The 115,343-nt window shown below is 69.6% G+C and carries 96 protein-coding genes and 1 tRNA gene (1 of these 97 running past the window's edge); 57 read left to right on the top strand and 40 right to left on the bottom strand.

The window, feature by feature from the left end; translation table 11 throughout:
- Nucleotides 1-59: 59 nt before the first annotated feature.
- Nucleotides 60-1,415: a DEAD/DEAH box helicase gene (locus RAC81_RS00005; protein WP_375080386.1), complete on the bottom strand. Its 1,356-nt coding sequence runs from the start codon at nt 1,413-1,415 to the stop codon at nt 60-62.
- A 246-nt stretch (nt 1,416-1,661) separates the two neighbouring features.
- Entirely contained in the window at nt 1,662-2,615 is a 954-nt protein-coding gene (gene dapD, locus RAC81_RS00010) for a 2,3,4,5-tetrahydropyridine-2,6-dicarboxylate N-succinyltransferase (protein WP_375080387.1), read from the bottom strand.
- A 65-nt stretch (nt 2,616-2,680) separates the two neighbouring features.
- Here dapD and dapE point away from each other — a divergent pair, with 65 nt between their 5' ends.
- From dapE to RAC81_RS00025, 3 genes are all read left to right on the top strand, one after another.
- Nucleotides 2,681-3,754 (top strand): succinyl-diaminopimelate desuccinylase, encoded by a 1,074-nt coding sequence (dapE, locus tag RAC81_RS00015; RefSeq protein WP_375080388.1) that lies wholly within the window; start codon nt 2,681-2,683, stop codon nt 3,752-3,754.
- Nucleotides 3,736-4,953, top strand: a complete 1,218-nt coding sequence (locus RAC81_RS00020; RefSeq protein WP_375080389.1) for a hypothetical protein — start codon at nt 3,736-3,738, stop codon at nt 4,951-4,953. Before dapE ends, RAC81_RS00020 begins: the two co-directional genes overlap by 19 nt.
- A 97-nt stretch (nt 4,954-5,050) precedes the next feature.
- Nucleotides 5,051-5,224: a DUF3117 domain-containing protein gene (locus RAC81_RS00025; RefSeq protein WP_017203323.1), complete on the top strand. Its 174-nt coding sequence runs from the start codon at nt 5,051-5,053 to the stop codon at nt 5,222-5,224.
- A gap of 105 nt (nt 5,225-5,329) precedes the next feature.
- On the opposite strand, the gene RAC81_RS00030 is transcribed toward RAC81_RS00025, so the two are convergent.
- Nucleotides 5,330-5,965 (bottom strand): O-methyltransferase, encoded by a 636-nt coding sequence (locus tag RAC81_RS00030; protein WP_375080390.1) that lies wholly within the window; start codon nt 5,963-5,965, stop codon nt 5,330-5,332.
- A gap of 90 nt (nt 5,966-6,055) precedes the next feature.
- Between RAC81_RS00030 and RAC81_RS00035 the strand changes: the two genes are divergently transcribed.
- Complete coding sequence (locus RAC81_RS00035) at nt 6,056-6,442, top strand: twin-arginine translocase TatA/TatE family subunit (RefSeq protein ID WP_096714828.1); 387 nt, start codon at nt 6,056-6,058, stop codon at nt 6,440-6,442.
- Nucleotides 6,443-6,463: 21 nt separating this feature from the next.
- Here the strand turns inward: RAC81_RS00035 and RAC81_RS00040 are convergent, their stop codons facing one another.
- From RAC81_RS00040 to RAC81_RS00055, 4 genes are read right to left on the bottom strand one after another with little or no spacing between them, the layout of a single operon-like run.
- Nucleotides 6,464-6,943 (bottom strand): YcxB family protein, encoded by a 480-nt coding sequence (locus RAC81_RS00040; RefSeq protein ID WP_375080391.1) that lies wholly within the window; start codon nt 6,941-6,943, stop codon nt 6,464-6,466.
- Nucleotides 6,940-8,064 carry an Mrp/NBP35 family ATP-binding protein gene (locus RAC81_RS00045; RefSeq protein ID WP_375080392.1) on the bottom strand — a complete coding sequence of 375 codons (1,125 nt, stop codon included), beginning with the start codon at nt 8,062-8,064 and terminating at the stop codon, nt 6,940-6,942. Before RAC81_RS00045 ends, RAC81_RS00040 begins: the two co-directional genes overlap by 4 nt.
- Nucleotides 8,061-8,603: a DUF1003 domain-containing protein gene (locus tag RAC81_RS00050; RefSeq protein WP_375080976.1), complete on the bottom strand. Its 543-nt coding sequence runs from the start codon at nt 8,601-8,603 to the stop codon at nt 8,061-8,063. Before RAC81_RS00050 ends, RAC81_RS00045 begins: the two co-directional genes overlap by 4 nt.
- On the bottom strand, nt 8,603-9,883 hold the full coding sequence (locus tag RAC81_RS00055; protein WP_375080393.1) for a magnesium transporter MgtE N-terminal domain-containing protein: 1,281 nt from the start codon (nt 9,881-9,883) through the stop codon (nt 8,603-8,605). Before RAC81_RS00055 ends, RAC81_RS00050 begins: the two co-directional genes overlap by 1 nt.
- A gap of 99 nt (nt 9,884-9,982) precedes the next feature.
- Between RAC81_RS00055 and RAC81_RS00060 the strand changes: the two genes are divergently transcribed.
- Nucleotides 9,983-10,705: a general stress protein gene (locus tag RAC81_RS00060; RefSeq protein WP_375080394.1), complete on the top strand. Its 723-nt coding sequence runs from the start codon at nt 9,983-9,985 to the stop codon at nt 10,703-10,705.
- A 31-nt stretch (nt 10,706-10,736) separates the two neighbouring features.
- Nucleotides 10,737-11,381 carry an alpha/beta family hydrolase gene (locus RAC81_RS00065; RefSeq protein WP_375080395.1) on the top strand — a complete coding sequence of 215 codons (645 nt, stop codon included), beginning with the start codon at nt 10,737-10,739 and terminating at the stop codon, nt 11,379-11,381.
- A 110-nt stretch (nt 11,382-11,491) separates the two neighbouring features.
- On the opposite strand, the gene RAC81_RS00070 is transcribed toward RAC81_RS00065, so the two are convergent.
- Nucleotides 11,492-12,913 (bottom strand): aminopeptidase P family protein, encoded by a 1,422-nt coding sequence (locus RAC81_RS00070; protein ID WP_375080396.1) that lies wholly within the window; start codon nt 12,911-12,913, stop codon nt 11,492-11,494.
- 37 nt (nt 12,914-12,950) lie between these two features.
- Nucleotides 12,951-13,979: an endonuclease/exonuclease/phosphatase family protein gene (locus RAC81_RS00075; protein WP_375080397.1), complete on the bottom strand. Its 1,029-nt coding sequence runs from the start codon at nt 13,977-13,979 to the stop codon at nt 12,951-12,953.
- Nucleotides 13,980-14,065: 86 nt separating this feature from the next.
- Here RAC81_RS00075 and RAC81_RS00080 point away from each other — a divergent pair, with 86 nt between their 5' ends.
- Complete coding sequence (locus tag RAC81_RS00080) at nt 14,066-14,938, top strand: PHP domain-containing protein (RefSeq protein WP_375080398.1); 873 nt, start codon at nt 14,066-14,068, stop codon at nt 14,936-14,938.
- 66 nt (nt 14,939-15,004) lie between these two features.
- A complete protein-coding gene (locus RAC81_RS00085; RefSeq protein WP_375080400.1) occupies nt 15,005-16,012 on the top strand; it encodes a DUF817 domain-containing protein in 1,008 nt (335 codons plus the stop codon).
- On the opposite strand, the gene RAC81_RS00090 is transcribed toward RAC81_RS00085, so the two are convergent.
- Entirely contained in the window at nt 15,925-17,439 is a 1,515-nt protein-coding gene (locus RAC81_RS00090) for a DEAD/DEAH box helicase (protein ID WP_375080401.1), read from the bottom strand. The two genes, RAC81_RS00085 and RAC81_RS00090, sit on opposite strands and share 88 nt — an antisense overlap.
- Before the next feature lie 167 nt (nt 17,440-17,606).
- Between RAC81_RS00090 and RAC81_RS00095 the strand changes: the two genes are divergently transcribed.
- The gene (locus RAC81_RS00095) at nt 17,607-18,320 is read left to right on the top strand and encodes a ferritin-like fold-containing protein (protein ID WP_375080402.1); all 714 of its coding nucleotides are present in this window, start codon (nt 17,607-17,609) and stop codon (nt 18,318-18,320) included.
- A 28-nt stretch (nt 18,321-18,348) separates the two neighbouring features.
- Here RAC81_RS00095 and RAC81_RS00100 read toward each other — a convergent pair whose 3' ends face one another.
- Both RAC81_RS00100 and RAC81_RS00105 read right to left on the bottom strand, forming a co-directional pair.
- Nucleotides 18,349-18,636 carry a hypothetical protein gene (locus RAC81_RS00100; RefSeq protein WP_375080403.1) on the bottom strand — a complete coding sequence of 96 codons (288 nt, stop codon included), beginning with the start codon at nt 18,634-18,636 and terminating at the stop codon, nt 18,349-18,351.
- Between the two features lie 6 nt (nt 18,637-18,642).
- Nucleotides 18,643-18,867 (bottom strand): DUF3107 domain-containing protein, encoded by a 225-nt coding sequence (locus tag RAC81_RS00105; RefSeq protein WP_096714814.1) that lies wholly within the window; start codon nt 18,865-18,867, stop codon nt 18,643-18,645.
- Nucleotides 18,868-19,036: 169 nt separating this feature from the next.
- On the opposite strand from RAC81_RS00105, the gene RAC81_RS00110 reads away from it, so the two are divergent.
- Both RAC81_RS00110 and RAC81_RS00115 read left to right on the top strand, forming a co-directional pair.
- Nucleotides 19,037-22,273 carry an ATP-dependent helicase gene (locus RAC81_RS00110; RefSeq protein ID WP_375080405.1) on the top strand — a complete coding sequence of 1,079 codons (3,237 nt, stop codon included), beginning with the start codon at nt 19,037-19,039 and terminating at the stop codon, nt 22,271-22,273.
- Complete coding sequence (locus RAC81_RS00115) at nt 22,270-25,767, top strand: UvrD-helicase domain-containing protein (protein WP_375080406.1); 3,498 nt, start codon at nt 22,270-22,272, stop codon at nt 25,765-25,767. The genes RAC81_RS00110 and RAC81_RS00115 overlap by 4 nt, the downstream gene beginning before the upstream one ends.
- Here the strand turns inward: RAC81_RS00115 and RAC81_RS00120 are convergent.
- Nucleotides 25,713-27,098: a phosphotransferase gene (locus RAC81_RS00120; protein ID WP_375080407.1), complete on the bottom strand. Its 1,386-nt coding sequence runs from the start codon at nt 27,096-27,098 to the stop codon at nt 25,713-25,715. The genes RAC81_RS00115 and RAC81_RS00120 overlap by 55 nt on opposite strands.
- Nucleotides 27,099-27,162: 64 nt before the next feature.
- On the opposite strand from RAC81_RS00120, the gene nudC reads away from it, so the two are divergent.
- Nucleotides 27,163-28,059, top strand: coding sequence for an NAD(+) diphosphatase (gene nudC / locus RAC81_RS00125; protein ID WP_375080408.1), 897 nt, complete (start codon nt 27,163-27,165; stop codon nt 28,057-28,059).
- Nucleotides 28,056-29,777, top strand: coding sequence for an ATP-dependent helicase (locus RAC81_RS00130; RefSeq protein WP_375080409.1), 1,722 nt, complete (start codon nt 28,056-28,058; stop codon nt 29,775-29,777). Before nudC ends, RAC81_RS00130 begins: the two co-directional genes overlap by 4 nt.
- 815 nt (nt 29,778-30,592) lie before the next feature.
- Here the strand turns inward: RAC81_RS00130 and RAC81_RS00135 are convergent.
- Nucleotides 30,593-31,999: a zinc-dependent metalloprotease gene (locus tag RAC81_RS00135; RefSeq protein ID WP_375080410.1), complete on the bottom strand. Its 1,407-nt coding sequence runs from the start codon at nt 31,997-31,999 to the stop codon at nt 30,593-30,595.
- A 116-nt stretch (nt 32,000-32,115) separates the two neighbouring features.
- Here RAC81_RS00135 and RAC81_RS00140 point away from each other — a divergent pair, with 116 nt between their 5' ends.
- The 6 genes from RAC81_RS00140 to RAC81_RS00165 all read left to right on the top strand — a co-directional run bounded on the left by RAC81_RS00140 (nt 32,116) and on the right by RAC81_RS00165 (nt 40,867).
- Entirely contained in the window at nt 32,116-33,210 is a 1,095-nt protein-coding gene (locus RAC81_RS00140) for a PDZ domain-containing protein (RefSeq protein ID WP_375080411.1), read from the top strand.
- Nucleotides 33,211-33,275: 65 nt separating this feature from the next.
- Nucleotides 33,276-36,176, top strand: a complete 2,901-nt coding sequence (locus tag RAC81_RS00145) for a UPF0182 family protein (protein ID WP_375080413.1) — start codon at nt 33,276-33,278, stop codon at nt 36,174-36,176.
- Nucleotides 36,177-36,341: 165 nt separating this feature from the next.
- A complete protein-coding gene (locus RAC81_RS00150; protein WP_375080414.1) occupies nt 36,342-37,166 on the top strand; it encodes a nitrilase-related carbon-nitrogen hydrolase in 825 nt (274 codons plus the stop codon).
- 55 nt (nt 37,167-37,221) lie between these two features.
- Nucleotides 37,222-38,718, top strand: a complete 1,497-nt coding sequence (locus RAC81_RS00155) for a purine-cytosine permease family protein (protein ID WP_375080415.1) — start codon at nt 37,222-37,224, stop codon at nt 38,716-38,718.
- A 147-nt stretch (nt 38,719-38,865) separates the two neighbouring features.
- On the top strand, nt 38,866-40,083 hold the full coding sequence (locus RAC81_RS00160) for an MFS transporter (RefSeq protein ID WP_375080977.1): 1,218 nt from the start codon (nt 38,866-38,868) through the stop codon (nt 40,081-40,083).
- A gap of 232 nt (nt 40,084-40,315) precedes the next feature.
- Nucleotides 40,316-40,867, top strand: a complete 552-nt coding sequence (locus RAC81_RS00165) for a DUF6875 domain-containing protein (RefSeq protein ID WP_375080416.1) — start codon at nt 40,316-40,318, stop codon at nt 40,865-40,867.
- A gap of 46 nt (nt 40,868-40,913) precedes the next feature.
- Here the strand turns inward: RAC81_RS00165 and RAC81_RS00170 are convergent.
- Nucleotides 40,914-40,987: transfer RNA gene (locus RAC81_RS00170), tRNA-Met, on the bottom strand.
- 81 nt (nt 40,988-41,068) lie between these two features.
- Here RAC81_RS00170 and RAC81_RS00175 point away from each other — a divergent pair.
- On the top strand, nt 41,069-41,875 hold the full coding sequence (locus RAC81_RS00175; protein ID WP_375080417.1) for a carbon-nitrogen hydrolase family protein: 807 nt from the start codon (nt 41,069-41,071) through the stop codon (nt 41,873-41,875).
- A gap of 25 nt (nt 41,876-41,900) precedes the next feature.
- Here the strand turns inward: RAC81_RS00175 and RAC81_RS00180 are convergent, their stop codons facing one another.
- Nucleotides 41,901-43,100 (bottom strand): aminotransferase class I/II-fold pyridoxal phosphate-dependent enzyme, encoded by a 1,200-nt coding sequence (locus tag RAC81_RS00180; protein WP_375080418.1) that lies wholly within the window; start codon nt 43,098-43,100, stop codon nt 41,901-41,903.
- A gap of 100 nt (nt 43,101-43,200) precedes the next feature.
- Here RAC81_RS00180 and RAC81_RS00185 point away from each other — a divergent pair, with 100 nt between their 5' ends.
- The 3 genes from RAC81_RS00185 to RAC81_RS00195 are packed head-to-tail and all read left to right on the top strand — an operon-like array spanning nt 43,201 to nt 47,581.
- Complete coding sequence (locus RAC81_RS00185) at nt 43,201-44,841, top strand: trypsin-like peptidase domain-containing protein (protein ID WP_375080419.1); 1,641 nt, start codon at nt 43,201-43,203, stop codon at nt 44,839-44,841.
- 56 nt (nt 44,842-44,897) lie between these two features.
- On the top strand, nt 44,898-46,148 hold the full coding sequence (locus RAC81_RS00190; RefSeq protein WP_375080420.1) for a CDP-glycerol glycerophosphotransferase family protein: 1,251 nt from the start codon (nt 44,898-44,900) through the stop codon (nt 46,146-46,148).
- Nucleotides 46,145-47,581 carry a CDP-glycerol glycerophosphotransferase family protein gene (locus RAC81_RS00195; RefSeq protein ID WP_375080421.1) on the top strand — a complete coding sequence of 479 codons (1,437 nt, stop codon included), beginning with the start codon at nt 46,145-46,147 and terminating at the stop codon, nt 47,579-47,581. Before RAC81_RS00190 ends, RAC81_RS00195 begins: the two co-directional genes overlap by 4 nt.
- Before the next feature lie 21 nt (nt 47,582-47,602).
- Here RAC81_RS00195 and RAC81_RS00200 read toward each other — a convergent pair whose 3' ends face one another.
- Nucleotides 47,603-48,628 (bottom strand): glycosyltransferase, encoded by a 1,026-nt coding sequence (locus tag RAC81_RS00200; protein ID WP_375080978.1) that lies wholly within the window; start codon nt 48,626-48,628, stop codon nt 47,603-47,605.
- A 142-nt stretch (nt 48,629-48,770) separates the two neighbouring features.
- Here RAC81_RS00200 and RAC81_RS00205 point away from each other — a divergent pair, with 142 nt between their 5' ends.
- From RAC81_RS00205 to RAC81_RS00230, 6 genes are all read left to right on the top strand, one after another.
- Nucleotides 48,771-50,051 (top strand): CDP-glycerol glycerophosphotransferase family protein, encoded by a 1,281-nt coding sequence (locus tag RAC81_RS00205; RefSeq protein WP_375080422.1) that lies wholly within the window; start codon nt 48,771-48,773, stop codon nt 50,049-50,051.
- 2 nt (nt 50,052-50,053) lie between these two features.
- Nucleotides 50,054-50,824: a biotin--[acetyl-CoA-carboxylase] ligase gene (locus RAC81_RS00210; RefSeq protein WP_375080423.1), complete on the top strand. Its 771-nt coding sequence runs from the start codon at nt 50,054-50,056 to the stop codon at nt 50,822-50,824.
- Nucleotides 50,825-50,878: 54 nt separating this feature from the next.
- A complete protein-coding gene (locus RAC81_RS00215) occupies nt 50,879-51,433 on the top strand; it encodes a PH domain-containing protein (protein ID WP_375080424.1) in 555 nt (184 codons plus the stop codon).
- A 74-nt stretch (nt 51,434-51,507) separates the two neighbouring features.
- Nucleotides 51,508-52,632, top strand: a complete 1,125-nt coding sequence (locus tag RAC81_RS00220; RefSeq protein WP_375080425.1) for a 5-(carboxyamino)imidazole ribonucleotide synthase — start codon at nt 51,508-51,510, stop codon at nt 52,630-52,632.
- A gap of 120 nt (nt 52,633-52,752) precedes the next feature.
- A complete protein-coding gene (gene purE, locus RAC81_RS00225) occupies nt 52,753-53,220 on the top strand; it encodes a 5-(carboxyamino)imidazole ribonucleotide mutase (protein ID WP_375080979.1) in 468 nt (155 codons plus the stop codon).
- Nucleotides 53,221-53,270: 50 nt separating this feature from the next.
- Nucleotides 53,271-54,671 carry an LCP family protein gene (locus RAC81_RS00230; RefSeq protein WP_375080426.1) on the top strand — a complete coding sequence of 467 codons (1,401 nt, stop codon included), beginning with the start codon at nt 53,271-53,273 and terminating at the stop codon, nt 54,669-54,671.
- A gap of 214 nt (nt 54,672-54,885) precedes the next feature.
- Here RAC81_RS00230 and RAC81_RS00235 read toward each other — a convergent pair whose 3' ends face one another.
- Together RAC81_RS00235 and RAC81_RS00240 are read right to left on the bottom strand one after the other, a co-directional pair.
- Complete coding sequence (locus RAC81_RS00235) at nt 54,886-55,458, bottom strand: hypothetical protein (RefSeq protein ID WP_375080427.1); 573 nt, start codon at nt 55,456-55,458, stop codon at nt 54,886-54,888.
- Between the two features lie 143 nt (nt 55,459-55,601).
- Nucleotides 55,602-57,368: a DUF4012 domain-containing protein gene (locus RAC81_RS00240; RefSeq protein WP_375080428.1), complete on the bottom strand. Its 1,767-nt coding sequence runs from the start codon at nt 57,366-57,368 to the stop codon at nt 55,602-55,604.
- Between the two features lie 84 nt (nt 57,369-57,452).
- Here RAC81_RS00240 and RAC81_RS00245 point away from each other — a divergent pair, with 84 nt between their 5' ends.
- On the top strand, nt 57,453-58,526 hold the full coding sequence (locus RAC81_RS00245) for a glycosyltransferase (protein WP_375080429.1): 1,074 nt from the start codon (nt 57,453-57,455) through the stop codon (nt 58,524-58,526).
- Nucleotides 58,527-58,550: 24 nt separating this feature from the next.
- Here the strand turns inward: RAC81_RS00245 and RAC81_RS00250 are convergent, their stop codons facing one another.
- Both RAC81_RS00250 and RAC81_RS00255 read right to left on the bottom strand, forming a co-directional pair.
- A complete protein-coding gene (locus tag RAC81_RS00250; RefSeq protein WP_375080430.1) occupies nt 58,551-59,285 on the bottom strand; it encodes an ABC transporter ATP-binding protein in 735 nt (244 codons plus the stop codon).
- Nucleotides 59,269-60,138 (bottom strand): ABC transporter permease, encoded by an 870-nt coding sequence (locus RAC81_RS00255; RefSeq protein WP_375080431.1) that lies wholly within the window; start codon nt 60,136-60,138, stop codon nt 59,269-59,271. The genes RAC81_RS00250 and RAC81_RS00255 overlap by 17 nt, the downstream gene beginning before the upstream one ends.
- A 181-nt stretch (nt 60,139-60,319) precedes the next feature.
- On the opposite strand from RAC81_RS00255, the gene RAC81_RS00260 reads away from it, so the two are divergent.
- From RAC81_RS00260 to RAC81_RS00275, 4 genes are read left to right on the top strand one after another with little or no spacing between them, the layout of a single operon-like run.
- On the top strand, nt 60,320-62,251 hold the full coding sequence (locus RAC81_RS00260) for a DUF6541 family protein (protein WP_375080432.1): 1,932 nt from the start codon (nt 60,320-60,322) through the stop codon (nt 62,249-62,251).
- Nucleotides 62,252-62,296: 45 nt separating this feature from the next.
- Nucleotides 62,297-63,187 carry a glycosyltransferase family 2 protein gene (locus RAC81_RS00265; protein WP_375080433.1) on the top strand — a complete coding sequence of 297 codons (891 nt, stop codon included), beginning with the start codon at nt 62,297-62,299 and terminating at the stop codon, nt 63,185-63,187.
- 50 nt (nt 63,188-63,237) lie between these two features.
- Nucleotides 63,238-64,374: an NAD-dependent epimerase/dehydratase family protein gene (locus RAC81_RS00270; RefSeq protein ID WP_375080434.1), complete on the top strand. Its 1,137-nt coding sequence runs from the start codon at nt 63,238-63,240 to the stop codon at nt 64,372-64,374.
- Nucleotides 64,293-65,525: an acyltransferase family protein gene (locus RAC81_RS00275; RefSeq protein ID WP_375080435.1), complete on the top strand. Its 1,233-nt coding sequence runs from the start codon at nt 64,293-64,295 to the stop codon at nt 65,523-65,525. Before RAC81_RS00270 ends, RAC81_RS00275 begins: the two co-directional genes overlap by 82 nt.
- On the opposite strand, the gene RAC81_RS00280 is transcribed toward RAC81_RS00275, so the two are convergent.
- Genes RAC81_RS00280 through RAC81_RS00290 form a run of 3 tightly spaced genes read right to left on the bottom strand, consistent with a single transcriptional unit; the run spans nt 65,440 to nt 68,479 of the window.
- Nucleotides 65,440-66,198 (bottom strand): glycosyltransferase, encoded by a 759-nt coding sequence (locus RAC81_RS00280; RefSeq protein WP_375080436.1) that lies wholly within the window; start codon nt 66,196-66,198, stop codon nt 65,440-65,442. The two genes, RAC81_RS00275 and RAC81_RS00280, sit on opposite strands and share 86 nt — an antisense overlap.
- Nucleotides 66,191-67,495 (bottom strand): lipopolysaccharide biosynthesis protein, encoded by a 1,305-nt coding sequence (locus tag RAC81_RS00285; protein ID WP_375080437.1) that lies wholly within the window; start codon nt 67,493-67,495, stop codon nt 66,191-66,193. Before RAC81_RS00285 ends, RAC81_RS00280 begins: the two co-directional genes overlap by 8 nt.
- Before the next feature lie 3 nt (nt 67,496-67,498).
- The gene (locus RAC81_RS00290; RefSeq protein ID WP_375080438.1) at nt 67,499-68,479 is read right to left on the bottom strand and encodes a glycosyltransferase; all 981 of its coding nucleotides are present in this window, start codon (nt 68,477-68,479) and stop codon (nt 67,499-67,501) included.
- Nucleotides 68,480-68,579: 100 nt separating this feature from the next.
- Between RAC81_RS00290 and RAC81_RS00295 the strand changes: the two genes are divergently transcribed.
- Nucleotides 68,580-69,590 carry a glycosyltransferase gene (locus RAC81_RS00295; protein WP_375080439.1) on the top strand — a complete coding sequence of 337 codons (1,011 nt, stop codon included), beginning with the start codon at nt 68,580-68,582 and terminating at the stop codon, nt 69,588-69,590.
- Between the two features lie 4 nt (nt 69,591-69,594).
- Here the strand turns inward: RAC81_RS00295 and RAC81_RS00300 are convergent, their stop codons facing one another.
- The 3 genes from RAC81_RS00300 to RAC81_RS00310 are packed head-to-tail and all read right to left on the bottom strand — an operon-like array spanning nt 69,595 to nt 72,863.
- The gene (locus RAC81_RS00300; protein WP_375080440.1) at nt 69,595-70,005 is read right to left on the bottom strand and encodes a DUF2304 domain-containing protein; all 411 of its coding nucleotides are present in this window, start codon (nt 70,003-70,005) and stop codon (nt 69,595-69,597) included.
- A complete protein-coding gene (locus tag RAC81_RS00305; RefSeq protein WP_375080441.1) occupies nt 70,002-70,739 on the bottom strand; it encodes a glycosyltransferase family 2 protein in 738 nt (245 codons plus the stop codon). The genes RAC81_RS00300 and RAC81_RS00305 overlap by 4 nt, the downstream gene beginning before the upstream one ends.
- 39 nt (nt 70,740-70,778) lie before the next feature.
- Nucleotides 70,779-72,863, bottom strand: a complete 2,085-nt coding sequence (locus tag RAC81_RS00310; RefSeq protein WP_375080442.1) for a hypothetical protein — start codon at nt 72,861-72,863, stop codon at nt 70,779-70,781.
- 102 nt (nt 72,864-72,965) lie between these two features.
- Here RAC81_RS00310 and rfbA point away from each other — a divergent pair, with 102 nt between their 5' ends.
- The 10 genes from rfbA (at nt 72,966) to RAC81_RS00360 (ending at nt 86,502) form a co-directional block, all read left to right on the top strand.
- Nucleotides 72,966-73,838, top strand: coding sequence for a glucose-1-phosphate thymidylyltransferase RfbA (gene rfbA, locus RAC81_RS00315; RefSeq protein ID WP_375080443.1), 873 nt, complete (start codon nt 72,966-72,968; stop codon nt 73,836-73,838).
- Nucleotides 73,835-74,833 carry a dTDP-glucose 4,6-dehydratase gene (gene rfbB / locus RAC81_RS00320; protein WP_375080445.1) on the top strand — a complete coding sequence of 333 codons (999 nt, stop codon included), beginning with the start codon at nt 73,835-73,837 and terminating at the stop codon, nt 74,831-74,833. Before rfbA ends, rfbB begins: the two co-directional genes overlap by 4 nt.
- Nucleotides 74,834-74,839: 6 nt before the next feature.
- Nucleotides 74,840-76,255, top strand: coding sequence for a dTDP-4-dehydrorhamnose reductase (rfbD, locus tag RAC81_RS00325; protein WP_375080446.1), 1,416 nt, complete (start codon nt 74,840-74,842; stop codon nt 76,253-76,255).
- A 38-nt stretch (nt 76,256-76,293) separates the two neighbouring features.
- Complete coding sequence (locus tag RAC81_RS00330) at nt 76,294-78,378, top strand: acyltransferase family protein (RefSeq protein WP_375080980.1); 2,085 nt, start codon at nt 76,294-76,296, stop codon at nt 78,376-78,378.
- A gap of 103 nt (nt 78,379-78,481) precedes the next feature.
- Entirely contained in the window at nt 78,482-80,518 is a 2,037-nt protein-coding gene (locus tag RAC81_RS00335) for an acyltransferase family protein (RefSeq protein WP_375080447.1), read from the top strand.
- 88 nt (nt 80,519-80,606) lie between these two features.
- A complete protein-coding gene (gene glf / locus RAC81_RS00340; protein ID WP_375080448.1) occupies nt 80,607-81,743 on the top strand; it encodes a UDP-galactopyranose mutase in 1,137 nt (378 codons plus the stop codon).
- A gap of 11 nt (nt 81,744-81,754) precedes the next feature.
- On the top strand, nt 81,755-83,659 hold the full coding sequence (locus tag RAC81_RS00345) for a glycosyltransferase (RefSeq protein WP_375080449.1): 1,905 nt from the start codon (nt 81,755-81,757) through the stop codon (nt 83,657-83,659).
- Nucleotides 83,660-83,704: 45 nt separating this feature from the next.
- Entirely contained in the window at nt 83,705-84,496 is a 792-nt protein-coding gene (locus RAC81_RS00350) for an ABC transporter permease (RefSeq protein WP_375080450.1), read from the top strand.
- Complete coding sequence (locus tag RAC81_RS00355; RefSeq protein ID WP_375080451.1) at nt 84,496-85,230, top strand: ABC transporter ATP-binding protein; 735 nt, start codon at nt 84,496-84,498, stop codon at nt 85,228-85,230. The genes RAC81_RS00350 and RAC81_RS00355 overlap by 1 nt, the downstream gene beginning before the upstream one ends.
- A 96-nt stretch (nt 85,231-85,326) precedes the next feature.
- Nucleotides 85,327-86,502 (top strand): polysaccharide pyruvyl transferase family protein, encoded by a 1,176-nt coding sequence (locus tag RAC81_RS00360; protein ID WP_375080452.1) that lies wholly within the window; start codon nt 85,327-85,329, stop codon nt 86,500-86,502.
- A 19-nt stretch (nt 86,503-86,521) separates the two neighbouring features.
- Here the strand turns inward: RAC81_RS00360 and RAC81_RS00365 are convergent, their stop codons facing one another.
- From RAC81_RS00365 to RAC81_RS00380, 4 genes are all read right to left on the bottom strand, one after another.
- Nucleotides 86,522-87,118, bottom strand: a complete 597-nt coding sequence (locus RAC81_RS00365; protein WP_375080453.1) for a hypothetical protein — start codon at nt 87,116-87,118, stop codon at nt 86,522-86,524.
- A 4-nt stretch (nt 87,119-87,122) separates the two neighbouring features.
- The gene (locus RAC81_RS00370) at nt 87,123-88,079 is read right to left on the bottom strand and encodes a glycosyltransferase family 2 protein (protein ID WP_375080455.1); all 957 of its coding nucleotides are present in this window, start codon (nt 88,077-88,079) and stop codon (nt 87,123-87,125) included.
- Nucleotides 88,080-88,178: 99 nt separating this feature from the next.
- A complete protein-coding gene (locus RAC81_RS00375; protein WP_375080456.1) occupies nt 88,179-89,477 on the bottom strand; it encodes an O-antigen ligase family protein in 1,299 nt (432 codons plus the stop codon).
- A complete protein-coding gene (locus tag RAC81_RS00380) occupies nt 89,474-90,889 on the bottom strand; it encodes an O-antigen ligase family protein (protein WP_375080458.1) in 1,416 nt (471 codons plus the stop codon). The genes RAC81_RS00375 and RAC81_RS00380 overlap by 4 nt, the downstream gene beginning before the upstream one ends.
- 127 nt (nt 90,890-91,016) lie before the next feature.
- Between RAC81_RS00380 and manA the strand changes: the two genes are divergently transcribed.
- The 4 genes from manA to RAC81_RS00400 all read left to right on the top strand — a co-directional run bounded on the left by manA (nt 91,017) and on the right by RAC81_RS00400 (nt 97,244).
- Nucleotides 91,017-92,159 carry a mannose-6-phosphate isomerase, class I gene (gene manA / locus RAC81_RS00385; RefSeq protein ID WP_375080459.1) on the top strand — a complete coding sequence of 381 codons (1,143 nt, stop codon included), beginning with the start codon at nt 91,017-91,019 and terminating at the stop codon, nt 92,157-92,159.
- A gap of 158 nt (nt 92,160-92,317) precedes the next feature.
- A complete protein-coding gene (locus RAC81_RS00390; protein WP_096714762.1) occupies nt 92,318-92,635 on the top strand; it encodes a WhiB family transcriptional regulator in 318 nt (105 codons plus the stop codon).
- Between the two features lie 71 nt (nt 92,636-92,706).
- Nucleotides 92,707-95,868: a glycosyltransferase gene (locus RAC81_RS00395; RefSeq protein ID WP_375080460.1), complete on the top strand. Its 3,162-nt coding sequence runs from the start codon at nt 92,707-92,709 to the stop codon at nt 95,866-95,868.
- Nucleotides 95,865-97,244 carry a DUF5719 family protein gene (locus tag RAC81_RS00400; protein ID WP_375080461.1) on the top strand — a complete coding sequence of 460 codons (1,380 nt, stop codon included), beginning with the start codon at nt 95,865-95,867 and terminating at the stop codon, nt 97,242-97,244. The genes RAC81_RS00395 and RAC81_RS00400 overlap by 4 nt, the downstream gene beginning before the upstream one ends.
- A 22-nt stretch (nt 97,245-97,266) precedes the next feature.
- On the opposite strand, the gene RAC81_RS00405 is transcribed toward RAC81_RS00400, so the two are convergent.
- Nucleotides 97,267-97,692 (bottom strand): hypothetical protein, encoded by a 426-nt coding sequence (locus RAC81_RS00405; RefSeq protein ID WP_375080462.1) that lies wholly within the window; start codon nt 97,690-97,692, stop codon nt 97,267-97,269.
- Nucleotides 97,693-97,766: 74 nt separating this feature from the next.
- On the opposite strand from RAC81_RS00405, the gene RAC81_RS00410 reads away from it, so the two are divergent.
- Nucleotides 97,767-97,973, top strand: coding sequence for a DUF3499 family protein (locus RAC81_RS00410; protein ID WP_375080463.1), 207 nt, complete (start codon nt 97,767-97,769; stop codon nt 97,971-97,973).
- Between the two features lie 44 nt (nt 97,974-98,017).
- On the opposite strand, the gene RAC81_RS00415 is transcribed toward RAC81_RS00410, so the two are convergent.
- On the bottom strand, nt 98,018-98,827 hold the full coding sequence (locus tag RAC81_RS00415) for an RDD family protein (RefSeq protein WP_375080464.1): 810 nt from the start codon (nt 98,825-98,827) through the stop codon (nt 98,018-98,020).
- A 16-nt stretch (nt 98,828-98,843) separates the two neighbouring features.
- On the opposite strand from RAC81_RS00415, the gene RAC81_RS00420 reads away from it, so the two are divergent.
- Nucleotides 98,844-99,836: a stage II sporulation protein M gene (locus RAC81_RS00420; RefSeq protein ID WP_375080981.1), complete on the top strand. Its 993-nt coding sequence runs from the start codon at nt 98,844-98,846 to the stop codon at nt 99,834-99,836.
- Nucleotides 99,837-99,864: 28 nt separating this feature from the next.
- Here RAC81_RS00420 and RAC81_RS00425 read toward each other — a convergent pair whose 3' ends face one another.
- From RAC81_RS00425 to RAC81_RS00445, 5 genes are read right to left on the bottom strand one after another with little or no spacing between them, the layout of a single operon-like run.
- On the bottom strand, nt 99,865-101,172 hold the full coding sequence (locus RAC81_RS00425) for a DUF58 domain-containing protein (protein ID WP_375080465.1): 1,308 nt from the start codon (nt 101,170-101,172) through the stop codon (nt 99,865-99,867).
- Entirely contained in the window at nt 101,173-102,138 is a 966-nt protein-coding gene (locus tag RAC81_RS00430) for an AAA family ATPase (RefSeq protein ID WP_375080467.1), read from the bottom strand.
- 56 nt (nt 102,139-102,194) lie between these two features.
- The gene (locus RAC81_RS00435; protein ID WP_375080468.1) at nt 102,195-103,385 is read right to left on the bottom strand and encodes a DUF4350 domain-containing protein; all 1,191 of its coding nucleotides are present in this window, start codon (nt 103,383-103,385) and stop codon (nt 102,195-102,197) included.
- On the bottom strand, nt 103,382-104,020 hold the full coding sequence (locus tag RAC81_RS00440; protein ID WP_375080469.1) for a DUF4129 domain-containing protein: 639 nt from the start codon (nt 104,018-104,020) through the stop codon (nt 103,382-103,384). Before RAC81_RS00440 ends, RAC81_RS00435 begins: the two co-directional genes overlap by 4 nt.
- Nucleotides 104,017-105,423, bottom strand: coding sequence for a glycerophosphoryl diester phosphodiesterase membrane domain-containing protein (locus tag RAC81_RS00445; RefSeq protein ID WP_375080471.1), 1,407 nt, complete (start codon nt 105,421-105,423; stop codon nt 104,017-104,019). The genes RAC81_RS00440 and RAC81_RS00445 overlap by 4 nt, the downstream gene beginning before the upstream one ends.
- A 95-nt stretch (nt 105,424-105,518) precedes the next feature.
- On the opposite strand from RAC81_RS00445, the gene mtrA reads away from it, so the two are divergent.
- The 5 genes from mtrA to hpf all read left to right on the top strand — a co-directional run bounded on the left by mtrA (nt 105,519) and on the right by hpf (nt 111,157).
- On the top strand, nt 105,519-106,199 hold the full coding sequence (gene mtrA / locus RAC81_RS00450; protein WP_375080472.1) for an MtrAB system response regulator MtrA: 681 nt from the start codon (nt 105,519-105,521) through the stop codon (nt 106,197-106,199).
- A gap of 5 nt (nt 106,200-106,204) precedes the next feature.
- Complete coding sequence (mtrB, locus tag RAC81_RS00455) at nt 106,205-107,875, top strand: MtrAB system histidine kinase MtrB (protein ID WP_375080473.1); 1,671 nt, start codon at nt 106,205-106,207, stop codon at nt 107,873-107,875.
- Nucleotides 107,872-109,590 (top strand): LpqB family beta-propeller domain-containing protein, encoded by a 1,719-nt coding sequence (locus tag RAC81_RS00460; RefSeq protein ID WP_375080474.1) that lies wholly within the window; start codon nt 107,872-107,874, stop codon nt 109,588-109,590. Before mtrB ends, RAC81_RS00460 begins: the two co-directional genes overlap by 4 nt.
- A 120-nt stretch (nt 109,591-109,710) precedes the next feature.
- Nucleotides 109,711-110,406 carry a ComF family protein gene (locus tag RAC81_RS00465; RefSeq protein ID WP_375080475.1) on the top strand — a complete coding sequence of 232 codons (696 nt, stop codon included), beginning with the start codon at nt 109,711-109,713 and terminating at the stop codon, nt 110,404-110,406.
- 94 nt (nt 110,407-110,500) lie between these two features.
- Nucleotides 110,501-111,157 carry a ribosome hibernation-promoting factor, HPF/YfiA family gene (gene hpf / locus RAC81_RS00470; protein WP_096714749.1) on the top strand — a complete coding sequence of 219 codons (657 nt, stop codon included), beginning with the start codon at nt 110,501-110,503 and terminating at the stop codon, nt 111,155-111,157.
- A gap of 69 nt (nt 111,158-111,226) precedes the next feature.
- Here the strand turns inward: hpf and RAC81_RS00475 are convergent, their stop codons facing one another.
- Both RAC81_RS00475 and RAC81_RS00480 read right to left on the bottom strand, forming a co-directional pair.
- Nucleotides 111,227-112,561: a hypothetical protein gene (locus RAC81_RS00475; RefSeq protein ID WP_375080476.1), complete on the bottom strand. Its 1,335-nt coding sequence runs from the start codon at nt 112,559-112,561 to the stop codon at nt 111,227-111,229.
- Between the two features lie 63 nt (nt 112,562-112,624).
- Entirely contained in the window at nt 112,625-113,227 is a 603-nt protein-coding gene (locus RAC81_RS00480; protein WP_375080477.1) for a PadR family transcriptional regulator, read from the bottom strand.
- Nucleotides 113,228-113,388: 161 nt separating this feature from the next.
- Here RAC81_RS00480 and secA point away from each other — a divergent pair, with 161 nt between their 5' ends.
- Nucleotides 113,389-115,343 carry the 5' portion of a preprotein translocase subunit SecA gene (gene secA / locus RAC81_RS00485; protein ID WP_375080478.1) on the top strand. 856 nt of this gene lie beyond the right edge of the window, so only the first 1,955 of its 2,811 coding nucleotides appear in the window; it begins with the start codon at nt 113,389-113,391; the stop codon falls past the right edge of the window.

Consider the following 115,343-nt stretch of genomic DNA (forward strand, 5'->3'; position numbering starts at 1 on the left):
ATAAGAGACAGGCATCCGCTCTTCTCGTTCCGGGGGCTCTCTTCGAGCTCACCCCGGGGTCAGCGTCCCTGACCGCCGCGACCGCGACCGCCCTGGCCCTGGCCGCCCTGTCCCTGCCCACCGGAGCGCGGGCGCCGACGACGACGTGACGGCGGGGTGGTGGCCGAGCCGCGCTCGCCACCCGCCGGGCGCTGCTTCGGGGCCTGACGCTGTGGCTGCTTCTGCACGGGCGCCGGACGCACGTGCGGCGCGCGCTCGGGCACCAGCTGCGCGACGGCAGCGGGCGTGACCTCTTCGAGCGCTGCCGTGATTGCGGCCTTGCGCAGCAGGTCCTTGACGTCGCGGCGCTGCTCGGGCAGCACCACGGTCACCACGGTGCCCGCAGCTCCGGCGCGCGCGGTGCGGCCGGAGCGGTGCAGGTACGCCTTGTGCTCCATGGGCGGGTCGACGTGGACCACGAGGTCGACGTTGTCGACGTGCACGCCGCGGGCCGCGACGTCGGTCGCGACGAGCACCCGCACGCCGCCGTCCTCGGGGTCGCTCGAGAAGGCGCCGAGGTTGCGCTCGCGGGCGTTCTGCGAGAGGTTGCCGTGCAGGTCGACGGCGGGGATGCCCGCCGCGGTGAGCTGCTTCGCGAGCTTCTTGGCCTGGTGCTTGGTGCGCGTGAAGAGGATGCGGCGACCGGTGCCGGAGGCGAGATCGCGCACGAGCGTCGTCTTGTTCTCGGTCGAGTCCACGACGAGCACGCGGTGCGTCATCTCGCCGACCGGCACGCTGGCCTCGTCGACCTCGTGGCTCACCGGGTTCACGAGGAACCGGCGCGCGAGGGTGTCGATGCCGCGGTCGAGCGTCGCGCTGAACAGCAGTCGCTGTCCGCCGGCGGGCGTCGCGTTCAGGATGCGGGTGACACCGGGGAGGAATCCGAGGTCGGCCATGTGGTCGGCCTCGTCGAGCACGGTGACCTCGATCTCGCTCAGGCGCACGACCTGCTGCTTCATGAGGTCTTCGAGGCGGCCGGGGCAGGCGACGACGATGTCGACGCCGCCGTTCAGCGCCTGCTCCTGCGGGCGCTGGCTCACACCGCCGAACACGGTCGTGACCTTCAGGCCGGCGGCCTCGGCGAGGGGAGCGACGGTCGCGGCGATCTGCGTCGCGAGCTCGCGGGTCGGCGCCAGCACGAGTCCGCGGGGGAGGCCGGAGCGGCGCTTCCTGCCGGATGCGGCGAGGCGCGCGACGAGGGGGAGCGCGAACGCGATCGTCTTGCCGCTGCCGGTGCGGCCGCGGCCGAGTAGGTCGCGGCCGGCGAGCGAGTCGGGCAGCGTGTCGCGCTGGATGGCGAACGCCTCCGTCTTGCCCGAGGCGGCGAGGACGGCGGCGAGATCGGCGGGTACGCCGAGTTCGAGGAAGGAAGACATAGGGAAAGCTCCATCAGCGCGTGCGGACGACCGCACGCGAGGATTCTGGGTATGAGGTGGCGACGGCGCAGGACAGCGCATCGGTTCGCCGTGCGAAACGCCAGCGAAGGCTGGTTGTGGGGGCGGCTCTGGAGCGCCCGCTTCGGTCCTCGGAGACCCCGTGACGACGACGACATCGCCGGACTGGAGGCCCGTACGACCCTCTCAGTCTATCAGCGCCGCTGGGATCTCCGGCGCTGCGCGCTCTCAGGCGTGCAGCGCCTCGTTCAGGGTGACGCCGACGCCCGCCCTGGTGACGGCCTCGACGGCGCCGCTGAGCGAGTTGCGACGGAACAGCAGGCCGTCGCGCCCCGACAGCTCCGCGCCCTTGACGGAGGGACGCCCGCCGCCGGGCGTCGCCGGCGCGTCGACCAGCACGACCTTGGTCCCGGCGGTCACGTAGAGGCCGGCCTCGACGACGCAGTCGTCGCCGAGCGAGATGCCGATCCCGGCGTTCGCGCCGAGCAGGGTGCGTGCGCCGATCGACACGCGGTGCGAGCCGCCGCCGGACAGCGTGCCCATGATCGACGAGCCGCCGCCGATGTCGCTGCCGTCGCCGACGACGACGCCCTGCGAGATGCGCCCCTCGACCATCGAGGCGCCGAGCGTGCCGGCGTTGAAGTTGACGAATCCCTCGTGCATGACCGTGGTGCCCGGCGAGAGGTGCGCGCCGAGGCGCACTCGCGAGGCGTCGGCGATGCGCACGCCCGCGGGCTGCACGTAGTCGGTGAGGCGCGGGAACTTGTCGAGTCCCTGCACCTGGATGCCGGCGCGCTGCAGCAGGGGACGGAGCCGTGCCGCGTCGTCGGGGTGCATCGGTCCGGCGTTCGTCCACGCCACGTTCGGGAGGTGCCCGAAGATGCCGTCGAGGTTGAGCTCGTTCGGGCGCACGACGAGGCGCGAGAGCGCGTGCAGACGGAGGTAGGCGTCGACCGTCGAGGCAGGCGCCTCGTCGAGGTCGATGTGCAGCTGCACGGTGTCGACCGTCACGTTGCGGCGCTCGTCCGGTCCGGCGACGGCATCCAGGGTGAGCAGGGCGGCTGCGGCGTCTCCCGCCGCAGGCGCCGTGGTCGTGACCTCGGGGAACCAGGCGTCGAGCACGGTGCCGTCGCCGGCGATCGTCGAAAGTCCTGTACCCCACACGGTGCGCGCCTCAGTCATGCCTCCACGGTATCGCCCCTTCCGCCTCGCCGACGCCCGCGTGACGGGGTAAGTAGGCTGGGCTCATGCTGCTCGACCTCACCGCGTCATCCCTCGACCTGACCCGCGCGATCTGCGACATCCCCAGTGTGTCCGGCGATGAGAAGCCACTCGCCGACGCGATCGAGGAGGCCGTCTCCGGCTACGCGCATCTCGAGGTGATCCGCCACGGCAACACGGTCGTGGCGCGCACCTCGCTCGGCCGCGCGCAGCGCGTCGCGATCGCCGGCCACATCGACACCGTGCCGATCAACGGGAACGTCCCCACGCGCGACATCGACATCGAGGGCGTGCCCTATCTCTGGGGGCGCGGGACAGTCGACATGAAAGCGGGCGTCGCGGTCCAGTTGAAGCTGGCCGCCGAGCTCACCGACCCCGCCGTCGACATCACCTGGATGTGGTACGACAACGAGGAGGTCGAGGCGTCCAAGAACGGACTGACGCTGCTCGCCGCCGATCGTCCCGATCTGTTCCAGGCGGACTTCGCGATCCTCGGCGAACCGTCGAACGGCGAGGTGGAGGGCGGATGCAACGGCACGATGCGCGCGATCGTGCGCACGTCCGGAGTACGTGCCCATGCAGCCCGTGCGTGGATCGGCGAGAACGCGATCCACCGCGCAGCGCCCGTCCTCGCCCGGCTCGCCGAGTACCGGGCTCGGGAGGTCGCCGTCGAGGGGCTGCTCTACCGGGAGAGCATGAGCGCCGTCCGCATCACCGGCGGCGTCGCCGGCAACGTCATCCCCGACGCGTGCGAGATCGAGGTCAACTACCGCTTCGCCCCCAGCAAGTCGGCGGCGGATGCCGAGGCGCACATCCGCAACCTCCTCGCCGGCTTCGACGTCGAGATCACGGATGCCGCCGAGGGCGCCCGCCCCGGTCTCGATGCTCCGATCGCGAAGGACTTCGTCGCCGCCGTCGGCGCCGAACCGCGCCCGAAGTACGGATGGACCGACGTCGCGCGCTTCTCCGCCCTCGGCATCCCCGCGGTGAACTACGGGCCGGGCGATCCGCACCTCGCCCATCACGACGAGGAGCGCGTGCCCGTCGCGCAGATCGAGGCCGTGGAGCGAGGGCTGCGTACGTGGCTCAGCTCGCGCTGACGATCGCTCGGCGTTGGGCGCGCACCCCCGTGCCCCTCAAGGTCGCCGTGATCTACCTCGCGGCGAGGGCGGTCACGACCGCTCTCATGATCGCCGCCGCCCTGCAGTCGACCTCGCTCTCGCGCTTCGGCGCCGATCCCGGCCTCGGCGACTTCGTCGTGGGATGGGATGCGCAGTGGTACTGGCTCGTGGCGGAGGAGGGCTACCCGTCGACGCTCCCGCTCACGGACTCCGGTGACGTGGCGGAGAACGCCTGGGCGTTCATGCCCGTGTTCGCGTACGCGGCGAAGGGCATCGGGTTCCTGCTCGGATCCTGGGGCGCGGGCGCGCTCCTGCTCTCGTTCGCTGCCGGGTACCTCGCCTGCCTCGCTCTGCACCGGCTGCTGCGCGACAGGATCGGGCGCACCGCCGCGCTGTGGGCTGTGACGTTCTTCGCCTTCGGGCCGCTCGCCGCGATGTTCCAGGTGGGATACGCCGAGACGCTCTTCCTGCTGCTGCTCTTCCTCGCGCTCGACGCCACGATCCGCCGCAGATATGCGCGGCTGTATCTGCTCGTCCCCGTCATGGCGTTCACGCGCCCCGGCATCCTGGCTTTCGCGCTCTACCTCGGGCTCCACGGCATCCTGAGGTTCCTGCGCCGCCGCGATGACCCGCTCCGCCCGAGGGAGGCGGTGCACATCGTGGCGCTGGGAGCGCTCGCCGTCGCCTGCGGCTTCGGCTGGCAGGTCATCGCGGGCGCGGTCACCGGCGATCCCGGCGCCTACCTCGCGACCGAGCTCGCCTGGCGACGCCTCTGGATCGTCGGGGGAGTGGAGGGCTTCATCCCCTTCGAGGGGTGGGTGCAGGCGTCGTCGTTCTGGTTCGCGCAGTGGGGTCTGCCGACCGCATGGGGGCCCGTCGCCCTGGTGCTGCTCGTCGTCGCGCTCGCGGCCGCTCTCCTCTTCCTGCCACAGGTCCGCCGCGTCGGCGCCGACGTGAGGCTCTGGAGCGCGAGCTACCTGCTCTACCTGCTCGCGGTCTTCTTCCCGCAGTCGAGCACGTTCCGCCTGCTGCTGCCGCTCAGCCCGCTCTGGGGAGCGGTCGCCGTCCCGCGCTCCCGGCTGTGGCGACTCGGCGTCCTCGCGCTCTGCGTGCTCGGCCAGTGGGTCTGGATCTTCCACATCTACGCGCTCGGGAACACGTTCTGGCAGGTCCCGTGAATGTTAACGCGTGATTGCATTTCTTCTCAGCGGACGTCCAGGTCCTGACCTCACCCGATAAACTGATCGCATACCACCGGAGGAAAAGGAGCCCACGATGGCAGCGATGAAGCCGAGGACCGGAGACGGACCGATGGAGGCCGTGAAAGAAGGGCGCCTCATCATCGTGCGTGTCCCGCTCGAGGGCGGGGGCCGCCTGGTCGTGTCCGTGAACGACGCTGAGGCGAAGGAACTTCACGACGTGCTGGCAGCCGTCGTAGCGCCGGCCTGACCGAACTCCGGTCCGCTCGACGCGGACCACCGAAGAGGGCGACGGAGAGATCCGTCGCCCTCTTCGCGTCCGTGCGGCGATCGACGCCGGACGCGGTCGATGCGCTCAGTCGGCGGCGACGCTGACGAGCTGCAGCAGGCCCTCGCCGGCCGACGAGACCGTCGCGAGGACGGCGGGCGACTCCTGTGTCTCCTGGATGAGCGAGCGGAACGCGGTGGTGACCGCATCGCGCTGCACGGGGTCGGCGACCTTGCCGCCGACGAGCACGCGGGGTACGAGCACCATCCCGCCGGTGCGCACCAACCGTAGTCCGTGCTCGACGTACTCGATCACGTTCTCGGGGTCGGCGTCGACGAGGACGATGTCGTAGGACGCCTCGTTCATTCGCGGCAGCACGTCGGCCGCGCGGCCGGTGATGAACCGCGCCTTGGTCGCGGGGATGCGGGCGTCGGCGAACGCCTGCCGCGCCGCGGCGAGGTGCTCCGGCTCGTTGTCGATCGACGTGAGCACGGCCTGCGGCGCTCCACGTAGCAGCCAGAGACCCGAGACACCTGCGCCGGTGCCGATCTCGACGATCGAGCGGGCGCCGGTCGCGGCGGCCAGCACGGCGATCTGCGAGCCGACCGCGGCGCTCACCGGGGCGGCGCCGAGCTCGACGGCGTGGGCACGCGCGCGGGCGATCGCGGACGGCTCCACGATCGACTCGCGGATGAAACGTGCGTTCGCATCGTTCTCGCTCATTGCCCTGATTCTCCCGACTGAGGTCTGTGTGTTCCCAGCGTATGCGCTCGGCGTGCGGCAGGCGGGCAGGCGCGGCGGTAGCCTGGACAGATGCAGTTCGGGATCACGTTCGAGAAGCTGCTGCTGATCGGTCTGATCGCTGTTCTGCTCGTCGGACCTGAGCGGCTGCCTCGCTATGCCGAGAGCGTGGCGAAGCTCGCCCGCCGTGCCGGCGAGTTCCTCCGCGACACGCGCTCGCGGGTGCGCGACGAGATGGGCCCCGAGCTCGACGACGTCGACTGGCGAAAGCTCGACCCCCGCCAGTACGACCCCCGACGCATCATCAGGGACGCGCTCTTCGAAGACGACAGGACCCCGACTCCCACCCCCAGCGCCGGAGTGGTCGCGGAACCCGCGGTGGTCGCGCCGAAGAAGCCCACGGTGCGACCGGACTTCTCCGTGGACAGCCCCCCGCCGTACGACGCCGAGGCGACCTGAGCGGACGGGCGGACAACTCGCTCAGCCGATGCGAGCGCGGAGCCGTGCGACGTCGTCGTCGGTGAACACCGCGCGCGGCACGGCCGTGACCGCCGACGACCCCTGAACGCGCAGGATGACCGCGTCGCTCCCGACGCGCATGCCCTGGAACGTGTCGTACGGGATGACGGAGACCCGGCGGTCGGCGCCGATCTGCAGGTCGTCGTCGTTCAGCCGAGCCCAGACGACCGTGCCGGGCGGCATCGCGGCACGCACTGCTCGACGTGCGCCCGAGACCGTGGCGCCGATCGCCACGGCCATGAGAGCGACGCTCGCGAGCGGCAGCCAGCCGGCCGAACCGGTGTCGTCCGCTCCGGCGCCGGCGGTGAGATTCAGGATGCTGAGCACGAGGCTCGCCGCCAGCGCGACCCACATGACGATCGCCCAGGGCCGGGTGAGGCCGTAGACCGCAGCGTCGCGGGCCATGCGGCGCACGAGGGACTCCGAGACGGTGACGGTCACGACGGGCCGACCGTCATCGGGAGCGAGCGACCGGAGAGACCGCGGCCCTGACGCGCGAGGGTGCGGGCGAGATCGCGGATCGCGGCGGCCGCGGCATCCGTTCCGTCCGTCAGCACGATCGGGGCGCCGATGTCGCCGCCGGCCCGCAGTGCGGGGCTGAACGGGATCGAGGCGAGCAGGGGCACGGGGGCGTCGTCGGAGAGCGCGGCGGCGACGGCCGCTCCGCCGCCCGAGCCGAACAGGTCCATGACCGAACCGTCCGGCAGCGTCAGCGGGCCCATGTTCTCGACGACGCCGATCACGCGCTGCCCGGTCTGGCGGGCCACCAGCCCGCTGCGGATCGCGACGTCGGCCGCTGCCGTCTGCGGTGTGGTCACGACGAGGACCTCGGCGTGCGGCAACAGCTGCCCGATGGAGATCGCGATGTCGCCGGTGCCCGGCGGCATGTCGATGAGCAGCACGTCGAGGTCGCCGAAGAAGACGTCGGTGAGGAACTGCTGCACGGTGCGGTGGAGCATCGGACCGCGCCACGCGACCACGGCCTCGCCGTCACGGAGGAACATGCCGATCGAGATGGTCTTCACCCCGTAGGCGACCGGCGGCAGCATGAGGTCGTCGATGCGCGTGGGCTGGGTGCCGGCGGGGATGCCGAGGAGTCCGGGGATGGAGAAGCCGTGCACATCGGCGTCCACGAGCCCGACGGCCAGGCCCTGATCGGCCAGCGCCGCCGCCAGGTTCGCCGTCACCGACGACTTGCCGACGCCGCCCTTGCCGCTCGACACGAGGATCACGCGGGTCAGCGAGTCGGGCCCGAACGGCATCTGGCGCGGTGCACGGCCGTCGCGGAGCTTCTCGGTGAGGGCCTTGCGTTCGGCCGGCGTCATCACGCCGACCCGCACCTCGACCTCGTCGACGCCGGGGACGGATGCCGCGGCGGCGCGCACATCGGACTCGATGCGGGCCGCGGCGGGGCAGCCGACGATCGTGAGCACGATTCCGACCTGCGCCGTCGTGCCCTCGACCGTGATGTCGCGCACCATGTCGAGGTCGCCGATGGGGCGGCGCAGCTCAGGGTCGGTCACGGCCGAGACGGCCGCGCGGACCGCGTCGACCGCTGTCATGAGGTGGCGCGGCTGTTCGCCCGCCGCTCCTCGGAGGCGCCTTCGTGCTCGCCGAGCTCGGCCAGCAGAGCCTTCAGCTCCTGGCGAAGCACGTCACGTGTGACGATCTGGTTGTTGCGCTCCTCGAGGGACATGCGCAGCGCCACGATCTCGCGAGCGAGGTACTCGGTGTCGGCGAGGTTGCGCTCGGCACGCTGCCGGTCCTGCTCGATCTGCACGCGGTCGCGGTCGTCCTGACGGTTCTGTGCGAGAAGGATCAGGGGCGCGGCGTACGACGCCTGCAGGGAGAGCATCAGGGTCAGCGCGGTGAAGCCGAGCGCGGCGTCGTCGAAGCGCAGACCGTCGGGCATCAGCGTGTTCCAGCCGATCCACAGCACGCAGAACAGGCTCAGGATGACGAGGAACGCCGGAGTGCCCATCGCACGGGCGACCCACTCGGTGAACCGGCCGAAGCGGTCGCGCGAGGTGGACCGAGGCCGGGAGGTGCCGCGCCCGAGCGGGGCGTCGAGCTGGGGCGAACGGCTGCGGGAGCGGGCCATCATCCCACCTCCCTCTTCGCGCGCGCGGGCTGCTGCACGCTCTCGTCGTCATCGTGCGTGCGCCAGTCGTCGGGCAGCAGGTAGTCGAGCACATCGTCGACGCTGATCGCCCCGACGAGCCGGTGCGCGGCATCGATCACGGGGAGCGAGACCAGGTCGTAGCTCGCCAGCATCCGGGCGACCTCGGCGGCTGAGGCCGTGACGGGCACGGGCTCGAGGCTGTCGTCGACGATGGCGCCGAGGCGCTCGTGCGGCGGGTAGCGCAGCATGCGCTGGAAGTGCACCATGCCCAGCAGGCGCCCCGTCGGCGTCTCGAACGGCGGCAGCGTCACGAACACCGCGGCCGCCAGTGCCGGGTGCAGCTCGTGGCGGCGGATGAGCGCGAGGGCCTCGGCGACCGTCGCGTCGGCGGAGAGCACGATGGGCTCCGGCGTCATGAGACCGCCCGCCGTGTCGGGGCCGTAGCGCAGCAGCATCCTGACGTCCTCCGCCTCCTCCGGCTCCATGAGCTCGAGGAGCTGCTCGAGGCGGTTCGGCGGCAGCTGGGCGAGGAGGTCGGCGGCGTCGTCCGGCTCCATCTGGTCGAGGATGTCGGCGGCGCGCTCGTCGCCGAGACGGTCGAGGATGTGCACCTGCTCGTCCTCGGGCATCTCCTCGAGGGCGTCGGCGAGCCGGTCGTCGGAGAGCTCCTCGGCCACCTCGATCATGCGCTGCTGGGGGAGGTCGAGGAGCGTGTTGGCCAGGTCGGCGGCGTGCAGCTCCGAGTAGGAAGCGACGAGCTGCTCGGCCGACTGCGATTCTCCGGGGGAGCGCTGCTCGGCGACCTCGCTCCACGCCGCGAAGGTCGTCGGGCCCTTCGCGAACGGCGACGCGCTGGTCTTCGGGCGGCGCAGGAACAGCTGGCTGATCGCCCACTCGCCGAGTCGGTTGGGCTCGATCGCGACATCCTCGATCACGGCGTCGCCGGTGCCGTCGACGAGGGTGACGCGGCGTCCCAGCAGCTCGGCGAGGATGCGCACCTCACCGGCCCGCGGCGAGAACCGGCGCACGTTGATGAGCCCGGTGGTGATGACCTGGCCCGAGCGGATCGAGGTGACGCGCCCGATGGAGAGGAACACGTGCCTGCGTCCGGGGATCTCGACGACGAGTCCGATCACTCGTGGCGCGGCCGTACTTCGGTACACGATGACGACGTCACGGACCTTGCCGAGCCGGTCGCCCACGGGGTCGAAGACGGCGCAGCCTGCCAGACGCGCGGCGAATACCCGTTGTGTGCTCACCCGTCCAGCGTAGTCCGCGGCGCCCGACGGAGACCTGTGGAGTCCGCCGCGGTCTCACGGTCCAGGGCTTCGAGGTGGACGACATGGGAGAATGGCCGGATGAGCATGCTGAACCGCCCCGCAGACGGTCGCGACGAGGGAGAGATCGTCGCCTCGACCCGCGATTACGAGGGCGCGCAGAAGACCGTCTCCAAGCTGATCGCCCAGGAGGTCCCGGCGCGCGACATCACGATCGTCGGGCAGAGCGTCCGCACCGTGGAGCGCATCACCGGGCGGCTGGGCTACGCGGCCGCCGCGCGCTCCGGCGCGATCAACGGCGTGCTCATCGGACTCTTCCTCTCCGCCATCCTCGTGCTCGGGAACCCCGAGGTACCGATCCAGCTCTTCGTCGGCTTCGTCTTCATCGGCGTCGCGCTGGGCATGCTGCTGAGCCTCGTGACCTACGCCATCGTGCGGCGGCGCCGCGACTTCGCCAGCGTCACGCAGTTCGCCGCCGACCACTACGAGGTGCGCGTGCAGGCGACCTCGCTCGCCAAGGCGCGCCAGGTGCTCGGCGCCGTGCGACCCGCGACCGTGCGTCCTCCCGTCAACCTCGACGAGCCGCCCAAGTACGGGGAGCGCATTCCGAGCGGAGGGCAGCCCACCCCGCCGCCCGTCGCTCCGGAGGGCCCGGCTGCGACGCCGGGAGAGGGCGACGCTCCGACCGCGGACCAGGTGATCCCGCCTCGTCCGGCCGATCCGGTCGCGCCGCCTGCTGACGCGCCGTCTGCTGACGCGCCGTCTGCTGACGCGCCGGGCAGCCCGAAGCGGGAAGGCGTGTGATGAGCGCCGACTTCCCCTGCCTGCGCGGCTGATGGCCGACATCCGCGTCGTCCTGCCGACGGGGGAGACCGTCGTCTCGGCCGACTGGGCGGGCGATGGCGACACGGTCGTCGCGATCGCGCACGGGGCCGGCACGGGCAAGGACCACCCGTTCCTCACCGGCTTCGCCGATGCGCTCAACGACCTCGGGTTCACGACGCTGCGGTTCAACTTCCCCTACGTGGAGCAGGGCCGGCGGATGCCGGGGCCGGCCGCGCACGCGATCGCGACGTGGGACGCCGTCGCCGCGGCGGTCCGCGAACAGCGCCCCGACGCCGAGCTCTGGGCCACGGGCAAGTCCTATGGCGGCCGGATGGCGTCGATGGCCGTGGCGCAGGGGATGGCGGTCGACCGGCTCGTCTACCTCGGATATCCCCTGCACGCCCCGGGAAAGCCCGAGAAGCCCCGGGCCGAGCATCTTCCGGCCATCAGTGTGCCGCAGCTGTTCGTGGAGGGCACGAACGATCCGTTCATCCAACCTCGAACCCAGTTCGACGAGGTCGTGGCGACCTGCCAGGACGCCCGGGTCGTCTGGATCGACGGTGGCGGACACACGTTCGAGGTCAAGGGACGCAAGCGTCCGGCCGAGGAGATCGGAGCCTCACTGGCGCCGATCGTCGCCGACGGCTTCCGCTGACGGCATCCCTCGCAGCCCGAGATCAGGAGCCTTCCCCGAGATCAGGCGATTCGGCGCTGAATCGTCCTGATCTCGGTGCAGCGTCCTGATCTCGGGGAAGGAGAGAGGGCTCAGGCCTGCACGCGCGCGATCCAGGCCTCGACCTCGTCGGCGGTGCGGGGGATGCCCGCCGACAGGTTGACGGGTCCGTCCTCGGTCATGAGGATGTCGTCCTCGATCCGCACGCCGATGCCGCGGTACTCGGCCGGCACCGTCAGGTCGTCGATCTGGAAGTAGAGACCCGGCTCGATCGTAAACACCATGCCGGGAGCGAGGATGCCGTCGTAGTACATCTCGCGACGCGCCTGTGCGCAGTCGTGCACGTCGATGCCGAGGTGGTGCGAGGTGCCGTGCACCATGTAGCGACGGTGCTGCCCGCCGGCATCCGCGTCGAGCGCCTCCTGAGCCGTCACCGGCAGCAGACCCCACTCGGCGACGCGGGCGGCGATGACCTTCATCGCGGCCTCGTGCACCTCGCGGAACCGCACCCCGATGCGGGCGGCGGCGAAAGCGGCGTCGGCGGCCTCGCGCACGGTCTCGTACACGCGCCGCTGCACCTCCGTGAAGGTGCCGGAGACCGGGAGGGTCCGCGTGATGTCGGCCGTGTACAGGCTGTCGGCCTCGACGCCGGCGTCCACGAGGATCAGGTCTCCCGGCACCACAGTGCCGTCGTTGCGGGTCCAGTGCAGGTAGCAGGCGTGCGGGCCGGACGCCGCGATCGTGTCGTAGCCCTCGCCGTTGCCGTCCTCACGGGCGCGGCGGTGGAACACTCCCTCGACGACGCGCTCGCCGCGGGCGTGCGAGACCGCGTCGGGGAGGGCGCGGATGATGTCGTCGAACCCCTGCGCGGTGATGTCGACGGCGCGGCGCATCTCGGCGATCTCGTACTCGTCCTTCACGAGGCGCAGCTCCGAGACGACGCGGGTGAGGTCCGCGGACTCGTCGAGCACGAGCGCTCCCTCGGCCTGGGTGTACTCGTCGAGGTGGGCGGTGGCGATGTCGAGATCGGCGGCGACCCCGGCGAGGGAGGGGCGAGGCCCGATCCAGAACTCGCCGACGGTCGCATCCGCGTAGAACTCGGTGGTCGTGCGGTCGGCGCGCTCGCGGAAGTAGAGGGTGACGTCGTGGCCGTCGTCGGTCGGCTCGAAGACGAGGATCGAGTCCGGCTCCGAATCGGCGGCCCAGCCGGTCAGGTGCGCGAAGGCGGAGTGCGCACGGAACGGGTAGTCGGTGTCGTTGCTGCGCTGCTTCAGCGATCCGGCGGGGATCACGAGGCGCTTCCCGGGGAAGGCGGCCGAGACCGCGGCGCGGCGGGTCGCGGCGAAGGCGGCCTGCGGGCGTGCCGTCGGGAGGGACTCGGGGCGGTCCGCCCATCCGGTCGAGATCGTGTCGAGGAAGCCGCGGGGGAAGGGCTGCTTGCGGTTCGTGGTGCTGTTCTCGACCGGGGTATCGACGGCGGGCTCTGCGATCGTGTCGCGCTCTGCGGTGCTCATCCCTCCAGTCTGTCACCTGACCGGGAGCGAGGGGATGTCAGCCCGCGGGCTCCAGCTGCACGACCAGACCGCGGTGGTCGCTTCCCCCGGCGTCGTCGATCACGACCGAGCCGGTCGGCGTCCAGTTCGGCGAGGCCATCACGTGGTCGATGGGCGCGCTGAGCAGCGCGGGGAGCGAACTCGGCCACGTGCCGCTGAGACCGTTGCCGGTGCGCGAGGCGACGTCGCGGCAGTACCCCATGTCGCCGCCGTCGACGCCGAGGCCCGCCATGTGATCGACCGTCGCGTTGAAATCGCCCGCCAGCACGAAGTTCCCCGCGGGGCACTGGTCGGCGATCCAGCGCAGATCCCTGCTCCACTGCCCCATCTCCTCCATGCGCGGAGCGACAGCGTGCACGGCGACGATCGTCGGACCGCCCGCGTTCCCGCCGACGGGCATGAGTACGGCGCTCGGCACGGAACCGGTGTTGCTCGATCCGTCCTCCGACGACTCGATCACCGAGTACTCGCCGAGCTCGGGGGAGACGAGCACGGTCGTGTGCCACGACTTCGGGCCGTCGACGACGTCGGGCTTGAACTGCACGTGGTGCACCCACATCGGGTGGCCCTGCTCCCGCAACATGACGGCGATCTGCTCGCCCACGGCCTCGGTCGTCTCGGGGAGCGCGACGATGTCGGCACCCTGATCGAGGATCTGCTGTGCGATCTGCTCCGCCGAGACCGCGTCGCCGGCCGTGTTCCACGTGAGCACGCGGATGCTGGTGTCGGTCGCCGCCGGGAGGGTGCCCGCTCCGAATCCGCGCGTCATCCCGACCACACCCGTCGCGGCGGCGCCCAGGAGCGCCACGATGAGGACGGATGCCGCGAAGCCGCGCAGTGGCCGTGCGAGGAGCAGCAGCAGTGCCAGCACCGCGACGACGAGGAACGCACCGATCACCAGGCCGCGGGCGGCCACGATCTGCGCGAAGGGCCAGGTCTGCTCGAGGTGGAAGAACTGCGGCCACACGACGATCGCCGTCGCGATCGCGAGCAGCACCGTGAACAGGATCCCCAGGAGTCGTAGCATCCCGTCCAGCCTAGGAGCGGTCGCTGTGAAGTCCCTGCCGCGGACGCGCGCGTCTCAGGGGCGCCGACGCTCGGTACGCTCGGAGGATGGCCGTTCGCTCTCACCGCTTCGCGGGTCCCGCAGACCTGCACCTGCATTCGAATCACTCGGACGGCACCGAGGCACCCGGCGAGGTGGTGCGTCAGGCGCACGCGCACGGCATCCGCACCCTCGCGCTCACCGATCACGATCGGACGACGGGATGGGATGAGGCGGGCGCCGCGGCGACCGCGCTCGGCATGACCTTCCTCCCCGGAATGGAGCTCTCGGCCAAGCATGAATGGCGCAGCGTGCACGTGCTCGGCTATCTCTTCGACCCCGTGCACGCCGGGTTGGCGGCTGAGACAGAGCGCATCCGCGGAGACCGGATTGGACGAGCGGAGAGGATCGTCCGCAGCATCGGGCGCGACTACGACCTGCACTGGGAGGACGTGGTCGCGCAGACGACCCCGGATGCCACGGTCGGCCGCCCGCACATCGCCGACGCGCTGGTCGCCCGGGGCATCGTCCGTGACCGCACCGAGGCCTTCGACGGCATCCTGCATCCGCGAGAGGGGTACTACGAGCCGCACTACGCGCCGGACCCCCTCACTGCGGTGCGGCTCATCACCGAGGCGGGCGGTGTGGCGATCATCGCTCACCCCGTCACCGCGGGGCGTGATCGCATGATGCCCGTGCCCTTCATCGAGCGGCTGATCGACGCGGGACTCGGGGGCTTCGAGATCGATCACCGTGAGAACACCGCGGCCGGAAAGCAGACGCTGCGGAGGATCGCGGCCGATCACGACCTCATCGTCACCGGATCGAGCGACTACCACGGGTCGGGCAAGCCGAACGTGCCGGGGGAGAACACGACGTCGGATGAGATGGTCGCCCGGCTGATCGAGCGCGCGACCGGCTCCTCGCCGCGCTACCCCTGACCCACGCCGCGGGGGTCGGGCGGTTCTCACGGCGAACTGTCGAGGAGCGCCGATACGCTTCCCGGCATGCAGAGAGCGACTCCACTCGAGCAGCGCATCGACGCGATCGCTCACCGCATCCTCCGGGACGCATCCGACCGCGGCGTCCGCGCCGGGCTCGGCGAGTTCACGGTGTTCGTGCTCAAGCAGGCCTGGGCCTGCGTGTTCGGAGCCCTGCTGCTGGTCGCGATCGTCGCGGCGCGACTCTGGTACCCCGACGACGCAGCGCTCGCCCGCAACGACGTGCTCACCATCGCGGCGGTGCTCATCCAGATCGGGATGCTCGTGTTCCGTCTCGAGTCGGGGCGGGAGCTGTGGGTCATCGTGCTCTTCCACCTCACCGGGACGGTCATGGAGCTCTTCAAGACCGACGTCGGCTCCTGGGCGTATGCCGCCGACGGCATCCTCCGCATCGGCGGCGTGCCCCTGTTCAGCGGCTTCATGTACGCGGCCGTCGGGTCGTACATGGTGCGCGTGTACCGGCTCTTCGACCTCGGCTTCACCCGGTACCCGTGGCGGTGGCTCACGACCGTGCTCGCCGCCGCGATCTACCTCAACTTCTTCACCCACCACTGGTGGTGGGACGCGAGGTGGGTGCTCCTCGCCGGCGTGGTCATCCTCTGGCTGCCGACCGTCATGCACGCGCGTGTCTGGCGACGAACGATCCGTCTGCCGCTTCTCGCCGTCTTCGCCGGTGTCGCCGTCTTCATCTACCTCGCCGAGAACATCGGCACCTGGGCCGGTGCGTGGACCTACCCCGACCAGGTCGTCGAGTGGCAGCCGGTGTCGCTGAGCAAGCTCAGCTCCTGGTTCCTGCTCATGATCATCTCGGTCGTCATGGTCACGTGGGTGTACCCGCCGCGCGCGCCAGGGGCCCGTTCGGACACGACGGAGGGGGCGGATGCCGCAGCATCCGCCCCCTCGGAGGTCGTGTCGGGTGGAGTCGATCAGGCGCCGGCGACCGGTGCCGCCCCGGCACCCGAACCGCCGCGACGGCGACGGCGACGGCGAGCGGGCGCCGGCTTGCCGTCGTGATGCTCCTTGCCCGCGCCGTCGTGCGTACCCGCACCCTCCGCACTGCGGTCGGCGGATGCGGGCGAGCCGCCATCAGCGCCCGTGCTCTCGGTCGCGCCCTCGGCGAACGTCGAGCCGACCTGCGCTGATCCGCCCCGACGGCGACGACGACGGCGCGTGCCGCCCTCCGCGGTGCCCTCGGCTGCGGCATCCGCTGCGCGCTCGGGGCGCGGGGCGCGAGCCGGCTTCTCGGCCTTCGGCGCCGAGACGAGGCGGCCCTTCGTGCCGGCGGGGATGTCGAGGTCCTCGTAGAGGTGCGGGCTCGACGAGTACGTCTCCAGCGGCTCCGGCTGGCCGAACTCGAGCGCGCGGTTGATGAGGGCCCACTTGTGCAGATCCTCCCAGTCGACGAAGGTCACGGCGATGCCGGTCTTGCCGGCCCGACCCGTTCGGCCCGCGCGGTGGAGGTAGGTCTTCTCCTCGTCGGGGATCGTGTGATTGATGACGTGCGTGACGTCGTCGACGTCGATGCCTCGGGCGGCGACGTCGGTCGCGACCAGCACGTCCTTCTTGCCGGCCTTGAAGGCCGCCATCGAGCGCTCGCGCTGGTCCTGGCCCATGTCGCCGTGCACGCCGCCGACGTTGAAGCCGCGGTCGCTCAGCTCGTCGACGAGGCGCTGCGCCGCGCGCTTGGTGCGCGTGAAGATCACGGTCTTGCCGCGGCCCTCGGCCTGCAGGATGCGGGCGATGACCTCGTCCTTGTCGAGCGAGTGCGCACGGTAGACGAGGTGCTTGATGTTGGCCTGCGTCAGACCCTCGTCGGGGTCGTTGGCGCGGATGTGGATCGGGTTCGTCATGAAGCGCCGAGCCAGAGCCACGATCGGGCCGGGCATGGTCGCCGAGAAGAGCTGCGTGTGGCGGACGGCCGGGACCCTCTGGAAGATCTTCTCGATGTCGGCGAGGAAGCCGAGGTCGAGCATCTTGTCGGCCTCGTCGAGCACGACCTCGGTCGCGTTCGAGAGGTCGAGCAGGCGCTGACCGGCGAGGTCGATCAGACGACCGGGCGTGCCGACGACGATCTGCGCGCCGGCCTTCAGCTGGTCGATCTGGCCCTCGTACGCCTTGCCGCCGTAGATCGCCACGACGCTGGTCGAGCGGTTGCTGGTGAGCAGGTCGATGTCCTCGTACACCTGCACCGCGAGTTCACGGGTCGGCACGACGATGAGCGCCTTGACGCCCGGTTCCGGGTTCTGGCCCAGGCGCTGCACCACGGGGATGCCGAAGCCGAAGGTCTTGCCGGTACCGGTCTTGGCCTGGCCGATGATGTCCTGGCCGGGAAGGCCGAGGGGGATGGTCTGCTCCTGGATGGGGAAGGCGTCGACGATGCCCTTGGCGGCGAGTGCGTCGACGATGTCCTGATCGATTCCGAGATCAGCGAAGGTAGTCAATGTTCAGATGCCTGTCCGGCGACCTGCGAGGATCGCCACGTTTCACGGATCCACGCCGTCTCATGTGCCACAGGCGCGGGCCCCGCTCCGACGGCGGGGACGGCTCCAGCCTACCCGAGGGGGTGCCGGAGCCTCGGAGTGACCTTTCGTCCGAGTATTGTGAACCCGTGGTCAACTGGTTCTGGAAGCGCAGGGCGCCCCGCCGCACGATGACGTTGCGCAGCCGCGGCGATCAGGGCACGTCGACGAAGGTCGACTTCTCCGAGGTCGCTCCCGAGCTCGATCGGTTCCTCGGCCAGGCCGCCTACCTGCAGCTCGGATACTTCGAGACCCTCACCCGACTCATCCGCGCCACGCCGGAGCTCTCCGAGAAGGAGTCGCTGTCGCGCGCGGCCGGTGCGGCCCTCACCAAGCACCGCGCGATCGTCGATCTCATCGCCGAGCGCGGTGACGATCCGACCCAGCTGATGCTGCCCTTCCGCGAGAACCTCGACGCGTTCCGCCGCAAGACGATCGGGGCGCGCCCGCGCGAGACCCTGCTGTCGGTGTACATCACCGCCGGCATGCTGGACGACTTCTACCTCGCGCTCGCATCGAGCTACGGCGATGTCGGCGCCAGGGTCGTCGACATCCTCAGCGAGGACGACGCCAGGCACGAGATCGTCGCGATCATCCAGGAGACCATCGACGGCGACGGAGAGTGGCGGTCGCTGCTGTCGATGTGGGCGCGTCGTCTCGTCGGCGACACGATCCTCGTCTGCCGCTCCGCTCTGCGCCAGCCCGAACTCGCGGCCATGACCGAGGAGCGCGTCGAGCCGGTCTACACCGAACTCATGGGCGCGCACGCCCGGCGCATGGATGCGATGGGGCTCGCGTCCTAGCGACCGCTGCCGACGGGGGCGCGCGCGGTCAGATGCCGAGAGCGGCCTTGGCCGAGGCGTCGGACCGGCGCCGCAGCGCCACCAGCCCGGCCGTCGCGGCCGCGGCGAGCAGCACCGAGCCGAGGACGCTCGCGAGCCAGAGCCAGACGCTGTCCTCGCCGATACCGAGCCACTGCAGCGCCGCGTAGAGGACCGCTGCGATCGCGGTCGCGACCGCGGGGGTGAACGCCACCCCGCGCAGCTCGCGACCGCCGATCAGGAAGTGCGCGGCGATCCCGAGCACGCACGCGCCGATGAGCGCGAGGAGGATGTACATCGCGGGTCAGGCGACGAAGCCGACGCGGCGCGATTCCTCGGTGCCGAGCTCGATGTAGGCGAGGTGCGCGGTGGGGACCAGGTAGGAGTTCCCCTTCACATCGGCGAAGTTCAGGTGCGAGGTGCTCTGCTCGAGGGCGGAGGACACCTGCGTGCGGACCTCGTCCGCGGTCGCCGAGGTCTCGAAGCTGAGCTCGCGGCCGGTGTTGATGATGCCGATGCGGATTTCCACGCGTACTCCCGTTGTCGAATCGACCATGCTGTGCGCCCAACTCTACCCCGCGGCGTCGGGGCGGGATCGGCCGGACGAGGCGGTTTCGCCCTGAGCGCACAGGGCGCCCACGGCGTGCTCCCGTGGCTGCCGGACGACGATGTCGGCGCGTCGCAGTAGCGTGGAGGACATGACAGAGGATGCCGCGCAGACCGCCGTGATCGGCGCAGATGCGACGGCATCCGGCATCGTCATCGGTGCGCCGGGGACCGGGAAGACGCGGGTGCTTATCGAGCGCGTCGTGCATCTCCTCGGCACCGAGGGCCTGCGACCGGAACACGTGCTGGTGCTGACGCCGAGCCGTCAGGCGGCGACGTCGCTGCGCGATCGCATCGGCGTGCGGATCGGGCAGGCTACCCCCGGTCCGCTGGCGCGATCGCTCGGGTCGTTCGCCTTCCAGATCGTGCGTGGCGCCATGGTGCATCAGGGCGAAGAGCCGCCCGCGCTGCTGACGGGAGCAGACCAGGACCGACTGATCGCCGACCTCCTCGCCGGCGATGCGGAGGACGAGCACATCGACTGGCCGGAGGCGCTGAGCGCGTCCGTGCGCGGATCGCGCGGCTTCCGCTCGGAACTCAGGGCCTTCCTCGCGGAGTGCGCCGAGCTGGGTGCGCAGCCCGACGACCTGCGTCGCGCCGGGGATCCGGTCTGGACGGCCGTGGCCGACTTCCTCGTGGAGTACCGCGCCGTGCTCGACCTCGCCCGTGCCGCGCACCGCGACGCGGCCGACCTGCTCACCGAGGCGCGCACGATCCTGCAGAGCGCAGGCGCCGCAGAGCTCGGACCGCTCGCCGATCTCCGCGTCGTGCTCATCGACGACGCCCAGGAGCTCACCCGAGGCGGCGTGGCGCTCGTGCAGGCGCTCCGTGAGCGGGGCGTGGCCGTGCTCGCGTTCGGCGACCCCGACATCTCCTCCGGCGCGTTCCGCGGTGCGACGCCCGAGCTGTTCGCGCAGCTCGCCGCCACGCTCGGCGGGGTGCACGTGCTCGACGCCCCGCACCGTCAGACGCCGCCGCTGACCGCACTCACGCGGACCGTCACACAGGCGATCGGCGCATCGGGTCGCGTCGATCATCGGCGTGCGCCCACACCGCCGCTCGACGGCGCGGAGGAGGAGGCGTCGGTCTCTACCTTCATCGCCCCCTCGCCCTACGAGGAGCTCGATCGCATCGCGGGCGTCATGCGCGAATGGCATCTGGTCGACGGCGTGGCGTGGGATCGCATGGCGGTGATCGCGCACGACACGCGTCAGGTCGCGCAGCTCGAGACCGAGCTCGCCGCACGCGAGATCCCCACCCGCGCCGCAGGCGTGCAGCGCCCGCTCGGCAGCGAGTCGGCGGTGCGCGACATCGTCGGCGTCGTCCGCCTCGCACTGACGCCGGCCGAGGAGCGCACCCCGCAGGAGTGGGAGGAAGCGCTACGCACACCGTTCGGCGGGATGGACGCGATCGGTCTCCGGCGGCTGCGCGCGCGACTCCGGCACGTGGAGCTCGAGCAGGGCGGATCCACGCCGGCCAGAGAGCTGCTTCGCCAGGCGTTGACGGCGCCCGACCACTTCACGCTGATCGATGCGGCGGAATCGCGTACGGCCGCGAGGTTCGCGCAGACCGTCGCCGAGGTCGCGGAGGGAGCCGCCGAGGGTGAGACGATCCACGACCTGCTCTGGCGGGTCTGGGATCGCGCGAGGGCGGTGGACGGCAGGTCGCTGCAGATCGCGTGGCGCGAGATGTCGATGCAGGCGAGCGGTGCCGAGACCGCCAGGGCCCTGGACGCACTCGTCTCGCTGTTCGGCGCGGCGAAGCGGTTCGTCGAGCGCACGCCGAACGAGCGGCCCGAGGTGTTCGTGCGCGACATCCTCGACAGCGAGGTGCCGGAGGACTCGCTCTCGAGCCCCGATCGACCGGGCCGGGTGACCCTGCTCACGCCGGCCACCGCGCTCGGAACCGAGTTCGACGCCGTCGTCGTCGCCGGGGTGCAGGACGGCGTGTGGCCGAACGTGCGTCTCCGCGGCGGGATGCTGCAGACCTGGCGGCTCGCCGAGGCGCTGCTCGCCAGGCGTACGGGCCGCGCCGAGGAACCCCCGGGCGTGCTCGATCGCCGCCGCGCGGCGCTGCACGACGAGTTGCGTCTCTTCGTCAGGGCGATCTCGCGGTCGCGACGTCGGCTGCTCATCACCGCTGTCGACGACGACGACATGACCCCGAGCCCGTTCTTCGCGTTCCTTCCGCCGCCGCTGCCCCCGGCCCAGCACGCCTCGGCAGAGCATCCGCTCACACTGCGAGGTCTCGTCGCGCGGCATCGGCGGGTGCTCACGACCTCCCACTCCGCGACAGCACGGATCGAGGCCGCATCCCAGCTGGCGGTGCTCGCCCGGGAAGGCGTACCCGGCGCCGACCCGTCCGAGTGGTACGGGGTCACGCCGCCGTCGACGGACGCCGGACTCCGCGACCTGGCGGCGGAGGGTGCCCGGGTATCGCCGTCGCGCCTCGAATCGTACGAGGAGTGCGGTCTGAACTGGGCCGTCTCGGCTCTGGGCGGAGATACCGTCATGCCGCCGACCGCCGGCATCGGCACGATCGTGCACGAGGCGATGGAGAAGTCGCCTGAGGGTGATCTCGAGAAGATGCGCGCCGTGCTCGCCGAGCACTGGCCCGAGCTCGACTTCGAGACGGAGTGGATCGGGCGCAAGGAGCGGCGCCGCGCAGACACCCTCATCGACCGGCTGCACACGTACCTCCATGATGTCCGCCGCGACGGCGGCCGCGAGATCGCGAGCGAGGTGGAGTTCCGCTTCGCCGTCGACATCTTCGCGAGCGACGACGAGATCCCCGCGGTGCATCCCGTCGGCGATGCGCAGGGCGATCAGGCGATCATCCACGGCTACATCGACCGCGTGGAGCTGTATCCGCCCGGTGCGGGCGATCATCCGCACGCGCGAGGGCAGAAATGGCAGCCCATCGCCGCAGTCGCCGAGGCCGACGATGCGCGGCGGGAGCGGGTCGTCGTGGTCGACCTCAAGACCGGCAAGTCCGATCCCGAGTCCGACCCGGGTGTGGTCGAGCACGCCCAGCTCGCGGCCTACCAGGTCGCGGTGCAGCAAGGGCTCATCCCGGATGCGCCCGCCGATGCGCTCGCCGGGGCTCGGCTGGTCGTGGTCTCGAAGACCCTGGCCAAGAGCGACTACCGCATCGCGCATCAGCACACGCTCGACGACGAGGCCAGGACCGCGTTCCTGCGCCGGGTGGGGGAGGCCGCGCGCGGCATGTCGGCGTCCAGCTTCACCGCCCAGGTCGAGGCGCACTGCGCCGACACCCAGCGCCGCATCAATCCCTGCCGCATCCACACGGTGCCGGCGGTGAGCGCATGAGCCTGATCGATGCGCCGCGCGCGACCGCCGAGTCGTGGCCGGGTACCCTCGGCATCTCGGCGACCGACGTGGCCGCGGCGCTCGGACAGCCGTCGCCGACGCCCGCGCAGCAGCGCGTGATCGAGGCGCCGCCCGCACCGGCGCTCGTGGTCGCGGGTGCGGGGAGCGGCAAGACCGAGACGATGTCCGGCCGCGTCGTGTGGCTGGTGGCGAACGGTCACGTCCGCCGCGACGAGGTGCTCGGTCTGACCTTCACCCGCAAGGCGGCGGGCGAGCTCGCCGAGCGCATCGGCACGCGGCTCGCTCTGATCGACGAGTACGGACGCCGCGGACTGCTGCCCTTCCTCCCCGAGATCGTGGCGACCGGCGCGCTGCAGCGCGTCGATGCCGCCGCCTCCGGTCGGCAGCGCGACGTCGTCCGCTCGCGGGTGCTCGACGAGCTCGCCGACGCGTACGGCACAGGGTGGGATCCGGCGACACCGCGCGCCGCGGAGGAGCTGATGATCCGCCCCCGCGTGTCGACATACAACGCCTTCGCCGACGGCATCGTGAGAGAGCACGCCGCCCGCATCGGTCGTGACGCCGACGTCGCGATGCTGAGTCAGGCCGCGTCCTGGATGCTGGCGCGCGAGGTCGTGCTGCGGTCCGACATCCCCGAACTCGAAGAGATCGACTTCGCGCTCGGCACCGTGATCGACGCGGTGCAGCGGCTCGCCGGAGACGTGCTCGACCATCGGGTGGACCTCGATCACGCGGTGCGGATCGCGAGGGAGCAGGCCGAGGCCTTCGCTCCGTACCGGGGCACGGCCGCCGTCGAGACCGCCGCGACGAACCTCCTGAGTCTCGGGACCCTCGCGCAGCTCGTGCGCGACTACATCGCGGAGAAGAGCCGACGGGGGGTGCTCGACTTCGCCGATCAGGTCGGCGGGGCGTACGACATCGTCGAATCGGCGCCCGACGTCCGCGCCGAGCTGCGCGAGCAGCATCGCGTCGTGCTGCTCGACGAGTACCAGGACACCTCGGTCATCCAGACCCGGTTCCTCGCCGAGCTCTTCCGTGATTCCGCGGTGATGGCGGTCGGCGACCCGCACCAGTCGATCTACGGGTGGCGCGGGGCGAGCGCCGACAACCTGTACGCGTTCTCGGGCGCGTTCACCGGCCGGGACGAGTCTCCGGCAGCGACCTACAGCCTCATGACCAGCTGGCGCAACGACAGCCGCATCCTCGACGTCGCGAACCGCGTTCTGGAGCCGCTGCAGCGGCCGGGGCTCGACGTGCCTCCGCTGGAACCGCGGCCGGGGGCGGGGGAGGGTGCGGTGCAGGTGCGCTTCCCCTTCACCGTCGACGACGAGGCCGCCGAGGTCGCCGGATGGTTCGTCGAGCGGCGGGCAGCACATGATCAGGCAGCGGCGGGTCGTCCCCACACCGGTGCGATCCTGTTCCGCTCGAAGCGCCACATGCAGACGTTCGCGGCCGCTCTCGCCGCGCGCGGCGTGCCGCATCGCATCCTGGGTCTCGGAGGACTGCTCGCGACGCCCGAGGTGGTCGACGTCGTGTCGACGTTGCGCGTCGTGCACGATCCGACGGCCGGGTCCGCCCTCATCCGGCTCCTCACCGGACCGAGGTTCGCGGTCGGCGTCGCAGACATGGCCGCGCTCTACGATCTCGGCCGCACACTCTCCGAGCGCGACACCGGGATGATGCCGCTGCCGGAGGAGGTGCGCGTGCGCCTCCGCTCCTCGCGCGGCGCCGACGAGGCCGTGTCGATCATCGACGCGGTCGACGTCGTGCGCGCGGTGCGCGACGACTACCGGCTCATCGCGGGAATCAGTCCCGAGGGGCGCTCCCGCATCCGCGCCGCTGGCGAGATGCTCGAACGGCTGCGGCGCGCGTCGTCACAGCCGATCCCCGAGCTCGTCCGCCTGATCGAGCTGGAACTCCGGCTCGACATCGAGCTCGCGGCCAACGAGACGCGGGGGCCGGCGCGGGTCGCGGCGACGCAGCTCCGAGCGTTCGCCGACGAGGTACGGGCCTTCCTCGCCGCCGACGAGCGCGGCACGATCGGCGCACTGCTCGCCTGGCTCGACAAGGCCGAGAGCACCGATGAGCTCATGCCGCGACCCGAACCCCCTGAGCCGGGAGTCGTCCAGCTGCTGACGATCCATGGGTCGAAGGGTCTGGAGTGGGATGCCGTCGCCGTCGTGCGACTCGTCACCGACGAACTACCCGGCCGCGTGTCCGACACCTCGGGATGGTTCGGATTCGGCGTCGTGCCCTTCGCCCTGCGCGGCGACCGCGACGCCCTGCCGCGGTTCGACTGGGACCCGGCGGCGGCGATGGGTGACGAGACCGACCCGAAGAAGCGGCAGGCTCTCGCGCAGTCGTCGCTGTCGGGCGGCGTGTCCAAGGCGAACCCGCAGGGCGGTGCTCTCAAGCGCTTCAAGGACTCCTATCGCGACTACCAGCAGCAGGAAGAGCGCCGCCTGGCCTACGTCGCGGTCACGAGGGCGCGCACCGATCTGCTGCTGACCGGGGCCCACTGGGCCGGGCAGAAGTCGCCGCGCGTGCCGAGTCCTTTCCTCGTCGAGGCCATGGACGTGCTCGGCCTCGACGCGATCGAGCCGGTGGACCCGGATGACAACCCGTACGAGGGGCCCGGCGCCACGCTGAGCTGGCCGCTCGATCCGCTCGGCGCGCGCCGCCCGCTCGTCGAGTCCGCTGCGACCGCCGTCCGGTCCGCTGCGGCCGACGATCCGGTCGCGAGTCCTGAGCTGGCCCGTCTCCTCGCCGAGCGCGAGGCACGCCTGCGCGGCACGGCCGCTCAGCCCCCCACGCGTGTGCCTGCATCGCGGTTCAAGGACTACGTCACCGATTTCGACGCCACGATCTCGTCGATCGTGCGCCCGATGCCCGAGCGGCCGTACCGGCAGACGAGGCTCGGCACACTCTTCCACGCCTGGGTCGAGCGGCGCAGCGAGCTGGTCGGCGTCGGCACGCGCGTCGAAGAGGCGCTGTGGGAGCTCGATGAAGACGACCCCGCCGCCGACTCGCCGGGCGACGTGTCGCCCGCGGACGCGGCGGATCTGCAGACCCTTCAGCAGATCTTCGAGCGCAGCGAATGGGGCGGGCTGGCGCCGATCGCCGTCGAGATCGAGATCGACTTCGCGCTCGGCGGAGCACCGGACGACGACGGCTCAGGACACATCGTCATCTGCAAGCTCGACGCCGTGTACCGCCGCGCGGACCGCGGGGGCCGGATCGAGATCGTGGACTGGAAGACGGGCAAAGCACCCCGCACGGCGCAGGAGCGCGAGGAGCGGATGCTGCAGCTCGCCCTGTACCGGCTCGCCTACCACCGTCGGTTCGGGGTCCCGCTGGACGAGATCGACGTCGCGCTGTACTACGTCGCCGACGACCTGGTCATCCGCGGCGACCGCGTCTACTCGGAGTCGGAGCTCCTCCAGCGCTGGAGCGCGGCGCGCGCGGCGCGCTGAGCCTCGTCCTCGGGGGAGTCGTGCGAATCCACGGCAGAAGACCCGTGTGACGAGTCCCGCGACCCGTCGCCGCCGCGGGAGCCGGGGAACCTGTCCCGTACGCCCGACAGATCCTCCGTCTCGAGCCCGCCGACGTCGGCACGCCGCGCGGCTTCAGCGGCGGCGTCCGCCACGGCATCCGAGAGGTCATGGGTGCTGTCGGCATCCGCCCCGCCGCCGTTCGAGCCGGTGTCGCGCCGCCCGTCGTCGCTCGACTCGTCCTGCCACAGCTCGTCGGGGTTGTAGGCGTCGGTCTCCATCGCCGTGGCGCCAGCGGCTCCCGCGCCGGCAGCTGCCGTGGCGGCAACGCGGTCGAGGGCGTCCATGGCCGAGTCGACGCCGTCCGCACGTGCTGAGATCACCGTGAGGTCGTCATGCCGCAGCCCGTCAGCGAGTGCCTCGAGCAGGGCGGCCGCGTCGTCGACGATGTCCTGCCGGTGCAGCGAGTCGCCGTGTACGAGCCAGCGCGCGAACTCGAGCTCCGCGAGCAGCCGGCCGCGCACCTCGAGCGCCGGATCCGGCACGCGGTCGATCGCGCGCGCGTACGCCGCGGTCACGTCGTCCGCGGCATCCGGTGCCGTCGAGAGCCAGGAGAGGTCGACGGCCGGGTCTCCCACCGACAGCGAGTGCCAGCCGAGCAGACCGGTGACCTGAGGCCCGGCCTCGGGGTCGTCGCGGAAGACGAAGGAGGTGGCCTGCACCCCGCCGAGCACGACCGTCGACTCGAAACGCCAGAGGTCGTCGTCGGCGACCGCCTCGCGCCAGCGCACCGTGAGGCGTGCGGGTACCCGTCCGGTCGCCGCGGCCGTGTCGACCAGTCTGGCGATCTCGTCGCGGCTCTCCTGCGCGGTTCGGGCGAGAAGGCCGGCGCTCCGCACGACGGAGGTCGGCAGCGCGTGCACGGCCGCGATCGCGGCGCCCATCGATTCGGCAGCGCCGCGACCCGCCGGCACGTGGGCGGCCTCGATCTGGAAGCCGGGAAGCAGCTCCGTGACGAGCGCGCGGGCATCGCCCAGGCGCGTCTCGCCGATGTACACGGGGGCCTCGAACGGCAGCATCGCGCGGGCTCCGGCGGTCAGGGCTCGGAGAGCGAGCGCTTCGGCGGCGAGCTCGCGACCGGCCTCGTCGTCCTCCGCCACACGGATCGCAAGCTCCCGACCGTCGGCGAGGGAGGCGACCGCGGAGTCGAAACGTCCGTCGCCGTCCGCGGTCAGCGGTCGCGCTCCGGTCACCTCCGCTCCGGGCAGTGCGGCCGTCACCGCCGCGGCTAGAGTGAAAGGAGAGCGTCCCATACCCCCAGGGTAGGCGGGCGCCGGGGCGGTCCCGCCTCCGCCACGCCCGTGAGAGAGGGAGTCGATGACCACGATGCGCGCGTCCTTCGACCGTGCGGCCGAGCTGCGGGCCGAGACAGGTGTGATCGAGCGGCTCCGGGCCGACGACACCACCAAGGTCATCGCCGTCCGCGACGGCCGCGCGCGCATCGCCGGTGCGGATCTCGACGAACCACAGCTTCTGCGCGTCGCCCCCTCCGAGGTCGGCGAAGCGACCTGGGCGCTGCTGGGCCGCGACTCCGAAGACGCGGTCGTGCTCCTCGCGGTCCTGACCCCCGAGGCCGACACGATCGACACCGCCCCGGACGAGACGTGGTTGGGTCTCCGCGATCTCGGAGCCCGCCTCGGCGACGAGGACTCCGAGCTGCTCATCGAGGCCCTCGCCCTCGGTGGATGGCTGCGCGACGCACCGTTCTGCCCGACCTGCGGCGGAGGAACCGAACTCCGTCAGGCCGGCTGGTCGAGGCGCTGCCTCGTGTGCGGCCGCGAGCACTTCCCGCGCACCGACCCCGCGGTGATCGTCGCCGTCGAGAGCGCCGACGGCGAGCGTCTGCTCCTGGGCGCGAACGCCAACTGGGGCGGACGCATGTACTCCTGCTTCGCCGGCTTCACCGAGGCGGGGGAGTCGCTGGAGACGACGGTGCACCGCGAACTGGGCGAGGAGGCGGGGGTGCGCCTCGCGTCGCTGCACTACGTGTCGTCGCAGCCCTGGCCGTTCCCTCGATCGCTCATGCTCGGCTTCCGCGCCGTCGCGCTCGACGAGGCCGAGGTGCGCCCCGACGGCGAGGAGATCATCGACGTCCGCTGGTTCACGCGCGACGAGATCGGCACCGCGCTCTCCGGGCAGGGACCCGTCGGACTGCCGGGCCCGGCATCGATCGCGCGTGCGCTGATCACGGCCTGGTACGAGGGGCGCGCGTGAGCGCGCTCGACGCGCTCGACGACAGGCAGCGGGAGGCGGCGTCCGTGCTGCGCGGTCCTGTCGCCGTGCTCGCCGGCGCCGGTACCGGCAAGACCCGGGTGATCACCCACCGCATCGCGCACGGCGTCGACACCGGCGCCTATTCGCCGTCGCGTGTGATGGCGGTCACCTTCACGGCGAAGGCGGCGGGCGAGCTACGCGGACGCCTGCGAGCGCTCGGGGTCGAGGGCGTCGCCGCGCGGACGTTCCACGCCGCGGCGCTCGCCCAGCTGAACTTCTTCTGGCCGACCCTCGCCGGATCGCCGGCTCCGTCGATCATCGACAACAAGGTGCGGATGCTGGGGCAGGCCGCCGACGCGATGCGCCTTCGTCCGAGCACGGCGACGCTGCGCGACATCGCGTCCGAGATCGAGTGGCGCAAGGTGTCGATGCTCTCGATCGAGAAGCACGCCTCGCTCGGCCGCACGCCCAGCGGCATCGACGCCCAGCAGCTCGTCGAGCTGCAGCAGCGCTACGAGGCGCTCAAGGACGAGCGGCATCAGCTCGACTTCGAAGACGTGCTGCTCGCCTGCGCGGGGATGCTGGAGGCCGAACCCCGCGTCGCCGCCTCCGTGCACGAGCAGTACCGCCACTTCACGGTCGACGAGTTCCAGGACGTGTCGCCGCTGCAGAACCGTCTCCTCGAGCTCTGGCTCGGCGACCGACGTGATATCTGCGTCGTCGGCGACGCGAGTCAGACGATCTACTCGTTTGCAGGAGCCGAGCAGCGCTTCCTTCTCGAGTTCGAGCGACGGCATCCCGACGCCACCGTCGTGCGACTCGAGACGAACTACCGGTCGCAGGCCCCGATCCTCGAGGCGGCCAACGCCCTCATGCGCGGCCGGCCGGGAGCACTGGAACTGATGCCCGCACGCGAGACGTTCTCGGCGGATGCGCCGACCGTGACCGCGTACGACAGCGAGCGCGACGAAGCGGAGGGCATCGCCGCCGCGGTCTCCGCACGTATCGAGGAGGGCGCCTCACCCTCCGACATCGCGGTGCTGTACCGCGCGCACGCGCAGTCGGCCGCTCTGCAGCAGGCGCTCGCCGCAGAGGGGATCGCCACCTCGGTGCTCGGCGGCACGCGCTTCTTCGCCATGCCCGAGGTCCGCCAGGCCATCCTCGCCCTGCGGGCGGCGGCGGTCGCACCGACCGAGCACGGGTTCCTCCCCGGTGTGCAGCGGGTTCTCCGCGAGCTGGGTCTCACCGACGAGCCCCCTGCGGCCGGTGGCGCGCAGCGAGACGGGTGGGAGGCACGACGCGCGATCCTGCGACTCGCCGAGGAGGCCGGACCCGACGAGACGCTGCGCAGTTTCAGCGACGCGCTGATGGCACGCGCGAAGGATCAGCACGAGCCGACCATGCGCACGGTGACCCTGTCGACGCTGCACGCCGCGAAGGGACTGGAGTGGCCGCACGTGCACCTGGCGGGCTGGGCGGAGGGCGCTCTGCCGATCTCGTATGCGACCGGCTTTGACGCGATCGACGAGGAGCGACGTCTCGCCTACGTCGGCGTCACGCGGGCCGCGCGTACGCTCTCGGTGTCGTGGTCGCGCTCAGCCGGCCGAGGGGAACGGGCGCCGTCGCGCTTCCTGGCAGAGATAGGAACGACTGCTCGCGGCACCGGCATTCTTCGTGAAATCTCGCCGGCCGCAGCTCGCGTCGACCGCCGCCGCTGAGTTCCATCACGGCACCGTCGGCTCCGGCGGTGAGGATCGCGGCGACCGCCGTGGCCGCATCCGCGATACGGAGGGCGCTGATCGGCCCCGAGGCACGGCCGATCAACTGCGTGTGCAGCCGCGGCCAGGCGGGATCGCGATCACGCTCGTGGGCGTCTCGGCACGCGAGGCACGGCGAGCTCCCCGGCACCACGAGCGGCCCCACTGTGGTTCTCCCACGCTCCAGCGCCACCGGCAGATGCGGCACGTCGCCGCGCAGGTAGCGTCGGAACTGCAGGGCGGCTGCTGCGCCCTCGACGAGCACGACCGCGATGTCCGCCGTCGAGCGCGGATCGCCCGGCGGCACCCCTTCGTCGAGCAGGGCCTCGCGCAGGCGGTACTCGCACCGCCCGTCGCGGACGTCGATGCTTTCGACCCAGGCGGCTCGATGCACGGCGACCTCGTCGACCAGCAGCGGTTCGAGGCGCGCGTACAGCGCCCTGGCCTCGGCGCGCGGCGCCCCGAGGGAGTGCGCGATCACGTCGAAGGCGGAGCGGCGGAAGCCGGCCGCCATGCGAGCGAGCACGTGCTCGACCCACGGCGCGGATGCCGGGATGCGCAGGGTCCCCTCGAGCCCGACCTGCAGCGTGTCGCCGTCGCGCCAGAGGAGGGGGACGGCGGGGTCGATGCGGGTGATCGTCGGAGTGCTGAGCGGCATCCCTCGATTGTGCGGAGGAATCGGATGCCGGGGCGCCACGATCGCCGTATCGGTGGAGAACTCCGCGAGGCGCCGTTCCGTGCAGGAGAGGCGCCTCGCGGGCGTCACGTCGGGCGGGTCATACGGGGCGGTCGCCGCCGGGGGACTCGTCGTCGTCCGATTCATCGCGCGCGTCGGACGCATCCGGCGACGACTCGCCGAAGTCGTCGCCGTCGAGCAGCCGCGCCAGTGCCTCGTCGAACTCGTCGGCCACGGGCTGCTCGCCCCGGGCCGTCGCCTGCAGCCGGGCGACCAGCGCCGTGGGATCGTCGATGTCCTCCGAGGTCGGCATGAGGTCGGGGTAGTCCCACAGCGCGTCGCGTCCGGCCGCGCCGACGGCATCCGTCACCGCCTGCCACATCGCTGACGCCTCGCGCAGGCGACGCGGGCGCAGCTTGAGGCCCACGAGCGCGCCGAGGGCGTCCTCTGCGGGCCCGCCGACCGCGCGGCGCCGACGCGCGGCCTCCGCGATGCGCGCGCCGTCGGGGAGGCGAGCGGTCGCCTGCGCTGTGACGACGTCGACCCATCCGTCGATCGTCGCGACGAGGTTCTCGAGCCGGGCGAGGGCCTCGCGCTGGGCATCGGTCTGCGTGGGCAGGAGCGCACCGCCCTCGATCGCCGCGCGCAGCTCCTCGGGGTCGGAGGGGTCGAGACGGCTCGCGACGTCCTCGAGCGCGTCCACGTCGACCGTCACGCCGCGGGCGAAGTCGGTGATCTGCGCCATGACGTGCAGGTGCAGCCACTTCGCGTGCCGGTAGAGACGCGCGTAGGCGAGCTCACGGGTCGCGATGTACAGCGCGATCTGGTCGTCCGGGATCTCCAAACCGTCGCCGAAGCCCGCCAGGTTCTGCGGGATCACGGCCGCGGTGCCGGCCGGCAGCACCGGGATGCCGACGTCGCCGCCCGACACGACCTCGAGCGACAGGTTGCCGAGCACCTGGCCGAACTGGGCGGCGAACACCGATCCGCCGAGTCCGCGCATGAGCTTGCCCGCGCCCTGCACCACCTCCCGCATGTCGTCGGGGACCTGGCTGTCGAGCGCCGCGGTGAGAGCGTCGGCGATGCTCGTCGATACCGGGTCGGCGATCTCCTTCCACACCGGGAGGGTCGCCTCGACCCATTCGCCGCGGGTCATGGCCTTGGGCGCCTCGGCGAGCTCGGAGATGGTGGTCGCCTCGCCGAGCCAGAGGTCGGCGAGGGCGAACGAGTCGGCGAGCGAGGTGCGCGACCCCTCGGAGATCCCGAGGCCGTCGCGGTTGGCGATGTGGAGCGCCTGCCGTAGCGCGTTCTCCCAGGCGTCACCGCCGAAGGCGCCCTGCAGTTGCGCCATGATCGTCTGCATCATGGCCGGGTCCAGCTGCAGCCCGTCCATGCCCGAGAACGCGTTGCGAAGCGCCTCGGGGTCGATGTCTCCGCCTCCCTGGCCGGACATCATTCGTCGGAGGAACTCCTGGAAGTCCTCGGGGGTCGGGTCGTTGTCTGCCATCGGGTTCGCCTCTCAGCACGTCTGAAGCCGTGGCATCTACGCTAGTCACAGGATCGGCCGCAAGACCCGGGCATGGGCAGATCGCTGTACGCCGCCCGCGAACGACGGAGGAACCTGTGGATCGAACCCGGTCTGTGAAGCTCGGGCTGGGAGTGTGGGCGCTGATCGTCGCGTTGATCGCGCTCGTCGTACTCACCTTCCTTCCCACGCCCTACGTCATCCAGCGACCGGGACCCGTCTACGACACTCTCGGCACGGCGGTCGGTGCCGACGACGAGCAGGTTCCGCTCATCAAGGTCGAGGGCGCCGAGACGTTCGAGACCGCGGGGACCCTCGACCTGACGACCGTGCAGGTCGTCGGCAACCGCGAGCGCACGCCGAGCTGGTTCGAGCTCGCGCTGGCATGGACCGACCCGTCGCGAGCCGTCGTCCCGATCGAATCGGTGTTCCCCGAGGGGCAGACGAGCGAGCAGCGCGACGAGCGCAACGCGACCCTGATGGTCGACTCGCAGCACGAGGCGACGGCGGCTGCTCTGGGCGAGCTCGGCTACGACACGGGTGCTGCCGTCGCCGTGGTCGAGGTGCTCGACGACGCCCCCGCGGCCGGACGGCTCGAACCTGAAGACGTGATCACCGCCGTCGACGGCACTCCCGTCACGTCCGCGAAGCTGCTGCGCGAGGCGATCCAGGACGCAGCGGGCGACCCCGTGCAGTTGACTGTGCTGCGCGGCGGCGAGGAGCAGACCGTCGAGGTCACCCCCGAGAAGCAGGTCGAGGGAGACGTCACGACCTGGCTCATCGGTGTCACGCTGCGCACCGACTACGACTTCGAGGTCGACGTGACGATCCAGCTCGACAACGTCGGCGGTCCGAGCGCCGGCATGATGTTCGCGCTCGGGATCATCGACACGCTGACCCCCGGCGAGCTCAACGGCGGGAAGAACGTCGCCGGCACCGGGACGATCGAGGCCGACGGCACGGTGGGGCCGATCGGCGGCATCCGTCAGAAGCTCTACGGAGCGCGGGATGCGGGTGCCGACTACTTCCTGGCGCCCGAGTCGAACTGCGACGAGGTGACGGGGCACATCCCCGACGGTCTCACGGTGCTGAGCACCTCCACGCTCGACGAATCGCTCGCGGCGCTCGAGGTGATCGCGGACGGCGGGGACGTCGGGTCGCTGCCGACCTGCGACACCGTCGCGGCGCAGTGACGCCGTGACCTCCCCGTGACAGGAACGACAGCCGCACCACAGTAAGGCGTGCCTAGGATGGAAGGGTGACCTCGACTTCCGCACCGAACCCGGCCACTCCTCGAACCTCGCGAAGAATCTTCGGCATCTCGTTGGCGATCATCGCCGCGCTGATCGCCGTCTTCTTCGTCTTCTCGTCGCTCTTCACCGAGTACCTCTGGTTCGACCAGCTGGGCTTCACGAACGTGCTCACGACGCAGTGGATCGCGACGGTGACCATGTTCGTCGTCGGGTTCCTCGGCATGGCGGTACCGCTGTTCGTCGCGATCCAGCTCGCCTACCGGCTGCGTCCGGTGTACGTGCGGCTGAGCTCGCAGCTCGACCGCTACCAGGAGGTCATCGAGCCCCTCCGCCGCCTCGCGATGTGGGGCATGCCGATCTTCTTCGGCCTCTTCGCCGGCTTCTCGGCCGCCAGCCAGTGGAAGACCGTCTGGCTCTGGGCGAACGGCGTGGCGACCGACACCACGGATCCGCAGTTCGGGGTCGACACCGGCTTCTACATGTTCGCGATGCCGTTCTACTCGATCCTGCTCGCGTTCGTCTCCGCGGTGCTGCTGCTGACGCTCATCGTCACGGCGCTGGTGTCGTACCTGTACGGCTCGGTGCGCATCGGCCAGGGCGAGCTGCGCATCTCGAAGGCGGCGCGCATCCAGCTCGCGGTGACCGCGGGTCTCTACCTCCTCGTGCAGGCCGTCAGCCTCTGGCTCGACCGCTACAAGACGCTGGTGAGCCCCGACGACCGCATCGTCGGCCCGGCCTACACGGGCGTCAACGCGACGATCCCCGGTCTCGCGATCCTCGCGATCATCGCCGCGATCGTGGCCGTGCTGTTCTTCGTCACCGCCGTGATCGGCCGCTGGCGGTTCCCGCTCGCGGCGACGGCGCTCCTGATCATCGCCTCGCTCGTCGTCGGCGTCGGCTACCCGTGGGCGGTCACGACCTTCCAGGTGCGCCCGAACCAGAACGCCTACCAGGCCGAGTTCTATCAGCGGAACATCGACGGCACCAAGGAGGCGTACGGCGTCGCCGACCTCGAGACCACGCCGTTCGAAGCCGAGACCGACGCCGAGGCCGGCCAGCTCCGTGCCGACGCCGAGACGACGGCATCCATCCGCATCGTCGATCCGGCCGTCATCAGTCCGACCGTCCGACAGCTCGAGCAGTACCGCGGCTACTACCAGTTCCAGGAGAACATGGACGTCGACCGGTACGAGATCGACGGGCAGATGCAGGACACGGTGGTGTCGGTGCGCGACCTCGACATGGCCGGCGTCGACGTGTCGAACTGGAACAACCGCGCCGCGGTCTACACCCACGGCTACGGTCTCGTCGCGGCGGCGGGCAACCAGCGCACGAGCGACGGCGAGCCCGTCTTCCTCGAGCGCGGCATCCCCTCGTCGGGATTCCTGACCGACCAGGAGAACTTCGAGCCTCGCGTGTACTTCGGCGAGAACTCGCCGGAGTACTCGATCGTCGGAGCGCCCGACGGGTCGGATCCCGTCGAGATCGATTACCCGCGCGGCAAGGACGGGTCGAGCGAGACGAAGACGACGTTCGAGGGCGACGGCGGCCCGAAGATCGGCAACACGTTCACGAAGCTCCTCTACGCGCTGAAGTTCCAGTCCGAGCAGATCCTGTTCTCGAACCTGGTGAACGAGGACTCGCAGATCCTGTACGACCGCGATCCGAAGACGCGGGTGCAGAAGGTCGCGCCGTACCTCGAGCTCGACAGCGACCCGTACCCGAGCGTCGTGGACGGTCGCATCGTCTGGATCATCGACGGCTACACCACGAGCTCGTCGTACCCCTACTCGACGAACGTGAGCCTGTCCGAGGCGATCGCCGACTCGAACCTCCCGTCGCCGTCCCTCGCGATCGACGAGATCAACTACATCCGCAACTCGGTCAAGGCGACCGTGGACGCCTACGACGGATCCGTCACGCTGTACGCGTGGGACGACCAGGACCCGGTGCTGCAGACGTGGCAGAAGATCTACCCGTCGACGCTCAAGCCGGTCAGCGAGATGTCGGGCGACCTCATGAGCCACGTGCGGTACCCGACCGACCTGTTCAAGGTGCAGCGCGACATCCTCGGGATCTATCACATCAACACGGCAGGCTCCTTCGCACAGCAGGACAACCGGTGGCAGACGCCGAACGACCCGCGCAGCGACTCGGTGCTCCAGCCGCCGTACTACCTGACGATGCAGATGCCCGGGCAGGACTCCCCGCGGTTCTCGATGTTCTCGACGTTCATCCCGAGCGCCTCGGGCAGCGGCGGAAACCGTGACGTGCTGATGGGATACCTCGCCGTCGACTCCGACGCCGGATCGGAAGCAGGAAAGAAGTCGGAGGGCTACGGCCAGCTGCGGATGCTGGAGATCGACACCGACACCACGGTGCCGGGTCCCGGTCAGGTGCAGAACACGTACAACTCGGACACGTCCGTGGTGCCGCAGCTGAACCTGCTGCAGCAGGGCGAGTCGCAGGTGATCTACGGCAACCTGCTCACTCTCCCCGTGGGTGGCGGTCTGCTCTACGTGCAGCCGGTGTACGTGCAGTCGTCCGAGGGCACGAAGCTGCCGCGTCTGCAGAAGGTGCTGGTCGCCTTCGGTGACAAGGTCGCGTTCGAGGACACCCTGACGGCGGCGCTCGACGCACTGTTCGGCGGTGACTCGGGTGCGACCGGCGGCGACGACCAGGTGGAACCGACGCAGCCGGATCCGGACACCGGCGAGGTGCCGACGACCGAGCCGACGACGCCGACGGATGCCGAGGCCGATGCGCTGGCGGAGGCGCAGCAGGCGCTGCTCGACCGCGACGCGGCGCTGAAGTCGGGCGACCTCACGAAGTTCGCCGAGGCCGACAAGAGATTGACGGACGCCGTCAACACGCTCCTCGAGCTGGAAGGCGCATCGGGGGAGTAACTCCTCGCGCCGAGCCGCGCGTCCCGCAGCCGACGGATTCGATCCGACGGCAGCGGGGCGCGCGGCTTCGTGCATCGCGGCCGACCGCGTCCATCGGCGAACCCGATGGGGACCACAGGATCGGTGGGATGGGACGATGCCACTTCGCGTCCTACTGTTGCTGACATGACGGTCTCCTCTGCGCGCACGATCGAGGCGATCGCCCTGAGCCCGATGATCGAGGTCGGCGACGTGGAGGGGAATCTGCGGCGCCTCGCCGACGCCCTGTCCGCGTTCGACGACGACACTCCACGCCTGGTCGTCGCGCCTGAGCTCGCCACCAGCGGCTACGTCTTCGCGGACCGTGACGAGGCCGTGCGCCTCGCGATGCCCCGCGACGACGACCGGCTGCGCCGATTGGCTTCTCGGCTCGGCTCGCACACGGTCGCCGTGGTCGGGTTCGCGGAGGTCGACGGCGACGACCTCTACAACTCCGCCGCGGTGCTGACGCGCGAGGGAGTGCTCGCGGTCTATCGCAAGTCGCACCTCTGGGGTGAGGAGAAGCTCGTCTTCACCCCGGGGACGGATGCCGGAATGATCGTCGACACGGCCGTCGGACTCCTGGGTGTCGCGATCTGCTACGACAACGAGTTCCCCGAGGTGCCGCGCGCCCTCGCCCTTTCCGGCGCCGACCTGCTGGCTCTGCCTGTGAACTGGCCTCTGGTTCCGCGCCCCGCGGGGGAGCGGCCGCCCGAGACGATCCAGGCCATGGGCGCAGCGCGATCGTCGCGGCTGCCCACGGTGATCGCGGACCGTCACGGCGCCGAGCGCGGGGTCGAGTGGACCGGTGGCACCGCGGTGATCGACGGGGAGGGTTGGGTCGTCGCGGAGGAGGGCGACGGCGCCGCGACCGCGATCCTGCAGATCACGACCGGCGACAAGGGGCTGGGCCCGCACAACGACCTCTTCGCCGATCGCCGGCCAGACATCTACCGCGCGCACTCGTCCTGACACGCAGGCCTCGCGCCGGCATCCACCGATTCCTCACCCGAGAAGGAACCCACCCATGTCACATCAGAGCAGCGGTCTCCCCGAGCCCGGCGTCGCGCAGACCGAGGTCGCACTGCCCGCGACCAGCGGCATCGAGGTCAAGTCCATCGACTGGGTGCCGTTGACCGAGCGCACCGGCACACCGTCGAGTCTGTTCTCGCTGTGGTTCATGTCGAACGCGAACCTCACCACCCTGGCGACCGGGATGGTCGGCGTCGCGATGGGCGCGAACTTCCTCGTCTCGGTCGTCGCCATCGTGCTGGGCGTGTGCGTCGGCACGGTCTTCACGGCCTTCCACTCCGCGCAGGGGCCGCAGCTGGGGCTGCCGCAGATGATCCAGTCCCGCGCCCAGTTCGGCTACCGCGGGGTCGCGATCGTGTGCCTCGTGGTGGTCGCGAGCATCGTCGGCTTCAACATCTTCAACCAGCTGCTCGCAGGGCAGGTGCTCACGACCACGACCGGCGTCGACGCGGGCGCCTGGTGGTACGTGCTCATCACGGCTCTCGCGTTGACTCTCGCGATCGTCGGCTATCACTGGATCCACCGGGTGCAGAAGTGGCTGACCTGGCTGTTCCTCGCCACGTTCGGCGTGTTCACCGTGGTCGCGATCTTCGTGCTGCCCCTCCCGGCCGCGGACTTCTCGTTCGCGGAGATGAACTGGCCGGCGTTCCTCGTGCAGTTCGCTGCCGCTGCGGCCTACGCGCTCGGCTGGGCGCCGTACGTCTCCGACTACTCGCGCTACCTGCCTCCGCAGACGAGCCCGAGCAAGGCTCTCTTCCACACCGCTTCGGGCGTGATCGTCGGGGCCGGCTGGCTCATGATCCTCGGAGCGTTCGTGGCGTCGCTGTTCACGGAGGCCGACCCGGTCGAGGCGATCGCCGCGGCCGCAGACGCGATCCTGCCGGGGCTCGGCCCCGTGCTGTTGTGGTCGGCGCTGCCCGCGCTCATCACGGTCATCACGATCAACATCTACGCCGCGAGCATCGAGCTGATCACGGTCGCCGATTCGTTCCGTCCCGTGCGTCCGACACGGATGACCCGCATCGTCGCGTGCTCGCTCGTGGGGCTCGGCGGTCTGCTGGGTGCCGCGTTCTCGACGGGGGAGTTCCTCGATTCCTTCGGCAGCTTCCTCGTCGTGCTGCTGTACGTGCTGGTGCCGTGGACCTCGGTCAACCTCGTCGACTACTACCTGGTGCGTCGCGGGTGCTACGCGGTCGCGGAGATGTTCCGCCCGCACGGCCTCTACGGCGCATGGGGCTGGCGCGGCATCACGGCCTACGTCGTCGGCATCGTCGCGATGATCCCCTTCGTCGTCACGACCTGGTTCAGCGGTCCGGTGGCGACCGCCATCGGCGGCATCGACATCGCTCTGTTCGTCGGCCTCATCGCCTCGGCGATCGCCTACGTCGTCCTCGCGCGCGGTCTCGACCTGGACGCCGAGAAGAGGCTCGCCCGCGAGGAGGCGGATGCCGCCGGCGTGCGCTCCGTGAGCTTCGGCGCCGACCGCGGCTGACAGGCGCTTCGCAATACATTCCGGCATTCCGGAACGCTGTCCGCGTCGTCGTCGCGCGAGCTGCTCCAGCCACCTAACGTGCTGAACGACCACCATCGTGGTCGAGGAGATGCGACACGGGCGAAAGCCCACTAGCGGTTGGAAGTGGTGACGGCACCATCTCGAGCGGAGCGGGCCCTCTTGGGAGGGTCCGCTCTTTCGGCGTTCGGAACCGGGCTGACATTCCCCTACCTCCTGATCTACCTCGTGGAGTTGATCGAGATTCCCCTGCATGTGGCCGCCGTGAGTCTCGCTGTACCAGCCGTTGCAGGGCTCATCGGGATCGCATCCATCGGCCCCGCCATCGACCGTGTCGGACCACTGCGGTTCGCTGCGCTGGTTTCCTCGCTGAGCGCGCTCGAGTGCGGAGTTCTGGCTCTGAGCGGTCCCTCCAGTGTCTGGATGGCGCTCATCGGCGTCGTCGCACTCGAATGCGGCATGTCCATGACTGGAACAGCGCTTCAGGCTGTGGTCGGTTTGCTGGTCGTGCCGGATCGCCGGTCGCGATTCTTCAGCGCGCAGGCAGGGTGGTCGAACGCGCTCTTCGCACTGGGCACGGCCGTTTCCTCGCTGGCGGTCGCGGAGCACGGCGTGAGCATCTCGGCAGCGATGTTCGGCGTCAACGCCATCAGCTACGTCGCGTTGGGAGTCATGTTCGCCGTTCTCGCGCGATCGGGATCGCGGGCGGCGAGACCTGACGATTGTCGCGGCAGTGTCCGTCACTACGTCGCCTCTATCGGTATCCCGCTTCGTGATCCTTTGTTCCTCCGGCTTGTGGTGCTCACGTTCTTCATCTCACTCGTGATCATGAATCAGAGCGAATACGCGTACCCGGCCTTCGCCGCCGGCTCGAGCCTTCAACCGTGGGTCGGATTCGGCTTCACGATCGGCTCGATCGCCGCTGCGCTCACTCAAATCCTTGCCGCTCCGCACCTGAAGGCACGGCTCAATCGCGTGTACGTGACTGTCGCAGCGATGACCGTCGCAGTGTCGTGGGGGCTGCTGTGGGCAGGGGCGTGGGGCGGGGCGGGATTCCTCCTGAGCTTCGCGGCGCTGCAGAGCGTGGGCGAAGCTCTCATCATCGCCGTGGTGCCCGCCATCGTCCTCGCGGCGGCCTCGGAGTCTCAGGTGGGAAAGTACATGGCGTTGAACTCCTTCGCTTTTCAGTCCGGACGCGCCGCAGCGCCACTACTGGTCGGCGTCATTGCAATCGGGGCCAAGGAGATGATCCCGCTATGGGTCGCACTGGGGTCGATTTTGGTCGGCATCGCGGCGATGCGCGTTCTGCGAGCCGCTCCCCGCTCGGCCAGGGGAGACCAGCCGTGAATATGCAGCCCTGGGATACGTTCGATGATGCCTCAGCCCCATGTGACGACTATCCGTGGCTCCGGGAATCCATCGCGTTGGTGCGACCCTACCTGGAAGAGTTCCTCGTCTCGCGTCATCCGCTGCGGGCCGGTCCCGTTTGTCCGTTCATGCCGTCGGCGTTGCGAGCGCGTCAAGTCTTCTTCGCTGTGGGCGACGTCGCTCGAGCTCACGTCTCGAGTCACGTCGAACCATGGAGATCGCTCGGAAGGTCTGGGCAGGCGAGAAGGGCAGATTTAGATACTCTGCCCTCGTCATCCTCTACCCGATGTCATCCTCGTCCGAGTTCGTCAGCGAAGTGCAGCGCAGAGCCAAAGTCGCCGCCATCCGGGAGAGCTTGATGGTCGGGGCGCTCTTCGCGCACAACAATGCTGAAAGCGTGCATGGAGACGACTATTTTCCGCTGCGAACGCCGGTCCCCACGATCGTCTATCGGGACATGGTGCCGTTCGACCTTCTGTTCTTGAACGAGCCGCGATTCAGCGCACGACGTCGTGCCGAATTTCTTCGCCGATACATTGAGCAGTACGAGAACGCGAAATACGGCTGGGAGCGTGAGGGTGTCGAATCCGCCCGCAGGCAGCTTCAGGAGTGCGAGCGGATGATCGAGCGAGGCGACAAGGTCGCGGCTGCCGTCCTGGCGCTCAGTGTTGCGGTCGGGACCGCGATCGCAGCCGTCGCCGTCGGAGCGGTTCCGAGCCAAACGGCGGTCAAGTGGCGTCGATCAGTCCGACGTACGTCGTGAAATGCGAAAGAGGCCCGATCCTCGCGGATCGGGCCTCTTTCTCTTGTTGCGGGGACAGGATTTGAACCTGCGACCTCCGGGTTATGAGCCCGGCGAGCTACCGAACTGCTCCACCCCGCGGCACAAGGAATAACCTATCACGGATATCGGAGGTGCGCGAATCGAGCCCGACTCGCCGGGCGTGTGGGGGAGGATGAGCACATGACTTCCGCCGCCGTGCCCGTCGCCGTCTGCCAGTTCGCTCCCACCGACTCCCGCGAGCGGAATCGCGAGCGCGTCGCCGAGCTGACCGCACAGGCGGCGGCCAGGGGCGCCCGGCTCGTCGTCTTCCCCGAGTACTCGAGTTACTTCGTCGACCCGATGGACGAGTCGCTGGCCGCGAACGCCGAGACGCTGGACGGAGAGTTCGTGTCGACGCTGTGCGCCGCGGCATCCGACCACGGCGTGGTGATCGTCGCCGGGCTCGTGGAGCAGGCCTCGGACGGCCGGCACGTGCGCAACACGCTCGTCGCGGTGCGTGGCGACGGGATCCTCGCCACCTACCGCAAGCAACACCTGTACGACGCCTTCGGGCAGACGGAGTCGGACTGGGTCGAGGCCGGCGACCTCGACGCTGCCGCGACCTTCGAGGTCGCCGGTATCCGCTTCGGACTGATGACCTGCTACGACCTGAGGTTCCCCGAGGTCGCGCGCACCCTGGTCGACGACGGGGCCGACGCGCTGGTCGTGCCGGCCGAATGGGTCCGCGGCCCCCTCAAGGAGCACCACTGGACGACGCTGCTCGCCGCCCGCGCCATCGAGAACACCGCGTACGTGATCTCCGCCGACCACCCGACGCCGATCGGCGTGGGGCACTCGCAGATCGTCGATCCGCAGGGCGTGGTGCTCGCAGGAGCCGGCACGACCGAGGGCATCGCGGTCGCCACGGTCGAGGCGGCCTCGATCGAACGCGTCCGCGCCCTGAACCCGTCACTGCGGGTGCGGCGCTATCGCGTGGTGCCCGCCTGAGTCGGGCACCGCTGGACGAGGGCCGTCAGAAACCCGCGGCCAGTCTCGCCGCGGCATCCTCCAGCACCTCGACGCGCTTGCACGCCGCGAAGCGCACCAGTCCTGCGTAGTCGTCGCGATGCTCCGGTGAGACGAAGGCCGTGAGGGGGATCGCGACGACGCCGGCCCGCTCCGGCAGCGAGCGGCAGAAGGCCGCGGCATCCGCTCCGCCGAGCTCCGACGCGTCGGCCACCGTGAAGTAGCCGCCCTGCGGCGGGTGCACGGTGAAGCCGGCTGCGCGCAGCCCGGCGCCCAGGATCTCGTGCTTGCGGGCGAGTGTGCGCGCGGCATCCGCGAAGAAGTCGTCGCCCAGACGAAGCCCCACGGCCACGGCAGGCTGGAACGGCGAGCCGTTGACGTAGGTCAGGTACTGCTTCACGGTCAAGACGGCGGTGATGAGCTCGGCCGGTCCGTGCACCCACCCGATCTTCCAGCCGGTCGCCGAGAACGTCTTGCCCGCCGAGGAGATCGTGAGAGTGCGCTCCGCCGCTCCGGGGAGCGTGGCGATCGGCGTGTGCGGGGCGTGGAAGGACAGGTGCTCGTACACCTCGTCCGTCACGATGACCGCGTCGTGCTGCTCAGCGAGACGGACGACCTCCGCCAGCACCGACCGATCGAAGATCGTGCCGGTGGGGTTGTGCGGGTCGTTGACGAGGATGACGCGGGTCCGGTCGGTCACCGCGTGAGCCAGCTGCTCCAGGTCCGGCTGGAAATCCGGTGCGCGGAGGGGGACGGTCCGCAGCCGCGCGCCCGCCAGAGCGACGGCGGCCGCGTACGAGTCGTAGTAGGGCTCGAACACCACGACCTCGTCGTCGGGGCCGTCGATCAGCGCGAGCAGGGTCGCCGTGAGGGCCTCGGTCGCCCCGGCGGTCACGATGACTTCGCGCTGAGGATCCACCTCGAGCCCGTAGAACCGCCTCTGATGCTCGCTGATCGCGGCGAGCAGGTCCGGGATGCCGCGACCAGGCGGGTACTGGTTCTCGCCGCGGGAGATCGCGGCTCTGGCCGCCTCGAGAACCTCGGTCGGACCGTCCTCATCGGGAAAGCCCTGACCCAGATTGATCGCACCGGTTCGGGCCGCTGCCGCCGACATCTCTGCGAAGATCGTAGGTGCGACGGAACCGTCTGGTGCGAGCAGTCCGGCTCCTGCTGCCGTGCGCCGCCATGCGCCGGGGATGACACTCATGAACAACAGGCTAAGGCCATAGCGGAAACTCATCCTCGACATACGAAACGCACAGATACGAGGCGCACTCTGAAGGGGCGTTGTTGAAGGAGCACACACCATGAACGAAGACACCACCCCCGACCAGCCGGCACCCGCGTCGCACGACGCCGTGCCGTCCGCCCCGGCATCGTCCGACGTCGACCGTTCGACGACGGATGCCGCCACCACTCAGACCCCCTCGGGAGCGAGCGCCGCCGCAGGCCCCGCCTCCGGCATCCCCGCCTCCGGCATCCCGGCTGCCCCCGGCCGCGGCCACGAGGTGCCCTCGACGTTCACGTCGTCGCAGCCCGCTGCTCCGACGTTCGAGGCCCCGGCCGCGCATCTCGGCCAGGCGCCCGCCGCGCCGCAGGCACCATACGGCGCGCCGACCCCGCAGGGGCCGTCTCACCAGGGCCCGACCCACCAGGCGACCGCGACCGCCCCGGGCGCGGCATTCGGCATCCACACCGCTGAGTCCGTTCCGGGCGCCGCGGGAGGAGCCGTCAAGACGAAGGAGAAGCCGCGCGCTGGGGTCAAGTTCGCCGCGCTCGTCGTCGCTGCGGCCCTCGTCGGCGGTGTCGCCGGCTTCGGCGGCGGCGCGATCCTCACGGGGATCTCCAACGAGAACACCACGGGCGTCGCCCAGGGACCCGAGACCGTCACGGTCAACAACCCCGGGTCCGTCAACGAGACGACCGCTGTCGCCACCGCCGCGTTGCCGTCGGTCGTGACGATCGAGGTCGCCGGTGCGAACGAGGCGGGAAGCGGCTCGGGCGTGATCATCAGCAAGGACGGCTACGTCCTCACCAACACGCACGTCGTGACCCTCGGGGGAGCGGTTGCCGACCCGACGATCCGCGTCACCACCTCGGACGGACGCATCTTCTCGGCGACCGTGGTCGGCACCGACCCCATCTACGACCTCGCTGTCATCAAGCTGACCGACGCGGAGGACCTCACACCGATCGACTTCGCCGACTCGTCGAAGCTCAACGTCGGCGACACCGCCGTGGCGCTGGGCGCTCCGCTGGGCCTGTCGAACTCGGTCACGACCGGAATCGTCAGCGCGCTCAATCGCAGCATCCAGATCCAGTCGTCGGCCCTTCCCGACTCGTCGTCGGAGGATGCCCCGCAGGAGCAGCAGTCGCCCGAGGAGGGTGACGGTCAGGGGCCGTTCCAGTTCGACCTCCCCGGCAACGGCTCGCAGCAGAGCTCGGAGAGCATCTCCATCGCCGTGATTCAGACGGATGCCGCGATCAACCACGGCAACTCGGGCGGAGCCCTCGTCAACAGCAAGGGCGAGCTGATCGGCATCAATGTCGCGATCGCGGGTTCGGGCAGCTCGGAGGAGTCCGGGTCGATCGGCATCGGCTTCGCGATCCCCTCGAACATCGCCCAGCGCGTCTCGGAGGAGATCATCGCCGACGGCGCCGCGACGCACGGACTCCTCGGCGCGTCGGTCCGTGACGCCGCGAGCGCCGAGGACGCCTCGGTCTCCGGTGCCTACATCGCCGATGTGACGGGCGGGGGTGCTGCTGCCGCCGCCGGCCTCAAGGCCGACGACATCGTCACCGCGTTCAACGGGGTGCCGATCACGAGCGCGAACGACCTCACCGCGCAGGTCCGGGCAGCGGCCGCGGGCAGCGATGCCAAGGTCACGTACATCCGCGGCGGCAAGGAGTACGAGATCGACGTGACGCTCGGCGAACTCGCCGGCTGACCCGACGACGCTCCTTCGCTCGCAGACAGGACGCCACCCCGCGATAGGCTCGCGGGGTGGCGTCCTTCTCGTTCGGATCCGGCAACGCGGCCAAGCTGCTGCGGATCCCGCTCTACCTCGTAGGGCGCATCGGCACCTTCCTCGTGCCGCGGGGCGGGCGCTGGGTCTTCGGCTGCGGAGCGGGCATCGGCGACGGCGCCCTCGCCCTGCAGCGGCTCGCAGCCGCGCAGGGGCACGACACCCTGTGGTTGACCTTGTCCGAGCGGGAGGAGCGCGACGCTGCGGCGCTCGGCATCCGCACCGTTCCGAAGTCGGGCCTCCGCGGGTGGTGGGCCACCGCGCGAGCGGGAGTCGTCGTGGTCACGCACGGGCTCGGCGATGTGAACCGCTACGCGAACTCCGGCGCTTTCGTCGTGCAGCTCTGGCACGGCATCCCGCTCAAGCGCATCGGCCTGGATTCCCCGGCGACCACGCAGGTTCCCGCGGTCCCCGGGGCTCCGCTGCTGCGCACACTGGTGGCGTTGCTCTACCGGCGTGCCGCGCAGCGCATCCGCGTCCTCCCGGCGGCGTCCCATCGGTCGCGCGGACGGCTCGAGTCGGCCTTCGGCCTCCCCGGCGATCGGGTCGTCGTCACGGGCGAGCCGCGCGTCGACGTGCTGTCGGCCGGGGAACCCGCCGAGCGGCGCGCAGCGGCATCCGCTCTCCTGCAGCGCACGGTCGGCGACCTGTCCGGCGCCCGCACCGTGCTGTACGCGCCGACCTGGCGCGACGGCGCCCCCGACCCCGCGGTGCCGAGCCCCGATCAGTGGACGCGGATCGTCCGAGCTCTCGATGAGCACGACGTGGTTCTCCTCGTGCGGTCGCACCCGCTGGGAGAGGGGCAGTACAGCCCGCCGACCCCGACCGATCGGGTGCGGATGCTCGGCGCGAGCGTTCTCGCCGACGTGACCCCCGCCCTGCCCGCCGTCGATGTGCTCATCACCGATTACTCGTCCCTCGCGTACGACGTCGGATTGCTCGGGATGCCGGTGGTCTACCTGGCGCCGGACGCCGAGGAGTATGCCGAAACGCGAGGATTCTACGGCCGTTTCGAAGACGTCGCGGGCGAGGACGCGGCGCGGGACTGGGACGATGTGGTCGTGCAGCTGACGACGCTCCTCGACGACGAGAGCGCCTTCCGGGCGAGGTCGGATCGTTCCGCTGCGCTCAGCGCGGAGATGCACGCCTTCCGCGACGGCGGCAACACCCGTCGCGTGTATGACAGGATCCGTGCGCGGGGAGTCCCCGCGCCGAAGGGAGCAGTATGACCACCGCCCAGATCGACGAGGCGGCGGAGGCCCTCGTTGTCACGGGGACCGGGGAGCGTCCGGCCGAGGCGACTCTCGTGGGACCCCGCGCGCGCGTCGACGGCCGCATCACCGGCGGCGGCAAGACCTGGAAGGCGACCTTCCCGCTCCGTGCCTCCCGTTGGGGCGGGGCAGAGCTTCCGCTGCCGTCCGGCGACTACCGCATCGGGATCGCCGGCGTCGACCTCGACGACCTCGCCCTCGCCCCGCGCCTCCTCCCGGGCCTGCGTATCGCCGTGGACAAGTCGGTCGCCCGGGTGGCCGCGCCGATCGACCCCGTCTACGAGACCGCCGAGGGGCAGTCCACGCTCGAGGGACGCTACGTCACCCACTCCGGAGCGACCGAGAACGCGGTGTTCTTCGAGAGCTTCTACGGCAGGAGTGTCGGCTGCAACCCGCGGGCGATCGATCGCGCTCTCGCCGCGCAGGCCCCGTCCGTGACCCGCTACTGGAGCGTCGTCGATCTGTCAGTGGCGGTGCCCGACGGCGCGATCGCGGTCGTCGAGGGCAGCCCGGAATGGTGGCGCGCCCGAGCCGGGTCGAAGCTGCTCGTCGTGAACGACTGGTTGCGGCGCCGGTTCGCGCGCAAGCCGGGGCAGCGGGTGCTGCAGACCTGGCACGGCACGCCCCTCAAACGGCTCGCGCTGCACCGGCCGGGGTTCGATCCGCGGCGCATGGCTGCGGTCGTCAAGGAGTCCCGCCGCTGGGACGTGCTGCTCGCGCAGAACACCTACGCCGAGCGCGTCCTCCGCAAGGCCTATGCGTTCTTCGGGCGTCCGATCTGGGTCGAGGGGTATCCGCGCAACGATGCGCTCGTCACGGGTGACCCCGCCGCCATCCGTTCCGCGCTCGGCATCGGCGAGCAGGAGCACGTGCTGCTCTACGCCCCCACGTGGCGCGACGACCGCGCAGAGATGGTGGACTTCGTCGACCCGGAGCTGCTCGCGCGGCAGACCGACTCCGTCGTGCTCGTGCGCGGTCATTCGCGCACGATCGACACGGATCGCGACCGCGACGGAGCCCGCGTGATCGACGTCACCGGCTACCCCGAGACCTCGCAGCTGCTCCTCGCCGCGGACGCGCTCATCACCGACTACTCCTCGGTGATGTTCGACTACAGCGTCACGGGCAAGCCGATGTTCTTCCTCGTGCCCGATCTCGACCACTACCGCGGTCAGCTTCGCGGCTTCTACTTCGATCTCGAGACGCGTGCCCCCGGCCCGCTGGTCCGCACGCAGGAGGAGCTCGTGGCCGCGCTCGCCGACGACGGGATCGAGGCCGCCTACGCGTCGCGCTACGCGGCCTGGCGCGCGCAGTTCAACGGCCGAGACGACGGTCACGCCGCAGAGCGCGTCGTCGCTCGCATCCTCGATCAGGGCTTCGTCACCCGCTGACGTGCGTCGCGCCGGCGGGCATCAGGGGAGTGGCGTGTTCCTGGTGCCCAGTCTCGATGCGTCGACCGTGTCACGCGCACCGCGCAGCACGCCGCTGAGGAAACCGATGCCCCAGGAGAGATGCATGGTCGGCATCACGATCGCCGTCCACATCCGCTGACGCGGCCCTCCGCCGCCCGGGAGCGCGGCCACGGCCAGCACCAGCAGTACGTAGGCCAGAAGCGGCAGGTACAGCAGTGCGGAGAGCACCCACGAGAGCATCTGGCCGACGACGCCGGTCACCTGCAGCACGGCCAGGACGAGGGCCGCGGCGACGATCGCGACGAGCGCCGGCGGAGCGAAGAAGCGGATGCCGTTGCGGCGCCCGAACCGGCGGACGAGTTCGCCTCGCCATGCTCCTGTCGCCCGGAACTGCCGCGCGAGGCGGATCCAGCTCTCCCGGGGCCAGTACGTCACCGACAGTCGGGGGTCGAACCACACGAGGTGTCCGGCCTGGCGGATGCGGAGGTTGAGCTCCCAGTCCTCGCCGCGACGGATCGATTCGTCGAAGAGGCCTACCTCTTCGACGACCGCGCGACGCATCACGCCGAGGTACGCGGACTCCGCCTCACCCTCCTGCGTCCCGCCGTGGTAGGCGCCGCCGCCGAGGCCCACGGGGGAGTTGTACAGCCGGGCGACGGCTTTCTGGAAGGGCGTGCGGCCGTCGGCGCGCATGACGCCGCCGACGTTGGCGGCGCCGGTGCGCTCGAGGGTGGCGAGAGCGCGGGCGGCGTACCCGGGCGACAGTTCCGAATGCGCGTCGACCCGGATGATGGTGTCGTAGCGGCAGGCGCGGATCGCGGCGTTGAGGCCGACGGGGATGTGCGCCTCGGGGTTGTCGACGAGGCGGATGCGGGCATCGGCGGCGGCGAGGCGCTGAGCGAGCTCCGTCGTCCCGTCGCTCGACGGACCAAGGGCGAGCACGAGCTCGGCCGGTACCGACAGCTCCTGCGAGAGCACCGAGCCGACGGCGTGCTCGAGATAGTCGCGTTCGTTCAGCACGGGCATGACGAACGACACCCCTGCCCCTGCGGCGTCGTCTCTGTGTGGCACACCATGATCATGGCACGAGCGCTCGACCGTTCCCTGATGCGTCGCCGTCGGCGCCGCGGCGGGTCGGGCCGACCGAGCCACTCGGTATCCTGGAGGGATGGGTGCACTCTCCGACGCGAAGAAGGCCTACCGACTGCTCACGCGCGCGCTCGCCTCGCGGAAGGCCGTGCAGAGGGTGCGTCGCCGGCTCGCCGAGCGCGACCCGCACCCGGCCGGCCACTACCGGGTGGCCGTGTACTTCGCCGACGGCGACGTGAACATGTACCAGATGCGCCAGTGGTACCGTCCGCTCCTCGAGCTGTCGAAGCGCTGGCCCGTCGTCGTCCTCTCGCGTGCGGCGACCGGCGCCGACAAGCTCCTGGACGAGGACGGTCCTCCCGTGGCCTTCGTGCCCACCGTGCGGGACCTCGAGCGCTTCGTCGCAACGCAGGACATCCGGATCGTCCTGTATGTGAATCAGAACACGCGCAACTTCCAGATGTTCCGGTACGGGCGGCGCTGGCACGTGTTCATCAACCACGGCGAGTCCGACAAGATGTACATGACGACGAACCAGTACAAGGCGTACGACTACGCCCTGGTCGCCGGCCAGGCTGCTCGCGGCAGGCTGGCCCGCACCCTCTGGGACTACGACATCGACCGTCGGACCATCGAGATCGGGCGTCCGCAGGCCGACCACTACTCGGGGGCCCTGCCGTACACCGCCGACGACCGCACGGTGGTCCTCTACGCCCCGACCTGGGAGGGCGACCGCCCGAGCGCCCACTACGGCTCCATCGCCTCGCACGGCGAGTCCCTCGCCGCCGCTGTGCTGGCGTCGCGGACCCACCGCCTCATCTACCGCCCGCACCCCCGGAGCGGTGTCGTCGACCCGGAGTACGGTGCCGCGCATCGTCGGATCCTCGCGGCGATCTCCGCCGCGAACAGCGCCGATCCCGGGGCCCAGCACGTCTACGACGACGGTCCGGAGCTCGGATGGCAGCTCGCGGCGGCCGACGTCGCCGTGGTCGACATCTCGGCGATGGTCTACGACCGCCTGGCCGTCGGGAAGCCGTTGATGATCACGCGGCCCGCCGACGAGCGCGCGGAGGTCGACACGAGCGGCTACCTCTCCGACTGCGAGTGGCTCGACGCGGACGCCGCGGCCGACATCCTCGCCCACGTCGAGAGGGTGCGTGCCGACGAGGCGGCGATCGCGCGTCTGCGCATGTGGGTGCAGCACTACTTCGGCGACACGACACCGGGTGCCGCGACCGCGAAGTTCCACGCCGCGATCGAACGGCTCATGTCCGAGTGGGACGAGTGGCAGGCGCGGGAGATCGGCGACGTCCGCGGTGACGAGGACGACGATGACGACGAGGCCGACGAGGAGGTCTGACCATGGATCTGCAGCGCACCCGCGAGATCGCATCCCGCGTCGAAGAGCTCGATGAGGTCGGATCGACCAATGCGGCGCTGCGGGTGCTCGCGACGGATGCCGACGGCTGGCCGCACCTGTCCGTGCTCCTCACCGAGAACCAGACCGCCGGACGCGGCCGACTCGACCGCACCTGGTCCGCTCCCGCCGGATCGGCGCTCGCCGCGTCGGTCGTGCTGCGTCGCCTCCCCGACGACGCGAGCGCGCGCGGCTGGATCCCGCTCGCGGCGGGTCTGGCGATGGTGGAGGCGGTCGCCGCGCAGCTCCCCGACCACGCGGTCTCGGTGAAGTGGCCGAACGACGTTCTCGTCGACGGGCGCAAGATCTGCGGCATCCTCGCCGAAGGCACGGGCGAGGCCGTGATCGTCGGCAGTGGCGTGAACACCGCGATGACGGAGGCGGAACTGCCGGTGCCCACGGCGATCTCCTTCGCGGCCCTGGGGTCGACCGCCCATGTCGACCGTCTGCTCGCGACCTATCTCGAGCAGCTGTCGGCATCGATCGAGGCGCTCGCCGAAGCCGGCGACGCGGTGTCGAGCGGACTCCACGCCGCCGTCGTCGACAGGTGCGCGACGATCGGTCTCGACGTGCGGGTCTCGCTGCCCGGCGACAGGTTCCTCGAGGGCAGGGCCGAGACGATCGACGAGGACGGACGGCTGGTCGTGCGCGCCGGCGACGAGACGCACGCCGTGTCGGCGGGAGACGTCGTGCACGTCCGCCCGGCCCAGCTCTGACACGCGGAGTCACGGGAGAGCGGGTTTGTCCGTGATCGCGGGCACAATGGAGGAGTGACCCAGCCCGTGACCCTCGGCGGCCGGCCGACGATGCCGCCGCCCGGTGTGCCGTCGGAAGAGCTGCTCATCGCGCGCTTCCGCGGTCACGCGCGTCGGCTGACGTGGTCTGCGCTCGTGCTCATCGGGGTGTTCGGCGGCACCGGGTACTTCTTCGACAACCTCCCCGAGCCGTTCGAGAACTGGATGCTGCTGAGCGCCGCGGGTGCGCTGATCCTCCTGTTGGTCGTGGTGCCGTGGATCGTCTGGTGGTCGCGCACCGTCACCGTGACGACGCGGCGCGTGATCGTGCACCACGGCATCGGCGCACGAAATCGGCAGGAGATGTCTCACGCGCGCGGTTACACGATCGGCGTACGACGCGGCGCGCTGCAGCGGATGTGGGGAGCGGGGACGATCACTCTCTCGAACGGCGTCGATGCACCGCTCCGCCTCGCGAACGTGCCGAACGTGAGGCTGGTGCACGAGACCCTCGCCGACCAGATCGAGGTCAGCCAGATCCTGGCGCACCGCGACGCGCAGTCCGTGCAGGACGGGACGCCGACCTTCTGAGCGGCTGCCTCGCACTCGTGTGAACGAGCCCCGCGCGGATGCGGAAGAATGGTCCCGACGAATGGAGGCGGCACATGGCGCTGCGCGTGGGCGTGATCGGTGGAGGCCAGCTGGCCAGGATGATGATCGCTCCGGCGGTCGAACTCGGGCTCGATCTGCGAGTGCTCGCTGAGAGCGAGGGCATGTCGGCGCAGCTCGCGGCCACAGCCGTCGGCGACTACCGCGACCTCGACACTGTCAGGGCGTTCGTGAAGGACGTCGACGTCGTCACGTTCGACCATGAGCACGTGCCGCAGGAGGTCCTCCGGGCGCTCGTCGCAGAAGGGGTCGAGGTGCATCCAGGACCGGATGCCCTGCAGTTCGCGCAGGACAAGCTCGTGATGCGCGCGCGGCTCGCCGAGCTGGGCGTTCCCCAGCCCGACTGGGCGCCCGTGCGCGACGCCGCCGAGCTCCAGGCCTTCCTCGACGCGCACGACGGTCGGGGAGTGGTCAAGACTCCGCGCGGCGGCTATGACGGCAAGGGCGTTCGCGTCGTACGCGCGGCGGACGAGGCGCAGGACTGGCTGGAGGCACTGGCGGCGGGTGAGGCGCTGCTGGTGGAGGAGCTCGTCGGGTTCGTCCGCGAGCTCGCGCAGCAGGTGGCCAGACGTCCGAATGGCGACATGGTCGCGTACCCGGTCGTAGAGACCGTGCAGCGTGACGGGGTGTGCGCCGAGGTCATCGCCCCCGCGCCGGCGGCCCCCGACCGCCTCGTGCAGGTGGCGGAGGGCATCGGACGGCAGATCGCCGAAGGGCTCGGTGTCACCGGCATGCTCGCGGTCGAGCTGTTCGAGACCGATGATGAGCGGATCCTCGTGAACGAGCTCGCCATGCGCCCGCACAACAGCGGCCACTGGAGCCAGGACGGCGCTGTGACCGGTCAGTTCGAGCAGCACCTCCGTGCCGTCGCCGACCTGCCGCTCGGCGACCCGGAACCCCGGTCGCCGTGGTCGGTCATGGTCAACATCCTCGGCGGCCCTCAGGAGGGCACGATCGGGGAGCGGTTCGCCGGAGCGATGGTCGAGCACCCCTCGGCGAAGATCCACACCTACGGCAAGGACCCGCGTCCCGGCCGAAAGGTCGGGCACGTCAACGTGTCCGGCGACGACCTCGACGACGTCGTGTACGTGGCCAGAGCGGCCGCAGCGCACTTCGAGTGAGGCGCGCAGCGGCTCGGTGCTCCTCGCGTGCCGTTCGGGGGATCTCCCAGCCGTAGACCGTAGCCTGAGTGGGTGACTGAGCCACTGCACTCCTCCGCCGCTCCACTGGTCGGCGTCGTCATGGGTTCCGACTCGGACTGGCGCGTGATGAGCGACGCATCCCAGGCGCTCAGCGACTTCGGGATCCCGCATGAGGTCGAGGTCGTCTCGGCTCACCGCACCCCCGACAAGCTCATGCAGTACGCCCGCGAGGCGCGGGGCCGCGGCATCCGGGTCATCATCGCCGGCGCGGGCGGAGCTGCTCATCTGCCTGGCATGCTCGCGTCGATGACGGCGCTGCCCGTCATCGGCGTCCCCGTCCCGCTCGCGTACCTGGACGGTATGGATTCGCTGCTGTCGATCGTGCAGATGCCGGCGGGCATTCCGGTGGCGACGGTCTCGATCGGCGGGGCGAAGAACGCCGGCCTCCTCGCGGTACGCATGCTCGCGACGTCCGACGACGACCTCGCCGACCGAGTCGAGGCATACGCGCTCGACCTCGAAGCGCAGGTCGAGGAGAAGAACGAGCGGCTGAAGGGCTCGCTGTGACCCTCGCGCCGCCGCGTGGTGCGGCGCGACCTCTCATCGAGACGCGCCCCATGCGGAATCCCGACACTGCGGATGCCGGCATCATGATCAAGCGCGGGTGGTGGATCGTTCTCCTGAACGTTCTGATCCCCGGCTCAGCGCAAGTGGTCGCCGGCAACCGGAAGCTCGGTCGTCTGGGCCTCGGCGCGACGCTGCTGTCGTGGTTCCTCGTCGTGGTGACGGTGGGGCTTGCGCTCTTCGCGCGCCCCGTGTTCCTGTGGCTCACGGTCGGCGGCGGGTGGATCTCGGCCGTGATCCTCACGATCGTCCAGGTGCTGCTCATCGCCTACATCGCCCTGTGGATCGTTCTGACGTTCGATGCCCTGCGCATCGTGCGGCTGGTGCGGATACCCGGTCCGTCGAAGTTCGCCATCCCGCTCGTGGCACTTCTGATCCTCGGACTCGTCGGCGGATCGACCGCCTACGCGTCGACCATCGTGGGCTCGGCACGGAACACGATTTCGACGATCTTCGGTCAGAGCGGGCCGAGCCTGCCGCCGAGTGACGGGTATTACAACATCCTGCTGCTCGGAGCCGACAGCGGCGACGGCCGCGACTCGATGCGGTTCGACAGCATCTCGGTGGTGTCGGTGAACGCCGACACCGGGGCGGTGACCATCACGGGCATTCCGCGCGAGCTGCCGAACGCGCCGTTCAGCGAGGGCAGCCCGATGCAGGCGCTGTATCCGAACGGCTTCGAGGGGCACAGTTCCAATTCCTGCGGGTGGAACGGATGGATGAACCACGTCCGCAACGCCGCAGAGATCTGCCGCGAGGACGGCGGCAAGAGCCTGTATCCGGATGCGGCGGCTCACGGCTCGGACCCCGGCATCGAGGCGACGAAGGATGCCGCGGAGGGCGTGCTCGGCATCGAGATCCCGTACTACGTGTTCGTCGACATGCACGGCTTCGCCGCCCTCGTCGACGCTCTCGGGGGTGTCGACATCAATGTCACCGAGAGACTGCCGAAGGGCGGACCGCCGGACGGCGTGGACCCGCACGATGTCGACGCGTGGGCGATCGGCTGGATCGAGCCGGGGCAGCAGCACATGGACGGCGACACCGCCCAGTGGTACGCGCGTTCGCGCTACACGACCAGCGACTGGGATCGCATGAAGAGGCAGCGGGAACTGCAGGAGGCGATCCTCGCGCAGTTCACGCCGCAGACCGTGCTGACCCGGTTCAACGAGGTCGCGGCGGCGGGAACGGCACTCATCAGCACCGATCTTCCGCAGGACAAGCTGCCCGAATTCTTCGACCTGATGACGAAGGCGAAGGAGCAGACGGTCACGACGATCGAGCTCACGCCGGACAGCGGCATCGATGAGCACTCGCCGGATTACGCGTACATCCGCGAGCTCGTCCAGCAGACGCTGCACCCGCCGACCCCGACTCCGACGCCCGCTCCCTGAGCGGGCTCGGGTGCGGGACGACCCGTGACAACGAACAAGCCCACGGCCGGCTCCCGGGAGTGAGAGGACGGCCGTGGGCCTTCCGGTTCAAGACCGGATTCGCCAGGCGACGGTGATCGGAGGGGGAGGGATCACCGTCGCCCAGTCGATTCCCGCGGAGCGGGAATCTGATCTCGGCACGCGTGCGTCAAGGTGCCAGCGTGCGTTGAGCGGGTCAGGCGCGCTTGCGGCGAACGATCCCGGTGGCGACGAGTGCGCCGCCGCCGATGAATGCAGCAGCACCTGCGCCGAGCAGCCACGGTGACACGCTGCCACCGGTGAGCGCCAGCTCGAGCCCGTCACCCGTGAGCGGCATCTCAGTTCCTGCCGCGACGACGCCGGGATCGTGGTCACAGCTCGCCGCGGCATCGTGTCCGTGCGACACCGTGATGAGCGCCGTGTACGACCTGGAGCCCGAGAAGGCGAGCGAGTACGAGCCCTCTCCGTCGGACGGCGGTCGGAAGGTCAGCAGCAGGCTGCCGTCGGCAGCGGCCGTGTTGCCCGAGACGGCGGCAGCGCCGGCGTTCGCACCGGAGACCGACACGCCCACGTTCTCGGACGGCTGGAAGTAGCCCGGACCGAAGACGACGGTGGACACCTCGCAGAGGTCGATGACCGGGTCACCCACGGACACGCGCGGCGTGTCTGCGTACGAGTCGGACCCGTTCGGTGCGGCGGAGGCGACGGCGGGTGCCATGAGCACGAGTGCGCCAGCGGTCAGGCTGATGGCAGCCAGTTTCTTCAGCATGATTCTCCCCAGAGATACACGCGGAATCGCACCCGGACACACCCCTGCATCCGATTGCGTGGGCTCATCCTGTCCCCACGACAGGATTGGTGAACCCAGTTATTCCCCAGTGGACTAGAGACTACATCATGCTTCGACGAAAGTCACGGAGTGCAACGAAGTTCTTCGCGCAAGATCTCGGGATTCCGGATCATCGGCGTGTGCTCGACCTCTGTCAGTCGTTCGCCGGCGCCCGTCCCCTGGAAGTCGACCGTGACCGTGGCCGACTCGCCCGGAGCGAGCAGCACCTCCTGCTGCACGGCCGAGCGCGCTCCGAGCAGCGCCGTCTGCACGTCGTCGTCCCCGCCGCCGCCCTCTCGGTCCACGCGAGACGGAGTCGCCCCTTCCGGGCCGAACACCGTGATGAGCGTGCGCACTGTGCCGGGTTCGACGCCGTACGTCCCTCCTCCCGTGACGTACTCGGGGAGGGTCGTTCCGGCATCCGCGGGTGCGTCGTTCGTCCAGGTGACGCTCACCCGCGTCGTCGGCTCTCCGTCGCACCGCCCGACCGCGGTCCTGATGGCCGCGTCGGTGTAGTAGTCCATCTTGGCGCCCGTCGTGTCGTTGAAGAGCACGCCCACGTGACTGCTCACGTCGTCTCGGGGGAGCGCACCGCCGAGAGCTGTTCCGGCGAGGAAGGCCTCCTCCTCCTCGTGCGCGCTCCAGATCCGGATGCGATCCTGCTCGGCCGACGCGGCGAGAGCTGCGACCAGGGCCTTCGGATCGGTGCCTGACAGCGCTGCTCCGAACAGCGCACCGGCCGCCTCGGCGAAGATCTGGTCCTGCGCAGCCGGGTCGGGCACTGCCGAGTAGATGCCCGAGACGAGGAGGCTCACGACATCGTCCTCGGTGACGGCGAACGGTCCGAAGGTGAGCGGTCCGGTCGCGGCGAGGAGGTTCTCGGTCACGACGGCATCCACGGCGATGACTCCGTCGATGGGCGTCCCGAAACGCTGCTGCCACCTGGTGGCGACGAGCGCCCCGGCCTCGGTGAAGTCGGGGATGCTCGTGATGTTCTGCAGGTAGCGACCCGGACGGTCCTCGAAGAGCGCGACGGTGGATTCACTCAGCGGAAGCGACTCGGCGAGCGGCGGAAAGTCGAGCGTCGAGGCCTGCTGGACGAGGCTGATCTGACCGTTCTCCGCGTGCAGCAGTGCGATGGCCCCGATGATCCCTCCGGATGAGCGCAGCTCCGCGTTGTTCTGCATCGCGACGACATAGTTCCTCGGGCCCTCCGCGCCGAGCATGCTCGGCAGCAGCGCGGCTGCGCCGTGCAGGGAGCCGACGACCGTGGCCGCCTGCGTGACGGCCGACCGCATCTCGCCGACCGCGTCGGCCAGCGGAGGGAGCGTCGCACCGGCGTCGATGGTCAGCGCGCGCTCCTCAGCGGCGCTCAGCGTGGCGGACGCGTCGGCCAGCGGGGGCTCGATCGCGGCGAAGGGTGTGAGGTCGATCCGCCCCCCGGAGAACCCGAGGCTCGCCAGGTCGAGCCTGCCTGCGACATCGAGGACGGGGATGAGGGCATCCGACGCGACGTCGTCCGCGATCGCGGCGATGTCGCTGACCGCCGAGAAGTTCGGGCCGATCCACGGCAGCACGCCGAACGCCTGCCAGACGGGGTCGGAGGTGAGTCCGTGCGCGGACTCGGCGTGATGGGCGACGCGGTCGGACAATCTGGACGCCCGCTCCAGGTCGCCCTCGCCGATCGCGGACTTCAGCTGCGTGGCGGACTTCGAGATCTGCTGCAGGTCGCTCACGGCGCCGATGCCGCGCACCGTCACCCACCCGATCGCGAGCACGAGAAGGGTCAGGATCACGCCGACGGTCCACCGCAACCATCGGCGACGTACCGGCAGGCGTCCGTCACTCACCTCTGCATTCAAGCACGTGCCGCATATCGGCGTCGCTCCGCGCCGCCTCCGGGATTCGACGAGGCCGGAGATTACGCTTGTCGCATGGGTGCTCGGTTGCGTGTCGTTCTGGATCAACTGGCGCATGTCGTCGATCAGGATCAGGCCTGGGCGGCTCTCGACCTGACACGCGCTCTCGTTGACACGGCGCCGTCCGGATGCGACGTCGAAGCGATCGTCCCCGCTCAGGGCGATGTGGCGGTGCCCGGCCTCGCCGCTGTGCACCGGCTGGCGCTGGCGCGCCGCGAGCTCGCGGCTTCCTGGCAGATGGGGATCGTGCCGGGAGTCGGCGGTGGGCTCATCCACTCCGCGTCGCTGATGGCGCCGCTCGTGCGGCACGATCGGGTGCACGACAACGATCAGACGACGGTCACGCTGTGGGACCTGAAGGCCTGGGATGCCCCGGAGACAATGGCGAAATCCGCGGTCTCATCGCATCGGGCCATGCTCAAGCGCGCGGTGAAGCACGCGGACGCGGTCGTCGTGCCCACGCACTCCATCGGTGGGCGACTCGCAGAGATCGCCAAGCTGGGGGAGCGGATCCGGGTGATCCCCGGAGCAGCGCCGTCCGGATTCGTCGTGCCGCTCGACGCGGCAGGGCGCCGTGCCGCCCTGATGGTCCCCGACCGCTACATCGTCGTCACCGGACGGCCGGCGAGTATCGAGGCGGGCTTCCGGGCGGCTGCCGCCGCGGACGCGGATGCCGTGGTGCTGGACGCGCCGGAGGGTGCGGAGCCCCGGTTCGCGGAGATCGCGGCCGCCGCCGGTCTCCCCGAGGCTCGAGCCCGCATCCGCTCCGCCCTCCCTGCGGAGGACCGTGCAGCCCTGCTCGCCGGCGCCGCGGCCTTCGTCGCGACGGACGACGTCGCGGCGTGGCCCTGGCGCGCCGTCGAAGCCATGACGCTCGGGGTGCCGATCGTCGCGCGCGACATCGGCGTGCACCGCGACGTCATCGCGGACGGAGGCACGATCGTCGCCGAGGGCGATATCGAGGGTGCCGTGGTCGACGCGACGGGAGCCGCGGCTCGACGCCTCAGCGTGCTGGCTGCAGATCGGTCCCGCGCGTTCTCCTGGCATGGCGCCGGCGAACGTGTCTGGGGGCTGCACGCCGACCTGTGACCTGCTGTGTGCGAGGGGCGGGAGTCAGGACCGCATGAGCTCCACTGCGCTCTTGCTCGCGCCGTCGAAGCGCACCTTGCCGCCTTCGAGGAGGATCCCCCGCTCGCAGAGGTCCGAGACCATGTTCAGGTCGTGGCTCACGACGACCAGTGTCTTCCCCTGTGCGTGCAACTCCCGCACGCGGGCTAGGCACTTCCTCTGGAACGGCTCGTCACCGACCGACAGGATCTCGTCGATGAGCAGGACGTCCACGTGGGTGTGGATGGCGACCGAGAACGCGAGTCGGAGGAACATCCCGGAGGAGTAGTGCTTCACCTCGGTGTCGATGAACTTCTCAATCTCGCTGAATTCGACGATGGAGTCGAACTGATCCTTGGTCTCCTGCTTGGACATGCCGAGGATGGCCGCGTTGAGGTAGACGTTCTCTCTGCCCGAGAGGTCGGGGTGGAATCCCGCGCCGACCTCGATCAGTCCGGCGACTCGCCCTCGCGTGAGGACCCGACCCTCATCGGGGCGCAGGACGCCTGAGATCAGCTTGAGCATCGTGGACTTGCCCGAGCCGTTGAACCCGAGCAGCGCGACCGCCTCGCCCTCGCCGATGTCGAAGGAGACCCCGTCCAGGGCCTGGAAATCGGAAGTGAGCGGCTTGCGCCTCATCGCGGCGACGAAGGTCTCCTTGATGGAGTGCGTGTGGCGAAGCTTGAAGTGCTTGTGGACGTCCTCCACGCGGATGCGCGAGGTGTCAGAGATCCTGTGCAAAGCGACCCTCCAGGCGGCGGAAGACGAGCTCGCCGATGATCAAGAAGACGATGGACACCGCCAGGGCGACGAGCGCATGCACCCACAGCGACGGGAGGGGCTGCGCGTTCGCGGGATCCAGGGCGTGCCAGATCCCGAAGTGGAACAGCTCGACGGCGCCCGTGATCGGGTTGAGGGCGTAGAGCTGGAACAGCCAGTCGGGGACCTTCGTGGCGACCATCTGCCACTGGTACATCACCGGCGACGCCCACACCGACACCATCACGATGATCTCGACGAAGCTCTGCGCGTCGCGGAACGTCACGTTCACGGCTCCGAACAGCATGCCGAGGCCCGTCGCGAGCAGCGCGATGATGACGAGGCCGAACAGGAGGGCGCCGACGCCGATGAACGTCGGCGACCATCCGAAGAACAGCGCGATCACGATCACGACGATGATCTGCGGCACGGTGTTGATGGCGGCGACCATCGTGCTCGCGATCGGGAACATCTGGCGCGGGAAGTAGATCTTCTTGATCAGAGCCGCGTTCTCCACGAGCGACTTGGTCGCGTTCGAGAACGACTCGTTGAAGAACGTCACCGCGGTGATCCCGGACAGAAGGTACAGCGGGTAGTACTCGATGCTGTCGTTGAGCCTCAGGAACACGCCCAGCGCGAAGAAGAAGACCAGGAACTGGATGAGCGGCTTGACGTAGGACCACAGCCAGCCCAGCACGGACCCGCGATAGCGGATGCCGACCTCTTTGCGCACGATCAGGCTGAGCAGGTAGCGACGACGGAAGACGTCGAACAGACCGGTGCTCGCGCCGGGCTGGATCATGCGCTGATCCAGGGGCGCGGGTGCGTGTGACACCGTGCTCTCCACCTCCGTCGGGCGTCCTGTTCGGGCGGAACGCCTCACCAATCATAGATTCTCGCCGAAGACGATGAGCACAGGCCGGATCCGGTGTGTCGGCTGGCATCCAGGCGAACATCGATAGGATCGACGCCGGTGCCCGACCGCCGGACGCCGGAACCAGGGAGGCCACGCGCGCATGGGATGGATCGACCTCGGCCTGGCCGTCGCGGCGGTCGCCGCCGTCGTTCTCGTCCCCGGCCTCGTGGTCTCTCTGCTGCTCGGCGCGCGGGGACACGTCGCCTCGGCCCTCTCGGTCCCGGCGGGGGTCACGGCCATCGTGCTCGGTGCCATCGCGGCGCCCGTGCTCGGACTCTCCTGGGGGATCATCCCGGTCCTCGCCGCCACCGGCGCGATCGCCGTGATCGCGCTCGTCCTGCGCGTCATGCCGTGGTTCCCCACGAGCGCGCTGCGGTCGGAGACGAGGATGCCGCGTGCGGCCCTCGCCGCACTCGCCGCGGCGGTGCTCGTCCTCGTTGTCCAGCTGCTCCTCGTGATCGGCCGCCCCGAGAACATCTCGCAGACGTTCGACAACATCTTCCATCTCAACGCCGTGCGGTACGCGCTCGACACGGGCTCGGTGTCCCCGTTCACGATCGGGTCGATGACCAGTGCCGAATCGGGCGGCCTGCCCTTCTATCCCTCGGGGTGGCATGCGGTCGTCTCGCTCGTCGTACAGCTCACGGGCGTGAGCATCCCGATCGCCTCGAACGCGACGATGATCCTGTTCGGCGCGTTCGCGTGGCCGGTCTCGACGCTGCTTCTCACGCGGACCCTGATCGGGTCGTCGGCCTCAGCGCTGATCGCGGCCGCGGCGGTCGCGGTGGCGATCCCCGCGTTCCCCCTGCTTCTCATCGAGTACGGAGTGCTGTTCCCGTACATGATGTCGCTGAGCATGATCGCCGTCCCCCTCGCACTCGTCATCACCGCGAGCGCGAGGCGGACCTGGAGCGAACGCTGGCCGCTGCTCGTCGGCGCGCTCGGGACGTTTCCCGCGATCGCCGTCGCACACCCCGGCGGTTTCGTCGCCCTCTTGGTGTTCCTGAGCGTCGCGCTGACGGTGCGCTGGCTCCTGCTGCTCTTCTCGGACGCGACGCGACGAGCGAAGCTCCTCTCTTCGGCGGGCGCGGCCGTGTACGCGGTCGCGGTGCTCGCCTTCTGGTACGTCCTACGTCCCCCGGCCGACGCGCGTTCCTGGCTGCCCACCGAGACCGTCGGCCAGGCGATCGGCGAGGTGCTGACCGGCTCCGTGTGGTTCGGGCCGGTGAACATCGTCGTCAGCGTCCTCGTCATCGCGGGTCTTGTCGTCGCCCTCCGGCGTCGCGATGCCACGGACTGGATGGCCGTCGGATTCCTCCTCGCCGCCGGGGGACTCTACATCGTCGTCTCAGGTCTCCCGTACTGGACGCCGCGGGACATCCTCACCGGAGCCTGGTACAACAACGCTCCTCGCCTCGCCGCGATCCTCGCGATCGCCTGGGTGCCGCTCGCTGCGATCGGCGGATCCAGACTGTGGGAACTCGCGCGACTCGCCGCGCAGCGGATCCCGCGGCGCGGCGTACGGCGTGCGGTGCTGGCGGCCGGAGTCGTGCTGGTGCTCGTGGTGCTCCCGCAGGCGACCAACATGCGTCAAGCCGTGAGCAGCGCGCACGGCGCCTTCGCGACCACCCCGCAGTCCCAGCTGCTGACATCCGACGAACTCGCCCTGATCGAACGTCTCGACGACGAGGTCCCGGAGGACGCGGTCATCCTCGGAAGCCCGTGGACGGGCACCGCGCTCGCCTACGCCATCGCGGATCGTCGTGTGGTGATGCCGCACACGCTGATGGACATCACCGAGGAGATGTCCGTGCTGCTCGATCGACTCGACAGCGCCCGCGCCGGCGCTTCGGACGTCTGCGAGGCTCTCGACGACCTCGGTGTGGAGTACGTGCTCGACTTCGGCACGCAGGAGGTCAACGGCGGCGAACACCCCTACGAGGGACTCGACCGCCTTTCGACCTCCGACGCGGTCGAGAAGGTGGACGAGGTGGGCGACGCCGTCCTCTACAGGGTGGTGCTCTGCGGATGAGCGCATCGCGGGACAGCGGAAGCGAAGAGCGGGGAGAATGAGGACATGACGCTGGAGATCTTCGTGCCGTTCTGGGGGGATCCCGGGCTGCTGAGAGAGACCGTCGACTCCGTCCGGGCACAGACCGACGAGGACTGGCGGCTCATCGTCATCGACGACTGCTATCCGGACGCCTCCGTCCCGGAGTACTTCGCAGGAATCGACGACCCGCGCATCCATTACACCCGCAACGAGAAGAACCTCGGGATCACGGAGAACTACCGCGAGGCGATCCGCCGCGCGACGACGTCGCACATCACGATCCTGGGATGCGATGACCTCCTGCATCCGAACTACGTCGCTCTCGTGAAGAGGGTGATCGCGCGCCTCCCGGACGTGGATGTGATCCAGCCCGGCGTGCAGGTGATCGATGAGACGGGAGCCGTCGTGCGTCCACTCGTCGACCGGGTCAAGCAGGGCCTTCTGGCTCCGCGCGGCGGCGAAGGCATCGCCGTGCTCAGAGGGGAGCGGATGGCCACGAGCCTCATGCGCGGGGACTGGCTGTACTGGCCGTCCCTCACGTTCCGCACTGAAACCCTTGCGCGGATCGACTTCCGTGACGGGCTCCCGATCATCCAGGATCTCGCGCTGCTCATGGACATCGCCTTCGCGGGTGGATCGCTCGCGTACGTGCCCGAACTCGCGTTCTCGTACCGCCGTCACGGTTCCAGCGCATCCCAGAAGACGCTCCTCGACGGACGTCGGTTCCGCGATGAACGTGCGTACCTGGCGGTCGCACGGCGACTCGCCGATGAGAGGAACTGGCGACGCACCAGCGCGACGGCTCGCGCCCGCGTGATGTCGCGGTTGCATGCGGTCACCGAGCTGCCTCACGTCTTCAGGCACGGAGATCGCGCTGGGCTACAATCGACGCTGGCGCACATCTTCGCGGTCTGAGCGGAGTGGACGTCCACTCGCGAGTAGACACACCTGCAGGAGGCCCCCGTATGCCCGAACACGTGCTCATCACCGGAGGCGCCGGATTCATCGGCACCAGGCTCGCAGCGCGGTTCGCACAGGACGGTCACCGGATCACGGTCCTCGACTCGTTGATTCCGCAGGTGCACGGGGACGACCCCGAGACGACGTCGCCGCTGCTGCGTTCACTCGACGGCGTCGCCGACGTCGTCGTCGGCTCCGTCGAGTCGGTGGACGACCTCAGGCGGGCGCTCGCCGGTGCGACGATCGTCGTGCACCTCGCCGCAGAGACCGGCACGGGACAATCGATGTACGAGATCGACCGCTATGTCGGAGCCAACGTCGGAGGCACGGCCAAGCTCCTCGATATCCTGGCCAACGAGGACCACGGTGTCGGACGGGTTGTCATCGCCTCGTCGCGGTCGATCTACGGGGAGGGCGCCTACCTCACTCAGGACGGGCGGAGGGTCTTCCCCGGCCATCGCGCGGATGCCGACATGGCAGCCGGTGACTTCGACGTGCATCTGCCGGGCGAAGGACCGCTCCGGGTCATCCCGACCGACGAGAGTGCACTGCTGCACCCCTCGTCGGTCTACGGCATCACGAAGCAGATGCAGGAATCGCTGGTGATGACCGTCGCGCCGACGATCGGTGTCGAGGCCGCCGCGGTGCGCTATCAGAACGTCTACGGGCCGGGTCAGTCTCTGAAGAACCCCTACACCGGCATCCTCTCGATCTTCTCCACGCTCATCCGACAGGGCAAGGAGATCAACATCTTCGAGGACGGCGAGGAGAGCCGGGACTTCGTGTACATCGACGACGTGGTCGAAGCCACCTATCTCGCGGCGACGGACCCGCGGGCAGCCGGAGAGATCTTCAACGTGGGATCCGGCGTGGCGACGACCGTCAACGAGGTCGTCGAGGCACTGTTCTCGGCCTTCGGTCGCGAGGTTCCGACGCGCATCTCCGGCAACTATCGACTCGGCGACATCCGGCACAACGTCGCCGACACGTCGCACCTGGCGGACCGGCTCGGCTTCACTCCGCGCGTCGGCTTCCGGGAAGGCGTGGCGGCGTTCGTCGAATGGGTGCTGTCGGAGCCGGTCGAAGAGGATCAGTATCAGCGATCGCTCGACGAGATGGCGCAGCGGAACCTTCTCAAGTGAGAATCGCTCTGAGGAGGTCGAGAGCGTTCCCGTACCGGGACAACAGTCTGAACCTCTTCCGCTTGATCCTCGCGTTCCTCGTGCTGTTCGCCCACGGGTACTACGTCGTCGGACGCTCGGACAGTCCCGGCTTCAACGGCGAGAATCTCGGCGGCTGGGCCGTCATCGGGTTCTTCGTCATCAGCGGATTCCTGATCACGCGCTCGAGGTTCCGGAGCAACCCCGGGACGTTCCTGCTGCACCGCATCGCCCGGATCATGCCTGCCTTCGTCGTATGCCTCGTGATGACGGCATTCGTCTTCGGGCCGATCGCTCAGGTGCTGACGCACGGGACGATCGCCGGGTACTTCTCGAACGGCCCGACACCGTTGGAGTACATCTGGGGGAATCTCTTCCTCCACGTCGACCATTATCAGATCGGCGCGTCGCTGTCGGATGTGCCCTATCCGGACGCGTGGAACGGCTCCCTCTGGACGCTGTATTTCGAGTTCCTCTGCTACCTGACGGTGTGGTTGCTGGGCGGTCTCGCGATCTACCGGAAGTCGATCTCCGTGGTCGCCGTGCTGTGGATGCTGTCGGTGCTCGTGAGGATCGCCTTCGCCAGCGGCATCACCGGGGGACTCGACGGCGACTTCGGCCTTTTCACACGCCTTCTGCCGTACTTCCTTGGCGGCTCGTTGATCTACCTCGTCGTGCAGAGATGGGGACTCTCGCCGATCCTGGGCATCGCCAGCATCCCTCTGGCCGGTGTGCTCATGGTGTTCGTCCCCATCGCGGGAGGGCCGCTCGCCGCGCCGCTCATCGGCTATGCGCTGCTCTATCTCTCGACGGTCGTCCCGCAGCCCGCGTGGATCGCTCGCAACGACGTCTCTTACGGGTTCTACATCTATGCCTGGCCGGTGCAGCAACTCACGGTGATCGTCGGTGGTGCCGCCTTCGGAATGGGCGTCTACCTCGCCATCACGACGATCGCGACGTTCCTCCTCGGCTGGGCGAGCTGGATGCTCGTCGAGCGGCACTTCATCCGGCTCGCGCGAGGATCGGCGCCGCCGTCCGGCACGACCCTCAACGAGAACGCAGCGACGACCGACGCCGGCGCGCCTCGCGCCACAGACGGAGCAGCAGGAGCCGGGACCTCAGCGCCGCTCTGACGCCTCTCGGCCGCGGGGTCGATGCGTTGTCCGAGTGCACACGCCGCAGAAGGGTCGGCTGCTCGAGGTGCCCGAGCACGGCCGACGCGTTCGCGACGGTGGCGATCCAGAGGTCGTGCGACTCATCGAGGTGGTCGGGGAAGGGCAGCACGAGATCGAGCGCGTCGCGCCGGAGAGCCATCGTGCACCCGAAGTAGGGAGCGTCGCCGAGCAGGATGCGCGCCTCGTTGCGCATCCTGCGCGCCGCGTCTCGCGATCGCAGGAGCCATGGGCGGCCCGTGATCGGCGATCGTAGCGGAGCGTGCGACTCGAGCAGGAGAAGGTTCGATGCGACCACGGCGTGCGAGGCTGTCGCATCGACCAGCGCGTCGAGGCGTCCGTCGATCCAGACGTCGTCCTGGTCCGACAGGACGAGCACCTCGTTACGCGCCAGGGTCAGCGCGCGCTCGAACGTGCGGACGTAGCCGAGGTTGCGCGCGTTCCGATGCACCACGATCCTGCGATCGCCGATGTCTTCCACGAGGTCGGCGGTCCCGTCCGTGCTCTCGTCGTCGATGACGAGCAGCTCGTCATGCTCATGCAGCTGCGCGAGAATCGAGTCGATCTGCTCCCGCACGAAGCGGGATCCGTTGTACGTCGCCATGCAGACGCTGACGGACGGACGCTCAGGCATCGGGTTCCTCCTGTCTCGACGCGGAGTGGTCGCGGTCCTCGTCCGGATCGGACACCGGGGCGGGCAGTCCATTCCCGGCCCGAAGCGCGGTGCGCAGGGCGAAGAGCTGGTAGATCGCGACGCAGATCTCGGACACGGCGACGGCCGACGCGACGAGCAGCAGCGAGCCCGTCCCGGCGCCGAACAAGATCAGCGGTGCGCCGACCGCGGCCCCGACGACGGTGCTGCCGGCCAGCGCCTTCGTGCGCCCGACCGCCACCAGGCACGCGTATCCCACCACCGCCGTGGTCCCGATGCCGATGAACGCGACGCCGAGCGGGATGCTCACGGCGAGGGGCACGCCGACCTCGTTCGCGCCGAGTATCGGACCGAACACGGGGGAGAGGAACGCGATGCACGCTCCGCCCAGCGTCCCGATCGCGACCGCGGCGATCGTCGCGATCCGCGTGCGGCGGGAGAACTCGGCGGGGATCTCCGGAACCCACCCCTGGAAGAACTGCTGGACGGGGAGGAAGGCGATGGATGCGAAGCGGAACATGCGGTCCGCGATGAGGTAGGAGGCGAGAGCGGGACCGTCGCCGAGGAAGGCATTGATCGCCAGCACCGGGAGCGTGACGTAGAGCGAACTCGTCGCAGAGGTCACGACGGCGTGTCGCTGGGAGGAGAGCACGGTGCGCGTCGGTCGCGGTTCGGTGCCGTCGGCGGTCTCGCGGGTATGCCGCCAGATGTACGCGCTGTCGCACGCGGCGGCGACGCCGGATCCGACAGCCTGCAGGGCGAGGAAGGACCAGGCTTGGTGTGTGATGTGCGCAGCCACGATGCCGGAGATCGTGCCGAGAGCCGTAGGAAGCGTGTTCATCAGAAGAAGCCGTGCGGGCTTCGCGGCTCCCGCGTAGTACCAGGTCCCGCCGAGTGCCGGCAGGAGGTAGGCGACGGTCCCGAGTCCTGCGATGAGCGCGTCTCCCCGGAGCATCACGGCGAGGATCGCGAAGCTGAGCGGTGCGGCCACCGCCGCGAGAATGAGACGCGAGCGCAGCGATTCGAGGAAGAGGGAGTGGCGCCGGGCGAGCGCGGTGCTCGCGACGAGGGCCGGGCCCGTGGCACCCCAACCGAAACCGACGAAGATCGCGGCGAACTGGACGAATGTCTGCGCGACACCGATCTGCGCCCATGCACCCGCGCCGAGTGCGGTGATGAGCGTCGGGATCGCGGCCACGCTGATCACCGCCGTGATCGCCACGGAGACGGTGAATCCGCTCAGCCGGCGAAGTGCGACGAGACCGCGGGGGCGTCTCACCGTTCAGCCCTCATCCGCGGCTCCTTGTGCCCGGTCGAGAACGCCGCCGCCCTCGACCAGGGGTGCATTCCATGACACAGTGGCGGCTCGGACCGCGAGCGAGTCAGGCATACGCCCCATGCGTCGGCGCAGTCCGGCGTTCACGCCCGCGCGGAGAACGGCTGCGAAGGTCGCGCGCGGGCGGGCGACGACGGCCGCGTTCGCGAAATGGAGGACGTCGATGAGCGTGTCGCGGAGGATCTGCCCCGGGGCGGAGCGAGCGTGCAGACGATTGAGGACGATGCGGTTCCGGACCCGGTAGAAGTATCGGAACGGCGTGCTGAAAGTCGTCACAGCGGGGAGACCGGGCAGGCTCAGCGGCCGCCCGAAGAGCATCCGCGCGTACTGCCGGCCGAGTTGGTGCGCGAGAGCGGCGCCGGGCGCGGCGATGGTGCGGTAACCGCTGGCGCGGACCCGGAGCTCGAACTCGGTGTCGACGAGATCGATGAAGAAGTCCGAGCGCATCATGCCGACGTCCTCGAGGACCGCGGCTTCGACGAGCATCCCGGATTGGATGATGTTCCTGGCCAGCAAGGTCCCGTCGTCGAGACGTGCGTGTGCTTGACGGACGTCGGCGAAGTACTCGGGCACGACGAGGCCGACCCTGTGCCCTCGAGCGACGGCATGGTCCAGTGCGGCGTCGACCGATCGAACGTATCCCGGATCGATGTGCGAGTCCTGGTCGAAGGAGAGGATGCGTGACGCACCCCCCGCGACCGCTATCTCGTACCCGCGATTGAGTGCCGCTGCGATTCCCGAGTTCTGCGGCAAGCGTTCCACGATCGCACCGCGATCAGCGATGGCAGACAGGACGGCCACGTAGTCCGCGCCGCTGGCGTCGTCGACCACGACGACGCGCTCGACCTGCGCGGCGATCGAATCGTACGAGTTCAGGAAGTCCTCGTCGGGTCGGAACGTCGAGATGATCGCCCAGATCGCGTGCACTGGTCGCCCTTCCCTCGTTCCGACTGAACCACCCTATCCGCTCGGCGTGCTCCCCACCGCACAGTAGACTGAGGAGCTCATCTGCGGAGGGAACGTCGCTGTGCGCGAACAATTCGGATCGATCGTGCTCGCGGCATACCAGCCGGATCCGGAGCTGTTCCGCAGTCAGCTGCTGTCGATCAGGTCGCAGTCCATCGAGGACTGGGAGTGCGTGATCACCGTGGACGGGGACCCGCGACCGATCGCCGAGCTCGTCGTGTCCTCGACGCAGGGCGACCCTCGCTTCCGCGTCATCGGCGACGGCAGTCGGCGCGGATTCATCCTCAACTTCGAGCACGGCATCCGCGCCGTCGATCCCGAGGCTCGGTGGGTCGCGCTCAGCGACCAGGACGACGAGTGGTACCCGCACAAACTCGAGGTGCTGTTGCCTCATCTCACGGAGGTCGACCTGGTGAGTGCCCAGTCGCGCCTCGTCGAGAAGCCCTCGGGGCGCGTTCTCGGTGTGACCTCGCGCCACGACCCGGATCTGGTCGGAACGCTCCTCGACAACCAGTTCAGCGGTTCGGCCTTCGTGTTCCGGCCTGAGATCCTCTCGGTCGCGCTGCCGTTTCCGACGGTGTCGACGCGGACAGCGGCGCACGACCATTGGCTCGCCGTGGTGGCGGCGTCAGGGCGCGGAACGCGCATGCTCCCGGACGTACTGCAGGACTATGTGCAGCATCAGGGGAATGTCTTCGGTGATCCGAGCGGGATGACGGGGCCGGGCGGACCGCTGGGATCCGTGCGCACGGCGTTCGACCTGGCTCAGAAGTGGGAGGGATCACGCAGCCCCTTCGCGCTGGCGCGCATGGTGTTCTGGCTCAACGTCGGGTGGCGGCAGCTCCTCGCCGACACTCTGATCCAGCGGACGGACCTCGGCACGAGCGCGCGCCTCGCCGAGATCGACTCGTACTTCTCTGCGGCGCGCCGCTTCTCCGCGCTTCACCGCCTGCTGCGGCAGGCTGTGACGGACGGCCGTGTCTCGCGCCGCTTCCGTCTCGAGTATCTCGCCAGCTGGTTCGCGGGCATCCTCGTCCGCGGGCGTGCGCTCGTGCGGCGAGTGCGAGGGTGAGCGCTTAAGCGTCCTGCTCGGGGGCGGCGTGGGACTGACGCCGAAGGTCTTCCACCGATCGTTCGAGTTCGGAGATCCGTGACTCCTGGTCCTCTCGATCGAGGCGGCCGATAGCCGCCTCCTCGGCCAGCCGCCTGATCTCCTCCTCCGCCTGAGACAGTTCCCAAGAGAGGTGAAGCGTCGCTGCGAGCAGGAGGAAGATAGCGAGCGTGAACAGGAGGTTGGCTGGGACCTGGAAACCCAGACTCGCGGTGAGGAAGGTCAGCGCCTGCGGGAAGATCCCCAAGAGCAGCACCGCCAGTCCGATCACCAACCAGATGATGGCGTACTTCTCACGCAGCTGACGCTTGAGCAGGAGCGTCAGGACGACCCCGAGGATGACGATCGCGAGTCCGATGGCTCCGGCGACGATCATCGGTTCTCTCCCTGCGTTCGGTGTACGGCGGGACGACGCATGATCGAAAGTCCGAGCGCCATCACCGAGCGCATCAGATACAGGGTCGACCCGAAGAATCCCTGGCTCGGCGTGCCGTGCATGCGCGGGCGCATCGCCACCGGGACCTGGGTGACGGTCAGCCCCGCGTGCACGGCCGCCACCAAGGAGTCGATGGTGTCTCCCAGGTACTCAGCGGGATAGTAGTCGACGTATTGGTCGATGGCCCGCCGGTTGCCGGCGCGGAAGCCGCTGGTCACATCGGTGAGCGGCGTTCGCGCGACTCGGGAGAGGACCTTCGCGAGCACCACCATCGCCCAGCGCCGTGGCCCGCGACTCTTGTAGTCGCCGACGTCGGCGAAACGTGCGCCGATGGCGATGTCGGCGTGCTCGAGCGCCCCGACGATGCTGCGGATGTCCACTGGGTTATGCTGACCGTCCGCGTCCACCTGGATCGCCGCTTCGTACCCGCCTCGCTGCGCTCGGACGTAGCCGGCGCGCATCGCGCCGCCGACGCCGAGGTTGAACGGCAGTTGCAGCACAGATGCTCCGGCATCCCGCGCGACGGCGGCGGTGGAGTCGGTGGACCCGTCGTCGACGACGAGGACGTCCGTGTGGGGGAGAGCGGCGCGGATCTCCGCGACTGTCCTGCCGACGTTGCGCTCCTCGTTCCATGCGGGAACGATGACCAGGACCCGGTCGAGGGACGAACTCATGCTGTCATTCTATGGGACGGGCTCTGAGCGCTCCGCGCATCACGGCAGGGGCGCTCCCACCTGATACGCCCCGAAGAAGGATGCGTCGAGCTTTGCGACCGGAATCGGCCAGACGGGGCCGGCGAGAGCGATCAACTGCTGCTGGGTGGTGACGTGACGCAGCTGCCCGCCCCGCATCACATAGATCTTCTCGTCGCCGAAGGACACGAAGGCGTTCTCGGCGAGGTGAGGCGCTCCCTTGGGATATGCGGCGATCGTCTGAGAGGACCAGGTCACGGTGTAAGGGAAGCGACCGCCGTTGAGCTCGAGCAGCCGAGCTCCTGATTGCACGTGCCGGAGCTTTCCGTCACGCAGCTCGTAGATGGGATCGGCGGTCTTGGACTTGATGAACAGCGGTGCCGCGATGGTGGCGTTGCTCCGCGGCAGAACCGCGCAGATCGAGTCCGGGAGGCGCGGCATCTGCACCCCGGGCGGTGCCGTCGCCAGTCGTCCCATGCGACCCCCGTCCGTGACGAGATTCTCGTTGCCGCAGACGACGAACGGGGCGAGTCCGGTCACCGTCTTGTAGCCGGAGAAGGTGCCGTCCGGCACCGGCTGATACGCGGTGATGCCCGCATCGGCGCTGAGCTCCCAGGTCGGGATGTGCATGAGCTCGGTGCCCGTGCCGACGATGTACACCTCGTCCCGCGACGACTCCTTCACGAGGGTGCCAGGCGCCAGAATGGCCCTGCCGCGCGGCGGGTAGGCCGCGTTCCCCGCAGGGAACACCGCGACGTAGTCGCCCGCCGCCGCCCTCTGCTGCTGCCAGGCGAGTCCGTTCGCGATGTGGCGTCGCTGCCCGTTCTCCCAGCGGAAGTAGTCGGGGGAGTCCTCCGAACGGAAGAAATCGCCCACCGGCGTACCCGTCGGGAACGCGTCGATGTGCTCCGGCGAAAGCGGGAGATAGTCCTCGACCCGCATGCCGTAGCGGGAGATCAGACCGGCGGACGCGAAGTGATGCTTCGTCCCGTCCGGCTGCAGCAGGTACATCGCGCCGTTGCGGCCGTCTCTGATCAGGCGGATCACGCGGTTCCCCGTGGGGACGGCGGCGAGGTACTCCGGAGAGACCACCTGCAGGGCTCCGAGCCGCACGCTCAGGGCGCTCAGATCGGAGGGATTCGTGACGTAGTGCTTGCTGCCCGCCGACACGAGGTAGACCTCGTTGCTGTTCGAGGCGCGGACGAGCGACAGGCGTTTGCCCTGGGTGCTGCCGAACCAGTCGGTGAAGATGCGGAAGAAGTTGCGGTTGCCGTAGGCGGAGCAGCCGTCTCCCAGCCCGTATTGATTGTTCAGGGCTGCGCGGTTCGGCTGGTAGGGCGTGTAGTAGTAGAGGGCGGCCGTGGCGGTGTTCTCGACGTACACCGGGGCGCTCCCGCACGCGTGGTTGGGGTTGTAGAGGATGTTCCACGTCCTACCGGGTGCGTAGTACGTGAACCATTTCCCCTCCGCGTAGATCTTGAACTGCCGTGCCGCCCCATAGACCTGATGGAAGAAGCCTGCGAACGCGGGGTCGCAGGCGGCGGTGTCCGGGCAGGCGTGCCCCATCGCCTTCGTGAACCTGCCGGCGTCGGGGTAGGCGGAGGTGACGAGGCTCTGCTCCTTCTCGAGGATCGTCAGCAGCACCTGGGGGTTGATGCCGCAGGACTGTGCGACCTTGGCGATGATCGTGGACGCCAGCTCGCTGAGTCCTGCCGAGTAGCCGTTGCAGTACGCGTCGGCCGCCTTGTTCGGCGTGTGCTGGGAGTAGGTCTTGAGACACGCGTAGGACGAGCGGCACACGCCGACCTTGGAGTTCAGGAAGGCCTGGATCTGCCCCGCATCCATCGTGCTCCGGTCGAAGAACACGGCGTCGGAGATGATGTTGCCCGGGCGGAACTGCGACATGTCTGCCGTCTTGCGGATGGACGAGTCCACCGACGGGGAGCCGGACGCGGTCTGCACGGTCACCGCGACCCCGCCTGACGCCACAGCAGACGTGGAGGCCGAAGCGGTGACGGGTGCCGCCACGAGGAGGGCCGCAGCCACGACGAACGCCGCTGCACCGGCGATGACACCGCGCAGCGAGGGGGATGAGTAGGCGGTCACTCGCTCATTGTGGCGTAAATATACTGCCGATACCAGTGTTGATGATGTGACGCGAGTGAACGGGAGTTCGGGCCACTGAGGGGAATGTGGCACGATATGGGGGTGAAAGGCATCATTCTCGCGGGCGGATCCGGTACTCGATTGCACCCCATCACCCTGGGCGTCTCGAAGCAGCTCATCCCCGTGTACGACAAGCCCATGGTCTACTACCCGCTGTCGACGCTCATGCTCGCTGGCATCCGAGACATCCTCGTCATCACGACGCCGCACGACGCCGCGCACTTCGAACGGCTGCTCGGCGACGGCTCGCAGTTCGGAGTCAACCTCTCGTTCGCCCAGCAGCCCTCCCCGGACGGTCTCGCGCAGGCGTTCACCATCGGCGCGGATTTCATCGGCGACGACAGCGTCGCCCTCGTCCTGGGCGACAACCTGCTCTACGGGCCCGGATTGGGGAGCCGTCTGCAGCGGTTCGAGAAGATCCAGGGCGGAGCGATCTTCGCCTACTGGGTCGCCGAGCCGGAGGCGTACGGGGTCGTGGAGTTCGATGCAGAGGGGATCGCGGTCTCGCTCGAGGAGAAGCCCTCGGCTCCGAAGAGCAACTACGCGGTTCCCGGCCTGTACTTCTACGACAACGACGTCGTTCAGATCGCGCGCGAACTGAAGCCGTCAGCGCGCGGGGAGTACGAGATCACGGACGTCAACCGGGCCTACCTCGAGCGTGGATCGTTGCAGGTCGAGGTGCTCCCTCGGGGCACGGCCTGGCTCGACACGGGCACATTCGACCAGATGACAGATGCGGCGGAGTACGTCCGCACCATGGAACGTCGTACCTCGCTGAAGATCGGCGTCCCCGAAGAGGTCGCCTGGCGTCAGGGATTCCTCTCCGACGAGGAGCTGCGCGAGAGGGCGACGAAGCTCGTGAAGAGCGGCTACGGCGCTTATCTGCTCGATCTGCTGAAGAGAGGAAACGCATGACCCGCCTGCTCGTGACGGGAGGAGCCGGCTTCATCGGTTCCAACTTCGTGCACTACGTCATCGAGAACACCGAGTACGACGTGACGGTGCTCGACGCGCTGACCTATGCGGGCAACCGCGAATCGCTGGCCGGTCTGCCCGAATCGCGTGTCCGGTTCGTCCAGGGCGACATCACCGACGCGGAGCTCGTCGACGGGTTGACCGCTGAGGCCGACGCCGTGGTGCACTATGCGGCGGAATCGCACAACGACAACTCGCTGCACAGCCCGCGTCCGTTCCTCGACACGAACATCGTCGGGACCTACACGCTGCTGGAAGCGGCGAGGAAGCACCGGACCCGGTTCCACCACATCTCCACCGACGAGGTCTACGGCGATCTGGAGCTCGACGACCCGGAGCGGTTCACCGAGCAGACGCCGTACAACCCTTCGTCGCCGTACTCCTCGACCAAGGCGGGAAGCGACCTCCTTGTGCGCGCGTGGGTGCGGTCGTTCGGGGTGGAGGCGACGATCTCGAACTGCTCCAACAACTACGGGCCCTACCAGCACGTCGAGAAGTTCATCCCCCGGCAGATCACGAACGTGCTCCGCGGCATCCGTCCCAAGCTCTACGGAGCGGGGGAGAACGTGCGCGACTGGATCCACGCCAACGATCATTCTTCCGCGGTGCTGACCATTCTGGAGAAGGGCCGGATCGGCGAGACGTACCTCATCGGCGCCGACGGGGAGCGCAACAACAAAGAGGTCGTGGAGTTGATCCTGCAGGAGATGGGTCAGCCCCGCGATGCCTACGACCACGTGACGGATCGCGCCGGGCACGATCTGCGGTACGCGATCGACTCGACCAAGCTCCGCACCGAGCTCGGCTGGTCGCCGCAGTTCGCGGACTTCGAGTCCGGGCTGGCCGCCACGATCGCGTGGTATCGCGACAACGAGTCGTGGTGGGCTCCCTCCAAGGACCGCACGGAGGCCTTCTACGCCTCGAAGGGGCAGTGACCGCGCGTGAGTGAGATCGAATTCGGGAAGGCGCTGTCCGTCACCGAGACACCGATCCCCGGTCTGGTCGTCTTCGATCTGCCGGTTCACGGCGACTCCCGAGGATGGTTCAAGGAGAACTGGCAGCGGGAGAAGATGACGGCTGCCGGCCTGCCGGATTTCGGTCCCGTTCAGAACAACATCTCCTTCAACGATGCGGTCGGCACGACCCGAGGGATCCACGCCGAGCCCTGGGACAAGTGGGTGTCCGTGGCGACGGGGCGGATCTTCGGTGCGTGGGTCGACCTGCGTGAGGGGCCGAGTTTCGGGAAGACCTTCACCGTCGAGGTCGATCCGTCCCGTGCCGTCTTCGTGCCGCGAGGAGTGGGCAACGCCTACCAGACGCTCGAGGCCGACACCGCATACACGTACCTCGTCAACGACCACTGGTCGCCGGACGCCTCCTACTCGTTCCTGAACCTCGCCGACGAGACGGCAGCGATCGCCTGGCCGATCCCGCTCTCGGAGGTCGAGATCTCCGAGAAGGATCGAGCGCATCCCCGACTCGCCGATGTCACGCGCATCGCCGCGAAGAAGGTCCTCGTCGTCGGTGCCGGGGGTCAGCTCGGGAGCGCCCTGCGTGCCGAGTTCGGCGAGGACGCCCGCGTGGAGTGGACCACGCGCGCAGACTTCGACCTCGCCGACCCCGGCATCGTCGGAGCACGTCGCTGGCGTGACTACGCCGTCATCGTGAACGCCGGTGCCTACACCGCCGTGGATCAGGCCGAGACCCCCGACGGCCGCCGGGACGCGTGGACGGCCAATGCCGAGGGGCCGGCTCGACTCGCGAAGATCGCGGCGGAGTACGGGGTCACGGTGGTGCACGTGTCGAGCGACTACGTCTTCGACGGCACCGAGGACCGGCCCTATCGCGAAGACGACGCCCTCTGTCCGCTCGGCGTCTACGGGCAGTCGAAGGCCGCGGGCGACATCGCCGTGGCCACGGCGCCACGGCACTACATCCTGCGAACGTCGTGGGTCATCGGCGAGGGCAAGAACTTCGTGCGCACGATGGCATCCCTGGCCGAGCGGGGCATCGATCCGTCGGTGGTGAACGACCAGCGCGGGCGTCTGACGTTCGCGTCGGAGATCGCACGGGCCATCGTGCACCTCCTCGACTCCGGAGCGCCGTACGGCACGTACAACGTCACCGGCTCCGGTGAGCCGCGAACGTGGGCCGCCATCGCCGCGGACATCTTCGCGATCACCGGCGCTGAGGCGTCGCGCGTATCGGGCGTCAGCACGGCGGACTACTTCGCCTCGGCGAACGGTCCGGTCGCGCCGCGGCCGTCGAACAGCGTGCTCGATCTGTCGAAGCTCGAGGCCACCGGCTTCGTGCCGCGTGACGCCGACGAGCAGCTTCGGGAGTATCTGGCACGGTGACATCGACGGCGGCTCCGTCCGCGGTCACCCGCGCATCGGTGCGCGCCCGGGGTTTCCGCACGGATATCCAAGCCCTCCGGGCCGTGGCGATCGTGCTCGTCGTGGTCAACCACCTCTGGCCGGATCGACTTCCCGGCGGTTACGTCGGCGTCGACGTGTTCTTCGTGATCTCCGGCTTCCTGATCACCGGCCACCTGTTGTCTGAAGTCGATCGCACCGGCCGGATCCGTCTCGTAGCGTTCTACGCGCGGCGGATCCGCCGGCTCCTTCCCGCCGCGCTGCTCGTGATCGTCGTCACGCTCGTCGGAGTCTGGCTGCTGCTGCCGTTCACCAGGTGGGGTGACAACGCCCTGCAGTCGATCGCGAGTGTGTTCTACGTCGAGAACTGGGCCCTCGCGGCCCTGTCGGTCGATTACTCCGCACACAATGCCGCAGCGAGCGCCGTGCAGCACTTCTGGTCGCTCTCGGTCGAGGAGCAGTTCTATCTGGTCTGGCCGCTGCTCATCCTGCTGACCGTCTCGCTGGCTGCATCACGGCGCTCGTCCGTCCGGAAGGTCGTGCCTGTCGTGATCGCGGGCGTGGCAGTGCTGTCCTTCCTCGCCGCCGTCGCCTACACCGCCGCGTCACCCTCTCAGGCGTACTTCGTGACGTTCACCCGTGCGTGGCAGTTCGCCGTGGGTGCGGCGGTCGCCGTGTTGCCGGCGGCCCTGCTCGGTCGGCTGCACGCCATCACCGCCGCGACGCTCTCCGCTCTGGGGTTCGTCGGCATCGCGGTGGCGGCGGTGCTGTTCGGCCCGCAGACGCCCTACCCGGGGTCGGCTGCTGCGCTTCCCGTCCTGGCGACGGCGGCCGTGCTGGTGGCCGGCACAGGTCGCCGCGCTCCCGTGCTGCTGATCTCCACTGTCACGGATTCCCGCCCCGTGCAGTGGCTGGGTGACGTCTCGTACTCGCTGTATCTGTGGCACTGGCCGCTCATCGTGCTGGCTCCGTTCGTGATCGGCGCACCTCTCTCGTGGTGGTCTCGCCTGAGCGTGCTCGCCGTCGCTCTCGTCCTCGCGGCGGTCGGTCGCCGATTCGTCGAGATCCCTGCGCAGAGAGCCCTCTGGTGGCGGCCGCCGCGCCGCGCTTACGCGGGGGCCGCGGCGATGATGGCCGCCGCCGCGCTCGTCGCGCTTCTCCTGCTGGCTGCGTCCTCGTCGCGCGCGTCGGATGCCGCGGCCGACGAGGGCCGCCCCACGACGTGCTCCGGCCTCGGCTCCGCCGGCGGACAGGATGCGTGCGATCCGACCGAACCGGTGGCGGATCCCATCGTCACGCAGAACGATGCGTACTTCGGCCTCGCTCCGCAGTGCGGCGATCTGCTTCCGCTGCTCGAACTCGACGGCCGGCGCACGACGCGCGAATGCGACTTCTCCGCCGGGGCGGATGCGCCGCGGGTCTGGCTCGTCGGCGACTCGCACGCTGAACAGTGGCAGGCGGCGATCTTCCCGATCGCGGCCGAGCAGGGCTGGCGGCTCACGATCAGCTCCTTCCCCGGCTGTCCTCCTGCCGAGGTCGCCTTCGTCGGCTTCGACGCGCTGTGGGGCCCGGTCGATTTCGATCGCTGTCGGCAGTGGGCGTCGTCGCTGAGCGACGAGCTCGTCGCAGAGGCCCCCGACCTCGTCATCACATCGATGGCCGCGCGCCAGCAGCTGGTCGACGACGGCTCCGGCCGCCCGCATGACGAACAGTTCGTCGAGGGGCTCCGAGAGACGTGGCAGCGGTGGACGGACGCGGGGATCCCCGTCGTGCCTGTCTTCGACACACCGCTGAACGCCGATGTGAGGGACCAGGACTGTCTCGTCCTGAATGCGGACACCCCGCAGGAGTGCGCCGTGCCCCGCGACGTCGCGATGCCGTCGGACCCGGTGGCGCTCGCCGCATCCGGCGCCGAGGGCGGAGTCTGGCCGGCCGACATGTCGCGGTTCCTCTGCGACGACTCGCGCTGCTTCGCGGCCGTCGACGGCGAGCCCGTGTACTTCGATGCGGATCATCTGAGCAGTGCCTACGCGGCGTCGCTCAGCGGGCAGTTGCGGGATGTCGTCGACGAGGCGATGGCGAGCGGAGCCCAGCGCTCACCGTGACCGGCGGGCGCAGAATCCTGGGATAACGTGGATACGGTTCCTCCGACCGCCCGAACGGCGAGGGCCCGCATCCGCCAGCCGACTTCCGAACGAGGTGTCCGGGGTGACCACGACGCAGTCGACCGCGCCCGCGACAGGGTTGCGCCACCGGAACGACATCGACGGTCTGAGGACGGTGGCGATCGTCCTCGTGGTGATCTACCACGTGTGGTTGGGGCGCGTCTCGGGCGGCGTGGACGTGTTCCTCATGATCTCGGCCTTCCTGCTCACGGCGTCGCTGACCCGACGTGCCGCCGAGGGCACGCCCCTCGCACTGGGGGCGTTCTGGAGCCGGCGATTCCGACGGCTGGTCCCCGCCGCGGCCGTCACCATGCTCGGCATCCTCGCCGCCGCCCTCGCGTTCATGCCCCCGACGCAATGGCCGCGCATCTGGTCGGAGACACTCGCCAGTCTCTTCTACGTCGAGAACTGGCACCTCGCTCTCGCGGAGGTCGACTACTACGCGCGGGACAGCGCCGAGACCAGTCCTCTGCAGCACTTCTGGTCGTTGTCGGTGCAGGGGCAGGTGTTCCTTCTCTGGCCCGTGCTCATCGCCCTCGTCGCGGTGGCGCTGCGAACGCGGCGCCACCTCGTGCGCCCGGTGTTGGGCGCGGTCTTCGCCGGCATCTTCATCTCGTCCCTGTGGTTCTCGATCACCGAGACCAGGGACGCGCAGGCGTTCGCCTATTTCGACACCCGGACGAGGCTGTGGGAGTTCGCCGCCGGGTCGCTGGTGGCGCTCGCGCTGCCCCATCTCAGACCGACGCGCCTCGTCGGAGCGATCCTGGGCTGGGCAGGGCTCGTCGGTATCGTGCTGTGCGGCATCGTCCTCGACGTCCGCGGTGGCTTCCCCGGTCACCTCGCCCTGTGGCCGGTGCTCTGCACCGCTGCGGTCATCGTGTCGGGGAACACGCCGAGTCGGCTGGGGCCCGCTCGTCTGCTCTCGTCGCGACCGCTGACGGTGCTCACGCCGGACGCCTACGCGCTGTACCTGGTGCACTGGCCGATCCTCGTCTTCTGGATGGCGGCGGCGGACACCGACCGGGTGGGCCCGCTCTCCGGCCTCGCGGTGGTGGCACTCTCACTCGTGGCCGCTCGTCTGCTGTCTCGGGGAGTCGAGCAGCCCTTGATGCGCGGTTCCGCACGCCCGGGCCGTGGTGCAGCACTGCGGGGGATCGCGCTGGTCGCGGCATCCGTCGTTGTGGTCGCAGGCGCCACCGGGGGATGGCGGTGGATCGAGCAGACCAGGACGCAACAGCTCGCGAACGCGGCCGCCGATGCCGACTACCCGGGCGCCGCTCAGGTCGAGGTCCCCTTCGAGATCGCGAGCGCCGACGTGCCGCTGCTGCCGGCGCCGACCGCGCTCGACGGCGAATGGGAAGCGGTCGGACCGGCGTGCGCGGGGGCGCTCGCGCCGTCCGCGTCGATCCTCGACGGCACCTGCAACCAGAGTCCGGACGCCGACATCGCCGCGATGCGGATCCTCGTGATCGGGGATTCCCATGCCCAACAGCTGGCCGCCCCTCTCATCGCCCTGTCGGAGGACCGGGATCTCGCCGTCATCACGCTCCTCCAGGGCGGATGCACCGTCGGTGTGCTCGAGGAATCGCGCAGCGGCTCGATGGACTCGTGCGAGCCGTGGGTGCGCGCGGCCCTGCAGTACGCGGCGGAGATCCGACCGGACGCCGTGTACACCGTGCTGACTCGCGCCGATGCCGAACAGCCCGAACGGCTGCTGCACGGCGTCGACCAGGCGATCGACGCGTTCGCCGAGGCGGACATCCCCGTCATCGGCATCCGCGACAATCCTCGTTTCTCGTTCGACATGTACGCGTGCGCGCTCGACGAATCTCGGAGCTGCGACGTGGCCCGCGACGATGTGCTGGCCCCGGAGAACCCGGCGGCGGCGCTCTCCGACGCCGTCACCGTGGTGGACTTCACGCCGTGGCTGTGCCCGTGGGACGTCTGTCACGCCGCCATCGGCAACATCGCCGTCTACATCGACGACAACCATCTCTCGCGCAGTTATGCGCGCACTCTTGCGCCGTTCCTGGACGAGATCCTGACCGAATCGCACAGGGTGGCCCTGCCCTCAGCGTGATCTCACGACGCGCCAGCTAAAATGAGGGGACGCGTGCCTCGCCGGCTCGTCTCGTCATCGTGTCGCTCAGCATCAGGAAAGTTGCATCATGGATCTCCTCGTCGTCGGGTCGGGCTTCTTCGGACTCACCATCGCAGAACGCGCGGCCGCCGCGGGCCGGAAGGTGACGGTGATCGACCGGCGATCCCACATCGGGGGCAACGCATACAGCGAGAACGAGCCCGAGACGGGCATCGAGGTCCACCGGTACGGTGCGCATCTCTTCCACACGTCGAACCCGACCGTGTGGGAGTACGTCAACCGCTTCACCACCTTCACGAACTACGTGCACCGGGTCTACACGAATCACGACGGCGTCGTGTACCCCCTGCCGATCAACCTGGGCACGATCAACCAGTTCTTCCGTGCCGCCCACTCGCCGGACGAGGCCCGCGACCTCATCACGGAGCTCGCAGGCGAGTTCGACCCGAAGTCCGCGCAGAACCTCGAAGAGCGTGGCATCGGGCTCATCGGACGTCCGCTGTACGAGGCGTTCATCCGCGACTACACCGCCAAGCAGTGGCAGACCGATCCGAAAGACCTCCCCGCGGAGATCATCAGCCGTCTCCCCGTGCGGTACACGTACGACAACCGCTACTTCAACGACAAGTGGGAGGGCCTGCCGACCGACGGCTACACGGCGTGGATCGAGCGCATGGCGGATCACGAGAACATCGAGGTGAAGCTCGACGTCGACTTCTTCGACGACTCCCAGCCGCTGAGCAAGAAGGCCACCGTCGGACAGGTGCCGATCGTCTACACGGGCCCGGTCGACCGCTACTTCGACTACGCCGAGGGCGCGCTGTCGTGGCGGACCCTCGACTTCGAGGAGGAGGTCCTGCCCACGGGGGACTTCCAGGGAACGCCGGTCATGAACTACGCGGACGCGGACGTGCCGTACACGCGCATCCACGAGTTCCGTCACTTCCACCCCGAGCGCGAGGACCGTTACCCCAAGGACAAGACGGTGATCATGCGCGAGTTCTCGCGTTTCGCCACCAAGGACGACGAGCCCTACTACCCGGTGAACACGCCGAGCGACCGCAGCGGACTCCTCGCGTACCGCGAGCTGACCAAGGGGGAGCGGGACGTGCACTTCGGCGGACGCCTCGGCACCTACCAGTACCTCGACATGCACATGGCCATCGGCTCGGCGCTGTCGATGTGGAACAACGACCTCGCCTGATGGGACACGCAATGAGCGACACTGAGACCGATCGATTCGTCACCGTCAATCACACGGTATTCCCGACCGAGGGAGTCGCGGAGGTGTCGGCGCTCTATGTCGACACGGGAACGGGCGACGGATCGCAGCCGGGTCAGTCCTACGAGATCGTCGGCCGACGGAGCATCAAGGTCTACGCGCATCATCGTGTGTCGCTGAGCACCTATTTCAATGCGTTCCCGGCCAGCTACTGGCAGCACGGGACGACCGTGCGATCCGTGCGGCTCGTCGCGACGGTCAAGGGCAAGGGTCTGATCTCCGTCTACAAGTCGAGCGCACGGGGACGGGCATCGGCGCTGGCGTCGAAGTCGTTCACCGATGAGACGGTGACCTTCGACCTCCCCATCGCGTCCTTCATCGACGGGGGCTCGTACTGGTTCGACATCGCCGCAGGGAAGTCCGACGTCACGCTGCTGGAGGCGGAATGGCAGGTCGCGGCGCCGGAGGATTGGACACCGGGCAAGACGACGGTCGGCATCACGACCTTCAACCGCCCCACGTACTGCCTGAACCAGATCATCGCCGTCGGACAGAACGAGCACGTCCACGATGTGCTCGACCGGGTGATCGTGGTCGATCAGGGCACCGATCTGGTGTCCGATCAGCCCGGTTTCGCGGACGCCGCGGAGAAGTTGGGCGACAAGCTCGAGGTCCTGCGGCAGCCCAACCTCGGCGGCTCCGGCGGGTTCTCGCGAGCGATGCTCGAGTCCCTTTCGTCCGAGAACAGCCGCTACGTCCTCCTGCTCGACGACGATGCCATCTCGGAGCCGGAGGCGATCGTACGCGCCGTGCGCTTCGGTGACTTCGCGGTCACGCCCACGATCGTCGGCGGAGGGATGCTGCACCTCGATGACCGATCTGTGCTCTATACGCAGGGCGAGGTGTGGGATCAGCGCAAGTCCTGGATGCGCCCTTCGGGCGCCAGCGAATACGACCACGACTTCGCGGAGGAGCCGCTTCGCGATACGCCTGAACTTCACCGCTACCTGGGCGCCGACTTCAACGGGTGGTGGATGTGCTTGATCCCGACGGCCATCCTCCGCGAGATCGGGCTGTCCCTGCCGGTCTTCCTCAAGTTCGACGACGTCGAGTACTCGTTGCGCGCCCGTGAGCACGGCTACCCGACCGTCTGCCTCCCCGGCGTCGCCGTGTGGCACATGGCCTGGCATGACAAAGACCCCACGCGCACGTGGGAGGAGTACTTCATCCATCGCAACCGCGTGGTGACGGGATTGCTGCGATCCCACGTCCGCAACGGCGGAATCCTGCCGCTGCATTCGTTCCTCGGCGACGTCAAGCTGCTGTTCATGCTGCAGTACTCAGCCGTGCGTCTGAGGCACGAGGCGCTCCGCGACGTGATGAGCGGACCGGCCGCCCTTCCGGCGATGCTGCCCACGAAGCAGAGCGAGATCAGGGAGCTTCGCACGCAGTACATCGACTCGGAGGTCGTGGCGGATCTCGCCACGCTCCCGCCGGTGCGCCGCTCGTCGGTGGTCATCCTCGGCGGTGTTCGCAAGCCGACCAACCCCATCTCGGCGCTCATCCTGGCGGCTCGGGTCGGCGTGCGTCAGCTGGTGATCAAGCAGTCCGCGGGGAGCCGACGCAATCCGGAGAGGATCATCTCCGCCCAGGACATCAATTGGTGGCGTTTCGCGGACATCGATTCAGCCCTCGTGACCTCGCCCGACGGGAACGGCGTGGCGTGGTATCAGCGAGACCGCGCGATCATGCACCGCTTCCTCTGGAGGAGCATCCGGCTGAACCTCGCCCTCGCTCGGCGGTGGAATCGGCTGGCGCGGGAGTACGCGGACGGCACCCCGGCGATCACGTCGCCCGAGCGGTGGCGACAGGCGTTCGACAGTGTCCACACCGATTGACGCACCCCCGTCCCGGGGGCAGGCAGGCCTGAGCGCGGACATCCCATGACATCTTCGACGATCGGCGCGCCGGGTACCCCACGCCGCTACCTCCATTCGCTGTGGCTGCTCTCGGCGCGCGACCTCCGGGTCCGTTACGCGACGAGTTCGCTGGGGTACCTGTGGTCGGTGCTCGATCCGCTCGTGATGAGTGCGATCTACTGGTTCGTCTTCACTCAGGTCTTCCACCGGAGCGTGGGGGAGGACCCGTACATCGTCTTCCTCATCGTTGCGCTGCTGCCCTGGGTGTGGTTCAACGCCGCGGTCGGCGACTTCACACGGGCGTTCATCAAGGACGCCCGACTGGTGCGGTCGACGGCCATACCTCGAACCATCTGGGTGAACCGCATCGTCCTGAGCAAGGGCATCGAGTTCGTCTTCTCCATACCCGTCCTGATCCTCTTCGCCGTGTTCAGCGGTGCGCAGGTCACGTGGGGACTGCTGTGGTTCCCGGTGGCGGTGGTCATGCAAGCGGCCCTTCTCGTCGGCCTCGGGCTCCTCGTCGCCCCTCTCTGCGTGCTCTACACGGACCTCGAGCGCACCACCGCCCTCGTCCTGCGCGCCATGTTCTACGCCTCTCCGGTGATCTACAGCTTCCGCGACCTCCCGGATCCGATCCACATGATCGGCGCCTTCAACCCGCTGGCGGGGATCTTCACGCTCTATCGCGTCGGGTTCTTCCCCGACCTGTGGGATCCCGTGCCCATAGCGATCAGCGTGGCGATGTGCGCGGGGATCCTCGCAGCCGGCATCTGGACCTTCACCAGGCTCGAACGCCCCGTCCTGAAGGAGTTGTGATGGAGCTCGCGATCGAAGCCTCGGGACTGGGGGTGCGCTTCCGCCGCAACCGGCGTGGACGGCGGAACATCAAGGACCTCTTCGGTGGTACGTCCCGCCGATCGCGCCCGGATGAGTTCTGGCCGCTCCGAGACGTGACGTTCACGGTCGCGGCCGGCGAGTCGATCGGTGTCGTCGGACGCAACGGTCAGGGCAAGTCGACCCTGCTGCGCCTCGTCGCCGGTGTCCTGCTGCCGGATGAGGGCGGTGTGACCGTCCACGGGGGAGTGGCACCTCTCATCGAGATCACGGGAGGGTTCGTCGGCGACCTCACCGTGGCCGAGAACGTCCGGCTCACAGCCGGTCTGCACGGGATGGGAAAGCAGGAGATCGCGAGGCGCTACGACGACATCATCGCCTTCGCCGAGCTGGCGGGATTCGAGAACACGCCGTACAAGCACCTCTCGAACGGGATGAAGGTGCGTCTCGCATTCTCCGTGGTGTCGCAGCTCGACGAGCCGATCCTCCTCGTCGACGAGGTGCTGGCCGTCGGCGACAAGGCGTTTCGTGAGAAGTGCTACGCGCGCATCGACGAGCTCCTCGCGGCGGGACGCACTCTCTTCTTCGTCAGTCACAATGAGCGCGATCTGCGCCGCTTCTGCAAGCGAGGCCTGTATCTGGACCGCGGAAGGCTCGCGCTCGACGGTCCGATCGACGACGTGCTCGAGCGGTACAACGACGACCACAACCGCTGAGCCGGACCGCCCCCACGATAAGCGGATAGGGTGGATCGGAAGCGCGCGTTCACCCGGCCGCGCTGTCGATGACCCTCCCGAGGCGGTCGTTCCCGTATGCCCTCTCTTCCCGTCCCCGGTCGGACGCGCCTTCGGCGCGCCGCATCCGCGCTCTTCTCGCCGTCGCGAGAGCCCGTCTACCTGGTCTCCGCGGCCGGCCAGCCGAACTTCGGTGACGAGTTCATCACGCGCTCCTGGCTCGACTGGCTCGCTGAGAACCAGCCCGAGCGCGAAGTCTGGCTCGACACGATCGAGCCAGGCAGAGCCGCGCACCTGTTCCACGACACCCACCCGCGGTTGCGGACGACCAACACCCTGTGGCATCTCGCCCATACCGGTCCCCGCGAGATCGAACCGGCCGAGGAGCGGGTGCGGGGTCTGATCCACGAGCTCGGCACGCCACGGTACGATCTCGGTCTGCGCGATCTCCGGCGGATGGGGTCCATCCATCTCCTGGGCGGCGGGTACATCAACGAGATCTGGCCCGAGAACTTCGGGATCATCGCGGCGATGACCACGCTGCGTGCGGACTTCGGAGTGCGGATCTTCGCGACCGGACAGGGGTTCTTGCCGCTGAACGCGGAGTTCCGCGATCGTCTCGCTGCCCACCTGGCGAAGTTCGACTTCGTGGACGCGCGCGACGTGCCGAGCGCAGAGGCGTTCGGAATCGAGGTCGGTGCGGACGACGCGTTCCTCGCCTTCGCGAATCGGCGCCCGCTGTACGCCGAGGCCGACGATCTGCCGGATGCGATGGTGCTGATCCAGGGGGACATGTTCCAGGGCGAGGGAGAATCAGCGCTCCGGAGCCTGGTGTCGGATTTCGTCCGCCGCCGTTCGGATCGGACCGTGGGATTCGCGGAAGCGATCCCGCCCGATGATCTGCGATACGCCGAGCCGTTCGTCGCGGAAGGCGCCCCGTTCTACCCGTTCATCCGGATATGGGATCACGGGTTCCCGGCCAAGCCCGGCCAGGAATGGCTCACCTCGCGCTTTCACTTCCACCTGCTCGCGGCCGCCGCCGGTGCGACAGGGAGCATCGTGAACGCGCGGGAGGGGTACTACGACGTGAAGCACGGATCGCTCACCGATCTCGGCACGGGGTGGTCGCTGAACGACGACGTCGAGCACGCCTCGGAGACGCCGACGGGAGACTCGGACTTCCGGAACACGGCCCGCCGCCTCGGGGAAGGACGCGCGGCTCTCGCTGCCCGCCTCTACTCCACCGACCCCTGAACCGCCGTCGGCCGACGGCTCACACGTCGGCGACGGCTCGCACGTCCTCCAGAGCGTTGCGAGCAGCGTCGATCGCAGACGGGATTCCCGAGTCAGCCGCCACCGCGGCGCGAAGGTCGTCCAGACGCGCGGAGTAGGCGCTGAGCGACTCGAGCCACTCCGTCGCTATCGACGCGGGCGCGGGAGTGTCGGCCAACCTCTGCACATCGCCCCGGAGAGAATCCACGAGGCCGGTCGCCTCGGACGCGGACGTCTCGCCGACGTAGCCGAGTCCGGTCTGCGCGTCGTCGAGGAGAGTCCGCACGCGATCGCGGAAGATCGCGACGTCGGGATCCGCGGGCGGCGGAGGGGTGGTGACCGGCGTCGGGGACGGCTCGGGCTCGGCGTCGGCTGATCCGCTCGGCGTCGGCGAGGGCGACGGCGATGGCGAGGTCGAGGTCGAGGTGGTCGCCGCGGGCGTCGGCCTGTCACCCCGGGGAAGCAGGAAGAAGAGCAGCACCCCGACGATGACGACGGCGGCGACGACCAGCCCGACGATCAGCCACACGCGTCCGCGGCCGCGCGGCTTCTGCTCGAGCGGGCCCCACTGCAGGTCCGGCTGGGTGTTCTCGGACATGCGCTCACGCCTCCAGGGGTGGCATCGGCTTCCACGAGCGGTCGCGGCCGAGCCGGCCGCCCTCCTTGAGCCCGCGGAAGAGGTTGCTCGTACCCCGCACGGTGCGCTCGACGAAGAACAGGCGAATGAGCTCCTTGGCGAAGGTCATCGCCGTGCCGAGGCCGAAGAGCACGGGGTTGTAGTTGCGGTGCACGCGGTAGTACTGCTTGAGGTATGCGCGGTTGCGCATGATGTAGTACCGGTACGCGTTGCTCGACGCGTTCATGTGGCGGATGCCCATGTCCCACTGCTTGATCTCACGGGTGCGACGCAGCACGAACTCGTCGACGATCACGGCCGTGGTCTTGCGGGAGGCGAGCCAGCCGTACATCTGGTCGTCCCAGTAGATGAAGAACCGGGGGTCGGGGAGGCCGATCTGCGCGACGATCGAGCGATGTATGAACATGCCCTCGAAGCATCCGCTGTTCATCTCCTTGAAGCCCGACGCGTCGAAACCCGACGGCGCGAAGGGGATCGGGATGCCCATGCGCTCCGCGATGCGGTACTGCCAGTAGAACTCGCTGCCGTCGTAGTCGTAGCGGCGGCCCTGAATGCTCTTGAACCGCGGGGCCCACTTGCCCATCTTGGCGAGTCCGTCGGTCATGACCTCGACGTCGTCGTCCATCATCCAGATCCACTCGGAGCCGAGCTCGTATGCCGTGCGCATGCCCTCGCTGAATCCGCCCGAGCCGCCCGTGTTGGTCTCGAGTCGTCGGTACACGACCTCGGTCCCCAGCCTCGGGCGGAAGGACTCCACGACCTCCGTCGTGTCGTCCGAGGACGCGTTGTCGATGATCACGACGTGCCCGGGCTTGGGGTCCATCGCCGTGATGCTCTCGAGGAGCCCGGTGAGGAGGTGCGATCGGTTGAAGGTGACGATGACGATCGTGGCGGACGCCGGGTCGAAGGGGACGTGTGTCACGAGTGGGATCTCCGGGAGGGTGTGGTCTCGCAGGGCGCCGCGAGCAGACCCCAGCCTACCCGGCGAGGTGAGGAATCCCCTTGAGGGTGCCGCGTGCGGCTAGGGCTCCGGGTGCAGCGTGGGGATCGCTCCCGTGTGGGCCGCGTCGATGTTCTCGCGCCACGACCGTGACTGACCTGCGCGCAGCGCGCAGAGCACGAGCAGGAACCATCCGGCGCCCTCGAGGGTGAAGCTCTCGAACATCGAGTCGACCGCGAGGGTGACGAGCATGAGCGGGGTCCAGGCGTAGACGACGGAGCGGCGGGCGCTCGCGACCAGCCACGATCGGACCATCGCGACGCCTCCGAGCAGGAGGAAGAGCACGAGGCCGGCCCAGCCGAGCTGCAGCATCACGTCGAAGTAGGCGTTCAGCGCGCTCCCGTGGCGGTCGTCGAGGAGGAAGTTGATGTAGGTGAAGGGGAACTCGCCGCGCGCCCAGGGGCCGAACCAGCCCCATCCCTGGATGGGCTTGAGCGAGACGAAGTCGAGGATCGTGTTCCACAGGGTCGCGCGGATCGAGAAGTCGGATCCGGCATCGAGCAGCCGGATGATCGCGTGTCGGAGGATGAATGCCGCGACGAGGGCGATGACGACGAGCACGCTGAGCACCCACTGCACGGCGCCGCGGCGCTCGCGGGGGGTGTGACGCACGATCGTGAGCGCGATCGTGCTCACCCCGACCGCGACGGCGAGGACGATCACGGTAGGGGAGGACGAGAGGAAGGCGAGCAGCGTGGCGAGAGCGATCGACGGGATCGCGAGCGGCGCTGTCACGGACTGGGACCGCCACTCGATCACGAAGGTGATGAGCGCGATGACCGCGATGAAGCCCAGCATGTTGCGGCTGCCGAAGAGACCCTGGATCGGACCGCCGAGCGCGAGGTTCCCCTGGATGCCGAGGAAGGAGAACGGCATGTCGAGCAGGATGCCGGAGAGGATCTCCATCGCGAGCGACAGCACGAGCAGGACACGCAGCGTGTCGCCGATGGCTCGGACCGTCTGGAGGGTGTCGCGCACGTGCCCGGCGGCGATCGCGAGGAACGCGAAGCCGAAGAGGGCCATCCAGCCGAACGCCGTGTCGGATCTGTCCGCGGTCCAGACCAGGCTCACGAGGGCCCACGCCAGGAAGGCGATGAGCGACGAAGGCGCCAGTCGCAGCGGGGAGAGCTCCGCACGGCGGACCCAGAGCACGCTCGCCCCGACGCCGCACAGCACGGCGATGATGGTCGCCAGCGTCACCGACGACGTGAGGCGTTCGATCGTGAACGATCCGAACACAGCGGTCAGCACCGCGATCGTGAACGCCCTGGCGAACTCCGCGGATCCGAGCAGGTCGGCGAGACGCCGTTCGGGCGTCACGGAACCCGCCGTGCTCTCTCGCCGCGCTCGATCACGCGGTCGCGCTCGCCCACGCCGACGAGCGGGACGGACTTGATCTTGAAGGAGAGCATCACGAGCAGCATCCACCCCCACAGCATGATCGGGGTCGACTCGGTGAGTCCCTGCACGAGCAGCACGACCGTGAAGAGATTCGGGAGCAGCGTCAGCGGGGAGTACTCGCGATCGGAGGTGAGGTCCCAGCGCGGGCGGTCGACCGCGAAGAACCAGGAGCGCCACAGCAGGCTCAGGTAGGCGAGGGCCATCAGCACGAGACCGACCACGCCGAGCTGCATCAGGACGTCGAGCCACATGTTGTGCGCGTGGAAGACCGTGATCCCATGGTCGACGATCCACCTGTCGAACGCCGGGTCGAACGGCACCCACGGGCTGGAGAAGCCGTTGCCGAAGAGGGGATGCTGGGCGACGCGCTCGAGCACCTTCTCCCAGATCTTGTCGGATCGACCCGTGAGGTCCGCGCTCCGACCGAGAACCGAGAGCAGGGGCCCCCGGAGCAGCCAGACGGCGCCCGCGAGCACGACGGCTCCGCCGATGAAGATCACGTAGAGGCGGGTGCGGGCGCCGGGGGTCGTGGTCCGTCGCATGAGCAGCGCGACGACGAGGACCACGATGGCCGCCGCAGCGCACGCGTACGCGGTCGCCGATCCTGCTCTGACGAGGAAGTACGCCGCCAGCAGCGACCAGAGGGCGAGCGTCGTGCGCCACCTGGCTCGTGCCGCGAACCGCACGCCGAACGTGATGAGGGCGAACAGGCTGATGATCGCCAGCAGATTCGAGTTGCCTACGATGCCCTGGATGCGCTCGCCGTCGAACAGATTGCCGCGGACCCAGTACCAGTGCGCGTTCACCTCGCCGTCCGGCCGGACGAAGAAGTTCGGCAGGATCGGCCCGTGCACGACGAGAGCGACCCACAGCTCGATCGCGAGGGACAGGCCGAGGATCCACTTGAACGCTGATGCGAGGGCCCGCACGATCTCGCTCCAGCTCAGCACGTGCACGATGAAGAGGGCGTTCACCGTGACTCCGGCGAGCAGAGCCCACGTGAGAAGCGTCGCACCGCGCCACTGCGACCACGCCACCGACCCGAGAGCGAGCACCGTGTAGGCCGTCGCGGCCCACGGCAGACGGCGCCACGCGAAGGCCTGCGGGCGGCGGCGGGACACCATCGGGATGCCGATCGCCAGGGTGACGACGACGAACGCCGCGAGCACGATTCCGGCGCCGATCTCGCCGACGAGGTTGTACACCGCCGAGTGCGCGAACGTCGCGAACAGCACGAGGATGATGTAGCCGCGCAGCAGCAGATGCCCCGTCGACTCGCGTTCCGGTGCGCGGGGCGGAGCGGAGACCGGATGCTTCGTGTACTGCGCCATCGGGATCAGGCTACCGCGCGCACCCTGGCATCGACCCGACGCGCCGTGCGCCCGGTCCGGCTCGTCATCCCTCCGGCCGTGTGTCATCGAGTCGCCCGGTGATCGCGGCGCGCCCTACCCTGGTGACATGCTGCTCAGCCTGACGAACGCTCCCCGCGACTACGCCTGGGGATCCACCACACTCCTCGCCCAGCTCGAGGGCCGCGAACCGGCGGCTCAGCCCGAGGCCGAGGTGTGGTTCGGCGATCACCCCGGGGACCCCGCCGACGTCGAAGGGGGCGGAACGCTCGACTCCGTCACCGGCGGCACACTGCCGTACCTGCTCAAGCTGCTCGCCGCCGCGTCGCCGCTGTCGATCCAGGTGCACCCGACGATCGCGCAGGCGCGGGACGGATGGAGCCGCGAGTCGGACCTGGCTCTCGACGACCCGCGGCGCAACTACCGCGACGACAACCACAAGCCCGAGCTGATCGTGGCCCTCAGCGACCGCTTCGAGTCTCTGAGCGGGCTGCGTGAGGTGCCCGACACCCTGCGGCTGCTCGGCGAGCTGGACGGTGGCACCGGTGTGGGAGCGCTCATCGCGCGCCTTTCGGGTGAGGGCGACGTTCTGCGTGACGCGATCGGCTGGCTGCTCTCCGGCGATGCCCGGGACGAGGTGGACGAGGTCATCGCCGCGGTGCGTGCGGCAGCCGGCTCGGCGACGGGGGAGTGGGCCGACACGCTGCGGGCGGTGTCGGCGATCTCGACGGCGTACCCCGGCGACCCCGGCGTCGTCGTCGCCCTCCTGATGAACCACGTCGTGCTGAAGCGTGGGGAGGGCGTCTTCCTGCGCGCGGGCCTTCTGCACGCGTACATCTCCGGTCTCGGTGTCGAGATCATGGCGGCGAGCGACAACGTGCTGCGCGGAGGCCTGACGCCCAAGCGCATCGACGTTCCCGAGCTGCTGTCGATTCTCGACACGACCGCCGGCGAGGTCCCGGTGCTGCGACCGTCCGCGAGCGGCGCTCTCACGACCTACGAGGTGCCGGTCGCCGATTTCGCTCTCCAGCGCGCCGCACTGTCTGGCGACGACGTCGAGGTGCCGGTGATCGGACCGACGATGGTGCTCGCGACGGCCGGTGACGTGGCGGTGGTGGGTGCGGGTGGCCGACGACGGGCCGTGCCGGTGGGCACGGTCGTCTACGCCGATGCTGAGGAAGGGCGTCTGACCCTGACCGGATCCGGAGAGGCGTTCATCGCGACGCCGGGAGTCGCCGACGACGCACGCTGAACCGGCGACACGCCGAAGCGACACGCCGATGGACCGCCGTGAACCTTCAAGAGATCGTTGAGGGTTTACGATCCGCGACTTGACCGATGCGAATCACACGGGTGTAATTAGTGGTGCACGGCCCGCCGAGGGGGCGGAATACAGGGTTGGAGATCGAGATGACGGGATACCGTTCGGACGTGCCGGACAACTGGTTCGTCGACCCGGTCAACCTCGGCGTTCCGGGGGTCCGCAGGGTCGAGGCCGACGACGACAATGCACTCGCGTGGCAGACCGATGCGCTGTGCTCGCAGACCGATCCCGAGGCCTTCTTCCCCGAGAAGGGCGGATCGACCCGCGACGCGAAGCGGATCTGCACCTCGTGCGACGTGCGCGGCGAATGCCTCGAGTACGCGCTGAACAATGACGAGCGGTTCGGCATCTGGGGCGGCCTCTCCGAGCGCGAGCGCCGCAAGCTCAAGCGTCGCGCGAGCTGACGGCCGGGCTTGGGGCCACGCCGCACCCACTGCATCCGGCGACCGGCGAGCCCGCATAGGCTGACGACGTCATGCCAGCCCGAGTTCATGCCATCATCGTCGCGCGCCCCGGTTCATCCGCCCGCGCGCAGCTGCTGCACACGCTGGACGCTCTGCGTTCACAGACAGTCACGCCGGCGGCGGTCACGCTCGTGATGTGCGGCGATGCGACGACAGCGCGAGAGAGCGCGACCGTCGGGGAGCTGGTCGAGGGGGTCATCGAGGCACGCACGAGCACATCGTTCGCCGATGCGGTGGAGCTGGCGAGGCCGCGGGTCCCCGAGGGCAGCGCGGTCTGGCTTCTCGCGCACGACACCGCCCCGCATCCGCGGGCGCTGGAACGACTCGTCGGCACTCTCGAGCGCTCCCCGTCCGCAGCGATCGCCGCACCGAAGCTCGTGGAGACCGACAACGACCGCGAGATCGTCTCACTCGGCGTGAGCATGACGAGTCTCGGACGCTCCGTCGAGCTCGCCGCGGGCGAGCTCGATCAGGGACAGCACGACGGCCGGGACGACGTCCTCGGCGCCGACATCCGCGGGATGCTCATCCGCTCGCAGGTGAGGGACGCCCTGCGCCCGGATCGGGCGCTCGGGGGCGCCGACGAGGGACTGGACCTCGGCGTCCGCGCCCGACTCGGCGGCGGCCGCGTCGTGCTGGCTCCGGCCGCCCGGATATCGGTGTCGCCGGACGGCCCCGCGGCGCTGCCGGCGGGCCGAGGCAGGCGCGCCTTCGCGCAGAGGCTCGCGCAGCTGCACCGCCGCCTCGCCTACGCTCCGGCGGCCGTGGTCCCTCTGCACTGGCTGACGCTTCTGCCGCTCGCGCTGTGGCGCTCCATCACGCACCTGATCGGGAAGCGCCCGGAAGCCGTGGCGCCGGAGTGGGCAGCCGCGGCCACCGCGATGGCGAGAGTGGGTGCCGTGGCGCGCTCTCGCCAGCGCATCCGCGAGTTCCGCACCTCGACATGGTCGAGCATCGCGCCGCTGCGTGTGAGCCGGGCGGACCTGCGCCGCCGCCTGGACGACGGGCACGGCAGCGAACGCGGCGTCGCGAACGAACTGCGGTTCTTCTCCGGCGGGGGAGCGTGGGCCGTGCTCGCGGCCCTGGTGGTCAGTGTCGCGACGTTCACCTCCCTGCTCGCGTGGCCCGTCCTCGGCGGAGGCGCGCTGCTGCCCCTGCGCACCACGGTCGCGGCTCTCTGGGCCGACGCGGCGTGGGGCATCCGCGGTCTCGGCGTCGACGTCGTCGGACCCGCCGATCCCTTCGCCGGGGTCGTCGCGGTGCTCGGTTCGCTGTGGCCGGCCGGCCCGTCCTTCGCCCTCGTGCTCCTCTGGGTGCTCGCACTACCTCTCGCCGTTCTCGGCGCGTGGTTCGCAGCCACCCGCGTCACGGATCGCGCGGGCCTCCGCATCCTCGCCGGCATCGTGTGGGCGCTGGCGCCGACGTTCCTCACCGCGCTCGTCGACGGCCGTCCCACCGGCGTCCTCGTGCACCTGCTGCTGCCCTGGCTCTTCCACGCGGCGGTCGTCGCGCATCGCTCGTGGGGCGCCGCGGGCGCCGCGTCCCTCCTCTTCGCGGGGGTCGCGGCATGCGCGCCGTCGCTCGTCCCGGCACTGCTGCTGCTGTGGGTGATCGCGGTCGGCATCAGCCTCGCCGGGGCCCGAGTGCGCGGAGCGATCCGGCTCCTCTGGGTGCTGGTGCCCGCCGCGGCCCTGTTCGCGCCGCTGGTCGTCTGGCATCTCCGTCACGGAAGCCTCGTCGCCCTGCTCGGCGACCCCGGCCTGATCTGGGCCGGACCTCAGGTCGCCGCCGATCAGGCGGGTCGCCTCGCTCTCGCTTCGGGATTCCCCTCTGCGGATCTCGGTGAGTGGGCGGACATCCTCGGCCCCGAGCTGGCGCCGTGGATCGGGGTGCTGTTCGCACCGCTCGCGCTCCTCGCACTGATCGCGGCGGTCTCTCCGCGCTGGCGCGTCGGGATCACCCTCCTGCTCGTGGCCGCGAGCGGACTCGCCACGGCGTTCCTCGCGGTCGGCGTCGCCGTCTCGTTCGCTCAGGGCACTCCCGTCGCGGTCTGGCCCGGCAATGGCCTGAGCCTCGCCTGGCTCGGTGTGCTCGGTGCGGCGCTCGTGACGCTCGACAGCGCGGTCTCGCTGCCCCGACTCCGCATCATCGGCGCGGCCGTCGCAGGCCTCGCCGTCGCCGCGTGCGCGGTGCCGGCCCTCGCCGCCTTCCACACCGGACGCACGGTGCTCACCGAGGGGCCTATATCGACGCTGCCCGCCTATGTCGCGGCGCAGGCGGGGGAGGACGACCCGGTCGGAACTCTGGTGCTCACTCCACGCGACGAGGGTGGTCTGGCAGCCGAGGTCGCGTGGGGCGCGAGCGAGACGCTCGGAGCCCAGACCACAATGCTCTCCACCGCGACGGAGCCCCTCGGGCGCGACATCACCACGCTGTCGGTCGACCTGCTCTCGGCGCGAGACTTCGACGCAGCCGCACGACTCGGCGACCTCGGGATCTCGTACGTACTCCTCGCCTCGGTGTCGGATGATCAGTCGGACCGCGCCAGGACGCTCGGGACCGCGGCGATCACCGCTCTCGATCAGCGCGCCGGATTCGTTCAGGCGGGGACGACGGATCGCGGCGTCTTGTATCGGCTCGAAGCGGACGCGGCGCCGCGCGCCGAGCTCTCCACGGGGGAGGAGGCGACCGCCCGCCTCGTGATCACGGTGCAGCTCGTGTTCTTGTTCGCCGCCCTGCTGCTCTCGATACCCACCCGAGCCTCCCGCCGTGCTGCGCGGGCGACGCCGCGCATCGTCGGTCTCGCGCCCGAGGAGCGACTGGTTCTGCCTCGTCACGCGGAGGATCTGGAACACTCGGAGCTCCCTGAGCAGGATGAGCGCGCCGAGGATGCCGCCGACGGCGGGGCCGATGCGCCGCCTGCGGGAGCGGAGTACGAGGCGGTAGCGACAGCAGAGGCGGAAGCGGCAGCAGAGGCGGAAGCGACAGCGGATGCAGATGCTCACGCGTCCGCCGATACTGACGTCGATCCGGCAGACCCGGCAGATCCTGCCGGTCCTGCCGTCGATGACGATCCGCGCGATGACGCCGCGACCGACCAGGCCCCGGAGCACCCGAGCGACCTCGATTCGGATCCTGAGACAGACACCGATGCCGAGGAGGGCAGGCGATGACCGGCAACCGTGCCTTCCGCGTGGCGGCGACCAGTGCGCGCGTGATCACCGGGGCGCTCGTCGCGGCGGCCGTCGTCGTCGGTACAGTCCTCGCGATCTCCTCCTCCCTGCCCACGATCGCCCACGAGCCGGCGCAGGCCGATGTCACGCCGCTGCCCGGCGATGCCGTGCTCGTGTGCAACGGCGACTTCCGCGCTCTCGGCCGTGATCCGTCGAACCCGCTCGAGATGGTGTCGGCGGCATCCCCACGCTTCACGAGCGGCGGGACGACGGGCGCACCGGCCTCCACCACGATCACCGCCGACGACCTCGTCGGTGCGGGTGATGTGCGCCGCCTCGTCGGCGAGGTGCACGATCGCACCGCGCCGCTCATCGCCGGCAGCGAATCGTTCACGCTGGCGGAGGACGACCTCTTCGGGTTCGCCGCCGCTCCTTGCCGCCCCGCGAGCAGTGAGTCGTGGCTGGTCGGCGGGACCGTCGAGACGGGTGCGAAGGACATCGTCGCGCTCACCAACCCGGGTGCGGTGCCCAGCACCGTCTCGCTCTCGGTCTTCGGGACGGTCCGCGCCTCCACCTCGGTCATCGTGCCCGCGGGAACACAGGTGTCATTGCCCCTGTCATCCATCGCCAGCGGCTCGGAGATCCCGATCGTCAAGGTGACGGCCACGGGTTCTCCCGTGCGGGCGGTGCTGCAGTCATCGCTCACCCGCACGCTCGACCCTGCGGGGGCCGACCTGCAGGATGCCGTGCCGGCACCGCAGCGAAACGCCGTGATCCCGGGCGTCCAGGTCATGCAGGCGCCGGCCGACGGCAGCGAGATGGCGGTGCTGCGTCTGATGTCGCCCGACGCCGACACGCAGGCCGTCGTCACCATGCGGAAGGTCGGCGACTCCACGTCGACCACGGAGCTCCCCGTCACGCTCACCGCCGATCAGCCGACGGAGATCTCCCTCGCCTCCGTCCCGGTAGGGGAGTACGTGGTCGACGTCGAGGCGGAGGCGCCCGTGCTCGCGGGCATCCGCGAGCAGGACGGCTCGGGTCCGCAGACGGACTTCGCGTGGCTCCTCCCCGCCCCCGAGTTCGACGACGAGGTGGTCGTGTCGATCCCCGAGGGCCCCGCACCACGCCTGGTGTTCGCCAACGACGAGGACGAGGATGCCGTGGTCGAGATCGCCCTACCGGGCGGCGATCCGTCGTCGGTCACCGTGCCCGCCGGCTCCTCAGCCTCGTTCGAGGTCGACCCCCGCACGTCGTATTCGCTGAGCACCTCCGGCCCGGTCCACGCCTCCGTGCGGATGACCGCGTCCGGTGCGCTCGCGGGCTGGCCCGTATGGCCGGAGGCCGGGGCGCAACAGACGATCACCGTCTTCCCGTGATCTCGCGGGCTCCGCAGCCCCGTCAGTGGTCGTGACCGCCGAGGTCCCAGGGTTCGCGTCCGACGTACTCGGCCGCGGCACGGAACACCGCACTCTCGATCGCCATGCGCCGGTGCGCGTTGTCGTCGTGCCCCGGGGGCAGCAGCCGCTCGATGGGGAGGCGGAACAGTACGATCCGGCGGTTCTCGCGGTCGAGGTACCAGCGGGGGACCTCCTCGGCGCTCTCGAACGTCGGCATCGCCCCGATCTCGAACCGCACGTCCTGGAGTTCGGGCCAGGTGCCGCGGAGGAACTCCACGGCGGTGCCGACAGTCAGGTCGAAACGGTCGATGCGGCCGTCGAGGGGAGCAAGCGGCGGGCGGACGACCTCGCTGCGACCGAGGCGACCGTGTCGACCGTGACGTGCGCCGCGCCGAGGGGAGGCGGACATGCGGGACCTGCGGGGCATAGCGAAAGTCTAGGGCGAACGGAGTGCGGCGCGGCGTCGAGGCCCCGCCGTTCCGCGGACGTAGTCTGGCGGTGATGGACGGAAGACTCTGCTCGAAGGTCGGCTGCGCGCGTGAGGCCGTGGCGACGCTCACCTACGATTACCGCGACCAGATGGCCGCTCTCGGTCCGCTCGGCATCGCGAACCATCCTCACGTCCACGACCTCTGCGCCCCACACGCCGACCGTCTCTCGGTCCCTGCCGGATGGCTCGTGGTGCGGCACGAGGCTCTGCGCGCCTAGACCCGGAATCGCCGAGACCTCGAAGCGACGAAACGCCGACGCGCCTAGACCCCGACGCGACGCCCCGTCAGACGCTCGGCCCTGCGGTCGGCGTTCTCCAGCGCCCGCCGCTCGCGCTCGCGGCGAAGCACGGTGACGCCGATGAGCACCTCCTCGGGTGAGACCGGGGGGAGCGGTGAGATGAACGGCGACGCCTCGACGAGCAGGTCGTGCGCCACTCGCGTCCGTGCTGCGGGCACCATGCGGGGTGCGCTCTGCAGGAACTGCGAGATGCGGCGGGCGAGGCGGTCCGGCAGTCGCGCGACGTCGGCGATCTGCGCCCACCCCACCAGCGACGGCGGCAGCACGGGGACGGACGGGACCAGTTTGGGCGTGCGCACGCGCTGGCTGTACGTCCCGGCGACCATGTCGCCCAGGCGCTGCGATCGCGCGCTGAAGGCGCCGGCGAGCACGGCGACGCTGCCGAGGGCCATGTAGATCTCGAGGACGCCCAGCAGGGCGCGGATGAACGCGTGCCGGAAGCCCGGGGCGCCGCCGTCGATCCGTACGATGCGGCCGCCGACGGCGAGCTTCCCGAGGCTCCGCCCCTTCAGCGCCATCTCCATCGTGATCGGCAGCACGACGAAGCTCACGACGAGCGCGCTCACGGTCGCGATGCGGTCCGTCGCCTCGTCGAGGACCCCGGCGTCGAGCAGCCAGATGCGCAGGAAGATCCACAGCAGGAAGACGCCGAGGCCGACCAGCATGTCGATGATGGCGCCGGCGGCACGCAGCACGAAGCCGATCGGCTGCACGTCGATCGCGACGGCCTCGCCCGAGAGCACCTCGTCGGACGTATCGAGCGGCGCGGACATGAGTACAGTAAATCAGGTGGATGCCGATGCGCTGACCGATGCACGCCGCGCCGAGTGGGAGCGGCTCGACCGGTTGAGCCGTGAGCGCTTGGACGGAGCGGGCGTCGACGAGCTGATCGTGCGCTATCGTGCGGCATCCGCCGATCTCGCCGAGCTGAAGACCTCGGTGGGGGAGTCGCCGCAGGGGTCCTACCTCTCCACGATCCTCGTGCGGGCCCGGCTGCGTCTGACCGGAGCCTCCGACAGCATCCTCACCCAGATCGCCCGCTTCTTCTCGCTGCAGCTGCCCGCCGCCCTCTACCGCCTTCGGTGGACCACGCTCGTGATCGCCGTGTCGTTCATCGCCGTCGCGGTCGGCACCGCCGTCTGGATCTCCTCCGATCCCGCGCTCATCGCCACGCTCGGCCCTCCCGACATGCTGGCGCAGTACGCCGACGAGAGCTTCACCGGCTACTACACCGAGAACCCCGCCGCGGTCTTCATGGGGATGGTGTGGACGAACAACGCGTGGATCGCGCTGCAGTGCGTGCTGTTCGGGATCACCGGCATCTGGCCCGTGAACGCCCTGGTCCAGAACGCCATGGGCCTCGGGATCTCGGGCGCCGTCATGGCCGCACACGGGCGCGCGGACGTCATGGTGCTGTACATCCTTCCGCACGGTCTGCTCGAGATGACCTGCATCTTCGTCGCCGCAGCCGGGGGTCTCCACCTGTTCTGGTCGTGGGTCGCGCCGGGGAACCGATCGCGCGGCGAGTCGCTCGCCGCCGAGGGCCGCTCCCTCGCCACCGTTGCGATCGGACTGGTCTTCGCCCTGTTCCTCGCGGGCCTCGTCGAGGGATTCGTCACGGGCTGGGCGCTCCCGTGGCCGGTCAAGATCGGCATCGGAGTCGCCGCCCTCGCGGTGTTCCTCATCTACATGCTCGTGATCGGCCGACGTGCGTACGTGCGCGGCGAGACCGGTGACCTCGTCGAGTACGAGGCGGGCACCCCGCGCCTCGTCGCGGGCTGACCGAGCCCTCGACGTCGCTGGTCCGGCCTCAGAGCCGGCCGGCGGCCTTGAGTTCGAGGTAGCGGTCGGCGATGCGCGGCGGCAGCGATTCCGGGTCGGCGGCGATCGCCTCGCCTCCCGCTCGGCGGATCGCGTCGGCGACGTTCTCGGCCTCCCTCATCGTCTGCTCGGCGGCGGCGGCGACGTAGATCTCCTCGCGGCTCCCGCGCTGTCTGGCGAGGTCGGCGATACCGTCGTCGGTCACGGAGCCGACCAGGATCGATGTGGCACGCGTCGCATCGGGGAAGGCGCCGAGGAAGCCCCGGGCGGATTCCGCGGCATCCTGCGCGGTCAGCACGACGATCAGAGACGGACGCGTCGTGAGGGTGCGCACCGCGGCGAAAGCGCTCGGCCAGTCGGTGTCGACGAGACGCGCGTGTACAGGAGCCATCGCGTCAGTGAGCGCGGGGAGAAGGGCCGCGCCCTCCACTCCGGTGACGCGGGCCCTCGCCACGCGGTCGTACATCAGCAGGTGCACGTGGTCGCCGGCTCGCGCGGCCAGAGCGGCGAGCAGCAGCGTGGCTTCCAGGGATGCGTCGACGCGGGTGCCGTCGCCGACGCGTGCTGCCGCGGTGCGCCCGGTGTCGATGATGATGACGACGTGCCGGTCGCGCTCCGGACGCCAGGTGCGCAGCATCGTGGTGCCCGCGCGAGCGGTGGCGCGCCAGTCGATCGAGCGCACGTCGTCGCCGCGGACGTACTCGCGAAGCGAGTCGAACTCGGTGCCCTGACCGCGCACCTGGATGCTGGTGTTGCCGTCGAGCTCGCGCAGACGCGCCAGACGTGACGGCAGGTGCTTGCGGGAGGAGAAGGCCGGAAGCACGCGGATCGCGCCGCGCACGCGGTGGCGCGCCTGTCGACCGGCGAGGCCCAGCGGCCCGCGTGAGCGCACCATGACGAACTCGCTCACGAGCTCGCCCCGCCTGCGGGGGAGGAGCGGGATCTCGACGCGGCGGCGCTCGCCGGACGGGATCTCGAGGCGCTGCCTGGCGCCGTCCGCGCCCGCGGTGGGCTGCCAGGCGTCGCGGATCAGCGCGTGCAGCGTGCGGGTGCCGGTGTTCTGCAGCGCCACGCTCACCGGCACGAGCTCGCCGATGCGCGTGCGATTCGGCACCCGGCGGGTCACGATGACCGAACGGGGGCTCGGGGCGAGCACGACGTCGAGAGCCGTGAGCAGCACGCACAGCCCGATCCAGATGCCGAGGGCGGCGTACGCGGGGTACCCGGCGAGGCCGGTGAGGACGACGGGCACGACGCCCAGACCCACCGCGAGAGCGAGACGACCGGTGACGAACACCTAGATCGGCACCCTGGTCTGCTGCAGGACCGAGGTGAGCACCGCGTCTGCGGACACGCCCTCCATCTGCGCGTCGGGTCGCAGCTGCAGGCGGTGGCGCCACACCGGAACGAGCATGGTCTGGATGTGGTCGGGCGTCACGGCCGACGATGCGTTGAGCCAGGCCCACGCCTTCGCCGCGGCCAGCAGACCGGTGGATGCTCGAGGGCTCGCTCCGAGCTCGACCGACGGCGACTGGCGGGTGGCCCTCGCGAGGTCGACGACATACCCGAGCACGTCGTCCGTCACGTCGACACGAGCTGCGGCGTCCTGGGCCGCGCGGATCACCGCGGCGTCCACCACGGCCTCCACGCCGGTGAGCTCGCGCGGCGAGAAGCCGGACGCGTGCTTGCGCAGCACCGAGACCTCGGCGTCGCGCTCCGGCATCCCCACGACCAGCTTCATGAGGAACCGGTCGAGCTGAGCCTCGGGCAGCGAGTACGTCCCCTCGTGCTCGATCGGGTTCTGGGTCGCGGCCACGAGGAAGGGGTCGGGCAGCGGCCTGCTCGTGCCGTCCGCCGAGACCTGACGCTCCTCCATCGCCTCGAGCAGCGCGGCCTGGGTCTTCGGCGGCGTGCGGTTGATCTCGTCCGCGAGAAGGATGTTCGTGAAGACCGGCCCCGCGCGGAAGTCGAACTCCCCGGTGCGCGCGTCGTACACGAGCGAGCCGGTGACGTCGCCGGGCATGAGGTCGGGGGTGAACTGCACCCGCTTGGTGTCGAGACCGAGTGAGCGGGCGAACGACCGCACGACCAGGGTCTTCGCGACGCCCGGCACACCCTCCAAGAGCACGTGTCCGCGCGCGAGGAGGGCGACCAGGAGACCGGTCACGGTCCCGGCCTGGCCGACGACGGCCTTGTCGACCTCCGTCCTGACGCGATGCATCGCCTGACGCAGGTCCGCGTCGGTGGGGTTCTCAGGGGTCACGCTGGGGCCTCGGCTTCCGGTCGGATTCGGTGTGGTCGGGGGCGGGGAGAAGTCGTTCACTCGGGTCTCCGCATCTCGCGGAGGGTGTCGTCGACGGCTCCCTCGAGCTCGCTCAGGCGGCGGGCCAGATCGACGAGCCCGGCGTCATCCGTCGGGAGCGGGCCACCGAGGAGACTCTGCAGCGAGCCGCGGGGGATGCGGAGCCGGTCGGATGCGGCGTCGGCCACCTCGTCGGCGCTCGCCTGCACGGCGAGTCCCAGCCGGCGGGCGAGCCGCCGTCGACTCCCGTCGCGGATCGCCTCGGCGGCGTGGGCGGCGTCGCCGGCCTTGGCGGTGAGCCGTGCGCGTCCCAGCATCGTCTCCGAGGCCCGGACCGTGACGGGCAGCGTCTCGGCGACGAGCGGGCCGAAGCGCTGCCCGCGCCACAGGCCTGCGGCGAGGGCGGCGAGCATCAGCATCAGGATCGCCGGGGTCACCCACCCCGGAGTGAGCGATCCGAGGGTGTCCGGCTCGGCCGCCTCGATGTCGGTGTCGGCGAAGCTGGGCACGTACCAGACGACCTTGTCGCTCTGCCCCAGCAGTGCGAGCCCGAGGGCCGCGTTGCCGTTCTCGGCGAGGTACGCGTTGCTGAACAGCCGCGCTCCCTCGACCACGGTCCGCATCTGACCGTCGACCTCTCCGACGAGCACCGCGGCGGCATCCTCGGTGCCGAAGCAGCCCTGCACCCCGGGGGCCGGGGCGAAGACGCGGTCGGGGCGGATGGTGCCCACGCGCGCGAACTCGGCCGCGTCGCAGTCGGCCTCGACCTCGGTCGAGTCGGCGGTCGCGTTGTCGCCCAGACCGAGGAAGGCGATGAGGTGGGTGCTGGCGGAGAGGAAGACGACGCGGTCGGCCGGCTCGATGAGGTCGGCGACTCCCTCGTCGGTGAGCGTGTACGGATTCGCCATCGCGAGGGTGGAATCGGAATCGAGCGCGGCACGCACTTCGGAGCGCGAGCGCACCACCTCGATCTCGACACCCTGATCGCGCAGCAGCTCGGCGAGCGCTCGCGTACCGGAATCGCCGACGCCCTCCGGGTCGAGTCCGCCGCGGCCGCCCGGCATCTGGGTGGCCACCTGCGTCGCGACGAAGACGCCGAGGAGCACCAGAGCCGCGACGACGACCCACCCGATCACGGCCTTCAGGCGTCGTCGCGGATCCGGTCGGTCCGCCGTCGACGTCGGCTGCTGTTCGGTCGCCGTCGTCATGCCGTCGCCAGCTCGGGTCGGAGCGCGATCAGCCGGTCGTCCGTCGCCGCGAGCTCGGCATAGCTCTCCGCAGTCGCCGGATGCCGCAGGTAGCGGACGTCGTCGAACGACGTCGCCGCTCGGCGGACGGCGTCGGCCTCGGCGGTGAAGACCCGTGAGACCTCACGGGCGATCGCCTGCGCTGTCGCGCCGGGCGAGGGGTCGATGAGATCCCGCTCCAGGAGACCGCGTGCCAGGGCTCGGAAGCGCAGGACGGTCGCCGTGTCCCAATCGCCGGATCGGGCGGCGCGCTCGGCATCCGCTCGGAGCTGGGATGCCGAGCGATCGTCCTCGGCGCCGAGGAGGCCTGTGATCGGACGCCGCACGGCGCGTCCGCGGCGCGGCCTGCCCCAGATGATGAGCGCGGCCACCAGAGCGGCGAACACGACGACGCAGACGACGATCAGCGCGGTGGGCCCGATGTTCTGCCCGTTGTCCGAGCTGAAGAGATCCGCGAGGAAGCGTCCGATGTCTCGCGACACCAGGTCGAACCACGTCGGCTTGGCGTCGGCGTACCGTGGGTCGGCGAGCTCTTCCTCCGCCCAGCGCCTGGCGTCGTCGCCGTCCGGGGCGAACACGTCGAGGAGAGCGATCATGCGGGTCCGTGCGGCCCCGAGCCGGGGGCAGCCCAGGTCGAGCTGTCGTCGGTCTGCGGCGCCGCGGGCGGAGGGGATGCTGCGGGCGGAGCCGGAGGTGCAGGGGGTGCGGGAGGAGCGCCGAAGGCTGGCGGCGCGGGGAACTCCTGTCCGGCATAGGGCGGAGCGGGGTAGGTCGGCTGAGGTGCCGCAGCAGCGGGCTGTGCGGGGTAGGGCTGTGCGGGGTAGGGCTGTGCAGGGTAGGGCTGCGCAGCATAGGGCTGTGCGGGATACGCGGCCGCCGGGTACTGCGCGTTCATCGCCCACTCCGGCACCTGCTTGGGCGGCGGAGCGCTCGTCACCGCGCGTCCGGGGTCGACGACGAACGGGTCGCTGAGCTGTTCGTCGGTCCAGCCGAGGTCACGGCGCTCGACATGACTGATCAGCGCCTGATCGAGACCCTCGTACCGCATGCGGCAGTCGAGGTACACGAGCGTGCCCGCAGTGCTCTGCACCACGAGGGTGATCGCCTGCAGCACGAGAAGGAGGATCTGCGGGGCGAGGAGGGCGAAGACGAAGCCCAGGATCGCCGATGGGTCGGTCGAGCCCGTCGGTGCGATCACCGTCCCGAGCATCGAGCTGAGCAGCGCAACGGGGATGTTCACCACCTGCATCGCGAGGCCCATGATCGCGCCGATGAGGAAGGTGACTCCCCAGGCGACCCAGAACCGCCCGCGCGTCAGACGCCAGGAGCGCATGAGTGCATCCCGGAACTTCGCGCGCTCGAGCACCAGGATCGACGGCACGAGCAGCAGCTTGGTGGTGAGCCAGACCACGAGCGGGATGGTGGCGAGCACGAGCAGGATCAGCAGCACGACCAGTCCGCCGATCGCCTCCATCGATCCGCCGAGCCCGCCGGCGATGAACCCGGCGATGATGAGGAAGGCGATCACGATGATGCCGAAGACGAACGCCACGGAGAGCGAGGCGAACGCCGCGAGCCGACAGAACGCCGGGAGCATCTTCTTCCACAGCGCACCGAGGGAGGCCTTGACGCCGATGGCGGCGTTGCCGATCTCGGCGGCCACCACACCCTGCATGAGGGCCGTGAAGGCGATCGACGCTAACCCGACCGCGATGCCGGCGACGAGGTTCATGCCGATCGTGCCGGCGAGCACCGCCTCGAAGTCCGGTGAAGAGGGAGAGAGCGACTCGAGCCGTGCGAAGGTGGTCGCGAAGACGAACCCCATGACCACCGCGCTGAGCACGACGACGATCAGCTGGATCACGACGCCGAAACCGAAGAGCACTTTCGGGTTGTGGCGCAGCGCCGAGAACGATCGGCCGAGCAGCATCCCGAACGTGAGCGGATGCAGGGGGATGATGCCCCGCTTGGGGGCTGGGGTCCACGTCTGGCCGGTCACCGGCACTCCCTCCGTCGTGCGCTCCCATCGTGTCATAACACACGTCGCGCGCGCAGACGCGGAGTCGTGGGACTGAGTGCCATAAGGTAACAGTTATGACCTCACGCATCCTTGTGGTCGACGACGACACCGCGCTCGCCGAGATGATCGGCATCGTGCTGCGCACGGAGGGCTTCGAGCCGGTGTTCTGCGCCGACGGCGCCAAGGCTGTCGAGGAATGGCGCACACAGCGCCCGGATCTGGTGCTGCTAGACCTGATGCTGCCCGGCATGGACGGCATCGAGATCTGCACCCGCATCCGCGCGGAATCCGGCGTGCCGATCATCATGCTCACCGCGCGCAGCGACACGGCCGATGTCGTGCGTGGACTCGAGGTGGGCGCAGACGACTACATCGTCAAGCCCTTCAACCCGAAGGAGCTCGTCGCCCGCATCCGTACCCGACTGCGTCCGGCCCCATCGACCGTGGGCGAGCAGCTGCGGGTGGGAGATCTCACGGTCGATGTCGACGCCCACGAGGTGCGCCGCGGAGATTCCCCGATCGCTCTGACACCGCTCGAGTTCCAGCTGCTCGTCGCCCTCGCCTCCAAGCCGCAGCAGGTCTTCTCCCGCGAGATGCTCCTGGAGCAGGTCTGGGGGTACCACTACAAGGCCGACACACGGCTCGTGAACGTGCACGTGCAGCGGCTGCGGGCCAAGGTCGAGCTCGATCCGGACAACCCGAAGATCGTGATGACGGTGCGCGGTGTCGGCTACCGTGCCGGGAGTGCGGGCTAGGACCCGTGGCTGCGACGACAGCGACCACCACCGCGGTCGCCGTCCTCCGCGACTGGCGAGGGTGGCCCGACGTGCTCGCCGCCCTGTGGCGACGCTCGCTGCGGTTCCGGACGCTGGCGATCACGCTGCTCCTCACCTCGACCGCGATCCTCATCACCTGCGTGACGATGGCCCTCGTCATCCAGAACGATCTCTTCGAGTCCCGCAAGAACCAGGCTCTCGAGGATGCCCGGCGTTCGATCGACCAGGCGCAGGCGACGCTCGACTCGGCCGCGCTCGGAGACAATCCGGCTGCCCTGCAGGAGCTGTGGGACAGCGTGCAGGAGGATCTCGGTCGCAACTCTACGGCCGAGGGACTCGCAGGCTTCCGCGTGAACGACGACGTCGCCGGACCGCTCAACGGCTTCACCGCCGGTCTCAGCGCGAACTTCATCAGCCCCGCCCTGCGCAACCGTGTCATCGAGTTCGACGACTGGCAGTCCTGGCAGTCGGCGGCGATCGATCTCGGCGGACGCACTGTGCCGGGTGTGATCGTCGGGCAGCAGCTGCAGGTGCCGGAAGCCGGCCCCTTCGCCATCTACTTCGCGTATGACTTCGCCGATGCGGACAGCACCCTCACCTTCGTGCAGCGCACGCTGTGGATCGCCGGGATCGGTCTGGTGGCCATCGTCGCGGTCATCTCCTCGATCGTGCTGCGACTGGTGTCGACGCCTATCGTCGAGGCCGCCGAGACGAGCGCGCGTCTCGCGTCCGGTGATCTCGGAGTGCGGATCGACGTGCACGGCGAGGATGAGATCGCGACGCTCGGTCGATCGTTCAACGCGATGGCCGACAGCATCGAAGCGCAGATCAAGGAGCTCGGAGAGCTGTCGCTCGTGCAGCAGCGGTTCGTGTCCGATGTGTCGCACGAGCTGCGGACGCCTCTCACCACGATCCGCCTCGCCGCCGACATGCTCAACGACCAGCGCGAGGAGTTCGACCCGACCACGGCGCGGACCACGGAGCTCCTGCACACGCAGGTGCAGCGCTTCGAGACCCTCCTGTCGGACCTCCTCGAGATCAGTCGGTACGACGCCGGCTCCGTGCAGCTCGAGCTCGAGGCCACGAGCCTCGCCCATCTCGCCGAGGACATCATCGAGCAGATGCAGCCGCTCGCGGACGGTCGTGGCAGCGAGCTGCGGCTCGTCGCGCCCGGCGGGTACTCGCCCGTCGACATGGATCCGCGCCGCGTGCGCCGCGTGCTGCGCAACCTCATCGGCAACGCGATCGAGCACGGCGAGGGACGCCCGATCATCGTCACCGTCGACAGCAACCAGCATGCGGTGGCCGCCGGCGTGCGCGACTTCGGACTCGGGATGGATCCCGCGGATGCCGAGCGCGTCTTCGACCGCTTCTGGCGCGCCGACCCGTCGCGGCAGCGGACGATCGGCGGCACCGGACTCGGACTCTCGATCGCCCTCGGCGACGCCACGCTGCACGGCGGGACCCTCGCCGTCTGGTCGGAGCTCGGCGTCGGTACGAACTTCGTCCTGACCATACCGCGGGGTGAGGTGCTCGACGGTCCGTCTCCGATCCCCGTCGAACCCCAGCCGCTTGCCGGTATGGGGGACGCGACGCAGCCCATCCATCTCGCCGACCTTCCCGCCGAGCTGTTCGACCGAGGGAGCCTCGAATGAGATCGGCTCGTCGACGGAACCTCCTGGCCCTCGCTGTCACCGCCACGGTCCTCGCTCTTGCGGCGTGCACCGGCCTGCCCACGACCGGCGATGTCCAGCCGGGACTCGCGCTCGGTACCTCTCCCGAGGACCCCGACTTCCTGCCGCTCGCGTCCGGGCCGGTCGAGGGCGCCGGGCCAGCCGAGATCGTCGAGGGTTTCGTGGAGGCGGCGATCACGCCGGCCGACAACTGGGCGACGGCTCGGAGCTTCATGACGCCGGAGATGGCGTCGGAGTGGCTGCCGACCACCGGAGTGTCGATCGACGTCAGCGCCGCGACGCGCTCGTTCATCTCGACCGTCGAGGACGACGGGGAAGTGGACGAGGGCGACACGGCCGATGTCCGCGTGACGTTCGATCAGCTGGCGAGCGTCGACGGCACCGGTGCGTACTCCGAGGCGTTCGGAGCCTCCACCTCGTCGTTCGTCGTCGTGCGGATCGACGGGCAGTGGCGCATCTCCGAGGCGCCGGACGGCGTCGTCCTCGACGAGTCCCGCTTCTCCCGCGTCTACGACGACTACGCGCTGCAGTTCTTCGACCAGACCTGGGAGCGCCTCGTTCCCGACGTGCGGTGGTTCCCGCGACGTGCCACGATCGCGACGACCATCGCGCAGGCGCTGATCGGCGGCGCACCGAGCCCGTGGCTCGATCCGGCTGTGCAGAACGCGTTCCCCGCGGGCGTGCAGCTCGCGCGCGACGCCGTGCCGATCGACTCCGAACAGGTCGCCGACGTCGCGCTGAACGGCGCGGCCTCCGGCCTGGACCAGGTCACCCTCGCCCGCATGCGCACGCAGCTGCAGGAGACGTTCCTCGCGGCGGGGGTGCAGGTGAGTCAGGTGCGATTCAGCATCGACGGACGCACTCTCGACGCCGGTGTCGTCAAACTCGCCGAGGACCCGCCCGACGGGGGGAGCCTCGTTCTCAAGGACGGCGCGTTCGGCAACCTGGTCGGCGGAGAGGTGACGCCGCTGCCCGGGGTCTCGGACGAGATCCTCGCCATCACGCAGCCCATTACTGCGGTCGACGTCGCGCTCGATGGGTCGCACGCCGCCGTCCAGCTGGGCGACGGACACATCTACATCGCGGGCAACGGGAACTTCGACGAACTCGATCAACGTCCGTCCCTCATCCGTCCGTCGATGGATCCGTTCGACTACACGTGGTCCGTCCCCGCCACTGCGCCATCCGCTCTGCAGGCCATCAGCGTCGACGTCGCGCAGAATCCGATCGCCGACGCGTGGCCCGGGGCGTCCGAGGTCTCGGCGATCCGCGTCTCGGCGGACGGGGCTCGCATCGCGGCCGTGATCGTCGTCGGCGGAGAGCGCTGGATCGTCGTCTCCGCGATCGTCCGAGACGAGAACGGCGTTCCCACGGCGCTCGGGCCGACCGAGGAGATCACGCAGCTGCAGGGCTCGGCATCCGGCCTGGTGTGGCTCGGCCCGGACCGGCTCGCCGTGCTCGCGGACACCGACGACCGGATCGTCTTGACGCAGATCGTCGGTGGAACGGGAACCGTCGAATCGGCGCCGGCGGGAGCGGCCACGATCGCGGGATCGCGTTCTGCATCGGGCCTGAGGATCCTGAGCTCCGACGGCGCGGTCTTCGCCCGCAGCGGGTCGGCCTGGAGCCAGGCGACGACGGGAGTGCAGCTGCTCGCGACTCGAGCAGGCCACTGAGCGCGGACGACTCTCCTGCCACCTCTGCACAGAGGTGGCAGGACAGGAACGGTCCACAGGCTTCGACCGTTTGCGGAGTCCGGTGCGATGACGAGACGCAGGCTGCGTCATGATCGGCGGATGACCGATCCCACCGTCTCCCCGACCGGCATCCGCGCCCTCGGACGGGAGGCGCTCGCCTTTCTCCTGGCCGCGACGTGCCCCGGCTGCGACGAGCCGGGCACGCTCCTGTGCGACCCGTGCAGGGGTCGGCTCCAGGCTTCGCCTGTGGATGTGCGCACGCCGCAGGGACGCGTGGTGCGTGCGGCGCTCACCTACGAGGGGGTCGCCGCTCGCTGCATCCGACGGATGAAGGACGACGGTGAGACCCTGCTCGCACGTCCGCTGGGCACGGCGCTCGCCGTCGTTCTGCCGTCCGTCGCAGGATCGGCTGTTTCGATGGTGCCGGTTCCCACCTCCGGAGCAGCCTTCCGGCGTCGTGGCTACCGCGTGCCAGAGCTGCTGATCCGACGCGCGGGTGTGCGCCCGCTGCGGGCACTGTCCGCCGCGCACGCTCGGCGCGATCAGCGCGGGCTCGACGTCTCCGCGCGTGCCCGGAACGCGGAGGGGAGCGTGCGCGCTCGCTTCCAGGGCGCGGGAGCCCGCGTCATCCTGGTCGACGATGTCGTCACCACCGGCGCGACCATCGACGAGGCGTCTCTCGTGCTCGACCGGGCAGGATTCGAGGTGGTGGCTGCGGTCACTCTGGCGGCCACACCTCTTCACGGGAGGCACAGCGCATTCACATCGGATCCATCGACGACACGGCGGAACTGACCCGTGACATCCGCTCCCGACCGGACTACGGTGGGGGGTCACAAGGCGACCACGGTCCGCCCTTGGCCGGGTGGACCGGGACAAGGAGGCAGCAATGGAAACGAGCATCGTCGGCGTCGGAGTGGGTATCACCGATCGCTTCCGAACCGTTGTCGAGGAGAAGATCGCCAAGATCCAGACGTTCGCAGCGCGAGCGCAACGGCTGGACGTGAAGGTCACGCATCGCGTGTATCGCAATGGACGCGTTCCCGATGAGACCGTCGAGCTGACGCTGATCGGCAAAGGACCCGTCGTCCGTGCCGAAGCCACCGACGGTGACAAGTTCGTCGCGTTCGACCTCGCTGTCGACAAGATGGCGGAGCAGCTGCGTCGAGCGAAGGAGAAGCGGGTAGACGGCCGCCAGCACCCGCGCGGCCCTCATTTCGAGAAGGAGAGCGGCGCGCTCGAAGGGATCGACGTGCAGCCCGCCTCGGCTGACGTGCTCCGAGCGGTGGCGACAGGCAGCATCCCTGTGCAGAACGACGAGGACGAGGTCTACTCGCCGGTCGTGATCCGCACCAAGAGCTTCGATCCCGAGTGGATGACCGTCGAGGAGGCGGTCGACCGGATGGAGCTCGTCGGCCACGACTTCTTCCTCTTTGTCGACGCCCGCACCGACCACCCCAGCGTCGTCTATCGCCGCAAGGGCTGGGACTACGGCGTGATCGCGCTCGAGACGTCTGCACCGCCCGCGGAGGCCCTCGCCTCGTAGACCGGGAACACGCGAAGACGGCCCGCTCCGGAAGGAGCGGGCCGTCTTCGCGTGCGCGGGTGCGCGCGATCAGTCGAACATGCCGTCGAGCAGGCCGCCGATCACGAGCCCGCCGAGGATGCCGGACGCGATGTCTCCTCCGCCGCCGCCACGGCGACCGCCGCCCCAGCCGCCACCGCCGCCCCAGCCGTTGCCGCCCCACTGATCCTGCGGGCGGGAGGAGTCGATGTCGCGCTGCGCGAGCTGAAGCGCCTCGGAGGCGAGGTGCGCCACCCGACGCGCCCCGGCGAGAGCCTGCTCTCTCGTCTCCTCCGCTGGCAGCAGGTCGGAGAGGTCGACGCGCAGACGCTCGGCCTCGGCGAGGCGGGTGCGGGCGTCGGCGCCGATCCAGCCGCGATGCCCTGCGATGAGGCCGCGGGCCACGCCGAGCTGACGGTCGGCGTCGTCGATCGCGTGCTGCACCTGCTGGATGCTGGGGAGCGGGTGCTCCGCGCGGTGGCGGGCGGTGGCGATCGCGTCGTCGAGCGCGGTGTTCGCCGCCCGCAGCTGCGACAGCTCCGCGAAGGGGTCCCCGGGGGAGCCGGCGGGGGAGAGGGCGCTGAGCGCTTTCTGGAGGTCGCTCACAGCGGCGGCGACGGCCGGGACCTGCGGAGCGGTACGCGCGGCGATCAGGTCGGAGCGGGAGTCGGCGACGACCTCGGCGAGAGTCGACTCGGCGCGGAGCGCCTCGATCTCGAAGTCCTCCACGGCGTCGAGCAGAGCCGAAGCGCGGCGGGTCGCCTCCGTCGCGGTCTCCAGGGCGAGGTTCGCCTCCTCGTTCTGCTTCGCCGCTCGGCGCCGCTCCGAGACGTCGGCGCCGTGCGTGGCGAACGCGATGAGCTGCTCCGCCTCGGCGGCACTCGCGGTGATCTGGTGCATCGCCGATTCGGAGTACCGGCTCGAGAGCCGGGCGACGGTCGCGTTCGTCTGCGGGATGCGCTCGCTCAGCGCTGCGGCATCCGCTCGCACCTGTGCGATGATCTCGGGAGCCCGCCGCACCTTCGCGACCGACTCCGCGAGATCTCCCGTCTTCTCGTCGAGCAGGTCCTGCGCCCAGTCGCACAGCTGCACGATGCGGGCATTGCGCGTGCGCAGCTCCTCCGGCGTATCCGGGATCTCGTCGTGGTTCAGCTGGTGCAGCTGGAACGCCTCGCGCAGATGCGTGCGCACCGCCGCGAGGGCCGTGCGGAGGTCGCTCGTGAGCGAATCGCCGAGCTCGGCCTCGGCGAACACCAGCTCGTCCGAGGTCGTGCGGATGCGCTCGTCGGCCGCGACGAGAGCCTGCTCGGCACGACGTGCCAGATCGGCATCCTGTGCGGCGAGTTCTTCCTGTTCGCGCTTGCGTCTGCCCCATATTCCAGCCATGACTCAGATCCTAGTTTCCCGGGCATCTCGGGTGGCTGTGCATCCGCTCCAGGCGAACGGCGATCAGACGAGGGCCTCCCTCTCGACACGCCCAGGGCGGCCGCGTTTGGGGCGATCGACGTCGAGCGCGAGTGCCAGCGCGTGCTGAGGATGCTCGGCCAGACGCGCGCCGGCGTGCTCGAGCCATCGCGACTCAGCCTCTGCGGCGAAGATCATCGAGTCCAGTACGAGCGAGTGCGCGAGGTCCTCGGGGCCGTGGTCGTCGCGGATCGAGCGGATACGGCGCAGCTCCGCCAGACGTGCCTCGACCGCCGCGTGCTCGGCCTGGATCACAGAGGCGGCGTCGGCGCCGGGAAGCGTCGCCGCGAGTGCGACCTTGATCGCGAGCTCGTCGCGCGGGGCGACGGGCCGTTCGACCGGACCGGCGAGCCAGAGAGCGACCTCGGCGGCGCCGGCCGGCGTGATCTCCCAGTAGACGTGGCCCTGCGCGTCGGCTTCGTCTCGGCTGACGAGACCGTCGCGCTCGAGACGTTCGAGTGTGTTGTAGATCTGTCCGACGTTGAGCGGCCACACGGCACCGGTGCGACGCGCGAACTCATGGCGCAGCTGATAGCCGTAGCACGGCCCCTGCGCGAGGATCGCGAGCAGGCTCTGACGCACGGACATGGGACCTCCTGGGCTCGCGACCAATATACATACCCGGAAACCCGCCGCAACCGCACCTCGCAGGCGACGTGCAGGTCACGGGCCGGTAACATGACAACGTATGCCTTGTGCGCGCCCGATGTGCGGTGCCGCGAGGACCCATCGACAGGGAGATGACATCTGTGGCCAATCCTCTTGAGAAGCTGCTGCGCGCCGGCGAGGGGCGGGTCATCCGCCGCCTGAACCAGGTGGTGAAAGCCGTGAACGCGCTGGAAGAGGACATCTCCAAGCTCACCGACGACGAGCTGCGCAACGAGACGACCGAGCTCCGCGCTCGCTACGAGAAGGGCGAGACGCTCGACCAGCTCATGCCTGAGGCGTTCGCGGCGGTGCGAGAGGCCGCCAGGCGGACCCTCGGCATGCGCGCCTACGACGTCCAGATCATGGGCGGCGCCGCCCTCCACCTCGGCAACATCGCCGAGATGAAGACCGGTGAGGGAAAGACCCTTGTCGCCACCTTCCCGGCCTACCTCAACGCCATCGCGGGCAAGGGCGTGCACGTCATCACCGTCAACGACTTCCTCGCGAGCTACCAGGCGGAGCTCATGGGCCGCGTCTACCGCGCGCTCGGGATGAGCACGGGCATCATCGTCTCCGGCCAGACCCCCGCCGTGCGGCGTGAGCAGTACGCGTGCGACATCACCTACGGCACGAACAACGAGTTCGGTTTCGACTACCTTCGCGACAACATGGCGTGGCGCAAGGAGGACCTGGTCCAGCGCGACCACTTCTTCGCGATCGTCGACGAGGTCGACTCGATCCTCATCGACGAGGCGAGGACGCCGCTCATCATCTCCGGTCCGTCGTCCGGCGAGGCCAACCGCTGGTTCGCCGAGTTCGCGAAGATCGCACGCACGCTCGAGGCGGGGGAGGACTACGAGGTCGACGAGAAGAAGCGCACGGTCGGCGTGCTCGAGCCCGGCATCGAGAAGGTCGAGGACTACCTCGGCATCGACAACCTGTACGAGTCGGCGAACACTCCGCTGATCTCGTTCCTCAACAACTCGATCAAGGCGCTGGCCCTGTTCAAGAAGGACACCGACTACGTCGTGATGAACGACGAGGTCATGATCGTCGACGAGCACACCGGTCGAATCCTCGTCGGTCGTCGCTACAACGAGGGCATCCACCAGGCCATCGAGGCCAAGGAGGGCGTGCCGGTCAAGGCTGAGAACCAGACCCTCGCGACGGTCACGCTGCAGAACTACTTCCGCCTGTACGACAAGCTCGCGGGCATGACGGGCACGGCCGAGACCGAGGCAGCCGAGTTCATGTCGACGTATAAGCTCGGCGTCATCCCGATCCCGACGAACAAGCCGATGATCCGCAAGGACCAGTCGGACCTCGTCTACAAGAACGAGACGGCCAAGTTCGCGCAGGTCGTGGAGGACATCGCCGAGCGGCACGCGCAGGGGCAGCCCGTGCTCGTGGGAACCGTGAGCGTCGAGAAGAGCGAGTACCTGTCGCGGCTGCTCGCGAAGAAGGGCGTCAAGCACGAGGTGCTGAACGCGAAGAACCACGCTCGCGAGGCCGAGATCGTCGCGCGCGCGGGTCGCCTCGGGGCCGTCACGGTCGCCACCAACATGGCCGGCCGTGGAACCGACATCATGCTCGGCGGCAACGCCGAGTTCCTCGCGGTGCAGGAGCTCAAGAGCAAGGGCCTCGATCCCGTCGAGACGCCCGAGGAGTACGAGGTCGCGTGGGACGAGACCTACGAGGCGATGAAGGCCGTCGTCGCGGAGGAGGCCGAGAAGGTCATCGAGGCGGGCGGGCTCTATGTGCTCGGCACCGAGCGGCACGAGTCGCGGCGCATCGACAACCAGCTCCGAGGCCGCTCCGGTCGTCAGGGAGACCCCGGTGAGAGCCGCTTCTACCTCAGCCTCACGGACGACCTCATGCGTCTCTTCCAGTCGGGCGCAGCCGAGGCCATCCTCTCGCGCACGAACTTCCCCGACGACGTGCCGATCGAGTCGGGACTCGTGTCGCGGGCCATCCGCAGCGCGCAGTCGCAGGTCGAGGCGCGCAACGCCGAGATGCGCAAGAACGTCCTCAAATACGACGATGTCCTCAACCGCCA

Origin of the sequence: Microbacterium sp. CR_7, assembly GCF_041954755.1 — a bacterium.
GTDB lineage: Bacteria > Actinomycetota > Actinomycetes > Actinomycetales > Microbacteriaceae > Microbacterium.

Bases quoted from the DNA above. Each gene is read 5' to 3' on its own strand.
- RAC81_RS00005 (WP_375080386.1), bottom strand. From the start codon at position 1,415: ATGTCTTCCTTCCTCGAACTCGGCGTACCCGCCGATCTCGCCGCCGTC.
- dapD (WP_375080387.1), bottom strand. From the start codon at position 2,615: ATGACTGAGGCGCGCACCGTGTGGGGTACAGGACTTTCGACGATCGCC.
- dapE (WP_375080388.1), top strand. From the start codon at position 2,681: ATGCTGCTCGACCTCACCGCGTCATCCCTCGACCTGACCCGCGCGATC.
- RAC81_RS00025 (WP_017203323.1), top strand. From the start codon at position 5,051: ATGGCAGCGATGAAGCCGAGGACCGGAGACGGACCGATGGAGGCCGTG.
- RAC81_RS00030 (WP_375080390.1), bottom strand. From the start codon at position 5,965: ATGAGCGAGAACGATGCGAACGCACGTTTCATCCGCGAGTCGATCGTG.
- RAC81_RS00035 (WP_096714828.1), top strand. From the start codon at position 6,056: ATGCAGTTCGGGATCACGTTCGAGAAGCTGCTGCTGATCGGTCTGATC.
- RAC81_RS00045 (WP_375080392.1), bottom strand. From the start codon at position 8,064: ATGACAGCGGTCGACGCGGTCCGCGCGGCCGTCTCGGCCGTGACCGAC.
- RAC81_RS00050 (WP_375080976.1), bottom strand. From the start codon at position 8,603: ATGGCCCGCTCCCGCAGCCGTTCGCCCCAGCTCGACGCCCCGCTCGGG.
- RAC81_RS00060 (WP_375080394.1), top strand. From the start codon at position 9,983: ATGAGCATGCTGAACCGCCCCGCAGACGGTCGCGACGAGGGAGAGATC.
- RAC81_RS00065 (WP_375080395.1), top strand. From the start codon at position 10,737: ATGGCCGACATCCGCGTCGTCCTGCCGACGGGGGAGACCGTCGTCTCG.
- RAC81_RS00070 (WP_375080396.1), bottom strand. From the start codon at position 12,913: ATGAGCACCGCAGAGCGCGACACGATCGCAGAGCCCGCCGTCGATACC.
- RAC81_RS00075 (WP_375080397.1), bottom strand. From the start codon at position 13,979: ATGCTACGACTCCTGGGGATCCTGTTCACGGTGCTGCTCGCGATCGCG.
- RAC81_RS00080 (WP_375080398.1), top strand. From the start codon at position 14,066: ATGGCCGTTCGCTCTCACCGCTTCGCGGGTCCCGCAGACCTGCACCTG.
- RAC81_RS00085 (WP_375080400.1), top strand. From the start codon at position 15,005: ATGCAGAGAGCGACTCCACTCGAGCAGCGCATCGACGCGATCGCTCAC.
- RAC81_RS00100 (WP_375080403.1), bottom strand. From the start codon at position 18,636: ATGTACATCCTCCTCGCGCTCATCGGCGCGTGCGTGCTCGGGATCGCC.
- RAC81_RS00110 (WP_375080405.1), top strand. From the start codon at position 19,037: ATGACAGAGGATGCCGCGCAGACCGCCGTGATCGGCGCAGATGCGACG.
- RAC81_RS00115 (WP_375080406.1), top strand. From the start codon at position 22,270: ATGAGCCTGATCGATGCGCCGCGCGCGACCGCCGAGTCGTGGCCGGGT.
- RAC81_RS00120 (WP_375080407.1), bottom strand. From the start codon at position 27,098: ATGGGACGCTCTCCTTTCACTCTAGCCGCGGCGGTGACGGCCGCACTG.
- nudC (WP_375080408.1), top strand. From the start codon at position 27,163: ATGACCACGATGCGCGCGTCCTTCGACCGTGCGGCCGAGCTGCGGGCC.
- RAC81_RS00135 (WP_375080410.1), bottom strand. From the start codon at position 31,999: ATGGCAGACAACGACCCGACCCCCGAGGACTTCCAGGAGTTCCTCCGA.
- RAC81_RS00150 (WP_375080414.1), top strand. From the start codon at position 36,342: ATGACGGTCTCCTCTGCGCGCACGATCGAGGCGATCGCCCTGAGCCCG.
- RAC81_RS00155 (WP_375080415.1), top strand. From the start codon at position 37,222: ATGTCACATCAGAGCAGCGGTCTCCCCGAGCCCGGCGTCGCGCAGACC.
- RAC81_RS00165 (WP_375080416.1), top strand. From the start codon at position 40,316: ATGGAGATCGCTCGGAAGGTCTGGGCAGGCGAGAAGGGCAGATTTAGA.
- RAC81_RS00175 (WP_375080417.1), top strand. From the start codon at position 41,069: ATGACTTCCGCCGCCGTGCCCGTCGCCGTCTGCCAGTTCGCTCCCACC.
- RAC81_RS00180 (WP_375080418.1), bottom strand. From the start codon at position 43,100: ATGAGTGTCATCCCCGGCGCATGGCGGCGCACGGCAGCAGGAGCCGGA.
- RAC81_RS00185 (WP_375080419.1), top strand. From the start codon at position 43,201: ATGAACGAAGACACCACCCCCGACCAGCCGGCACCCGCGTCGCACGAC.
- RAC81_RS00195 (WP_375080421.1), top strand. From the start codon at position 46,145: ATGACCACCGCCCAGATCGACGAGGCGGCGGAGGCCCTCGTTGTCACG.
- RAC81_RS00200 (WP_375080978.1), bottom strand. From the start codon at position 48,628: ATGCCCGTGCTGAACGAACGCGACTATCTCGAGCACGCCGTCGGCTCG.
- RAC81_RS00205 (WP_375080422.1), top strand. From the start codon at position 48,771: ATGGGTGCACTCTCCGACGCGAAGAAGGCCTACCGACTGCTCACGCGC.
- RAC81_RS00210 (WP_375080423.1), top strand. From the start codon at position 50,054: ATGGATCTGCAGCGCACCCGCGAGATCGCATCCCGCGTCGAAGAGCTC.
- RAC81_RS00220 (WP_375080425.1), top strand. From the start codon at position 51,508: ATGGCGCTGCGCGTGGGCGTGATCGGTGGAGGCCAGCTGGCCAGGATG.
- purE (WP_375080979.1), top strand. From the start codon at position 52,753: ATGGGTTCCGACTCGGACTGGCGCGTGATGAGCGACGCATCCCAGGCG.
- RAC81_RS00230 (WP_375080426.1), top strand. From the start codon at position 53,271: ATGCGGAATCCCGACACTGCGGATGCCGGCATCATGATCAAGCGCGGG.
- RAC81_RS00235 (WP_375080427.1), bottom strand. From the start codon at position 55,458: ATGCTGAAGAAACTGGCTGCCATCAGCCTGACCGCTGGCGCACTCGTG.
- RAC81_RS00245 (WP_375080429.1), top strand. From the start codon at position 57,453: ATGGGTGCTCGGTTGCGTGTCGTTCTGGATCAACTGGCGCATGTCGTC.
- RAC81_RS00260 (WP_375080432.1), top strand. From the start codon at position 60,320: ATGGGATGGATCGACCTCGGCCTGGCCGTCGCGGCGGTCGCCGCCGTC.
- RAC81_RS00265 (WP_375080433.1), top strand. From the start codon at position 62,297: ATGACGCTGGAGATCTTCGTGCCGTTCTGGGGGGATCCCGGGCTGCTG.
- RAC81_RS00270 (WP_375080434.1), top strand. From the start codon at position 63,238: ATGCCCGAACACGTGCTCATCACCGGAGGCGCCGGATTCATCGGCACC.
- RAC81_RS00275 (WP_375080435.1), top strand. From the start codon at position 64,293: ATGGGTGCTGTCGGAGCCGGTCGAAGAGGATCAGTATCAGCGATCGCT.
- RAC81_RS00280 (WP_375080436.1), bottom strand. From the start codon at position 66,198: ATGCCTGAGCGTCCGTCCGTCAGCGTCTGCATGGCGACGTACAACGGA.
- RAC81_RS00300 (WP_375080440.1), bottom strand. From the start codon at position 70,005: ATGATCGTCGCCGGAGCCATCGGACTCGCGATCGTCATCCTCGGGGTC.
- RAC81_RS00305 (WP_375080441.1), bottom strand. From the start codon at position 70,739: ATGAGTTCGTCCCTCGACCGGGTCCTGGTCATCGTTCCCGCATGGAAC.
- rfbB (WP_375080445.1), top strand. From the start codon at position 73,835: ATGACCCGCCTGCTCGTGACGGGAGGAGCCGGCTTCATCGGTTCCAAC.
- glf (WP_375080448.1), top strand. From the start codon at position 80,607: ATGGATCTCCTCGTCGTCGGGTCGGGCTTCTTCGGACTCACCATCGCA.
- RAC81_RS00345 (WP_375080449.1), top strand. From the start codon at position 81,755: ATGAGCGACACTGAGACCGATCGATTCGTCACCGTCAATCACACGGTA.
- RAC81_RS00350 (WP_375080450.1), top strand. From the start codon at position 83,705: ATGACATCTTCGACGATCGGCGCGCCGGGTACCCCACGCCGCTACCTC.
- RAC81_RS00355 (WP_375080451.1), top strand. From the start codon at position 84,496: ATGGAGCTCGCGATCGAAGCCTCGGGACTGGGGGTGCGCTTCCGCCGC.
- RAC81_RS00360 (WP_375080452.1), top strand. From the start codon at position 85,327: ATGCCCTCTCTTCCCGTCCCCGGTCGGACGCGCCTTCGGCGCGCCGCA.
- RAC81_RS00365 (WP_375080453.1), bottom strand. From the start codon at position 87,118: ATGTCCGAGAACACCCAGCCGGACCTGCAGTGGGGCCCGCTCGAGCAG.
- RAC81_RS00380 (WP_375080458.1), bottom strand. From the start codon at position 90,889: ATGGCGCAGTACACGAAGCATCCGGTCTCCGCTCCGCCCCGCGCACCG.
- manA (WP_375080459.1), top strand. From the start codon at position 91,017: ATGCTGCTCAGCCTGACGAACGCTCCCCGCGACTACGCCTGGGGATCC.
- RAC81_RS00390 (WP_096714762.1), top strand. From the start codon at position 92,318: ATGACGGGATACCGTTCGGACGTGCCGGACAACTGGTTCGTCGACCCG.
- RAC81_RS00395 (WP_375080460.1), top strand. From the start codon at position 92,707: ATGCCAGCCCGAGTTCATGCCATCATCGTCGCGCGCCCCGGTTCATCC.
- RAC81_RS00400 (WP_375080461.1), top strand. From the start codon at position 95,865: ATGACCGGCAACCGTGCCTTCCGCGTGGCGGCGACCAGTGCGCGCGTG.
- RAC81_RS00405 (WP_375080462.1), bottom strand. From the start codon at position 97,692: ATGCCCCGCAGGTCCCGCATGTCCGCCTCCCCTCGGCGCGGCGCACGT.
- RAC81_RS00410 (WP_375080463.1), top strand. From the start codon at position 97,767: ATGGACGGAAGACTCTGCTCGAAGGTCGGCTGCGCGCGTGAGGCCGTG.
- RAC81_RS00415 (WP_375080464.1), bottom strand. From the start codon at position 98,827: ATGTCCGCGCCGCTCGATACGTCCGACGAGGTGCTCTCGGGCGAGGCC.
- RAC81_RS00435 (WP_375080468.1), bottom strand. From the start codon at position 103,385: ATGACGACGGCGACCGAACAGCAGCCGACGTCGACGGCGGACCGACCG.
- RAC81_RS00440 (WP_375080469.1), bottom strand. From the start codon at position 104,020: ATGATCGCTCTCCTCGACGTGTTCGCCCCGGACGGCGACGACGCCAGG.
- mtrA (WP_375080472.1), top strand. From the start codon at position 105,519: ATGACCTCACGCATCCTTGTGGTCGACGACGACACCGCGCTCGCCGAG.
- RAC81_RS00460 (WP_375080474.1), top strand. From the start codon at position 107,872: ATGAGATCGGCTCGTCGACGGAACCTCCTGGCCCTCGCTGTCACCGCC.
- RAC81_RS00465 (WP_375080475.1), top strand. From the start codon at position 109,711: ATGACCGATCCCACCGTCTCCCCGACCGGCATCCGCGCCCTCGGACGG.
- hpf (WP_096714749.1), top strand. From the start codon at position 110,501: ATGGAAACGAGCATCGTCGGCGTCGGAGTGGGTATCACCGATCGCTTC.
- RAC81_RS00475 (WP_375080476.1), bottom strand. From the start codon at position 112,561: ATGGCTGGAATATGGGGCAGACGCAAGCGCGAACAGGAAGAACTCGCC.
- RAC81_RS00480 (WP_375080477.1), bottom strand. From the start codon at position 113,227: ATGTCCGTGCGTCAGAGCCTGCTCGCGATCCTCGCGCAGGGGCCGTGC.